Below are 107,678 nucleotides of genomic sequence, written 5' to 3'. Positions count from 1 at the left end.
TGCGTGTCGCTGAGGAGCAGCAGTCGGGTGGTCACGAGCGGCTCAGGCCAGCCACGGTGCGACGAGCGCCTCGCTGCGCTCCCACAGCAGGTCGACGAGCCCGTCGGCGTGCACGAGCGGATTCGTCTCCTCGGGCGTGGCGAGCGTCGTCTGCGAGTAGAAGGCGCCGGGCTGCCACGTCGTGCCCGGCGTGCCGTCGGCGAAGAAGGCGAGGTTCGCACCACCGCGCTCGGGGCTCATCAGCATGAGGCGCGCGAGCGGCGTGCGGTAGACGAGGCGCAGGACGCTCGTCGAGCGGGCGGCGAAGCCGGTGCGCACGTTGCCGGGATCGAAGGCCACGGGCCGGATGCCCGCGTCGCCGTGCCGGGCGAGGAGCCCGCGCGCGTGCCAGATGTTCGCGAGCTTCGCGGTGCCGTAGGCGCGAGCGGGCGTGTAGCCGCGCTCGGCGGTGAGGTCGTCGAGGTCGGGCCGAGCGAGCAGCCGTGCTGCGGAGCTCGCGGTGTTGACCACGATGCCGGCGCCGGCCTCGAGCGGCTCGAGCAGCAGCTGGGTGAGCAGGAAGGGCGCGAGGTGGTTGACCTGGAAGGTCAGCTCGTTGCCGTCGGGCGTGATGCGGCGCGGCCCGAAGACGCCGCCGGCGTTGTTCGCCAGCACGTCGATGCGATCGGCCGCGCCGCGCAGGGCGACCGCGAGCGCGGCCACCTCGTCGAGCCTCGCGAAGTCGGCGCTCCAGTGCTCCACGTCGAGTCGGCGCGCGACCGCGGCGGTCTTCTCCGGCGATCGCCCGACGAGCAGCACGCGATGCCCGCGCTCGACCAGCTGACGCGCTGCAGCGGCACCGATCCCGTCGGATCCGCCCGTGACGACGATCGTGCGGCCATCGCCGCGCTCCGCGCCGCCCGACGCGTCGGCCTCCGGATCGCGCCTCGGATCGTCCATGGCACCAGCATGGCAGGGGCGTCGCCCTCAGCCGGGCAGGATGGGTGCATGGCGGATCCGCAGCACGACGACCAGCACTGGAGCCACACCACGATGTGGTGGCACGTCTACCCCCTCGGGTTCACCGGCGCGCCCATCCGCGACCACGAGCCGCCGACCGCTGTCGCGCATCGCCTGCCGCACCTGGAGGCGTGGCTCGACCACGTCATCGAGCTCGGCCTGAACGGGATCGCGCTGGGCCCGGTCTTCGCCAGCAGCACGCACGGCTACGACACCGTCGACCACTTCCGCATCGATCCGAGGCTGGGCGACGATGCCGACTTCGACCGCCTGGTCGCGGCCGCCCACGACCGCGGCATCCGGGTGCTGCTCGACGGCGTCTTCAACCACGTGGGTCGCGAGCACCCGGCCTTCCGCGCGGCCCAGGCCGACCCGAGCGCGGCCGAGGCTGCGCTCTTCCGCCGCGATGCATCCGGCGAGGTGCAGGTGTTCGAGGGCCACGGTGCGCTCGTCGAGCTCGACCACGGCTCGCCGGCCGTCGAGCAGCTGGTGGTGGATGTCTGCGACCACTGGCTCGAGCGAGGAGCGGACGGCTGGCGCCTCGACGCCGCCTACGCCGTGCCCAGCGACTTCTGGGCGCGGGTGCTGCCGCGGGTGCGCGAGCGGCACCCCGACGCCTGGTTCCTCGGCGAGGTGATCCACGGCGACTACGTCGAGATCGCGCGCGAGTCGACCATCGACTCGCTCACGCAGTACGAGCTCTGGCAGGGCATCTGGCACGGCATCGCCGACCGCAACCTGTTCGAGCTCGAGCACGCCATCCAGCGCGGCAACGCGCTGCTCCAGGGGCTCGTGCCGCTGACCTTCGTCGGCAACCACGACGTCACGCGCATCGCGTCCGCCGTCGGCGCCGAGCTCGTGCCGCACGCGCTCGCGGTGCTGTGCACCGTCGCGGGCACGCCCGCCGTCTACGCCGGCGACGAGTACGGGTGGGAAGCGGTGAAGGAGCAGCGCGTGGGCGGCGACGACGCCGTCCGGCCCGAGTTCCCCGCCCAGCCCCCGCGCGCCGACGAGCTCGACGCGCCGGCGCGCCGCGCGCTCGACGTGCATCGCGAGCTGCTCGCGCTGCGCCGCCGCAACCCCTGGCTCACGACGGCGCAGACCGACGTCGTGCACGTGGCCAATCGCGCGCTGGTGCTGCGCACGGCCACTGGCGACGCAGGGTTGGTGACCGCGCTGAACCTCGACGACGCACCGGTCGCGGTACCGGCGGCGGATGCGTCGTCGGTCGTCGCAGGAGAGGGTCAGCTCGTCGACGGTCGCCTGACGCTGCCCGCACGGGGCTGGGCGGTGCTCGAGGTGCAGCTCAGCCGGTGACCTCGAGCTGGCCGGACATCGAGCCGGGGTGCGGGTCGCAGACGAAGGTGTACGTGCCGGGCACGAGCGTGATCTCGATGGTCGAGTCGTCGGTGCCGGCGACGTCGGTCGCGACATCCACCTCGCCCGGCCCGCTGAGGCGGAAGTTGTGCAGCTGCGAGCGGTCGTCGAAGGTCAGGGAGTAGGTGCCGGCGGGCAGCGAGGCGACGGGCTCGCCGTCGGCGCCGAGGAGCTCGATCTCGTAGGCCTCCGGGTCCTCGGCGGTGCCGACCATGCCGATCAGCGCCATCTCCCCGTCGGGCGCTGCGCCCTCCTCGGCGCTGCCGTCGCCCCCGGGTGCCGCTGACGAGTCATCGGTCGGCGCCGCGCCCGCGGGTTCGCTCGCGGCGGGTTCGGAGGCGGGCGGCGCGGCCTCCTCGTCGGGGCCGTCGCTCGCGGCGCAGCCCGTGAGGGTGAGCGCTGCTGCGACGAGGAGCGCGGCGATCGTGGTGCGAGTGCTGGGCATGGCTGCCTCCTGGGCTCGAGCGGGGCGGGCGGCGCATCGATCGCGCGGACCCGGCTCGGTCAGCGTAGTCGCGCCGCCCCGGGGGGAAGCCTGAGAGCGGGAAGCCTGAGAGCCTCGCGCCGGCGGATGCGCGACGATGGCGCGATGCGCGATCGTGATCTCGACCTCGTCCTGTTCGGTGCGACCGGCTTCGTCGGCAGGCTGGTCGCGGCCCACGTCGCGCAGGCCGCGCCGGACGGGCTGCGCGTCGGCCTCGCCGGGCGCTCGCTCGATCGCCTGGAGCGCGTGCGCGCGCAGCTGCCGCCGGCTGCGGCAGCGTGGCCGCTCGTCGTCGCGGACAGCGGCGACGAGGCGAGCCTGCGCGCGCTCGCGGAGCGCACTGGCGTGGTCGCGAGCACGGTCGGCCCCTACCTGCGCTACGGCGTCGGGCTGGTGGAGGCCTGCGCCGAGTCCGGCACGCACTACGCCGACCTGACCGGAGAGGTGCTGTTCGTGCGCGAGATCATCGAGCGCAGCCACGAGCGGGCGCGCGCGACCGGCGCGCGCATCGTCGTCTCCTGCGGCTTCGACTCGGTGCCCTCCGATCTGGCCGTGCACCTGCTGCACGGGCGCGCCGCCGCCGACGCCGCCGGTGCGCTGACCGACACGACGCTGCGCGTGCGACGACTCTCCGGCGGCATCAGCGGCGGCACGATCGACTCGCTGCGCGCGCAGCTCGAGCGTGTGCGGACGACGCCGGCGCTCGCCGCGGTGCTCGAGGATCCCGCGGCGCTCACCGTCGGCACCGGCCGTGGCGGCGGCGCCCGCCGAGCCCAGGGCGCGCCGACCAGGCTCGCCCCCGGCCAGGACGACCCCACGCGCCCCTTCCGGGATGCGGAGACCGGCGAGTGGGCCGCGCCCTTCGTGATGGCGGGGTACAACTCGCGGCTCGTGCACCGATCGAACGCGCTGCGCGCCGGGGCCTACGGCGATCGCTTCCGCTACCGAGAGGTCGTCGCGACCGGCCGAGGGCTGCGAGGGCGGCTCAGAGCCGCGGCCGTGGCGGCGGGCACGCGTGCGCTCACCGCGGCGATGGCGCTGCCGGGCATCCGGCACGGGCTCGACCTCGTGCTGCCGTCGCCGGGAGAGGGCCCCTCGCAGGAGCGTCGAGCAGCGGGCTCCTTCGAGGTGGAGACGAGCGCGCGCACCGAGCGCGGCGCCCGCTACGCAGCGATCGTGGCGGCGCAGGGAGACCCCGGCTACGCCGCGACCTCGGTGATGCTGGGGGAGGCGGCGCTCGCGCTGGCCGTCGACGACGCGCGGTGCAGCGCGGAGGGCGGGGTGCTCACCCCGGCGGTGGCGATGGGCGACGTGCTCGTGGAGCGGCTGCGCGCCGCGGGTCTGCGGCTCGAGGTGCGCGCGACCTGAGCGCGGGCGGTCAGGAGGGTCGCTCCGCCTCGAGGCGACGCAGTCGCAGGCGCGCCCAATCCTGCGCTCGGCGGCCCTCGCCGGAGGCCAGCGCTCGACCGGCGATCCAGAGCACCGCGCGGGTCGCGGTCACGACCGGCAGCGGCGAGCGCCGCACGCCGAGCAGGCGCCGGTACGGTGCGGGGATCGTCGCGACCGCCCCTTCGAAGAGCAGGCGATAGCCGAGCGCCGAAGCGCCCTCGACGCCCACCGGCGGTCGCCGCAGGAACGCGACGACGTCGTGCACGCGCGCGTCGCCGCGCAGCTCGCCGCGCTCGAGGTAGCCGGAGAGCCGCTGCCGGAGCGCTGCGGCGGTCGAGGGCGGATCCTCGACCCGCATCAGCCGTCCGGCGATCGCCCACTCGGCCACGTACGCATCCGCACCGCCGGGGATGCCGCCCCCGCGCATCCGCCCCGCTGCGCCCTGGCGCTCGGTGCGGCGCCGCTGCCTCCGCCCCCGAGCGCCCCAGGTCTGCTGACACGTGAGGAAGGCGTCGGTGAACGCGAGGTGCACCCATGCCGCGAGACCGCCGTCGTCGGCGCGGTAGGTGCGCTCGGCACCCGCGCCGTCTCGGTAGCTGCCGGCCACACGAGCGTGCAGGCGGCCCACCCGTGCGGTCTCTCGCGCTGCCTGCGCCGTCGAGCCGTAGGTCACGCACACGACCCAGCGCACCGTCCCGGCGAGGCGGCCGAGCGGATCCTCGCGGTAGGACGACCAGTCGTGGACGCCGGCCATCGCACCCGGGTGGAGCGCCTGCAGCAGCAGCGCCCGGATGCCGGCGACCAGCGTCGCCATGCTGCCGTGCACCGTCCACGCCGCGCCGTCCTCGGCGAAGTGCCCCGCGTCGTCGCCCTCAGCGAGCTCGCGGATCCAGCCCGGCGTCCCCTCCGGGTCGCCGGAGAGCGCCACCAGCAGGCGCGCGCGGAGGTCGGTGGCCATGGCCTCAGCCTGCCAGCCGAACCTGGGGCGGGAGCGCCGCGCCCGGCGACGCGGCTGGGAGGCATCGCGGCGATGTCGCGCGGATCACTCGACGAGCTTGCCGTCGACCGAGTCGTCGAGCTGCGCCTCGGCGAGCGCGCGGAAGCTCTCCGGTGCGGGAGCGAGCGGCTCGAACGCCACGCCGGTGCCCGGCGACCACACGAAGCTGCCGCGCAGCGCGGCATCCTGCTCCGGGAAGTCGGCGCGGTTGTGGCAGCCGCGGGTCTCGCGCCGCTCGAGCGCGCACTCGAGGGTGGCGCGAGCGGCGAGCAGCGAGCCGAGCAGGTCGTAGGCGTGCGCGAGGTCGTCGAACCCGGCGATGTCGGGGTGGGCGGTGACGTGCTGGGCGCGCTCCTCGATCGCGTCGAGCGCAGCGAGGCCGGCGAGCAGGCCCTCCTCGGTGCGCACGACACCGGCGTGCGCGCTCATGGTGTCGCGGATCTCGCGCTGCAGCCTCCGCGCCGACTCGGTCCCGCCCTCGCGGAGCAGTCCGCGCATCTCGCGTCGCGCCTCCTCGACCGCCTCGAGGTCGCGGCGCACCCGGGTGCGGGAGGTGACGTACTCGGCAGCGTGCTCGCCCGTGATGCGCCCGTAGACGAGCAGCTCGATCAGGGAGTTGCCGCCCAGGCGGTTCGCGCCGTGCAGGCCGGAGGAGGCCTCGCCGATCGCGTAGAGACCGTCGACACCGGTCCCGTGGTCGTCGGGCGCGACCCAGACGCCGCCCATCGAGTAGTGCGCGGTCGGTGCGATCTCCATCTTCGTGGTCGTGATGTCGAGCATCTGCAGGTCGATGAGCGTGCGGTAGACGCGCGGCAGCTGCTGCAGGATCCGCTCGCGCGGCAGGTGGGAGACGTCGAGGTAGACGCCGCCCTTCTCGGTGCCGCGGCCCTCGGCGATCTCGGTGTAGCCCGCGAGCGCCACGCGGTCGCGCGTCGAGAGCTCCATGCGCTCCGGGTCGTAGCGCTCCATGAAGCGCTCGCCGAGCGCGTTCGTCAGGATCCCGCCCTCGCCGCGGGCGGCCTCCGAGACCAGCGTGCCCGCGGCGTCGTCGGGCTCGAGCAGCCCGGAGGGGTGGAACTGCACGAGCTCGGCGTCGCGGATGCGCCCGCCGGCGAGCGCGGCGAGGCGGAAGGAGTCGCCGGTGTTCTCGTCGCGGCGCGAGGAGGTGTGGCGCCAGATGCGGGTGTGGCCGCCCGCCGCGAGGATCACGGCGTCGGCGTGGATCTGCACGGGGGTGCCGTCCACGATGTCGAAGCCGTAGGCGCCGAAGATCGTGCCGTCGGCGACGAGGAGCCGCGTGATGTAGATCGTGTCGACGATCTGCACCTGCAGCTCGGCTGCGCGGCGCATCAGCGTGCGCTGCAGCTCGAGGCCGGTGTAGTCGCCGGCGTAGGCGGTGCGGCGGTAGGTGTGGGCGCCGAAGAAGCGCTGCGAGATGCGGCCGTCGTCCTCGCGCGCGAACGGCATGCCCCACTGCTCGAGCTCCTCGATGCCCCGCGCCGCGCCCTGCGCGACGGTCTCGACGATCGCGGGGTCGGCGAGGAAGTACGACTCGCGCAGGGTGTCGGCCGCGTGCTGCTGCCAGGTGTCCTCCGGGTCCATGGTCGCGAGCGCGGCGTTGATGCCGCCGGCCGCGAGCGTCGTGTGCGCATCGTGCTTGCGGCGCTTGCCGACCGCCAGCACCTGGACACCGCGCTGGGCGAGCTCGATCGAGGCGCGGAGCCCGGCGCCGCCGGTGCCGATGACGAGGACGGAGGTGGAGAGGAGGCGCTCGGAGGCGTGCGGTGCGGTCATGCTTCCACGCTAGGAGCGCCCGGCACATGCGTCCAATGCATAGTTCGACTGCGGCTGATGCGGTTAGGGTATGAGGATGAAGCTGGAGCACCTCCGATCCTTCGAGGCCGTCGCGCGCGTCGGCAGCTTCACCCGTGCGGCGGCAGAACTCTTCATCGCCCAGCCCTCGCTGAGTCGGCAGATCGGTGCGCTCGAAGCCGATCTCGGCACCGAGCTGCTGCGCCGAGCACCATCGGGCGTGAGCCTCACCGCGGCGGGCGAGGTGCTGCTGCCGATCGCCCGGCGGATGCTGGGAGACGCGCAGAGCGCCCGCGCGCAGCTCGACGAGCTGGCGGGGCTGCGCCGCGGCAGCGTGCGCCTCGGTGCGCCCCCGACCCTGTGCGTCTCGCTCGTCGCCGACGTGCTCGCCGCCTACCGCGCCGCGCATCCGGGCGTCGAGCTGCACATCACCGAGGCCGGATCGCGCTCGCTCGTGGAGGCGCTCGACCACGGCGCCCTCGACCTCGCGCTCGTGGTGACGCGTGGCGCTCGGTCGCCGGCTCCCGCGACCGAGCTGATCCCGCTGCTGTCGGAAGAGCTGGTCGTGGTCTCGGCAGCTGCTGCGGCGCCGCTCGGGGAGGTCACGCTCGCGCAGCTCGCCGACCTGCCGCAGGTCGCGTTCGACCGCAGCTACGACCTGCGCATCGCCACCGACGCGGCGTTCGCCGCCGCAGGGCTCGCCCCATCGATCGCGGTCGAGGGGGCAGAGATGGACGCGGTGCTGCGGTTCGTCGAGCGCGGCATCGGCGTCGCCGTCGTGCCGGCGATGGTGGGCATCGATCGACCCGCGCTGCGGAGCGCGCGATTGGTGAGGCCGCAGCTCACGCGCACCGTGAACCTCGCCCGCCGCACCGACGTCGGAGCATCAGCGGCCGCCGCCGCCATGCAGCAGGTGATCTTCTCCACGGTCGACCGCCTCGCCGCACCCGGCAGCGAGCTCGCGCAGCGGGTGCGCCTCGTGCCGCGGTGACGGAGGCGATCCGCAGCGAGCTGCCGCGTCGACTACAGGCGCACGATGCCGCTGTCGCCCATGTCGGGCTCCGCGTCGGAGACCAGACCCTTCACGAACTGCACCGCGACCGCGACGGTGCCGGGGGAGTCCCAGTACTCCGCTGAGGTGGCGGTGACCTCGAGGAGGCCGTTCTCCGCGTCCTCGGGCCCGCCCGACATGTAGGCGCCGGCGGAGGCATCCCACAGCTCGCGCAGCTTCGCCTCGTCGTCGACGAAGCGCGCGGTGCCGGCGAGCGACACCCAGCCCTCCTTGCCGGCATAGTGCACGTTCACGCGAGGGTCAGCGGCGATGGCGTCGACCTTGTCGGTCGAGCGCTCGGTGATGAACCAGACGGTGCCGGGCTCCTCGAAGTCCTGCGTGCCCATCGGGGTCGACACGAGGTCGCCCGCCTTCGAGACGTAGGCGAGGGAGGCGATGCGCGTCGAGCGCATGATGTCGGTGACGGTCTGCAGCTGGGTGTCGGTGTCCATGGGGTCACGCTCGCACCGGGCGCTGTGCACAGGCTGAGTCCACGCGACTGGGCCAGGATGGGGCGGTCGCTGCGCCGTGCATCCGGCGCCGCACGAGAGACGACGGGGGAGCCGATGATCACCTTCGAGGAGCGCACGCCGACGGCCGCCGAGCAGCGAGCCGTCGCCGAATCGGTGGGATGGGACGACCACTTCGACTGGGCGAGCCTGCCGGCCTCGCTCGCCGGGTCGCTGCACGGCGTCGTCGCGCTCGACGGCGACCGCGTGGTCGGCGTCGGGCGGCTCGTCGGCGACGGGGTTCGGTACTGGTACGTGCAGGACGTGATGGTGCGGCCGGATGCGTCGGAGCAGGGCATCGCATCCACCATCGTCGAGCGGCTGATCGCGCAGGTGCGCGCGCACGCGCCCGCCGAGGCGATCGTCGGGCTGTTCGCGAGCCCCGAGGCGACGGGCGTGTACGAGGAGCTCGGCTTCGCCGCTGCCGACGGCGATCCGCTCGGCATGACGCTGACGCTGCGGGGCGAGGGCGGCGCGCTGCAGCCGACGCCTGTGCGTGCCGGCGACGCCGCGCCGCTCGGGTACGACTCCGGGTTCCTAGGGGAGGAGGTCGCTGCTCCGCGTGCCGCAGCGGGCGTGGATGCGCCGGTGCTCGACTACGTGCACTTCAGCGTCACGATGCACCCGGATCGCCGCCTGGCGCGCTCGGTCGCGTGGAACGTGGACGGGTTGCGGATGCTGCCGGGCATCCCGCGCGCTCGACGCTTCTTCCTCGACGATCGACTGCCCGCCGACCAGCAGACGGGTGAGGCGGTCTACGCGGACAACGACCTCGACCGCGGCCATCTGGCGCGCCGCGCCGACCTGCTGTGGGGCACGCTCGAGGAGGCGCGGCAGGCGAACACCGATTCGTTCTGCTTCACGAACATCACCCCGCAGCTGGCGGGCTTCAACCAGGCGAGCCGAGGCGGCGTCTGGGGCGAGCTCGAGCTGGGCGTGCTCAGTCTCGAGTCGCTCGTGGAGCGCCGCATCAGCGTGTTCGCCGGCCCCGTGCTCGCCGACGACGATCCGCACTACCGCGACCTCGTGCAGCTGCCGCGCGAGCACTGGAAGGTCGTCGTCTACCGCGTGGCGGATGCGCTGCGGGCGAAGGCGTTCCTGCTCGCGCAGGAGGTCGACGACCTGCGCTCGGCCTACCTGGAGGGCTTCGCGACCTTCGAGGTGAGCCTCGCCGACCTCGCCGCGCGCACGGGCCTCGACCTCAGCGGCATCCCCGGCTCCGGCGCGACGGGCGACGGCACCGTGCAGCCGCGCGAGCCGAGACCCATCAGGACGCTGGCCGACATCGCGTGGTGACCCGGGTCATCCGCCCGATCACCCGAGGAGCGCTCAGGCGCGCTCGACCGGCAGCCACAGCTCGCACGTGGCGGTGCTGAAGTCGGCCGCGCGCTCGAGCACCGCCACGATCGACGGTCCGGGCCGCAGCCGCCAGGGGTTCGAGGGGAACCACTCGGTCGCTGTCGCCGCCCATGCCCTCTGGAGCGCGGTCGGATGGGGGCCCTCGGTCCGGAAGACCGCCCACGTGCCGGCGGGCACCGCGATCGCGTCGAGTTCCTCGGGCACCGCGCGCTGCTCGGTGACGGCGACCCCGTGCAGGTAGGTCAGCTCGCTGCCCTCGGCGGAGTCCGGATCGACGTCGGCGCTGACCTGCAGCAGGCCCGCCGGCTCGGTGTCGCTGAGCGCGTTGAGGCGCTCGTGCTCGCTCGCGGGCAGCGCAGCGATGTGCGCTTGGATGTGCGGGTTGACGCCCTCGTGGATCAGCGGCACACGAGCGGCGTGGCCGACGAGTCGAAAGTCGGGCCGGTCGGTGATGCGGACGTGCATGGGGGTGCTCCCTTCGACGGTGAGGTGGAATCGCAGCTGCGGCTGCGTGCGGAGGGGGCCACCGTGCCTGCGGGCGTCGGCGGGCGACATGCCGTGCACCGCGCGGAACGCGCGCCCGAAGGCCTCGGTCGAGCCGTAGCCGAAGCGCACGGCGATGCCGAGCAGCTCGTCGCCCGCCAGCACCTCGGCCGCGGCCGTGGTCGTGCGGCGCCGACGGATGTACTCCGACAGCGGCATGCCGGCCAGCGCGGCGAACATGCGGCGCAGGTGGTGCTCGGTGGTGCCGAGCTCGTGTGCGAGCGCGGCGATCTCGAGCTCCTCGGCGAGGTGCTCGTCGATGTGGTCGACGAGTCGGTGCAGCATGGCGATCGCGGTGCCCTCCTTCCTCATCGAGTGTGGGCGATGCGCCCGGGGATCGCCCGATCATCGCGGGCCGGAACGATCGCTCGTCGCGGTTGTGCCGGCGTCGCCCGCCCTATGCTCGATCGGGGAGGGCACATGGATCGGATCGGCTTCGACGCGTTCTGGGCAGAGCGCCGGCTCTGCATGCTGGCGTCGCCGCGACCGGACGGCTCGATCCACCAGGTGCCGGTCGGCGCGACCTATGACGCGGAGCGCCAGCTCGTGCGGGTCATCACCTCGGGATCGAGCTACAAGGCGCGCAACCTGCGCAGGCACCCGGGTCGACGGGTCTCGATCTCGCAGGTCGAGGGCCGGTGGTGGAGCACGATCGAGGGGCCCGCGACCGTCTCGGACGATCCTGAGCGAGTGGCGGAGGCCGTGCGGCGCTACGCGGAGCGGTATCGGCAGCCACGCGCGAACCCCGAGCGCGTGGTGATCGAGGTCGCGGTGCAGCGGATCCTCGGCAACGTCGAGCGCGGCTGAGCGGCGGCGGCTGACCGGCAGGACGGGCGTCAGCGGCGCTCGAGCACGACCAGGAGGAACCCGATGAAGGCGGTCCGCTCACCGGTGCGGAGTCGCGGGGGCAGGAGCTCCGGCGGCGTGTCGGCGGCGGGTCGCGGCTCGCTGATGCGCAGCATCCGGAATCCGGCGGCCGCGAAGGCATCCGACATCGCGTGCAGCGGCCGGTGCCAGAACGTCAGGTCGGCGTCGGTGCCGGCGAAGTCGTACCTGTCGGTATAGGGCCTGGTGGCGAAGTAGTCCTCGCCTGGATCGCCGAGCGCAGCGCCGGTGGGGTGGTTCACGGAGAGCAGCAGGCGGCCGCCGGGCACGAGGATGCGGAAGCACTCGGCCAGCGGCGTCGTCCAGTCCTCGAGGTAGTGGAGGACGAGCGAGGCGATGACGTCGTCGAAAGCACCGTCGGGGTAGGGCAGCGGCGCCGCCAGGTCGAGCACCGCGAGCGGCGTCGACGCGCCGAGCCGCTGACGAGCCAGCTCGATCATCGCGGCGCTGCCGTCGAACCCGCTGACCGCTGCGCCGCGCTCCCGGAGCGCGAGCGCGAGCGGCCCGGAGCCGCAGCCGGCATCGAGCACCCGCCGCCCGCGCACGTCGCCCGCGAGCTCGAGCATGGCCGGCCGCTCGTAGTACGCGTTGAAGAGGCTGCTCGCGTTCGCCTGCTCGTACCCGTCGGCGAACTCGTCGTAGTGATCGGGGCGCATCTGCCCGAAGTGGGGCGCGGGCGATGGCTGCGGGGCAGTGGGCACGGGTGGCTCTCGTTCAGGGAGGCGGAGGTGCACCCAGACTACGCAGGCCGTGCCCCCTCAGAGCGCGCTGCTCGGCCCGAAGTCGGCGGGTCCGGCGGGGGACTCCGGGAGGGCAGCGGATGCCGGGGCGAGGCCGGCGCCGAGGAGTGCCGCGTAGCGACGTCTGAGCTGGCGAGCCCGGTCTGCGTGGGGCGCGCGGATCCCTCCGAGCGCTTCGAGCAGCTTGTTCAGGTCGAGCCAGTCGACCTCGGTGCGCAGGGCGCCCGCGTGCTGCAGGCGGGCGATGAGGCGGTCACCCGCCTCCCATCCTTCGGCAGAGCGCCGCCGATCACGGGGCGACGGGTCGAATCGCCCGGAGATCGCCTGCATCATCGTGTGGGTTCCGGTCGCCGCGGCATCGGCGAGGAACGCCTCCAGGACTGCTGGAGGGGCGACACCCTGGTCCAGATCGAGGTGGCTTCGCTCGATCAGTGAGACGAACTGCTCGGTGAGGTCCTCCGAGACTGCCTGCAGCAGCGCCTGCTTGCTCGAGTAGCGACGGTAGAGGGCCGACTTGCCGACGCCGGCTGCCGCCCCCACAGCAGAGATCGGCGCGCCCGGGTCGTGCGTGAACACCGCCTTCGCAGCCTCGAAGATGCGCACGTCGTTCTCGGCTGCCTCCCGATGGCGGCCACGCGGACCAGAGCTCGTCATCCGATCACTATAGACCGGACCAGTCTGGTCTGTTATCTTACGAGTGCGCGCCGGATCGGTGTGCATATCGAGGGAGAGCTCCATGAGCAGGATCGTCGTGAGCACCATGCTCAGCATCGACGGCTACGCAGACGGCCCGGGTGGCGACGTCTCGGCGATGCCGATGGACCAGGCGTTCAGCGCCCACAACGTCGAACGGGTGCGTGCGGCCGGCCATCTGCTGTTCGGCGGTAAGGGCTACCGCGAGATGCTGGAGTACTGGCCGGCTCGGGTGGGGGATCCCGACGCCTCGCCCGACGACGCGATCATCGCGGCACGATATGCCGCAGGCATCCCCATCACGGTGATCTCCGACAGCCTCACCCGCGCCGATGTCACAGCCTTCGAGGAGCAGACCACGATCGTGCGACGGGCCGATGCCCACGCCGCGATCGCCGCGCTCCGCGCCTCCGGCGACGAAGGGGACGTGCTGCTGTTCGGAGGACTGACGCTCTGGACGGACCTGCTGCACCACGGGCTGATCGACCAGCTGCACCTCATGATCGGCCCCCGCGTGGTCGCCGGCGACCACCGAGCCTTCCAAGGCCTCGGCGGTCTCGACCTCGAGCTGCTCGGCGTGCGCACCTGGGCGGATTCCCGCAACGTCGTCCTCACCTACGCACCCACGAACGGAGCACAGCATGGCTGACGAGCACCAGCGGTTGCAGGCGTTCGTCGGCGACTGGTCGGCCGATGGCACGGCGTACGGCGCGGACGCCGACGGCTCGCCGTGGCGCAGCATCCACAGCGCTCGGTGGAACACCGGCGGTCGGACGCAGACGCACCACTTCGAGTTCCGACCCGAGGGGGAGTGGATCACGCTCTGCGATCGCATCGCGCACCGTGTCGACTGACCCGGCGGGCACCGCTGCGTCCGCCAGGGGTGACCCGCCGCCTACAGGAGCAGCTCGGCCAGCGGATGCACGAGGTAGCGCAGCGAGTACGCCTCCCAGAGCGCGCCAGCGATCAGCAGCGCGAGCGCCGGCAGGGCCAGCAGCCCGAGCTGCCGCAGTCCTCTCAGGTACCCCTGCCGCCGGTTCGCGGCGCCCGATCGGTGAGGCGCGATCCACCCCTTCCCGAGCAGGAGCGCGCCGAGCAGGAGCAGCACGTAGGCCTGGATCTCGATCACGATCGTGAGCGAGTGCGGGATCAGGGCGACCGCGGCCCCTCCCGTCGTCGGCGCGAGCGTGATGCCGGTCTCGACCGCCCAGTAGGCGAACAGCGCGAGGCCCGCGAACGGCACGACCAGGGAGGGCAGCACGATCGTCAGGAGGCTGAGCCGCACCACGTTGACCGCGAGGATCGTGAGCGCGAACAGCGGCGGCGCGCTGACGAGGTCGCGGACGAGCGCGCCGGTGCCGTCGTCCTCCAAGGAGGCGGCTCGCGACGCGTTGAGCTCTGGGAAGACGAGCCCGATCACCAGTCCGATCACCACCAGGCCGTAGGCAGCGGCGTTGATGATCAGCCAGGCGCGCAGGTTCGAGCGGATGACGCGGGCTGGTCGTCGCCAGAGCGCGACCGGTGCGTCGACGCCGGATGCAGGAGCGGTCGATGGCATCTCCGTGCTACTCCCCGAGCGTGCAGGTCGCGCCTTCGGCGGGGGCCTCGAGGTCGACGAGGTAGCGGGCCGCGATCTCGTCGGCGCACGGGGTCGTGCCGCCCATGATCGTCGTGTGCCCGACCCCGTCGATCGTCAGCAGCGCGCTGCCGAGCGACTCCGCCATGACGATGGCCCCCGCGTGCGGTGTCGTCGGGTCACCCGTGATCGACACCACGAGCGTCGCGGGCAGCCCTTCGACGTCCTGGGCGTACGGGATGCCGAGCGTCGGCTCCGCCGGCCAGTGCTCGCACGCATCACGAGCGCCAGGCACCTCGATCCCCGGATCCATGAAGGGCGCGGCAGCGTGGATGGACTCGCGCAGCTGCTGCGCCTCGGCGGCGTCGTAGCGCTGCTCGTCCATGCAGTCGATCACGAGGTTCGACGATGTGAAGCTCGGCCACTCGCCGTCGGGCGCGCGGCCCGCGAAGTCGCGCGCCAGCTGCAGCAGCTCATCGCCGGAGCCCTGCTCGACCTGCGCGATCCCTTCGCTGACGCGCGGCCACGCGCTCTGGTCGTAGAGGCCCGAGACCACGCCGCCGATCGCCTCGTCGAAGGTGAGGTCGGTGCCGAGCGCAGGCACAGGGGACTCGAGCAGCGGCCGCACGATCTGGTGGTAGCGGTCGAGCGCGCCCGCGGGATCGGAGCCGAGCGGGCAGTGGGCCTGCTGCGTGCACCAGGCGGTGAACTCCTCGAACGCGGCCTGGAACCCGGTGTACGCCTGGATGCGCCGCTCGACCGTGCCCGCGGTCGGGTCACCGGCTCCATCGAGCACCATCGCTCGCACGCGCTCCGGGAACTGCTCGGCGTACACGGCGCCCAGTCGGCTGCCGTAGCTCTGGCCGAGGTAGGTCAGCTGCTCCTCGCCGAGCGCGGCGCGCAGCACGTCCATGTCGCGCGCAGCATCGCGCGTGCCCAGGTGCGGGAGCACGTGCGCCCCGCCGACACCCTCGGCGCAGCGCTCGAACAGCTCGCGCGTCGTCTCCTCGCTCCATGCCGCCGTGCCGTCGATCGACGACGTGCGCACGGATCCCTCATCCGCCTCAGCATCGGTCATGCACGAGGCGGCGGGTGACGAGGCGCCGACGCCGCGAGGGTCGAAGCCGACGATGTCGAAGCGCTCGGTGATCTCGCTCTCCGGCTGGCTCAGGCTCATGAGTGCCGCCGTCATGATGCCGGTTCCCCCGGGGCCACCGGGGTTCGTCACGAGCGGTGCGATCGCCTCGCCGCGCGCGGGGATGCGCACGACGGCGATCGACGCCTCGTCGCCGGTCGGGTCGTCGTAGTCGATCGGCACCGAGAGACGCGCGCACTCCGCCGTCGGCGCGAGGGCGAGGACCTCGCCCTCGACGCTCGTGGTCGCGAAGTCGTCGCACGCCTCCCACGCGAGCCGCTGCTCGTGGAAGGCCGCCAGCGGATCCTCCGATGGCGCAGGCTCGCCCGGCTCCGTCGTCGAGCACGCGGCGATCGGCACGAGCAGGGCAGCCGCTGCGAGCGCGGCGAGCGTCCTGCGGGGTGGGGTCGTCATGGCTCCTCCTTGGTCGACTGCCTCCATCCCAGACCGTGCCCTCAGGGCACGGTCAAGCGACGCGTGCGAACCTCGTCGTCATGGCATGGAGCACCAGGGAGCTGGCCGAGCTCGGCGGCACCACCGTCAAGACCGTGCGGCACTACCACGCCATCGGGCTGCTCCCGGAGCCCGAGCGGCGCATGAACGGCTACAAGCAGTACGGTGCGGCCCACCTCGTGCGCCTGCTGCGCATCCGCAGGCTGGTCGAGCTCGGCATCCCGCTCGCGAGCATCAGCGCCATGGTCGACGACCCCGCGAACGGGACGGAGGTCCTGCGCGCGCTCGGGGGCGAGCTCGACGCGCAGATCGCGCGACTGCAGCGCGTGCGGGACGAGGTGACGACGCTCGTCGACCAGGGTGGCGCGCTCGACGTGCCGGAGGGCTTCAGCGAGGTCGCGAGCCAGATGAGCGAGGCAGACCGGGCGCTCATGCTGGTCTACTCGCGCATCTACCACCAGCCGGGCGTCGATCGCATGCGGGAGATGATCAAGGAGCTCGGCCGCACGCCGCTCGACGAGGAGCTCGACGCGCTGGCCGCCGACGCCGATGACGCGACGCGCGAGGCGCTCGCGCGCCGCTACGCGCCCTACCTCGCCGACATCCGCCGGCGATGGGGATGGATCGACGACCCCATGCAGCACGCGAGGCACAGCGCCGCCCAGATGCGCTCGGCCGTGATCGGCACGCTCCTGGAGGTCTACTCCGCGGCGCAGCTCGACGTCATCGCGAGGGCGAACCGCATCATCGACGAGCGCACGGCTGACATGCCCGGAGCGCGCGGGCTGCCCGAGGGGCAGGGCGCCGACTCGGCGACGCCGTCCGACGTGGGACGCCCGGACGCCGCGATCAGCGCCGGCTGACGAGGAGGTAGCGCTCGTCATCGATGCGCCGGCCCCAGAGCGCCGGGTCCTGCAGCATCGTCAGCTCGTGCGTCTCGCGCACCTGGCCCAGGAGCTTCGAGGACTCCGCGGCGGAGAGCCCGACGTCGTTGCTCCAGCGGCCCTCGACCAGCACCAGCACACCGCCCGGCGCGAGCAGCTCGACCCACGTGCGCAGCGCCTCGAGCGGGTCGGGCATCGCCCAGAGCACGTGCCGGCACAGCACGGCGTCGAACGACCCCGCGGGCAGCGGCGGGTGCGCGGCGTCGGCGACGGTGAAGACCGGGCGAGGGAGCACGTCGGAAGCCTTGCGGCGCGCGCGTCGGATCATCTCGGGGGAGAGGTCGATGCCGTGCACCTGATGCCCGCCCTCGACGGCCAGGAGCGTCGACAGCGTGCCGGTGCCGCAGCCGAGGTCGGCGACGCGACGGGCAGCGGTGCCGAGCACCGGGAGCAGGAGCTCGGCCCAGGCGCGGCGGACGGCGGGGTCGCGCAGCCCGTGGTCGGCAGCCTCGTCGAAGGTCTCCGCCTCGCGATCCCAGGTCGCCCGCATGTCGTCGGCCATGCGTGCGATCCTCGCACGCCGTCGGGGCGCGTAGCCTCGGTGCGGTGGAACCGAGACGACGAGCGATCACTCGCGCCGACGTGGTGCTCTCGATGCTGGAGCTCCCCGGCGAGGAGCCGGCCGTCCTTCTCGTGCACGGGCTGGCAGGCAGCGCGAGCGAGCTGCTGCCGACTGCCCGCGCGCTTGCCGGGCGCGCGGTGATCCTCGTCGATCAGCGAGGGCACGGTCGAAGCACGCGGCGGCCGGAGGATCGCTCGCGCGAGGCCTTCGTCGCTGACATCGTCGACGTGATCGAGCGCGAGGCGAGCGGCCCCGTCGACCTCGTCGGTCAGTCGATGGGCGCGCACACGGCGATGCTCGTGGCGGCGGCGCGCCCCGATCTCGTGCGCAGGATGGTGCTGCTCGAAGGCGACCAGGGGAGTGGCGCACCGGCGGATCACGAAGCGCTCGGCGCGTTCTTCGCCGGTTGGGAGGCGCCGTTCGCCACCCGCGAGGAAGCCGCGGCGTCGCTCGGGGGCGGTGCGCTCGCCGAGGCGTGGGCAGCAGATCTGGAGGAGACGGCGGATGGCCTCCGCCCGCGATTCGATGCCGACGTCATGGTCGAGACGATCTCCCACGTCGCCGTGCCTCGGTGGGACGAGTGGCGGTCGGTCGTGGCGCCGACGCTGGTCGTCTACGGCGAGCGAGGCATGTTCAGCGAGTCGCAGCAGTCGGCCTTCGTCGCCGCCAACGCCAACGCCACGCGGGTCGTCCTCCGCGACGCATCGCACGACGCGCACCTCGACGCGCACGATGCGTGGGTCCGAGCAGTGGTCTCGTTCCTCGGCGCCGCCTGACGAGGCTCGACGACGACCACGAGGATTCGTCTGCTCGAGTCGAGCTGAGGACGTGTGCCGTGGGGCCGACGGCGCGCACGCGAGTCGGCGGCGTCACCGCACGCGTCGAACTTCGACGGTCGCGGAGCGCGCTTCGACGAAGCGTGCCGCGATCTCGAGCGCCCGGCCCTCGTCGGCGACGTCCACCAGGTAGTAGCCGCCCACCCATTCCGTGGCTGCCATGTGCGGCCCGTCGGTGACGGAGAGTCCGTCGCCCGTGCGCACGATCTTCGCTCCGTCGAGGGAGAGCTCATGCGTGTCGAGGAGCTCTTCGGACGCCGACAGCTCGTCGATGAGGTCGACGTGTGCCGCACGGAAGGCGTCGTGGGCATCGGCGTGGATGGCTGCTTCGCTGCTGGCGCTCGAGTAGATGAGGATCATGTGCCGCATCGTGGGGGTCCCTTCGTCGGTCGTCCTTGCAATGTCTCGACGCACGCGCCGACATCTGGAGGACAGGGCCATCGGTGTCGGGGTGTCCTCGAGCGCCGAGCGGCGACGTCATGGTCGTGGGGGCGGTGCGATGATGCCTGCCTCGAACCGATGATGGGGAGGACGCGATGGTGAGCCACGAGGCGCGGCGAGACCCGGTGACGGATGAGCTGCTCGGCTGGATCGAGGCCAGCCTGGGCCGGATCGCCGGCTCGGTCGCTGGTCTGAGCGAGGCGCAGGTGCGGGCGACGGCCGCGCCGTCGGGCTGGTCGATCGCGGGGTTGGTCGGTCACGTGCACGCCTCGACCCGCTTCTGGCTGCACAACGTGATCGGCGGCAACGCGGTCGAGCTCGACCAGCGCGGGGTGTGGGACAACGACCCGAGCCTGCCGTTCCCTGCGCTGCTCGAGCGTGTGACGCGGGAGACGAGCGACGCATGCGCCGCGGTCCGTGGCCGATCGAGTGAGGATGCGCCCGGGTGGTGGCCAGAGGGCGCGTGGGGCGGCTACCGGCAGCACACGGTCCGTGGCGTGCTCTTGCATGTGCTGCACGACAATGCAGCGCACGTCGGCCATCTCGACATCGTCAGAGAGCTGCTCGATGGGGGTGTCTGGGACGACGCCGAGAACCGGATCAGGATCGCGGCTGACCGGAACGAGTCGTAGATCGCGATGATGGCGATGTGTCCTCGATGGTCTGCGAGATCCGTCGTCCTGGTGTCAGGATCGAACGAACTCGAAGGAGAATCATGCGCTACGTGCTGTTCATCTGCAACGACCCGACCGGGGAGCCCTACGACGCGAAGCACGACAACGTGGGGGAGTGGGTCGAGGCGCTGCAGGCGTCCGACTCGTACGTGCTGGGCGATCGGTTGCGGCCGGTCGAGGATGCGACGACGGTGCGCGTTCGCGGCGGGGAGCGCATCGTGGCCGACGGGCCGTTCACCGAGAGCCGCGAGTGGATCGCCGGCTTCGACATCGTCGAGGCTGCAGACCTCGACGCGGCGATCGCGATCGCCGCTGGGCATCCCATGGCGCGCTTCGGGCTGGTGGAGGTGCGACCGGTGTGGCCGTTCTGATGCCGCACGGCACCGAGAGCCGGAGCGTCGGCGCCGCCGACGCTCCGGCGTCCGATGCCGTCCGTCGCGTCGCGTCGCTCGAGTACGGACGGGTGCTGGCCAGCGTGATCGGCACGGTGAACGATTGGACGATCGCCGAGGACGCGGTGCAGGACGCGCTGGCGCGCGCGCTCGATCGGTGGCCGCGCGATGGCGTCCCGCGCAGCCCGGCGGCATGGGTGACGACGGTCGCGCGTCGTCGTGCCATCGATCTCGTGCGCCACGAGAGCGCCGAGCGGCGAGCCCTGGCTCGTCTGGAGCACGAGCTGCCGGAGGTGTTCGATGAGGTCGCGTCGGGTGTCGCCTTCCCCCGCGGCGACGAGCGGCTGCAGCTGATCTTCACCGCATGCCATCCCGCTCTCACCCTGGAGGCGCGCGCGGCGCTGACGCTCCGAACGGTGCTGAACGTGCCGGTCGACGAGCTCGCGATCCTCTTCGCGGTCTCGCCGGAGACGATGCAGAAGCGGCTCGTTCGGGCTCGGGCCAAGATCAAGCATGCCGGCATCGCGTACCGGGTGCCCGGACCGGCAGAGATGTCCGCCAGGAGCGAGAGCGTCTGCGAGGTGCTGTCTGGCCTGTTCACGCTCGCCTATGCCGATCCGACGGCACGGTCCGAGGCTGCCGCGGAGGCCATCCGGCTCGCGCGGCTGTGCTGCGAGCTCTTCCCGTCCGACTCCGCTGCGTGGCTCGAGCTCAACGGAGTCCTCGCGCTGCTGCTGCTGCAGCACTCCCGCCGTGCCGCGCGGACGTCCGCCGAGGGGCTCACGGTGCCGTTCGAGCGTCAGGACCGCGAGCTCTGGGATCAGGAGGCGGCGGATGAGGGGCTGCGGATCCTCGATGCCGCGCTCGAGCGTGCCGCACAGGCGCGCGTGCCGGGGGGTCGGCACCTCGTGCGTGCCGCCATCGCTGCGGAGTACGTCCGCCCCTTCCGGGTCGGCGGTCCCGGTGAGATCGACCACGCACGGATCGCCGGCATGTACGAGCTCCTCGAGCGGCTCGATCCCTCACCGTTCGTCACCGTGAATCGCGTCATCGCTGTCGCGAACGCGGGCCATCCTGCCGCGGCGCTCGAGCTGCTCGAGACGGTCGCGCTCGCGCTCGCCGGGCACCACCTCCTCGCGGCGGTGCGCGGCGACATGCTGCGTCGGCTCGATCGCACCGGGGAGGCTGCCGCAGCGCTGCGCACCGCCGCCGCCGCTGCGCCATCGGATCGTGAGCGGCAGTCCTATCTCCACGAGGCCGCCCTGCTCGACTTGGATGCTGCACATGCGCATCCTTGAGCGAGCGCTGCCCGGCTCGGTCGTGCACGCGACCGCGGCGGCTGGCGCGCTGTCGCGCGTCGTGCTGTGGCTCGGCGGCACGCCGCACACCGGTGGGCTGCTGGAACCCGTCGTCGATGCGGCGACGGCCGCGGGCCGCGACGTGATCAGCGTCGCCAGGCCCGGGTACGGCGGCGCGCTTCGACGCCCGGGTCGGAGCGTCGCCGACGCGACGAGCGAGGTGGCCAGGCTGCTCGACGTGCTCGACCTCGACGACGTCGTCGTCGTCGGCTTCTCGGGAGGTGGCCCGCATGCGATCGCGACCGCAGCAGCCCGCCCCAGCCGTGTGAGCCACGTCCTCACGTTCGGCTGCATCGCGCCGTTCTCCGCGGACGACGAGTGGTTCGCCGGGATGGCAGACGCGTCAGCGCTGCGAGCAGCTGCCTCAGGGCTCGCCGCTCGCACCGCCCACCCTGACACCTTCGAGCCGTCGAGCTTCGTCGACGCCGACTACGACGCGCTCGAGGGTTCCTGGCACGCCCTGGTCACCGACACCGATGCGGCGCAACGACAGGGTCCAGGCGGTGCCATCGACGACGACATGGCGTTCGTGCAGCCGTGGGGGTTCTCGCTCGACGACTGCGCCGCCCCGGTCGTCGTGGTCCATGGGTCACGCGATCGGGTCATACCCGTGCAGCACGCGCACGCACTGTCTGCGGCTCTCCCGAATCCCCGGTCCGTGATCCAGCACGGCGACGGCCATGTCTCAGCCCTGCGGGCGCTCGACGTGCATCTGCGCGAGGTCGCCTGCTAATCGCGATCCGGCGAGTCCAGGGTCGACGTCGTTCGCGCGTAACTCATCGAGAGTAAGCACCATGCCCCAGCTCGCCGTCCTCATCTACGCGCAGGACTCCACCCATGCTGTTGACGCCTCAGACGCCGACCTCGCGGTCCCGGACGCCCACGGGCGAGCCCTCGCCGAGTCCGGTGCGCTGCGGGCTGCGTACGCCTTCTCTCCACGGAATCTCGCGTGTTCGATCCGTGCCGCCGCCGTGACCGAGGGCCCATTCCTCGACGATCGCTCCGTGGTGGCCGGCGTCTCTGTGATCGACGCTCCGACGTGGGACGACGCACTGATGATCGCCGGGACGAACCCACAGGTGGCGCTGGGCGGAGGCGTGAAGGTCCGCCTCATCCACAGCGGCGGGGTCGTCAAAAGCTGACGAGCTCGCCGCACAGTTGGGCCGTCAGGCCCGATCTGATCGCTGGCGTCGGCATGCCGCACTGCCCTGCCCAGTGGCCGAGCGCTGCAGCGGCGTTGCCGTAGATCTGTCGAAGCAGCCCTCGCCTTCAAGCGCTTGGGCGCCTGCTCAGTCCTCTCGAAGCCAGTCGGCGACCTCTGCTCTCGCCGAGAATCCAGCCGCCACGTACGTTGCGATCGCGCCGACGTTCGCGCTCTCGGCGCAGACGATCGCGCTCGACGCCCCAAGTTCGCGGAGGGCAGCTGCAGCTCCAAGGGTCACCGTTGTCCCATGTCCGTGGCCGCGGTGATCTTGATGGACCCCCATCGGCTCCAGAAGTCCCGGACGCCCTTCCCCGGCCGACCAGACGGCGGCGATGGCGACGACTTCGCCGTCTCCCTCCTCGACGTTGAGGATCCGCGCCGAGCCGAAGAGTGGACCCGCCGCCACGTTCTCCCAGCCACTGACGAAAGTGCGCATGTCTTCCTCCGACATCGGCGTGCCGCGGAAGGCCGACCTATGGACGCGGACCCATTCCTCGGTGTCACCAGGTGCGATGGTTCGGATTCGCAGACCGTCGACATCGATGTCGAGCGGCTGCGTGAGATCGAGGTGGAGGGGAGTCCACGGCTCGTCAGCGCGCCATCCACGCGCGTCGAGCTGAGCGCCGAGGGCATCTGCGCCGCGCGCTTCGACCACGGCTTCTCCCGGGTCAAGCACACCGGTGCCAGGAACGTCCACGTCCGCTGCGATGCGAGCGGCCAGCCGTTGATCGACGAGTCGTTCCGGGTCGATCGCGAGCCGCAGCAGCTGCGGGCCATCGATCAGTGCGATGGCAGCGACGGCATCATCGATCGACCACACCCGCATGCTGGCTGCGGTTGCCGATTCGCCGCGGAGTCCATACCAGCCGAGGTCACCAGGATGCAGCTGCAGCGGTCCTTCGTCGCGCTGCCATCCGCAGATCACCTCGTGCAGGTGGGCGAGATCCCGGACGTCCGGGGTGCCGAGGGTCACACTCATGGGGCTTCCTTGCCTCTGTGATCGCTCCGTCGGGGGAGCAGAGCCTTGCAACCTAGCAGACCGTCGCACCGCGGCTCGCCCCCTCGTGCTCAAGCGCGCGCAACACCTCTGGTCGCCTCAGGGAGGCTGGGTCCTGGAGAGGCTACGGCGCGCCACCGACCGGGTTGTCGGTCAGCTCGATCGCCGCGAGCGGAGCCGTGACCGGGCCGGACTCGCGCTCCGCTGCGGCGCAACGACAGGGTCCAGGCGGTGCCATCGACGACGACATGGCGTTCGTGCAGCCGTGGGGGTTCTCGCTCGACGACTGCGCCGCCCCGGTCGTCGTGGTCCATGGGTCACGCGATCGGGTCATACCCGTGCAGCACGCGCACGCACTGTCTGCGGCTCTCCCGAATCCCCGGTCCGTGATCCAGCACGGCGACGGCCATGTCTCAGCCCTGCGGGCGCTCGACGTGCATCTGCGCGCCGTCGACCGCTGATCGAGCAGTGGAGCCGACGCGTCGACGCTGCGCGTGGAGACCGAGCGCAGCTCGTCCTTCCGCATGGTGCGGCCGTCTTGTAGACAAGAGGCATGCAGATCGCGGAAGCTCTCGTCGAGCACATTCGGATGCCGGTCGTCGGACGTCGGTCGACGCGAGCCGAAGGAGCGAGGCCATGACCATCGGGACCCAGATCGATCGTGTGCTCCGGACCGTCGATCTCGACGCCGAGGGAGCGATCGTGGCTCTGCAGCAGACCTTCCCGACGGCAGTCGACGACCTGTGGCAGGCCTGCACCGATCCGGCTCGGCTCGTGCGCTGGTTCGAACCCATCGAGGGGTCGTTGCAGCAGTCCGGCCGATACCGGCTCACGGACAGCGGCACCGAGGGCACCATCGAGCGGTGCGAGCCGCCGACGACGTCGGTCCATGGCCGCATGGCGGCGTTGACGGTCACCTGGGAGTACTCCGGCGACATCTCGCGTGTCGTCGCGACGATCGCAGCGCATCCAGAGGGCGCATCGCTGACGATCCAGCACATCGGCGCACAGGATGCGCATTGGGAGGAGTTCGGGCCGGCATCCGGAGGGATGGGCTGGGACGAGAGCCTGCTCGCACTCGGCCTGCACCTCGAGGGCGACCCCCGTGGCGAACCCGAGGCATTGCGACGCGAGCTCGCGACGGACGCTGGCCGCGAGTTCTTCGCGCGATCGGCCCGCGCCTGGCGGGACGCGCACGTCGCCGCAGGAGCATCCAACGGGTCGGCCGACGCTGCCTCGCAGCGATCGTTGGACGCCTACCTCGCCATGGGCTGAGCCCTCCGAGCCATTGCGGGCCCTGCGCGCACTAGCGCGATCGCCACGACCACGCGGCTCATCACGTTCCGATCGCGTCCGCGAGCCGCCGCACCATGCGCGCCCACGTCTCTTGCGTGCGCTCGAGGTGCTCCTGCCACTCGGCCTCCATCTCGTGACGCAGCACCAAGGTGCACCCCGTCGCCGTCGGCTCGATGTCGATGGAGACGACCGAGTGCTCGCCATCCGCCGGCAACCAGGTGAAGACGAGGCGTCGTGGACGGTCGAGCTCGACAAAGGTGCCGGTGGGCGTCGTCTGCGCCGGGTCGCGACTGTCGACGAGCCAGAGCTCGCCACCTTCGCGGGCGTCGATGCGGACGTCCTGCAGCACGGTGCCCGGTGCCGACTCCGCGAGCGCCCGCCCCATCCATCGACGCACGAGCTCCGGGTCGAGCCATGCGTCGAAGACCTTCTCGGCGCTGACGGCGAAGTCGTGGCTCGCGGCGGCGACGATGCGGTCTCCGGCGTTGGTCATGATCGCTCCTTCGATACGTCGTGCTTCACAGCCAGGACGGCGTCCATGGCCATGAGGCCGGACGCACAGAATGCCGTCGTCGCCTGGACACACTCTGCGACGTCGCGCAGCGGCTCGGGCTGGAAGGTCAGCAGATGCTCGCGGCCGTTCGTTGGTCGAGTGACGAGGCCCGCGCCTCGCCAAGGTGAAGGCGGGCGATGATGGCCCGCCGCGTCTGATCCGCTATCGCAGGGAGCGCGTCATCCAGGCGTTCGATGGCATTCGTCATGTTCAACCTCAGGGGTGAACATGCGAGTCCGTGCCGAACGCTGCAAGGATCGGCGACAGCGTGCGGCGACCTCGGTCGACTCGGAGCGAACGGCCGGTCGCGGAGTTCACGAACCTGGGCGCGGCTGCGCGACTCACGCTCGCGGGGGAGCGTCGCCATCCTGCTGGCGCTCGTGCGCCCGCGCCATGATCGAGGCCACCGAACCGGTGGCGAGGATCACGGCGAGGATGCCGTCCCAGACGACGAGGTCGGCGGCACCGGGCACATCGCCGAGCACGAGTCCAGCGGCGGCGAGGGACAGCTTGCTGAGCGCTGCGATCATCCAGAGCGCGACGAGACCGGGGCGTGCGGTGAGGAGCGCGAACAGGGCGGTCCACGTGGCCAGCCCAACGACGCGCCAGAGCTCGGCGACGAGGGAAGCGCTGGGGGTCGCTCCGAGGAGTGGGATTGCGCTGACGGTGGCGACCAGCGCGAGGACGACAGCGGCGACCGCGGCGAGCCGTGCAAGGAGGTGAAGGTGTCGCACGTGGCCAGCATCGTCGACGCGCGTGAACGTCCGGTGTCGATCGACGGGGCTGTGAGGTCGCTCGCAGGGCCACCAAAGTGCGCGGCGGGCGGCACTGTCGATGCCGAACGAGCGAAAGAGGGCTACTGCTCGCTGCGATCCGACATAATGTGCATTATCGGCGCTGCAGCATCGCGACGCTGAGGCTGAGCCGGCGCGATCAAGCGGTGCGGATCGGCGCCTCCGTGGGCGGCTCGTGCACATCGACCTGCTCGACCGCCTCGACCATCCGCTCGAAGAAGCTCGCCACCGTGCGCCGCTCGTCGTCGTCCAGGCCGTCGACGACATCGATCATGCGCTGGTGCATCGCGCCGAGCGTCGCGCGCACCTCGTCGTCCGTGTCCGTCGTCGGCACGACGACGGTCGCTCGACGGTCGTCCGGGTGCGCATCGCGGCGCACGTGCCCGCTGCGCACGAGTCGGTCGACGAGCGCCGTCACGGACGGCGATGCGAGCCCGAGCGCGGTGCCGAGGTCGCGCTGGCGCATCAGCTCGCCCGTGCGGTGGGCCTGCAGCAGCAGCCGCAGCGCCAGCAGATCGGTCTCGCCCATGCCCATCGACGAGCGCGTGCGCGCCCGCATCGAGGATTCGGCGGTGCGGTAGCGGCGCAGCTGGTTGAGCACGTCGACGCTCGTGGGCACCTCGTGCTCGGGGTACCAGTAGCCGGAGGCCGTCGTGGGCCGCTGCTCGTCGTTCGTCGCGGGGCTCATCGCGCCCTCCTCCCGGTTCGATCGTGCTCGGCTGGTTCTCAGCCTCCGTGCAGATCATACCGTTCGATGATGATACGTTTCGTTCATCGAACTACATGCATCGAACCGAGGAGCTGGACATGACCGACACCCTGTCGCCGATCCGCACGCACGACGCCTTCGATGCACCCGCCGCGAGCACCACGCAGTCTGACGTCAGCACTGCACCGCGCGGCATGACGTGGGCATCGCCGGGCAACGGCCTCTGGGTCGCCAGCAGGCACGACGCGACCGGCACGACGTTCCTCGGATTCGTCGAGGAGAGCCTCGAGGAGTACCTCGCGGTCGACGGCGCAGGCCTCTCGCTGGGGCGCTTCCCCGACCTCCGCAGCGCTCAGGCGGCGTTCCCCGGCTGACCCCTCCCCCGGCGCTGCCTCGCGAGGCGCCGCGAGGTGGCAACGCCCGCAGCAGCGATCACCCGGCAGTGATCACCCCAGCGCGGCCAGCAGGTCCTCGGCGAGGTCGTCGATGTGCTCGATGCCGACCGAGAGCCTGATGAGCCCCTCGGGGATCGTCGGCGCCTCGGTCGCCCAGCGCCGACGGCGCTCGAGCAGCGACTCGACGCCGCCCAGGCTCGTCGCGGGGATCCAGACGCGCACGCGCTCGACCACGCGGTCAGCCGCGGCGGCATCGGCGAGCACGATCGCCAGCACGGTCCCGAAGCCGGGGTCGCGCACCTCGAGCACCCCCGGCGCATCCTCCAGTCGGCGCGCGAGCGCTCGCGCGTTCGCTGCCGCTCGCTCGAGCCGCACGGAGAGCGTGCGAAGGCCGCGCAGGGTGAGGAACGCCTCCATCGGCCCGGGGATCGCACCGTGGAGGCCGCGGTGGTGGCGGAGGCGCTCGGCGAGCGCTGTCTCACCGGTCACGACCGCGCCGAGCACGATGTCGCTGTGACCGGCGATGAGCTTCGTGGCGGAGTGGACGACCAGGTCTGCGCCGAGCGCGAGGGGCTGCTGCAGCAGCGGTGATGCGAAGGTGTTGTCGACGACGCTCGTGACCCCGGCAGCGCGCGCGGCGGCCGCGAGGCGGGCGATGTCGGCGACCTCGAGCGCCGGGTTGGTGGGCGACTCGAGCCAGAGCATGGCGGCGCCCGGGAGCGCCGCCTCCACCTCGTCGGCGTCCGCGACATCCACGCGCCGCACCTCGTAGCGGCCAGAGCGGGCACCGTCGTCGAGCAGCGCGAGCGTGTGCTGGTAGGAGTGGCGCGGCACCACGACCGCTCCCCCGCTCGGCACCAGGTGCATGACGGCGCTCACGGCGGCCATGCCGCTCGCGAAGGAGATGCACTCGCCGCCCTCCAGGCTGCCGAGCGCCTCCTCGAGCGCGGTCCACGTGGGGTTGCCGTACCGGGCGTACTCCAGCTCGCCGCCCGCGACGAACGCGCTGGCGAAGGTCACCGGCTCGTTCAGCGGCGCGCCCGGCAGGTGCGGCGGTCGGCCGGCCTTGACGAGCACGGTCTCGGGTCGCGGCAGCGAGGGGCTCGAGGTGTCAGACATGCTCATATCCTGGCACCGTCGCCATCACCGGTGCGGAGCACGCGGCGGCGCTTCGTCGGCTGCGCGACCTCCACCATCCCTGCCGCCGCGAAGGTCGGGACCGTGCCGACGTGCAGCTCCTCCTCGATCACCGCGGTCGTCGCGATCGGATAGGCCTCGACGGCCCGGGCGCCCCGCGACCGCGCGAAGTCGACGGCAGCGGATGCGAGCGCACGGCTGATCCCGCGCTTGCGGTGCCCGGCCCGCACGAACACGCAGGTGATCGCCCAGACGGAGGCGTCCTCGGGATCCTCATCGCGGCCCTTCCACGGCACGGCGTACGCGCGCACGAGGCCCTGGTGCTCGCTGCGGGGTGCGACCGCGACCCACCCGACAGGCGTCCGATCGAGGTACGCGATGAGGCCGGTCGTGCCGGATGCCTCGGGATCACCGGCTCGGGTCTGCTCGACGAGCCGCAGGGCGCGCTCCTCGATCGGCATGCCGGCGAAGCTCTCGCCGCGCGCGAGCCGATAGCGCTGGCAGCGGCAGCGATGCCCGCTGCCGCGGTTGCCGAACAGGGCATCGAGGTCGGCGGGGTCGGCCTGGTTCGCGGGAACGATGCGCAGTCGCTCCTGTGCGTGCTGCGGGTCCATGTCGAGATCCTGCCGCATGTCGCCGCCGGTCGCACGGCCCAGAGCCTCCTGCGTACCATCGGCGCATGCCGACCAGCGAGATCCGCACGCTCAGCGTCGAGGAGGCCAGGCGCATCGCCGTGCGCGCGCAGCTGCTCGACGCGCCCGGCTCGGCCCGTGAGCCGCACGAGCTGCCGGAGGTCGTGGAGCGGCTGACGCTGCTGCCGCTGAACCCCACCGACATCGTCGCGCCGTCGGCCGAGCACATCGCGCACACGCGCGTCCCGAGCCTCTCCTTCGGCGAGGTGCGCGCGGCGGCGGAGCTCGAGCACAGCCTGGTCGAGCACCTCGGGCCCCACCGCCACCCCATGGAGGCCTGGGCGATCGGGCTGCGCGCCACGAGCGACCTGCCGTGGCTCCGAGCGATCGGGCGCGACCCGAGCTCGATCCACGAGAGCGCGCACGCGTGGCTAGAGGCGAACGGCGGGTTCCGTCGACGGGTGCTCGAGCAGCTGCAGCAGGAGGGGCCGCTCCCCCAGGCCGAGATCGACGACGCAGCCGACGTGCCCTACCGCTCCAGCGGCTGGAACACCGACCGCAACGTGGCGATGATGCTCGAGCTGCTGCAGATCCGCGGCGAGGTGACGGTCGCCGAGCGGCGCGGCGCCGCGCGGCTCTGGGATCTCGCGGAGCGCGTGCTCCCGCCGAGCGACCCGGCCCGCGGCCAGCCCAGCCTCGACGAGGCGTGGGCGACCTGGCGCGCGCGTTGGCTGCGCTCCTGCGGGATCGCCCGCGCGACGCACCTGGGCACGCAGGGCGAGCCGGTGCGCATCGAGGGCGTGCGCGGCGAGTGGCGGCTCGACCCCGGCGCGAGCGCCGAGGGGTTCGCCGGTCGCGTCGCCCTGCTCTCGCCGCTCGACCGTCTGATCGCCGACCGCAAGCGGATGGTGCAGCTGTGGGGGTTCGAGTACGCGCTCGAGCAGTACACGCCGGCGGCCAAGCGCCGGTGGGGCGCGTTCGCGCTGCCGATCCTCGACGGCGACCGGCTCGTCGGGAAGGTCGACGCGAGGGCCGAGCGCGATGTCGGGGCGCTGCGGGTGCACCGCATCCACTGGGACGCACCGCCGCGCGCGTCGCTCGCGGACGCCGTGGGCGATGCCGTCGCGCGGCTCGCCGAGTTCCTCTCGTTGCGGCCCTCGATGCCCTGAGCCAGTCGGTCTGGGAGGCAGCGCCGCTCCAGTGCGAGGGCTGCGCGCAGCGCACCGCCCGTGCGGCGCTAGATTCGCCACGTGCCATCCCTCGTCATCATCGGCAACCCCACCGCGCGCGGCTTCGACCGCGCGGTGGACGCGGTGCTGCGCGAGGCCGCGATCGCGGGCGACGACGCGCGCGTCTGGCCGACCACTGCGGCCGCCCCTGGCGGGCCGCAGGCCGAGCGAGCCCTGGCGGGCGGGGCGGATGCGGTGATCGCGGTCGGGGGCGACGGCACGGTGCGCGAGGTCGCGAGCGCGCTCGCGCACACCGGCACGCCGCTCGGCGTCATGCCCGTCGGCACCGCCAACCTCTTCGCCCGCAACCTGGGCCTGCCGCTGCGCGACCCGGCGGAGGCCGCACGGATCGCGGTCGAGGGCGCGGACGCGGCGATCGACCTCGGCCGAGTGGCGCTGACGCGCGCCACGGAGCCGGACCCGGGATCGGAGCCCGAGCCCGAGCCCGAGCGCGCGTTCCTCGTCGTCACGGGGGTCGGCAACGACGCCCTCGCCGTCGAGGCGGCCTCCTTGCGCGACAAGCGCCGGCTCGGCTGGGCAGCCTACGTCGCGATCGGGGCGCGACGGCTCACGAGCGCGAGCTTCGCGGTGCGCGGCAGCTTCGACGACGGCGCGGGTGAGACGACGGACGCGTGGAGCGTGCTGGTGCACAACGCCGCGCGCATCCCCGCCGGCTTCGCGGTGCTGCCGCGGACGCGGCTCGACGACGGCCTGCTGCACATCGCCGCCGTGAGCCCGCGCCGCCTGGCGCACTGGGGCCGCATCGCTGCCGCCGGCGCCGGCATCGCCCGTGCGCAGGGGGTGCTGCAGCACCGCACAGCGCATCGGGTGACGCTCGCCGCCGTCGAGGGCCTGCTGCCCGTGCAGATCGACGGAGACGCCGCGGGCCGCGTGGCGCGCCTGGATGCCCGGATCGACCGGGGTGCGCTCAGGGTGCGAGTGCCAGGATCGTTCTCGTGAAGGCAGCAGAGGCGATGCACCGGCTGCGGTCGGCGCCGCACGGAGCGCTCGAGGACCTGCTCGAGCAGATCGACGTCGAGCAGGTGATCCGCGCGGTCTGCGGCAACGCCGTCACGGGCCTCTGGCGCGGCGACCAGCGGCGCGCGCTCGTGCAGCTGCTCTGCGTCGAGCGCGCCGCCGAGCTCAGCCCGGCCATGCGAGCCCGCATCGTGCACGCCCTGCGCCGGCTGCCGCAGAGCGCCGCGGTGTCGGCGGGCATCCGCGCGATGCTCCTGTCGCTCACCGGGGAGCCCTTCCGCGACATGAAGTACCTGCTGAACGCCACGGGCGACAGCCACGACCTCGAGCACGTGGTGTTCGAGCACCTGACCGGCGCCGACCGCGACGCGGTGCTCGCCCACATCGCGGACGAAGCCGCATCCGCTCCCTCGCACGACCTGCGCATCCTGTGCGACATCGACGACACCCTGCAGGCGATGCTGCACGAGCGCCGCTACCCGCGCGGCACCATCTACCCGGGCGTCGTGGAGCTGCTCACCGCCCTCGACGACGGTCACGCGGCAGAGCCTTCGCGCCCGGGCGACCTGACGTTCGTCACCGCCCGCCCGGAGGGCCCGCGCGGCCTCGTCGAGCAGTACACGCGCAACGCCCTCTCCGATCTCGGGCTGCCGCCGCACTCGGTGCTGGGCGGATCGATCTTCAACCTCTTCACGAAGGCCTCCATCAAGGAGCGCAAGCTGCAGAACTTCGAGCGCGAGCGCGCCCTGTTCCCCGAGTGCCGCTTCATGTTCCTCGGCGACAGCGGGCAGGCCGACGCGCAGGTCGGCGCCGAGATGCTGCGGCGCGGGCCCGAGTTCGTCGTCACGGTGCTGATCCACGAGGTCGTGCCGGTGGAGGGCGCAGCGCGCGCCGAGCTCGAGGCGGCGGGCATCCGCTTCCACTCCTCCTACGACGAGGCCGCGAGCATCGCGCACGAGCTCGGCCTGCTCGACCAGGCGGGGCGGGATGCCGTGGTGCGGGCCGTCGACGAGGCCAGCGGCCTGATGACCTGAGCACGGCTGATGACCTGAGCACGGCTGATGACCTGAGCACGGCTGATGACCTGAGCGCGCTCAGGCCCTGCGGTCGCTGCGGTCGGCGAGCGCCGCCAGCCACGCAGCCCGGGCTGCCTCGCCCGGCGCGCTGCCGCGCTGCGCTGCGCCAAGCAGCGCAGCTGCCGTCGTCTCGGCGCGCTCCCGCACCCACGCCGGGTAGCCCATCCGCTCGGCGTGGAGCGCCAGCTCGTCCTCATCCACGATGCGCGCCTCGCCGCCCGGATCGCGCACGACGTCGAGGTCGAGGTCGGTGTACTCCAGCACCCAGCCGTCGCGGCGGCCGATGAGCGTCGGGGGCGTCGCGACGTCGACGTACAGCTCCGCCGGGCTGCCGGGGAACCAGTGCACGAGCGCCCATGTGCCCTCGAGCATCGCGAGCGGCCGATGCGGCACGAGCGTCAGCATGGGCTCGACGCCCGAGAAGGGCTCGAGCCCGGGACGGCGGTAGACCGTCGATCCGCCCGGCGCGCCGAGCCAGACGCCCTCTGCATCACTGCCGAGGGCGATGGCGTCATGCTCCCAGTGCCGCGAGCCGTCCCACTTCGAGGCGCGGACCCGCACGCGCTCGCCGGGCTGCGGCGACGCTCCCGCGAGCAGCGCGAGCGTGCCCGCGACGTCCTCGCGATCGAACGCCTCGTCGCTCGCCGCGATCTCGTCGGCGCGCCACCAGCGCTCCTCGACGATCGACGCGCGCTCCCCCGGTTCGCGCCCGGAGGGATCCGCCTCGAACCGCGGGGTGCGCCACACGAAGGTCGTCATGTCGAGCGCGTCGTAGCGATGGCCGGGCGGAGTCGGCTGCCGCAGGCGGCGCACCGGGCCCACCAGCGCGCTCGCGGGTGCGGTGCGGCCGGTCTCCTCGAGCAGCTCGCGCAGGGCAGCTTCGCGCTCGGTCTCGCCGGGCTCGATGCCGCCCCCGATCGTGAGCCAGCGGGGCGGCACTCCCGGTGCGCTCCAGTGGTGCAGGAGCAGCAGCGCGGCACCCTCGTCGTCGACGCAGACGACGCGCGCCGAGCGGCGGATGCCGCCTGGTCGCGCGTCGTCGGTCACGGGCTCGTCGTGCGCTGCTCGAGGCTGCGGGGCCTCAGCCGTGGTTCTTCGGCGTCGGCAGGTGCTTCGCCCACCACGCGAGGATGTGCTCGAAGCGCTCCACGCGGTGCCGCGGCTGGCCGGCGCGCGTCAGCTCGTGATCCTCGCCCGGGAAGAGCAGCAGTGCCGTCTCCACGCCGTTGCGCTTCAGCGCCGCGAAGTAGCGCTGCCCCTGCTCGGGCGGGCACCGCCAGTCCTGCTCGGAGTGCACGACGAGGGTCGGCGTCCGCACCCGGTCGACGTGCGCCATCGGCGACTGCGCGCGCACCGCATCCGGGTCGTCGCCCGTGTACTCGCCCGAGAAGAACCAGCCGATGTCGCTGGTGCCCGCGAACGAGACAGGGTCGAGGAACCCGCGCTCCACGACCGCCGCCGCGAAGCGGTGGTCGTTGGCGATCGTCCACGCCGTCAGGTAGCCGCCGTAGGAGCCGCCCATGATGCCCAGCCGCTCGGCATCGAGCTGCGGGTGCGCGTCGAGGCTCGCGTCGAGGAAGTCGAGCACGTCGTGCAGGTCGACCGTGCCCATCTGCTGCTTGATCGCGAGACCGTGCTCGCGGCCGTAGCCGGCCGAGCCGCGCGGGTTGCACTGCACGACGGCGTAGCCCGCGTCGACCGCGACCTGCGCCTCGTCGAAGACGCCGACGCCGTACTGCGCGAAGGGGCCGCCGTGGATGTTCAGCAGCACCGGGTGGGGCCCCTCGCCCTCGGGCAGCCACACCCAGCCGTGCACGCTCGCGCCGTCGCGGGCGGTGAACTCGTGCTCGGTCGGCAGGGCGATGCCGGCCTCGGCCAGCGGCGCCCCGAAGTCGGTGAGCACGGTGAGCCCGCGGTCGTCGAGCACCGCCACCTCGCCCATGGAGGTCGGCGTGTGCACCGTGGCGACGGTGACGCCCTCGCCGACGCCGTGGCCGATGACCTCCAGGTCGCCGCCGATCAGCTCCTTCGTGCCGCCGCCCGTGACGTGCACGAGGCGGTTGCGACCGCGCCGGCGCTCTTGCACGAGCACGCCGTCGTCGACGACGGTCGCGTGGCTCGAGGGCTCGCCCAGGTCGACCGTCGACTCGTCGGTGACCTCCTCGGGGTGCGCACCCGCGTGCTCGAGCACGAAGAGCTGCGTGGAGCGGGCGACGAAGTCGCGGCCCGACTCCCCCACCGTGCTCGCCAGCAGCACGTAGCCGCCGTCGGGCGTGGCCAGCACCTGGCTGACGCTGAGCCCGGCGCGCGACGAGAGCACGGTGTGCGGCTCGCCCTGCTCGACGCTCGCGTCGAACTCGACGACCGCGTTCAGCAGGTCGTCGTCGCGCGTGTCGTGGCGGGCGGTGATGCAGAGCACCCGCTCGCCATCGCTGGAGAACACCGGGGCCGCGTGGTCGAACTCGCCGTGGCTGAGCCGGATGGCCACCGGGGTGGCAGCGACGTCGTCCTTCGTCGACTCGTCGTCGTGCGGGTGCGAGGCGCGGGGGTAGTGCGGCTCGGCGTCGAGGTCGGGCAGCGCGGTGGCGAACAGGTGCACGTGGCGGCCGACGAGGCTGCCGATGCCGTTCGCGAGGCTGCGGTTGCGCGTGATCAGGCGAGGCGACTCCTGCGTGGCGGAGACGCCCTCGACGGAGCCGTACCGCCCCGGCTCGACCACCATCGCCGTGAACGCGATGCGGTCGCCGGAGGGCGAGACGGCGAACTCCGTGACGCCGCCGCGCTCGGAGGTCACCTGCACGGGCTCGCCGCCCTCGACCCGCATCGCCCAGACCTGCGGCGTGTCCTCCGCGTCGCCGCGCAGGAAGAGCACGGTCTCGCCGCTCGGCGTCAGCTGCGGCGCGCGGTCGGCGATGCCGCCCGTGAGGCGACGGCGCGCGCCGTCGCGCAGGTCCACCCGCCAGAGCTGGCCGACGGCGCGGTTGGCGCGCAGGCTCGGCCGCGAGGTCGCGACGATCGCGAAGGCGCCGCTCGGGTGCACCGCGGGGCGCGAGAGCGAGACGAGCTGCTCGATGTCCTCAGCGCGCATCAGGCACCCGCTCCCGCGGTCCGCGCGCCGAAGCCCTGGGTGCCCTCGGCCTCGCCGAAGCCCGACACGTCGCCCACCAGGCGCGTGCGCTCCGCCGGCACCGGCTCGACGGCGGCGAGGGCGACCTCGCGCGCGAACTCCTCGACGTCGTACAGCTTGCCCGCATCCTCGCGGCGGCTCGCGATCGCTCCCGGGTTGGCCCGCTCGAGGAGCGTGGCGGTGATGGTGCCCTCGATCATGTCGCCAGAGACGACGACGAGCTCGATCCCGCGCTCCTGCAGCGCCGGGATCCGCTCGCGCAGCGCATCCTCGCCCGCGCGCTTCGACAGCGCGACCGCCTCGTACTCGGGCATCGTGGGCGTGGTGCGGATGAAGTGCGCCTGGTGGCTCGTGACGAAGACGACGCGCGCCCCGTCGTTGAGGACCTCGAGCGCTGCTTCCAGCAGCGCGACCTGCGCGTCGCGGTTCAGCCGCATCGCGTAGTCCTCGCCCATGCCGCTCTCCATGCCGCCGGAGGCGTTCATGACGAGGATGTCGAGCCCGCCGAAGCGCTCGCGCGCTGCCTCGAACATGGAGGCGAGGCTCGCGGCATCCGTCAGGTCCGCCTGCACGGCGAAGGCGTCGACGCCCTGCGCCTGGGCGGCGGCGACGACCTTCTCGGCGCGCGGGGCCTTCGCGCGGTAGTTGACGACGACGTCGGCGCCGGCGCGCGCGAGCAGGTCGACGGTCGCGGCGCCGATGCCGCGGCTCGAGCCGGTCACGAGCGCGGTGCGCCCGGTCAGCGATCCGGGTGCGAGGGCGGGCGGGGTGGTCTCCGTCACGGTAGCTCCTTACGTTCCCCACGACCCTACTGTGCGCGGCCCCTCGGCCACGGTGCCCGGCGACGCGGACGGGAGCATCCCGGGGGCGCACCCGACGCCGCGACCCATCCCCTGCGCGAGCCTCGACGCCGTCCAGCCTCCGCTCCATATGCTGGGGGCGTGGATCTCGCCCAGTACGCATGGATCGCGTGGCTCGTCGTAGCGCTCGTGTGCTTCATCATCGAGATGGTGACGCTCGAGTTCACGTTCCTGATGATCGGGCTCGCATCGGTCGTGGGGCTCACCGCGAGCATCACCGGCCTGCCGCCGTGGGCCCAGGTGCTGATCGCTGCCGCCGCGGCGCTGCTGCTGTTGCTGCTGGTGAGACCCAAGCTGCTCAACCGGCTGCACGAATCGGGCGAGGTCAACAAGCAGGGCATCGAAGCGCTGCTGGGCATGTCGGGCGAGGTCACTCGCTCGTTCGTGCGCGGCGCCGGCGAGGTGACGCTCTCCAACGGCGACATCTGGACCGCTCGCCTCTCCCCCGCGGTGCAGCCGCGAGACCCCGACGTCGGCGAGCGCATCGTCGTCACCGCCATCGAGGGGGCGACGGCCGTCGTCGTCCCCGCACAGCGATAAAGGAGCCATCACATGCCGTTCGACGGACAATTCATCCTCGGGGCGTTCCTGCTGGTCGTGGTGATCCTCGTCGTCCTGTTCGTGCTCGTCACGCTCTTCAGGTCGATCAGGATCATCAAGCAGGGCTTCACCGGCGTGGTCGAGCGGCTCGGTCGCTTCCACAAGGTGCTGCAGCCGGGCCTCAACTTCCTGGTGCCGTTCATCGACCGGGTCTCGTACCACGTCGACATGCGCGAGCAGGTGCGGTCCTTCCCGCCGCAGCCCGTGATCACGGAGGACAACCTGGTCGTGTCGATCGACACGGTCGTCTACTTCCAGGTCACCGACGCGCGTGCCGCGACCTACGAGATCGCCGACTACCTGTCGGCCGTCGAGCAGCTGACGACCACCACGCTCCGCAACGTGGTCGGTGGCATGAACCTCGAAGAGGCGCTCACGAGCCGCGACACCATCAACGGCCAGCTGCGCAACGTGCTCGACCAGGCGACCGGCAAGTGGGGTCTGCGCGTCGGCCGCGTCGAGCTGAAGGCGATCGACCCGCCCCACTCCATCCAGGACTCGATGGAGAAGCAGATGCGCGCCGAGCGCGACCGTCGCGCCGCGATCCTGACGGCCGAGGGCTCGAAGCAGTCGCAGATCCTCGAGGCAGAGGGTCTGCGGCAGTCCGAGATCCTGCGCGCCGAGGGTCAGGCCAAGGCGCAGGTGCTGCGCGCCAAGGGTGACGCCGAGGCCCAGGTGCTGCTCGCGAAGGGTGAGTCGGAGGCCATCGAGCGCGTGTTCGCCGCCATCCACGAGGGTGACGCCGACAACAAGCTGCTCGCCTACCAGTACCTGCAGACGCTCCCGAAGCTCGCCGAGGGCGACTCGAACAAGCTGTGGATCATCCCGTCGGAGCTCACGGACGCGCTGCAGCAGGTCGGCAAGGGCTTCTTCGAGGGCAAGGCGGAGGTCCCCTTCCAGAAGCCGGAGGGCAAGCGCACCTCCGAGCGCGCGGAGGCGTCGATCCTCGACGAGACCTTCCAGGCGGACTCGGTCTCCGACGTCGAGGTGCCCTCGATCGCCGAGACGCTGCAGGCGAGCGGCATCGACCCGAAGGACGCGGGCCGCATCGACAGCGTCTCGTCGTCGACGTCGCTGGCCGACGAGACGCCGAGCGCCGCGTACGACGAGGCCCTCGAGACGGTCCGCGAGGTGAAGGCCGACGCTCCGCAGGTCGACATCGACCCGAACCAGGTCGACGTGCCGCCGGTCGACCCGAACCGCCGCTCCGGCGAGTCCGACGAAGGCCGGCCCTCGCAGGCGTGACGACGTTCCTGACCCCGGCGCCGCCGAGGGTGCTGGCCCACCGCGGCCTCGCCCTCGGCGCGCCGGAGAACTCGATGCTGGCGTTCATCGCTGCGGTGGACGCCGGTGCCACGTTCCTCGAGACCGACGTGCACGCGACGGCCGACGGCGTCGCCGTGCTCGCCCACGACCCCGCCCTCGATCGGGTCGCCGGGCGCGACATCGTCATCGAGCGGACGCTGTGGAAGGATCTCGGCGCCGTCGACCTCGGTCAGGGCGAGACCGTGCCCGGTCTGCGCGAGGCGCTGCTGGCGCTGCCCGACGCGAAGTGGAACATCGACCTGAAGTCGGATGCCGCGGTGATCCCCGCGGTGCGCGCGGTCGTCGAGGCGCGGGCCGCAGATCGGGTGCTGCTGACCTCGTTCTCCGAGCGTCGCCGCGCGCAGGCCAAGGCGCTGCTGCCGGCCGTGGCCACCAGCGCCTCGCAGTCGATCGTCGTGCGGGCGCTCGCAGCGCAGCGCCTCGGGCTGCGCGGGCCCCTCCGACGCATCCTCGAGCCCGTGGTCGCGCTGCAGGTGCCGCGCCGGCACAAGGGCGTCGAGATCGTGACCGAGCGATCCGTCGCCGCGTTCCAGCGCGCGGGCGTCGAGGTGCACGTCTGGACCGTGAACGAGCCGGCGGAGATGCAGGAGCTGCTCGACCTCGGCGTCGACGGCCTCGTCACCGATCGCTGCGACCTCGCGCTGCCGCTGCTGCCCTCGGCTCGCTGAGCGCGGCGTCAGCGCGGCGGCTTGGGGAGCGCTCGCACGCCAGCGAGGCCCCACTTCGTGACCGCGCCGAGCGTGCCGAGCTCCTCGAGCACGCGCATCTTCGAGCTGCCGATCGCGCGCTCGATGAAGCCGATCGGGACCTCGGCGATGGTTCCGCCCGCCTGCGCGACCCGCACGGCCAGGGCGATCTGGAAGGCGTACGCGTCGACCTGGATCGCGTCGAGGTCGAGCTGCTCGAGGATGCGCGTGCGGTACACGCGCAGGCTGCTCGTGAGGTCCTTGACCCCGGTGGAGAGCATCGCGCGGGCGTAGGCGTTGCCGATCTGCGCCGCCCAGCGTCGTCTGACGCCCATGTTGCGCACGTCGCTGCCCTCGACGAAGCGCGAGCCGATCACCAGGTCGACGCCCGACTGCGACAGCGCCAGCAGCTCCGGCAGGCCGTCCGCGTCGTAGGAGCCGTCGGCGTCGGTGACGACGACCCTGGTCGCGCCCCGCGACATGGCGAAGCGCATCCCCTCGATGACCGCGGAGCGATAGCCGCGCGAGGTGCGGTGGACGACCAGCGTGCCGGCGTCGGCCTTCGCGAGCCTGTCGGCGAGCTCGCCGGTGCCGTCGGGGCTGCCGTCGTCGATGATCACGAGCTCGGCGTGCGGCACGGACTGCCGCAGCCTGCCCACCGTGCGCTCGAGCACCTCGACCTCGTTGTAGCTCGGCACGACGATCATCACGTCAGGCATCCGCTCTCCTTCGATCCAGTGCGCCCGCGACCCCGAGACCGGCGAGCGCGAGTGCGCCGCCGAGGCAGAGCGTCCAGTCGATCCATGCTCCCAGACGGATGCCGGGGGTCACGGTCGTCGACAGCGGGAGATCCTCGAGCATCGTCCCAGGAGCGTACTGCGGCAGCCGGTCGAGCATGGTGCCGTCGGGAGCGATCATCGCGCTCGTGCCGACGGTCGAGATGTTGACGAGCGAGCGACCGGCCTCGACAGCGCGCAGCTGCGCGATCGCGAGCTGCTGCACGTTCTCCGCGGAGCCCTCGCCGAAGTCGGCGTTGTTCGTCGGGGCAAGGATGATCTCGGCGCCGTGCTCGAGCACCATCTCCCGCGCCAGGTGGTCGTCGATGATGTCGAAGCAGATCGCGACGCCCGCGACGGTGCCCGCGACGTCGAAGGCGTTGGCGCTGGAGGGATCGACGGAGAAGTCGCGCGGGATGAGCTCGAGGAACCCGAGCGCGTCGAGGATGGGCCCGAAGACCTCGCGCTGCGGCAGGTACTCCGCGAAGGGCACGGGGTGGCGCTTGCGGTACTCCGCCACCGGCCCCCGGCCCGGCTCGACCTGCAGCAGCGCGTTGTAGGTGTCGTCGCCGTCGCGGGTGACGGTGCCGACGACGAGCGGGGCATCGAACCCGGTGGTGACCCGGTCGAGCGTCGCGATGATCGAGGGCGTCTCGTCGGCGTAGAACTCCGCCGCGTTCTCCGGCCACACCAGCAGGTCGAGCTCCTCGCCCGAGAGCTCGCGGGTGGCGTCGACGTGCTGCTGCAGGATCTCGCCGGGCACGCGCGGCGCGAGCAGGCCGGCCTCGCTGTCGCCCTGCACGGCACCGACGCGGAGGCTGCTGCTCTGCTGCACGGGGAACGCGGGGATGGCGACGAGGGCGATGAGGGCGAGCGCGCCGATGGTGAGCCTGCGTCGCAGCATCGTCCGGTGGTGCAGCACCAGCTGCACCACGAGCGCCGCGGTCGCGGCGAGCAGGAAGCTCAGGCCCGAGAACCCCACCCAGCTGGTGGTGTCGGCGAGCGGGCTCGACGCCTGCGAGTGCGCGAGGCGACCCCAGGCGAAGCCGCCCCAGGGCACCGTCGACGAGAGCGTCTCGCGCAGCGTCCAGATCGCGCCGAGCAGGAGCGGGAGCAGCAGGAACGCGCCGACAGGCCCTGCGGTGCGCGGCTCTCCCCAGCGCCAGCCGAGCGCGATCGCCATGCCGCCCACGCCCCACCAGGCCGACATCCAGACGCTGAGGGCGATGAGCGGCACCGGCCCGAGGTAGACGGTGATCCACTGGATGTGGATGAGGAAGAAGACGAGCCCCGTCGCGAAGCCGAGGCCGAAGGCCGCACCGAGCGAGCGCCCCCGCAGCGCCAGCATCGCCAGCGCGACCGCGGGCACGACGAGCGGCCACCCGTCGAACGGCTGAAAGGCGAAGGGCAGCAGCGCGCCGGCGAGGATGGCCGCGCCCCACGCGTGCAGTGCCGGCAGCGGCTGTCGCGCGCGCGTGCGGCGGGCGCGCGGCTGGATCCCGGCGCCGCTGATGGGGTTGCTGCGCAGAGTCACAGCGCCGATCCCGACGCCTCGACGACGCCGCGGCGGATCGCTGCGACGGCGTCTCGCGCCGTGCGCGACAGCCGCTTCGGCGCGACGTGCTCGATCTGCTCGAGCACGTCGATCGTCTGCTTCGTCCAGCGCACGAAGTCCCCGGCCGCGAGCTCGGTGTCGCGGAGCACGCCCTCGAGCGGGTAGCCGCGCGCCCAGCGGTGCATCGCGAGCGTGAGGCCGGTCTGCGGAGGCTCCGAGCCCGGCAGGCCGTGCGCCCGCTCGATGTCGTCGAGCTTCGCCCAGAGCGCGTGCGTGGCGTCGAGCGCGTCGATGAACGCGCCCTTCGGCAGCATCCGCTCCGGCAGCATGCCGTCGTCGCGGCGGCCCTCGAAGACGAGCGCGCATGCGAGCGCCGCCAGGCCGGCCGCATCGAGCCCGCTCCAGAGACCGTGACGGATGCTCTCGGCGACCAGCAGGTCGCGCTCGCCGTAGATGCGGCGCAGCACGTCGCCCGCGGCCGAGATCGTCGCGCCCGCTGCGCCGTCCTCGACGTAGCGCAGCTCGCGCAGGATCTCGGTGATGCGGTCGAAGCGCTCCGCGACGGCGCCGGTGCGCCTGGCGATCTGGCGCTCGAGCTTCTCGACATCGCGGTGCAGTCGCCAGTAGCGCTCGCCCCAGCGGGCATGCGACTCGCGGTCGGGGCACGCGTGGCACGGGTGCCGCCGCATGGCCGCGCGCAGCGATGTGAGCCGCTGCTGGATGCGGTCGTGCTCGCCGTGCCCGAGACCAGGCCGCTGCGCGTCGCGCTCCAGGTCGGCCAGCTCGCGGCGGAGGCGCGCGTACTCCGAGAAGTCGCCGAGGTGGCACGACATCGACTCGGCGTACCCGGCGAGGCTCGCTCGCTGGTCGACGACCTTCCGTGCCAGCTGCACGACCGAGCGATCGGCCTGGAACTGCGCGAACGAGGTCTCGAGCACCTCGCGGGTGCCGGGGACGCCGAGCCGGTCGATCAGGTTGACCGCCATGTTGTAGGTCGGCGAGAAGCTCGAGTGCAGCGGATAGGTGCGGCGCGAGGCGAGCGAGGCCACCTCCACGGGCTGCAGCTTGCCGCTCCAGACCACGACCGCGTGGCCCTCGGTGTCGATGCCGCGACGACCGGCACGACCCGTCAGCTGCGTGTACTCGCCCGGCGTGATGCGCACGCGCGCCTCGCCGTTGAACTTCTCCAGCTGCTCGAGCACGACCGTGCGGGCGGGCATGTTGATGCCCAGCGACAGGGTCTCGGTCGCGAAGACGACCTGCAGCAGCCGTGCGCGGAAGAGCTCCTCGACGACCTCCTTGAACACCGGCAGCATGCCGGCGTGGTGCGCGGCGACGCCGCGCTCCAGCCCGTCGATCCACTCGAAGTAGCCCAGCACCCCGAGGTCGGCGTCGTCGAGCAGGCGCGTGCGCTCGTCGACGATCGCGCGGATCTCGGCGCGATCCTCAGGGCTCGTCAGGCGCACGCCGCCGTCCACGACCTGCCTGACGGCCGCGTCGCATCCGGCCCTGGAGAAGATGAAGTCGATCGCCGGCAGCATCTCGCGCTCGTCGAGCTGCGCGATCAGCGCGACCCTGTCCACGCGCTGCGGCCCGCCGCCTCGCCACGGCTGCCCGTCGCGCTGCCTGCCGCGCCCGCCGCCCCGCGCACCGCCTCGCGAGCGGTGCCGGTTGTGCCCGCCGCGGTCTCGGTGGCCGTGGGAGGCGGATTCGGCGAGGTCGGTGCCGCGCGCGAGCTCCTGCAGCTCGCGGCTGGGCCGGTGGGTCGCCTCCCCCTGCTTGGAGTCGAAGAGGTCGACGAGGCGACCGCGGATGTGCACGTGCGCGTCGAGCGGCACGGGCCGGTGCTCCGACACGATGACGCGCGTGTCACCGCGCACGGCGTCGAGCCAGGCGCCGAACTCCTCGGCGTTCGAGACCGTGGCGGAGAGCGACACCATCCGCACGTGGCGAGGCAGGTGGATGATGACCTCCTCCCACACCGCCCCTCGGAAGCGGTCTGCCAGGTAGTGCACCTCATCCATCACCACGTACTCGAGCTGCGTCAGGTCGCGCCCCTCGTAGAGCATGTTGCGCAGCACCTCGGTCGTCATCACGACGATGCGGGCGTCGCCGTTGATGCTCGTGTCGCCGGTGAGCAGACCCACGGAGGCGCTGCCGTAGGCCTCGGCGAGCTCGCGGTGCTTCTGGTTCGAGAGCGCCTTCATGGGCGTGGTGTAGAAGACGCGCCCGGTGGGGGCGGCCATCGTCAGGTGGATGGCGAACTCGGCCACGACGGTCTTGCCGGCGCCGGTCGGCGCGGCCACGAGGACGCTCGAGCCCTCCTCGATCGCCTCGCACGCCTCGCGCTGGAACGGGTCGAGCCCGAACGGCATCGCCTTCGCGAACGCCTCGGTGGCGATGGTCATGACCGGGCCGCCCTCATGCAGCCATCCTCGCATCCGCCTTCGCCGCTCGCTTCGCCCTGCGGCGGTCGACGAGCAGCGCGACGCCTGCGGCGGCGAAGTAGAGCACCACCATCGGCACGGCGATGATGAACATGCTCAGCACCTCGCCGGCGGGCGTCACGAACGCGCCGAAGAGCGTGGCGGTGAGCACCGCCCAGCGCCATCCCTTGAGGATGGCCTTGCCGGAGATCACCCCCGCGAGGTTCAGGAAGACGACCACGACCGGCAGCACGTAGGCGACGCCGACGGCGAAGACGAGCTTCAGCGAGAAGTCCCAGTAGTCGGTCGCGCCGAGGAAGGCGGTGAAGCCCTCGGGCGCGAAGCCCACGAAGAGCCGGATGATGCGGGGCAGCACGAACCAGCCGGTGGCGCAGCCGATGACGAACAGCGGCACCGCGGCGCCGATGAACCCGAAGACGTAGCGGCGCTCGATGGTGCGCAGCGCCGGCACGATGAAGGCGAGCAGCTGCCAGATCCAGATCGGGCTGGCGATGATGAGGCCGAGCAGGAAGCCGATGCGCAGCTGCAGGTCGAACGACTGCGTGATGTTCGTGATGTTGAGCTCGACGTCGAGCCCGGCGGCCTGCAGCTCGAGCAGCGGAGCGCTCAGCAGCTGCAGGAGCGGCGCCGCCAGGAAGAAGCCGCCGATCGCGGCGACCAGGATGGCTGCGCCCGAGATGTAGAAGCGGCGCTTGAACTCGCGGAGGTGCTCCGTCAGCCGCATCCGGGCCTCGGGACTCCGCTTCCGGTCGGCCGTGCGCCCGTCTCGGGCCATCGGCTACTTCCGGTCGGTGCTGGTGGCCGCGTCGTCGGCCGTCGGGTCCTCCGAGCGACCGTCCTTGACTTCCCGCTTCAGGATGTTGACCGACTGGCCGAGGCTGCGCGCGAGCGCCGGCAGCTTCGCGGCGCCGAAGACCAAGACCACGATGATGAGGATGACCCACCAATGCGATGCCGCATTGCCAAAGAATCCAGTCATGTCCGCCCCTCGCCCCAGTCTCGGTCGTCACCCATCCTACCGTGCCGCGCGATCGGCGGGAGCGTCAGGCGTGCGGCGACCGGGCCTCGTCGCCCGCGGCCTGCGCGAGCGCTTCGACCGCGAAGCGGTGCATCGCGCTGCGCAGGCTGTCGGGCGCGACGATCTCGGCGTCGCCGCCGCAGCTCGCGACCGCGCGCAGCACGCTCGCCTCGCTCCACACCTCGATCTCCAGCCGCACGCGATCGCCGGAGACCGACACCGGGTCCGAGGTGGCGTAGTCGGCGAGCATCGCCGCCGCGGCGCGCGTCGCGATGACCTGCGCCGCGCCCGTGACCGATCGCTCGTGCGCCGGCAGCGCCTCCGGCCAGGCCTCCTGCGTCGCCTCGATCGCCTCGATGCGGTCGAGGCGGAAGGTGCGCATGCCCTGCCGCTCGAGGTCGGCGGCCTCGACGAAGACCTGCCCCTCGTGCAGGTCGAGCTTCACCGGCGCGATGCGCCGTCGCTGCGAGCCCTCGTCGGGCTTGCGGTAGTCCAGCGCCAGCACCGTGCGATCGCGGATGGCGTCGCGGATGCGCTGCGCGGCGAGCGGGACCGCGAGGGTCTCGACCGCGACGGTCTCGGCGCCCTGCGATGCTGCGCGGCGCAGCTTCTCGCGCAGCGCGGCGACGCGCTCGGGCGAGGCGTCGGTGTAGCCGGCGACGAGCGAGAGGCCGGCGATGAGCGCGCTCGCCTCCCGGGGCGAGAGCCGCACCGTCTCATCCTCGAAGGCGGGCCGCATCGTCACCGAGATGGTGTCGTGCTGCTCGAAGGCGTCGAAGTCGATGTCGAAGCGGATGAAGTCGCCGGCGCCGTCGGGGACCCCCGCCATGAACACGCGCGAGACGGCCTCGCGGATCCGCTGCTCCGGCACGCCGAAGTGCCGGGCGGCCTCCTGCACCGTGACGGTGCCCGAGGCGGTGACGTACTGGATGAGCGAGAGCAGCAGGCCGATGCCACGCTCTGCGCGACCGAGGCTCATGCGCCGCTCCCCCGCGCGGCGGCCCGCGCGTCGGCCGCATCGGCCGGTGCCCCCGCCTGCGCGTGCGCGTCGCGGATGCGCTCGAGCCGCTGGCGCACGAGGTCTCGCTGCTCGGCGGGCCAGACGACGGCGACGTCGCTGCCGAAGCCCGTGAGCTCGTCCGCGATCAGGTGCCGATCGGAGTGGTGGACGATGAGCAGGCCGTCCTCCTCCACCGTGTCGCGCCGATGGCGCAGCCGGATGTCGGCATCGCTGCCCGGCACCGCGTGCACGCCGACGCGCGCGCCCGCCCAGATCTCCTCCAGCTTGGCCAGCGCCGCCTCGGCAGCGTCGGCGGGCACGTCGAAGGGCTGCTTCGCCGCGCGGTCGCGCACGGGCGAGGTGATGCGCTGCATGAGGAAGGTGCGCGCGTCCTCCGCACCGAGGTCGAAGCCGACCAGCAGCCAGCGGCCGCGGAACAGCACCGTCGCCCACGGCTGCACCGTGCGCGTGCGAGGGGTGCGCTCGCCGGGCTTCAGGTAGTCGAAGACGACCTCGCGGCGACGGTCGGCGGCTCGCTTCAGCGCTTGGAAGGCGCCTTCTCGCGGGCGCTGCCTGGCTTGGATCACGGAGGCGGTGGTGACCGCGCCGGCGGTGGTCGCGCGCGGGCCCTCGCCGGCGTCGTCCATCGGGTGCGCGGCCGTCGCAGGCTCCGTCGTGCGACCGGGCGTGCGCTCGAGCGGCAGCCCGCCGCGGAACTCCGGGTCGGCGCGCAGCTTGAGCGCCGCGCGCTGCGACTCCTCGGTGAGCCCGCCCTCGTGCCACACGCGCAGCGCGAGGTCGAGGAGGTCGCGCTCCTCCGCGTCGAACTGCAGCTCGGCTGGATCCCCGAGCACGCCGTCGAGCACGCGGTAGCGGGCCTCCTGGTTGCTGTCGTCCCCCGGCGGCTGCACGACGTCGATGATGATGCCGTGCTCGCGCAGCGCATCCTTGTCGCGCTCGAACATGCGCTCGAGGGCGTCGCCGTGCGGCTGGCCCTGATAGCCGGCGACGCGCGCGAACAGCTCCTGCTTGGTGAAGCCGACGCCCGTGTCCACGAGCGCCAGGAGCAGCGAGAACTGCCGCTCCTCGGCTTCGATCCGGGTCATCAGCCGGCAGCGGGCTCGAGCGCGGCGAGGATGTCGATGACGAACAGCAGGTGCTGTCCCTCGCCGATCGACGCAGGCCGCGTCATCGGGTCGCTGTAGCCGAGCTCCTGCGGGATGGAGACGACGACCTGGCTGCCGATCGGCTGACCGACGACCGCGTCGACGAACCCGGGGATCAGGTTCGCGTCGTCGATGGTCATCGCCGACGGTGCGCCGCGCTCCCACGAGGAGTCGAAGACCTCCTCCGTCTCCCAGACGATGCCGGTGTAGTGCAGCAGCACGCTGTCGCCCTCGGCGACCTCCTCGCCGGTGCCCCGGATGCTCTGCATGACGGTGAGCTCCTCGGGAGCCGGACCGCCCGGGAACGTCACGCCGGGGGTGCCGTCGGTCGCGAGCGCGATGGCAGGCATCCCCTGCTGGCCCGGGCGCGCGCTGCCCTCCGCGCGGCCGGGGTGCACGGCCGTCACGTCGAGCACGACGACCGCGGTGTCGGCGGGCGCGATGTCGAGCTCGGCGGAGGTCGCACCGGCGCCGAAGAGCTCCTCGATGGTCGTCGTCAGCACGACGCTCGAGCCGGGCGCGGCGCACGAGACGGCCTGGCTGAGGGTGGACTCGCCGCCGGCGGCGAGCCGCAGCGGCTCAGCAGCAGGGGCGGTCGCGCCCGCGGACTCGAACGACGAGGCGATCTCTGCGCCGGTCTTGCCGGAGTAGACGACGTAGTCGGCGTCGACGACCTCGCTGCCCTCCACGCGCTCGCCCTCGCCGCCGGAGTGGGAGACCTGGTTCCCCTCCGTCACGAGCGGCCGGTCGAAGTCGACGGTCGGTGCGCCCTCCCCGCGCTCCACCTGCACCTGGCTGGAGGCGCTGCCCGGCTGCAGCGCGGGCTCGCAGCCGTCGAGGCTGCTCGCGGGCGCTCCGCAGGCGGTGAGGCCGGCGGCTGCGACGAGCAGCGCGGCGATCGAGAGGGGGCGTGTGCGCACAGCAGGGCCTTTCGAGGTCGGGGACCGGGTCAGTCTACCCGCGGCGCGTCGTCGCCCGGGCCCTCGTCGTCGCCGCCGCCAGCATCGGTCGACCCGCCGCCGGCCGCGATCGCATCCGCCTGCCGCACCGCGTCGCGCCGCGCGCGACGCGCGCGCTTCGCGCTCGGCACCCGATCGCCCAGCGCGCCGGGGGTCCAGGCCTCGATGTCGGCATCGGCGAACTCCGCCTTCGCCGCGCGACGCCGGAACGAGGGCAGCTCGACGCCGTCGGCGACCCGGCGCGCCGTCATCAGGAACCCGGTGTGCGCGACCATGCGGTGGTCGGGGCGCACGGCGAGCCCCTCGACGTGCCAGCCGCGCACGAGCGTCTCGGTCGACTTGGGCGCGGTGAAGCGGCCATCGGCGCGGATCGCCTCGACCACCCGGGAGAGCTGCGTCACGGTCGCGACGTAGCAGAGGATGAGCCCGCCGGGCCGCAGCGCGCGCGCGCTGGCGTCGACGCACTCCCAGGGCGCGAGCATGTCGAGCAGCACGCGGTCGGCCTCGCCGTCGGCGACGTGCGCATCGAGCTCCTCGGCGAGGTCGCCGAGGACCGTCTGCCAGTTCGCGGGTCGCTCGCCGAAGAAGCCGGCGACGTTCGCCTCGGCCACGTCGCGGAACTCCTCGCGGCGCTCGAACGAGACCAGCCGCCCGGTGCCGTGGAGCGCCCGCAGCAGCCACAGGGAGAGCGCGCCGGAGCCGACGCCCGCCTCCACGACGGTGAGGTCCGGGTGGATGTCCGCGAAGCCGACGATGTGCGCGGCGTCCTTCGGGTAGATGATGGCCGCGCCTCGCGGCATCGACATCACGTAGTCGTGCAGCAGCGGCCGGATCGCCAGGTGCTCGGCGCCCCCGACCGTGATGAGCGAGCCGTCGTCGAGGCCGACGAACTCCTCGTGCGGCATCGCCCCGCGCTGCGTGCCGAACTGCTTGCCCTGGGTGAGCACGATCGTGTGCATCTTCTGCTTCGGTCCAGTGATCTGGACGACGTCGCCCCACTGGAACGGGCCGGTCTTGCCCATCATGCCCGGGCCTCCTCGAGGGTCGCGGTGATGTCGCCGACGCCGCGGCCGGCGAGGGTCGGCCAGTGGACGACGCCGTCGAGCTGCGAGACGTCGACGGCGTGCGGCACGCCGATCGTGACGAGGCCGGCGGCGAGCGCGCTGCGGGCGCCGTTCAGGGAATCCTCGACCGCGACCGAGCGCGCGGCATCGGCACCGAGCAGCTCGAGCGCGCGCAGGTAGGGCTCAGGATGCGGCTTGCCCTGCTCGCACTCGTCTCCCGCGACGGTGGCGGCGAAGGGCGATCGGCCGAGCCGGTCGGCGAGGGCGGCCTCGACGCGGTCGACGATCTCTCGGGTCGACATCGTGACGAGCGCGACCGGGATCCCCGACTCCAGCAGCTCGCGGAGCAGCTCGATCGCCCCGGGCCGCGCGGGCAGGTCGTCGCCGAGGGCCTGCAGCACCTCGCCGACGAGGCGCGCGACGATCGCGTCGGCCTCGAGGGGGACGCCCTTCGCGATGAAGCTGCGCGCGCCGTCCCAGAGGTCGACGCCGACGAGCGCCTCCGCCTCCTCCCGGCCCCACGGGATGCCGTGCTCGGCGGCGAGCCGCGCCTCCGCGGCCATCCACTGGGGCTCGGTGTCGACGAGGGTGCCGTCCATGTCGAACAGCACGGCGTCGACGGCGGGAGCGGGCGCAGGCGAGGTCACCGAGCAAGCCTAGACCGCTCCGGGAGGCGTGCCGCTTCGGGGGACGTACCGCTCCGGGGGACGTAGAGTGGGCCTTCGACGTGAGGAGGTGCCGCGAGTGGCACGAGGACCGATCGAGGGCCGCACCATGGTCGTCGCGTTCGAGGGCTGGACCGATGCCGGGGATGCCTCCAGCAGTGCCGTGAAGCGGCTGATCGAGGCGTGCGGGCTCGAGGCCTTCGACGAGATCGAGCCCGATGAGTTCGTCGACTTCGGCGTGCACCGCCCGGTCGTGCGCACGCTCGACGACGGCACCCGCGCGCTGCAGTGGCCTGCCACCATCGCCTACGCACCCACGCGGCCCTCCGCGAAGACCTCGCTGGCGGAGGATGCCGGCTTCGACGTCTCGACCGGCAACGAGGGCGAGGTCTTCGCGCTCGTCGGCGCGGAGCCCAGCCGCAACTGGACGGCGTTCGCCGCCGAGTTCATGGAGATCGCCCGCGGGTGCGAGATCGAGGCGATCGTCTTCGTCGGCTCGATGCTCGCCGACGTGCCCCACACCCGGCCCATCGCCACGACCACCACGAGCGACAGCCCGCCGCTGCAGGCGAGGCTCGGGGTGCTCCAGAGCGAGTACGAGGGCCCCACGGGGATCATGAGCGTGCTCGCCCTGCTCGCGCAGGAGGCTGGCATCCACACCGCGTCGCTGTGGGCGTCGGTGCCGCACTACGTGCACAACGCGCCCGCCCCGAAAGCCGTCGTCGCGCTGCTCGACCGGCTCTCCGAGATGCTCGACGTCACCATCCCGCTCGGCGACCTCCCCGAGCAGGCCGGCGAGTGGGAGCGCGGGATCGACGAGATCACCGAGCGAGACGACGACATGCGCGCCTACATCGGCAAGCTCGAGGAGCAGCGCGACGCCGTCGAGAGCCCGGAGGCCTCCGGCGAGGCGATCGCCCACGAGTTCGAGCGCTTCCTGCGCGACCAGAACGGCAAGCCCCGCCAGGGCGGGCGAGCCGCTGCCGCTCCCCCGCTCTCGGCGCCTGACGCCGGCACCGAATCGCCCGTCGACGACGCGCCGGGCGCGGACGCGGGCGCGCCGGATGCCGGATCGCCCCACGACGCGCACCGGCACGACGAGCCCGACGGCGACGACGCGCCCGGAGACGACGACACGCCCCGGGACGACGCTCCGCCGGTCTAGGCCGAGCGGGGCTCGATCCCGCGCAGGTCGATGCCGAGCAGGGCGTCGATCGCCGCGAGGCTGCCCTCGTCGGCCGGCGCGCGCAGCGCGAAGGCGTCGACGGCCTGCAGCGCCGCAGGCGTGTTCAGGTCGTCCTGCAGCGTGACCCGCAGCCACGGCACGATCGACTCCGAGAGCGAGGGGTCGTCGTCCGGCACCCGCGACCACGCGATCCAGCGATCGAGCCGCGCCTCGGCGTCCTCCAGGTCGCGCGCGAACCACTCCCAGTCGTCGCGCCAGTGGTGCGCGAGCAGCGCCAGCCGGATGGCAGCAGGTCGGGCGCCCTCCTCGAGCAGTCGCGACACCAGCACGAGGTTGCCGAGCGACTTCGACATCTTCTCGCCCTGGAACGCCACGAGCCCCGCGTTCAGGCGGGCCTGGCTGAAGAGGCTCGCGCCGAGCGCCACGGCGTGGTGACCCTGCAGCTCCTGGTGCGGGAACCGCAGATCGCGCCCGCCCGCGGCCACCGTGAACGGCGCTCCGAGCTCCTCCATCGCGATCACCGTGCACTCGACGTGCCAGCCGGGCCGACCGCGACCCACCGGCGACTCCCAGGCCGGCTCCCCCGGCCGCGCCGCGCGCCACAGCAGCGGATCGAGCGGCGAGCGCTTCCCCGGCCGATCCGGGTCTCCCCCGAACTCGCGCGTCAGCTCGAGCATCTGCGCGGCATCCGTCCTGCTGCCCTCGCCGACGGCGAAGCGGCGCTGCCGCGTCGTGTCGAAGAGCACGTCGTCGCCCTCGGCTCCTGGCGTCTCGACCCGGTAGGCGTCGCCCGTCCGCAGCATCCGCTCGACCGCCTCCGCGATCGGCTCGATGCGCTCCGTCACGGCCACCCAGGAGTCCGGCGGCAGGATCCGCAGTGCCTCCATGTCGCCGCGGAACAGCTGCTGCTGGCGCTCGGCGAGCTCTCGCCAGTCGACGCCGTCGCGCGCAGCGCGCTCGAGCAGCGGATCGTCGACGTCGGTCGAGTTCATCGCCGTGCGCACGTCGATGCCGGCGTCGAGCCACACGCGCGTCAGCGTGTCGAAGGCGAGGTAGGTGAAGGCGTGGCCGATGTGCGTCGCGTCGTAGGGCGTGATGCCGCAGGTGTACATGGATGCGGCGGGTCCCTGCGGCAGCACCGCGCGCGCATCGGTGCGCACGTCGTGCACGCTCGGCGCCTCGCCCCGGCCGAGGCCGAGCTCGGCGAGCGAGGGCACGCTCGCGCGCTCCCAGCTGCGCATCAGAGGGCCTCGATCCAGCCGGCGCTCAGCGCGATGAGCAGGAGCGCGCCGAGCGCGATGCGGTAGACCACGAAGGGCAGGAAGCTGCGGCGCGAGATCCAATCCATCAGCCACTTGATGACCGCGAGCCCGACGGCGAAGGCCACGAGCGTGGCGAGGATCGTCGGGCCCCAGCCGAGCCCGATCGCGGAGGGCTCGCTGAGCGCCTGCGCGGTCTCGTAGATGCCGGCGCCGAAGACGGCGGGCACGGCGAGGAAGAAGGCGTACTTCGCCGCGGCGGGTCGCTCGTAGCCGAGCACCCGACCCATGGTCACGGTGGCGCCCGAGCGCGAGACGCCGGGGATCAAGGAGAGCACCTGGGCGAGGCCGATGAGCAGGCCGTGCCGGTAGGTGGTGGTCTCGAGGGTGTGCACGCGCCGGCCGAGCATGTCGGCGAGGCCGAGGATGATGCCGAAGACGATCAGCACGGTCGCCGTGATCCAGAGGCTGCGGAGCTGGTCGCGGATGAGGTCCTGGAACAGCACGCCCGCGATGACGATCGGGATGGTGCCGAGGATCACGAGCCAGCCCATCTTGACGTCGGGGTCGCGGCGATCGACCTTGCCGGAGAACTGCTGGAACCACTTCCCGATGATGCGGGTGATGTCCTTCCAGAAGAAGATCACGACCGCCAGCTCGGTGCCGATCTGCGTGATGGCGGTGAAGGTGGCACCCGGATCCTCGGCGCCCGGGAGGAACAGGCCCGCGATGCGCAGGTGCGCGCTCGAGGAGACGGGCAGGAACTCGGTGGCGCCCTGGAGCGCACCGAGGATGATCGCGATCAGCCAGTCCATGGTGGAAGAGATCCTCAGTAGGTCAGCAGCAGGTCTTCGAGCACGTCGGTGCCGAACTCGAGGGCGTCGAGCGGCACGCGCTCGTCGACACCGTGGAACATCGCCGCGAAGTCGAGATCGGGCGTGAGCCGCAGCGGCGCGAACCCGTAGCCCGCGATGCCCAGCGCGGCGAGCGACTTGTTGTCGGTGCCGCCGGAGAGCATGTAGGGCAGCACGGGAGCCCCGGGGTCGTGCCGGCCGATCGCGGCCGTCATCGCCTCCACCAGCTCGCCGCCGAAGGGATGCTCGAGACCGATGTCGCCGTGCACGAGCTCGACCTCGATGTCGTCGCCGACGAGCGCGCGGATCGCGTCGATCGCCTCCGCCTCGCGGCCCGGCAGCGGGCGCACGTCGATGCGCGCCTCCGCGACCGAGGGGATGACGTTGTGCTTGTAGCCGGCGTCGAGCATCGTCGGGTTGGCCGTGTGGCGCAGGCTCGAGCGCAGGAATCGCGAGACCGTGCCCGTCTGCTCCGCCACCGCATCGGGATCCTCGGCCTCGACGTCGAGCATCGCAGCGATGCCGTCGATGAGCCCCCGAGTGGTGTCGGTCAGCTCGACCGGGAACTCGTGCGCGCCGACAGCCGCGACCGCGCGCGCGAGCTTCGTCACGGCGTTGTCGCGCATGTGCTGCGAGCCGTGGGCCGCGGTGCCGCGAGCGCGCAGCAGGATCCACTGCAGCGCCTTCTCGGCCGTCTGCAGCAGGTACGCACGCTGCCCGGCGACGTCGATGGAGTAGCCGCCGACCTCGCTGATGGCCTCGGTGGCGCCGGCGAAGAGCTCGGGGTGGTGCTGGACGAGCCACTGGGCGCCGTAGGCCCCGCCCGCCTCCTCGTCGGCGAAGAACGCGAGCACGAGGCCCCGTCGCGGCTTGCGGCCGCTGGCCAGGATCCGCTCGAGCGCGACCAGGATCATCGCGTCCATCTGCTTCATGTCGACCGCGCCGCGACCCCACAGCAGGCCGTCGCGGATCTCCCCGGCGAAGGGGTCGACGCTCCACTCGGAGGCGTCCGCCGGCACGACGTCGAGGTGGCCGTGCACGACGAGCAGCGGCAGGCTCGCATCCTCGCCCTCCACGCGCGCAACGACGCTCGCGCGGCCGGGCGCCGACTCGAAGGTCTGGCTCTCGACGCCCATCGACGCCAGCACGTCGGCGACGTACGCCGCGGCATCGGCCTCGCCGCTCGAGCGACCGCCGCCCCAGTTCTGGGTGTCGAAGCGGATGAGGTCCCTGGCGATGCGCGCAGTGCGGGTGAGTCCATCGGTCACCTGCCAAGGCTAGTGGGCCGCTGGTGGTCGTCGCGGGCCTCGGGGTCGTGGTAACGTCTTCTCTTGGTCCACCAAGTGGTCCGACACCTTGCGCGGGTGGCGGAAATGGCAGACGCGCTAGCTTGAGGTGCTAGTGCCCGTATTAGGGCGTGGGGGTTCAAGTCCCCCCTCGCGCACAGTGAGAGGCCCGGAGCAGCAGCTCCGGGCCTCTGCTCGTCCTCGGCCTCGCGCGGCTCGGAGACTCCCGCTCCTGACCGGCGGAGCGCGGCCGATCCCCGGGTGAGTGCCCAGGTCTCGCGGCTAGCGTTGGCGCATGTCGATCTTCAACGCCATCCGCTCGAGCGGCTTCCGCCGCGGTCCCGCACGCCTGCTCGGCGGCATCTGCGGCGCCCTCGCACGGCACCTGAACCTCAACGTGTGGCTCGTGCGACTGCTGACGCTGCTGCTGTTCGCCCTCCCGGTGGTGGGGTGGGGCGCCTACGCCATCATCTGGATCCTCACGCCGAACCAGCAGGGCTCGATCCCCGTCGAGCGCTGGCTCGGGCGCCGCTGATCCTGCCTGCCTGATCCCTGTCCGCCGCCTCGCCGCGGTGGAGCGGCGGGGCGTCAGTCGCCGCCGGACGGCCCGGCGTCGTCGCGCTTGCGCTCGCGGCGGAGCATGCTCGCGGGCATGACGGTCGCCGCCCCGAAGCGGTCGTGCACCGCGTCCATCGCCCGCTCGGCGCTCCCCCACGTCTCGCTGTCGTCCCACAGGAGCCCGTGGTCGGCGGCATCCTGCACCGCGCTGGCCCGCACTCCCAGGAGTCGCACGGGCGGCATCTCCCCCAGCTGCTCGAGCAGCGACCAGGCCGTCTCGACGATCACGCGCGTGACGTCGGTGGCCTCTGCCAGCGTGCGCGAGCGCGTGATGGTCCTGAAGTCGTGGAAGCGCACCGTGAGGGTGATCGTGCGAGCCTGCACGCCCGCGTCGCGCAGGCGACGGCCGACGCCCGTCGCGAGCCGCAGGATCTCGCCCTGCTGCTCGGAGCGGTCGGTGATGTCGCGGGAGAACGTGTGGTTGTGCCCGAAGGACTTCTCGTGCTCGCGCTCCTCGACCGCGCGCGGGTCCCGCCCCCAGGCGAGCGCCGCGAGGTGCCTGCCGGTCGCCTCGCCGAACCACGCGCTCAGCCGCTCCTCGGAGGTGTGCGCGACATCGGCGATGGTGTGGAGGCCGTAGCGGGCGAGCCGCTCCTGCTGCTTCGGCCCCACCCCCCACAGCGCCGACACGGGCTGCGGGTGCAGGAAGCCGATCACGCCGTCGGCCGGCACCACGAGCAGGCCGTCGGGCTTCGCGCGCGAGGATGCCAGCTTCGCGACGTACTTCGTGCTCGCGGCGCCGACCGAGGCGACCAGCCCGGTCTCGCGGCGGATGCGCGCGCGGAGCGCCGCGCCGATGCGGTTCGCACCGCCCGAGATGCGGCGGAGCCCGCCGATGCCCACGAAGGCCTCGTCGATCCCGAGCCGCTCGACCTCCGGCGAGGTGTCGTCGAGGATCGCCATGACCTGCTTCGAGAGCCGCGAGTAGAGCGAGAAGTCGGGCTCGAGGATCACGGCGCTCGGGCAGAGCCGCAGCGCGCGCGCCATGGGCATGGCCGAGTGCACGCCGTACTTGCGGGCCTCGTAGGTCGCGGCGGTGACGACGGAACGGCTCGAGTCGTGCCCGATCACGACCGGCCGCCCGACGAGATCCGGCCGTGCGAGCAGCGATGCGGATGCGAAGAAGGCATCGAGGTCGACGTGCAGGATCGTCGCGGTCGAGTCGTCGACCTCCGGGCCGGAGACCAGCCGGTTCGACCCGTCCTGCTTGCTCACGGATCCATCGTCCCATGTGGCTCCCACACGCCACCGCAGGGCAGGATGGGGGCATGCAGGACCATCCCGACCCTCAGCACGCAGCAGCGCCCGCCGGCGCAGCGCCCGCCCCGGCAGAGCCCGCCCTCGGAGCGCCGATCGCGCAGGCCCACCCGGGCATGGAGCACCCGTTCACGCGCTACGTCGCGCTCGGCGACAGCTTCACGGAGGGCGTCGGCGACGAGGAGCCGGACCTGCCCAACGGCGTGCGCGGCTGGGCCGACCGGGTGGCGGAGGAGCTCGCCCGCACGCGCCCCGACTTCGAGTACGCCAACCTCGCGATCCGCGGGCGGCTGCTGGCGCAGATCGAGGCGGAGCAGCTCGACACCGCCATCGCGCTGGCTCCCGACCTCGTGACGATCTCGGCGGGCGGCAACGACCTGATCCGACCGGGCGGCGACCCCGATGCCCTCGCCGCCCGGCTCGACGCGATCGTCGGGAGGCTGCGCGCGAGCGGTGCGCAGGTCGTCCTGTTCAACGGCCCCGACATCGCGATGACGCCGGTGCTCCGCTCGATCCGAGGCAAGGTCGGCATCTACAACGCGAACCTGTTCGGCGTGGCGGCGAAGCACGGCGCGGTCATGGCCGACATGTGGTCGGCGAGGCACCTCCAGCAGCCGCAGATGTGGGCGCCCGATCGGCTGCACTTCTCGCCCTACGGGCACCACGCGATCGCGATCCTCGTGCTCGACGCGCTCGGGGTGCAGCACCAGCTGACCCCGATGGAGCCCGAACCGCTGCCGCCGCGCACCCGGCAGCAGGTGCGCATGGAGGATCTGCACTGGGCCCGCGAGCACCTCGCGCCGTGGGTGGTGCGTCGGCTCCGGCGGCAGTCCTCCGGCGACGCGATCTCTCCGAAGCGACCGGCGCCGGCCCCTGTGGCGCCGCCCTCGGCGCCCTAGTCCAGGTACCAGCCGAGCACGTCGGTCGGATGCGCGAAGCGCCATCCGAGGTCGGGCCCGGCGAGCATCCCCTCGGTGCGCACGGGGACCTGCGTCACGTCGCCGGCGGCGTCGGTGACGCGCACGGCCGCCACCTCGCCGCGCGCCCCGCCGACCTCGATCGTGCCGTCGCCCTGCAGCTCGAGCGAGGCGGCAGGCAGGTGCGGCCCGAACGCGTCGGTCGTCAGCGGCGCCTCGGTGGATGCGTGGGCGACCGCGCCCCAGGGAGCGCGGTACTCGATCGCGCGCGTGCCGGCCGGCAGCAGCTCCGTCGTGCCGAAGTCGTCCCACAGGCTGTCGACGAGCGCGAGCGTGGCGGCGCTCAGGTCGTCCTGCGCCTCCACGCCCAGCACGACCGCGACGATCCGTCGAGGCTCGCCCTCGATGGCGCGCTCGGCCGTGACGAGCAGGTTGCGGCCCGAGGCGAACAGCGTGCCGGTCTTGCCGCCGTCGATGAACCCCTGCCCGAGGATCGGGTTCGTGGTGGCAGCGCTGCCGCCGGGCACGTCGACGCGAGCCATGCCGATCGTCTCGAGCACGACGGGATGGGCGACGGCGAGGAGGCCCAGCTCGACCACATCGGCGGCGCTCGCGCGGCTCTCGCGCTCGAGCCCTGCGGGATCGGCCACGACCACGGTCTCCAGGCCGTTGCGCTGCGCCCAGTCGTCCGCCGCGGAGACGAAGCCCTCGATGGAGCCGAAGGCCCAGTGCGCGAGCGACCAGCTGGCGTTGCCGGCCGAGTCCACGAGCGACCACTCGAGCAGATCGCGCTGGGAGACCACCATGCCGTCGAAGACCGGCACCGTGGGCGCGGCCTCGGCGACCGCTGCGCCGAGCGCGTTGATGTCGGCGCGGCCCAGCGTGATCTCCGCACCGCGGTCGTCGCCGCTCAGCGGGTGCGCCTCGAGCACGACGAGCGCCGTGACGAGCTTCGTGAGGCTCGCCATCGGCACGGCCCCGGACTCCCCCCAGGCCTGCGCCGAGTCGTCGACGCCCACGGCCGCGAAGCCCGCTGCGCGCGCGGTCCCCTCCGGCCAGGTCGCCGAGACCGGCTCGCCAGAGGGCTCGGGCAGCGGCAGCGTCGTGGCCCCGACGCGCGGTGCGGGCGCGAAGGCGATGGCGGTCGCGGCCACGACGGCCACGACGAGCACCAGCACGACGAGCCATCGGATCAGGACGATGAGCGGGTGCGTGCGGCGACGGCGCTGCGAGGCGGCCGTGACGGCGGTCGTCATCCCTCGCCCCGCAGCGCCCACATCGCGACGGCGGCGGATGCCGCGACGTTGAGCGAGTCGACCCCGTGGTGCATCGGGATCCGCACCACCCGGTCGGCGGAGGCGAGCGCGCGGCGACCGAGGCCCGGACCCTCGGAGCCGAAGAGCAGGGCGACGCGCTCGGCGGGCGCCCTGGCGTAGTCGGCGAGGTCGACCGCGTCGTCGCGCAGCGCCATCGCGACCGTCTCGAAGCCCGCCTCGCGGAACACCGGTGCTGCGGCCTCGATCGAGTCGATGCGGGTCCACGGCACCTGCAGCACCGTGCCCATGGAGACCCGCACGCTGCGGCGGTAGAGCGGGTCGGCGCACGTGGTCGTCACGAGCACGGCATCGGCGCCGATGGCGGCGACGGAGCGGAACGCGGCGCCGACGTTCGTGTGGTCGACCAGTCCGTCGAGCACCACGACGCGACGCGCCTGCGCGAGCAGCGCCGATGCATCCGGCAGCACCGGCCGCTGCATCGCCGCCAGCGCGCCGCGATGGAGGTGGAAGCCGGTCAGCTGCTCGAGCACCGGCTCCTCCCCGACGAAGACCGGGAGCGCGTCGTCAGCGGGGAGCGTCTGGGAGAGGATCGCCTCCACCTGCGGCAGCCACCGCGGCGCGACGAGCACCGACCGCGGGCGGTGGCCGGCGCGCAGCGCGCGCTCGAGCACGGTCTGCGACTCGGCGATGTAGAGCCCGCGCTCGGGCTCGGTGCGGCGCCGCAGCGCGACGTCGGTGAGCCCCACGTAGTCCTCGAGCCGAGGGTCGTCGAGGGTGTCGATCCTGATGATCCGCATGCGCTGCTCCCCCGCCACCGGCCGCCCCGGCATCGGTGTCGAGGCTACCGGCGCACTAGGCTCGCACCTGTGCTCGACACAGCGATCGATCTGCTCAGGGGGCGCCGCATCGCGGTGCTGACGGGCGCCGGCATCTCGACCGACTCCGGCATCCCCGACTACCGCGGTGAGGGTGCGCCGCGACGCACCCCGATGGTGTTCGAGGCGTTCCGCACCAGTGAGGATGCTCGCCGGCGCTACTGGGCGGGGAGCCACCTCGGCTGGCGCCGCTTCACCTCGGTGCACCCCAACGACGGCCACCGAGCGCTCGCCCGGCTCGAGCAGGCGGGGCTCATCACCGGCATCGCGACGCAGAACGTCGACGACCTGCACGAGCGCTCCGGCTCGCGCGAGGTCGTGCACGTGCACGGGCGCATGCACACGGTCTCCTGCCTCGACTGCGGCCGCACCTACGACCGCGAGCGCATCGCCGAGGACATCGAGCGGCGGAACCCCTGGATCGTGGTGCCGGAGCAGGTGCGACTGCAGCCAGACGGCGACGTCGAGATCGACGCGGCGCAGCGCTTCGAGGTGCCGGCGTGCCCGGTGTGCGGGGGCATGCTGAAGCCCGATGTGGTCTTCTTCGGGGAGCTCGTGCCGCCGAAGGTGTTCGCCGCCGCGCGCGACGTGATCGCCGCCGGCGAGGTGGTGCTCGTCGCCGGGTCGTCGCTGGTGGTGAACTCCGGCACGCGGCTGCTCGAGGTGGCGCGCCGCGAGGGCGTGCCCATCGTGATCGTCAACCGCGGCGCGACGAAGTGGGACGCGCGATCGGCCGCGCGCGTCGAGGGCGGCACGAGCGAGACGCTGACGGCGATCGCCGACGCGCTGATCGCGCCCTTCTGAGCGGCGGGGCTCGACGGCCCCTCGACCTAGCGGCGCGGCGCTGCCGCCGCGACCTGCGCGAGGAACGCGCCGAGGCGCTCGGCGGAGTCGCGCCAGCTGAAGCGCGCGGCCTGCTGCCTCGAGGCGCGCGACCTGGCTGCCCACTCCCCCTCCAGGGTGCGCACGGCGCGCGCCAGCGCATCCGCATCGCCCGCCTCGAACAGCATCGCCGCAGCACCGCCCACCTCGCGGAAGATCGCGGTGTCGGCCACCACGACCGGCACGCCCAGCGCCATGGCCTCGAGCAGCGGGATGCCGAAGCCCTCCTCGCGGGAGGCGTGCACGAGCGCGGTCGCGCCGCGCAGGAGCGCTGCGTACTCCGCGTCGCTGACGCCGTCGTGGAAGACGACGGATGCGCCGCCCGCGAGCCGCGTCAGCCGGTCGCGGGTCGCTGCGTCGACGCGGCTGCACAGGTGCAGCTCGTGCTCGGGCAGCAGCGCGGCGGCGCGCACGAGGGTCTCGACATCCTTGTAGGGCATGAACGAGCCCATGTAGACGAGCCGCTTGGTCGGCGGGTGCTCGTGGTCGACCGGGGCGCCGAAGGCCTCGGCGGCGTTGGGCACGATCGCGACAGGGCGCCGGGTGAGGCGATGCTGCGCGATGAGCGCGCGGGTGGTCTCGCTGATGGTGACGACGCCGTCGACGGCGTTCAGCAGCAGCCGCTGGGGCCCGAACGATCGGTGGTAGAGCCGCCACAGCGCTCGTACCGGCGCCGGGAGGTCGCGCGGCGGTGTCGGGTGGCGGTAGTAGATGAGGTCGTGCACGGTGGTCACGAGCGGCCAGGCGCGGCCGGTGGAGCCGATGGTCTGCATCGGCGAGTAGGCGACGTCCGCGGGCACGTGCCGCAGGCGCCACGACGTCAGCGGCTCGAGCGGGCCGGTCGGCGAGGGGCCGAGCACGTGCGGCAGGGGCGGCAGCATCCCCAGCTGCCGCTCGTCGCTCACGAGCATCGTCACGTCGTGGTCGCGCGCGAGGCCGGCGACGAGCGCGGCCGAGAAGCGCGAGATGCCGTCGTGTCGCGGGAACCGCACGTAGCGGCAGTCGAAGAGGATGCGCACGGCTAGCGCTCGCCTGCGCGCGGCCCGGAGGGGCGGTCGGGCTCGGCGACGAAGCGACGGATGACGGCCGCCGCCTCCCGCGGCTGCTCGTAGTGCACGAGGTGGCCGACGCCCGTGAGCACCGACAGGCGCGCGTCGGGGAACAGCGAGCGCAGGCGGTGCTGGTGCGCGAGCGGGGTGATGTCGTCGCGGTCGGCGGCGATGAGCTGCACGGGCTGCGCGATGCGCGGGGCCACTTCGCCCACGGTGTGGCGGATGGAGGCCTCGAATGCCTCGAGCACCGCCCGGCGAGAGGCGTAGCGGGAGAAGTAGCGGTCGTGCTGGTCGTGGATCCAGCGCTGCAGCTCGGCGTCCCTCGTCTTCGCCATGAAGGCGCTCATGCCGCGCACGATCGGCGGGGCGCCGAGCACCGCGAGGCCGGCGGCCTCCGGCAGGGCGGCGGCAGCGCGGTAGTAGCCGAGCGCCAGGAGGGAGCCGAGGCGGTTGGCTCCGGCGAGGGCTGGCGTGGCGATCGGGTTGACGAGCACGATGCGCGCGCGGACGATCCCTGCTGCGTCGCCGGGGTTCGACGCGTCGTCGTCGCCCGCGGCTGCGTGGGCGACGACGATCGAGCCGAACGAGTGGCCGAGCACCGTCGGCTGCTGCGCGCCGTCCGCGGTCACCGAGCGCAGGAGCGCGCGCAGCCATGCCGCGTAGGCGCCGATGGTCGCGTGCGCCAGCGCGTCGGATGCTCCGAAGCCGGGGAGGTCGGGCACGACGACGCGGAAGCCGGGCAGGTGCGCCGCGATCGGTTCGAGGCCGTGGTGGTCGCCGCGGAACCCGTGCACGAGCACGATGGTCTGACCGTCCGCGGGACCGTACTCGAAGACGGCGGTGCGCACGCCGTCGACGTCGAGCTCGCGCTCCCGCTGCGGCAGCGCCTCGAGCAGCGCGCGGTAGGGCGACGCGATGGGCCCGCGTGCGCCCGCGCGCCGACGCCGGCGCGCTCCGCCCCCATGATCCTCAGCCACCCGCCGAGCCTACCCGCGGCCGTGGGCGGCCACGGCTAGCGTGGCGGCATGGCCGAGACGCAGACGCATCGCCCGCTCCACCGCCCCATCCTGGCGGTGAGCGCCGATGCCCCCGATCGCTGGATCGACCGGCTGGTGGTGTTCGACCTGGAGACGACCGGCGTCGACCCGAGCGAGGCCCGCATCGTCACCGCCTACGTGGGCGTGCTGGACGCCTCGGGCGCGGTCGTCGAGGAGCGCAGCTGGATCATCGACCCGGGCATCGAGATCCCCGAGGGCTCGATCGCGATCCACGGCATCACGAACGAGCGAGCCAGGGCAGAGGGCGCCGACGCCCGCGGCTCGGTCTGCGAGATCCGCGACGTGCTCGCCGGCTACCTCGCGCAGGGGCTGGCGGTCTGCGCCTTCAACGCCGCCTACGACATCTCGCTGCTCGACGCGGAGTGCCGACGCCACGGCCACGAGCCGCTGCATGCGCGGCCGGTCATCGACCCGATGGTGCTCGACCGTCGGCTCGACCGCTTCCGCAAGGGGAAGCGCACCCTGCAGGTCGCGACGGAGGTCTACGGCGTCGAGCTGCTCGACGCCCACGACGCGAGCGCCGACGCGATCGCCGCGGGCCGCGTCGCGCAGGCGATGGCGGCGAGGTTCCCCGAGCTGCGCATCGACCCGATCTCCCTCCACGACATGACCGCCGCCTGGGCAGACGAGCAGGCCGCCGACTTCGAGGCGTTCCGCCGCCGCACCGACCCCGACTTCAGCGCCGGTCGTGGCTGGCCGCTGCGCGCGGTGGAGCTCTGAGCAGAGACCCTTTCGGGTCTCTGCCGCGACCCCAGCGCCGTGGCCCGTCTCGGGACACGGGTGGAGCTCTGAGCAGAGACCCTTTCGGGTCTCTGCCGCGACCCCAGCGCCGTGGCCCGTCTCGGGACACGGGTGGAGCTCTGAGCAGAGACCCTTTCGGGTCTCTGCCGCGACCCCAGCGCCGTGGCCCGTCTCGGGCCACGGGTGGAGCTCTGAGCAGAGACCCTTTCGGGTCTCTGCCGCGACCCCAGCGCCGTGGCCCGTCTCGGGCCGCGGGTGGAGCTCTGGGCAGATCGCACGACGAAGGGCGCCCAGCCGAAGCCGGGCGCCCTTCGCGGAAGCAGCGGGATCAGCCGCCGAAGCCCTTGTAGCGGTTCTTGAACTTCTCGACGCGGCCGGCCGAGTCCATGATGCGCTGCTTGCCCGTGTAGAACGGGTGCGAGGCGCTCGAGATCTCGACGTCGAGCACCGGGTAGGTCTCACCGTCGAGCTCGATCGTCTTGTCGCTCTTCAGCGTCGAGCGCGTGAGGAAGGTCTCGCCCGAGGCGAGGTCACGGAACACGATCGTCTGGTAGTCGGGGTGGGTCTCGGTCTTCATCGTCATCCTTGGATTCGCTCGGGCGCGGAAGTCTTCGGCCAACGTGCGGGCCGACAGACGATTGTATCAGGTCAGCGCTTCGCGCGGGCGCTCCAGCGGCCCGCTTCGTGGCGCACCTGCAGCGGCAGGCCGAAGGTGTCGCTCAGGTGCTGGTCGGTGAGCACCTCGGCCAGCGGGCCGGCCGCGGTGATGCGCCCGTCGGCGAGCAGCATCGCGTGCGTGAAGCCCGGCGGGATCTCCTCGACGTGGTGCGTCACCATGACGATCGCGGGTGCCAGCTCGCTCGAGGCGTAGTCGGCGAGCGACTCGAGGAGCGACTCGCGCGCACCCAGGTCGAGGCTGCCCGCGGGCTCGTCGAGCAGCATCAGCTCGGGGTCGGTCATGACGGCGCGCGCGATCTGCACGCGCTTCCGCTCGCCGTCGGAGAGCGTGCCGAAGGTGCGGGTCGACAGGGCAGAGAGGTCCCAGGCGTCCATCACCTCTGCCGCCCGCTCGAGGTCGAACGACTCGTAGCGCTCGCGCCAGCGGCCCGTGACGGCGTAGGCGGCGGTCAGCACCACGTCCCCGACGCGCTCCTGGGCCGGGATGCGCCTCGCGAGGTTGGTCGCCGCGAGCCCGATCCGGGTGCGCAGCTCGAAGACGTCGACCGTGCCGACGCGCTCCCCCAGCACCTCGACCGTGCCGGAGCTCGGGTGCGTGCTCGCCGCGGCGAGCTGCAGGATCGTCGACTTGCCGGCGCCGTTCGGCCCCAGGATCACCCAGCGGTCAGCCTCGTCCACCGTCCAGGAGACCGAGTCGAGGATGCGGGTGCCGTTCCTGATGAAGGAGACGTCGGTGAGCTCGAGGACGCTGGCCATGGGTGCGAGCCTACCGAGCGCGCGGGGTCAGCGTGCCGCGCCGCGCTCGGCGATGACCGTGGCGTACAGCTCGTGCGTCTGCTCGGCGATCCGGCCCCAGTCGAAGTGTGTGCGCGCGCGCTCGCGGCCGGCCTCGCCCATCCGTCGCGCCGCCTCGGGGTCGGCGACCATGCGCGTGAGCGCGTCGGCGAGGTCGGCCTCGTAGCGCGCAGGATCGGTCGGGGCGCCCGTGCCGTCCTGCACCTGGTCGATCGGGACGACGAAGCCGGTGACCCCGTCGTCGATGACCTCGGGGATGCCGCCGGTGCCGCTGCCGACGACGGGGGCGCCGCACGCCATCGCCTCGAGGTTCACGATGCCGAGCGGCTCGTAGACGCTCGGGCAGACGAAGGCCGTCGCGTGGGTGAGCAGCGCGCAGAGGTCCTCGCGCGGCAGCACCTCGTCGATCCAGACCACGCCCTCGCGGGTCTCCTGCAGCTCGGCGACGAGCGCCTTGACCTCAGCCATGATCTCCGGCGTGTCCGGTGCGCCGGCGCACAGGATGAGCTGCACGTCCTCCGGCAGAGCGCGGGCGGCGCGCAGGAGGTGCGGCAGGCCCTTCTGGCGCGTGATGCGACCGACGAAGACCACCGACGGGTGCGCGGGATCCAGCCCCAGCTCGCGCGCGCGGTCGGCGTCGGGGTTCGGCGCCCAGGACTCCAGGTCGATGCCGTTGTAGATCGTGACGACCCGCTCGGGATCGAGGGAGGGGTAGGAGCGCAGGATGTCGGCGCGCATCCCGTTCGAGACGGCGATGACGCGATCGGCAGCCTCGTACGCCCGCCGCTCGATGTCGCTGGAGATGCGGTAGCCCCCCGCGAGCTGCTCGGCCTTCCAGGGCCGCAGCGGCTCCAGGGAGTGCGCGGTGACGACGTGGGGCACGCCGTGCAGCTCCTGCGCGAGCCTGCCGGCCTCGTTGGCGTACCAGGTGTGCGAGTGGACGACGTCGGTCCCGGCGACCGCGTCCGCGATCTGCAGGTCGACCGCGATCGTCTGCAGCGCGCCGTTCGCCGACCGCAGGGCATCCGGCACGTCGTACGCGGTCGTGTCCTCCGCGTCGCGCGGCTCCCCGAAGCACCGCACCTGCACCTCGATCGAGCGCCGCAGCGCCTTCACGAGCTCGGTGACGTGGACGCCAGCGCCTCCGTAGACGGCGGGCGGGTACTCCTTGGTGACCAGATCGACGCGCATGGCATCACAGTACGCGAGCCGCCCCGACACGGTCGCGGGATCTGCGGCGGACGATCAGCCCCGCCCCCTAGGGTGATGGCCATGGACAAGAAGGTCTTCGGCATCGTGCTCGCTGGCGGCGAGGGGAAGCGGCTGATGCCGCTCACCGCGGACCGCGCCAAGCCGGCGGTGCCCTTCGGCGGCTCGTACCGGCTGATCGACTTCGCGATCTCGAACCTCATCAACTCGGGGCTGCGGCAGATCGTGGTGCTGACGCAGTACAAGTCGCACTCGCTCGACCGTCACGTCTCGCAGGTGTGGCGCATGTCGAACATGCTGAACTCCTACGTCGCCTCGGTGCCGGCGCAGCAGCGCACCGGCAAGCGCTGGTTCCAGGGCTCGGCCGACGCCATCTTCCAGTCGCTCAACCTGCTCGTCGACGAGAAGCCCGACATCGTCGCCGTGGTCGGCGCCGACCACGTCTACCGGATGGACTTCCGCGACATGATCGAGGCGCACATCGCCTCCGGGGCGCGGGCGACCGTCGCGGGCATCCGACAGCCGCTCGAGCTCGCCAACCAGTTCGGCGTCATCGAGGAGGACGACGAGAAGCCGGGCTTCATCCGCGCCTTCCACGAGAAGCCGGCCGACGCATCCGACCTCGTCGTCGGGCCGGGCGAGGTGCTCGCCTCGATGGGCAACTACGTCTTCGACGCCGACGCGCTCGTCGAGGCGGTGACCGCCGACAACGAGCTCGAGGACTCGGGCAACGACATGGGCGGCGACATCATCCCGTGGTTCGTCGAGCGCGGCGAGGCCGCGATGTACGACCTGAAGAACAACACCGTGCCCGGTGCGACGGAGCGCGACAAGTACTACTGGCGCGACGTCGGCACGATCGAGTCGTTCTTCGACGCGCACATGGACCTCATCTCGGCACTGCCGATCTTCAACCTCTACAACCGCGAGTGGCCCATCTACACGCAGATCGTGAACGCGCCGCCGGCGAAGTTCACCCGGGATGCGTGGGGTCGTGCCGCCGACGTGAACGAGGCGATCGTCGGCTCCGGCTCGGTCGTGCAGGGCGCGTCGATCGTGCGCAGCGTCGTCGCGCCGTGGTGCGTCGTGGACGCCGGAGCGACCGTCTCCGACGCGATCCTGTTCGACCACGTGCACGTGGGCGCCGGCGCGGTCGTGCGCCGCGCCATCATCGACAAGGACGTCGAGCTCGGCCCCGGCGTGCACGTCGGCGTCGACCACGACCTCGATCGCGCCCGCGGCCTCTCGGTCTCCGCCTCCGGCATCGTCACGGTGCCGAAGGGCACGAAGATCACGCTGTGACGGCCGCATCGCTGCTGGTCGTCACCGACGTCGACTCGACGCTCATCCGCGACGAGGTCATCGAGGTGCTCGCGCGCGCGGTCGGGCCCGACGCTGAGCGGCACGTCGCCGAGGTCACCGAGCGCGCGATGCGCGGCGAGCTCGACTTCGCCGCGTCGCTCGCGGCGCGACTGCTGATCCTGGAGGGGCTCCCGGTCTCGGTCATCGACGAGGCCCGCGCGCAGATCACCGTCACCGATGGCGTGCCGGAGCTCATCAGCGAGGTCCACGAGCGCGGCGGGGTGATCGCCGCTGTCTCCGGCGGCTTCCACGAGGTGCTGGACCCGCTGGCGGCCTCACTCGGCATCGATCACGCGCGCGCCAACCGGCTGGAGGTGGCGGAGGGGCGCCTGACGGGCCGCTCGAGCGGGCCCGTCATCGATGGCGCGGCGAAGCGCGACACGCTCGAGGCCCTGCGGTTGAACCTCGGTGTGCCGCGCGAGCACGTGATGGCGATCGGCGATGGCGCGAACGACCTGCTGATGATGGGAGCAGCCGGCATCTCGGTGGCGTTCTGCGCGAAGCAGCTCGTGCGCGAGCGGGCGAGCCACGTCGTCGACGTGCCCGACTTCCGCGAGATCCTGCCGCTGCTGCCCGGCGCCGCGCTGCGCTGGTAGCCCCGCTAGTCCTCCAGCAGCGCCCTGAGCCGCTGGAGATCCGCGGCCACTGCCCGCGCATCCGCCTCGAAGTCCGCTTCGCTCACGCCCTCGAGGCGTCGCAGCGTGAAGACGACCTCGGAGCCCTGCGGGTGCGCGAGCACGCGCAGCGGGTTGTGCACGACCGCGCCTCCGGGCAGGGTCACGTCGTGGTCCAGCACGCCGAGGTCGTTGGGCGGCGCGAAGCGCACCCGCACCTCCCCCATCGGCGAGTCGACGACGAGCTCGTCGCCCTCGCGCCGCAGCCCGCCGACGGCGAGGCCCGCTGCCCACTCGGGCAGGTGCGCATCGCTGCCCGCGAACGCCCAGACGTCCGCGGCATCGCGTTGGATGACGACGCTGAGGTGGCGCGACTCCACGGTGGTCTCCGAGCGCTCCGGTGGAGCCGTCAGTGGCCCATGCCGAGGCCGCCGTCGACCGGGATGACGGCGCCGGAGATGTAGGCGGCCTCGTCGCTCGCGATCCAGCGCACGACGTCCGCGACCTCCGCGGGCGAGGCGTAGCGGCCGGCAGGGATCGCCTTCCGGTACTCGGCCTGCGTGGCCTCGTCGAGCTCGGCGGTCATGTCCGTCTCGATGAAGCCGGGCGCGACGACGTTCGCGGTGATGCCGCGCGCTCCCAGCTCGCGCGTGATGGAGCGGGCGATGCCGACGAGGCCGGCCTTCGACGCGGAGTAGTTCACCTGGCCGGGCCCGCCGTAGAGGCCGACGACGCTGGAGATGAGCACGACGCGACCCCACTTGGCGCGCAGCATGCCCTTGGACGCGCGCTGCGCGACGCGGAAGGCGCCGGTGAGGTTCGTGTCCACCACCTCCGAGAAGTCCTGCTCGCTCATGCGCATCAGCAGCGTGTCGCGCGTGATCCCGGCGTTGGCCACCACGACCTCGACCGGGCCGAGCTCCGCCTCGACTGCGGTGAACGCGGCGTCGATGGAGGCGCTGTCGGTCACATCGGCGGCGACCGCCAGCGCGCCCTCGGGGCCGGAACCGTCGCGGGAGGTGATCGCGACCCTGTGGCCGGCGTCGAGGAAGGACTGGGCGATCGCGCGGCCGATGCCGCGGTTGCCGCCGGTGACGAGCACGGTGCGAGAGGTCATGGCTGCAAGCCTACGGCGCGATCCATCGCTGGGGCACAGCGATGGCGTGGGCGCCCGGGCGTAGGATCGTGAGAGCCATGCGAGAGCACAGAACCCGGAACGACAGAGCTCGGAAGCGCGGCTCTCGAGAGAGTGCCGGTTCGCTCACCGACCTCCCCGAGTCGCCTGACGAGGAGCGTCAGCGGCGATTCCGCCTGTACTTCGTGCTGATGCTCGTGCGGATCGCCTGCCTCGGCATCTTCTTCATCGTGCCCGACTGGTGGAAGCTGATCCCCGCGTTCTTCGCGGTCTTCATCCCCTACTTCGCCGTCGTCATCGGCAGCGTGCCCGGCCAACAGCGGCCAGAGGGCATCGAGGCGCCCAACGCGCTGCCGCCGGGGTCCGCTCGATCGCCGGAAGCGCCGGGCGCGAGCGCGCCTGGGACGGCTGCGCCCGGACCCTCGGCCCCCACCCAGCCAGGGACCTGGCCGTGAGCCTGCTCTCGATGCTCGGCGGAGGCCAGGCGACGGCGCCGTGCTCGTCCGCGGGGTGCGCGGCCGATGCGGCGCACGCCATCCACTGGCGCAACCCGCGCATCCACGCGGTCGACAGGGTGAAGACGTGGGCAGCGTGCGATGCGCACCGCGAGTCGCTCGCCGCGTGGCTCGCGTCCCGCGGGTTCCCGACCACGGTCACCGCCTTCGGCGAGACGGTCGAGCGGGTCGGCTGATGCTGCGCCTGCTCCGCGAGCCTCGGTGGCTCGGCTCCATCGCCCTTGCCGTCGTGTTCGCCGTCGTCTGCTGCCTGCTCGGCATGTGGCAGTGGGATCGTCGCGAGACGGCGCTGACGGCGATCGATCGGCTCGAGGCGAACTACGACCGCGAGGCGGCGCCGCTCGAGCAGGTGCTGCCAGAGCCCGGCGCGTTCGACCCCGATCAGCAGTGGACGCCGGTCGAGCTCGAGGGCGAGTACCTCGTGGATGCGCAGCTGCTGCTGCGTGGCCGCTGGCGAGGCAGCGATGTGGGCTTCAACGTCGTCGTGCCCTTCCGCACCGCCGACGGCTCCGTCTTCGTCATCGACCGAGGCTGGATCCTCCAGGCCTCCGGGGCCGAGCGGCCGGTCACGGATCCCGACACGCCCGTCGGCCCCACCACCGTCGTCGCCCGACTGCGGCCCAATGAGGGCCAGATCGCCGGACGGGGCGCGCCCGAGGGCCAGATCGCGTCCGTCGACCTCCCGTCCATCGCCGACTCGCTCCGCGAGGCGGGCGTCGGCGGCGAGACCTACACCGGCGCCTACGGCCTGCTGGTGAGCGAGGGCGGTGGCGCACCCGCAGATGTCGCCGTCGCCGCGCGGCCGGTGCTCGACGAGGGCCCGCACCTGTCGTACACGCTGCAGTGGTTCGTGTTCGCGCTCGGAGGCTTCGCAGCGGTCGGCTGGGGCATGCGCGAGGAGCTGCGCTCGGCCTCCCCCGTCCAGCGCCCGCAGCGCGTGCGTCGCACCGACGCCGACGTGGAGGACGACATCCTCGACCTGCGCTGAGCCGCACCGGCTGCGCGGCCCGCCTCAGTCGCGGACGATCCTGATCGCCTCGGTCCTCACCGCAGGCACGCGCCAGCGCAGCAGCTCGCTCGCGATGCGCAGCGCGCACACGAGTGCCGCGATGCCGACCAGCACGAGCCAGTGCCCGACGCCGAGCGCGATCACGGCCGCGGTGGCGCTCGAGCCGACGAGCGCCGGCAGCAGGTAGAGCCGGGATTCTCGTCGGAAGACCGCGGGGATCTCGTTCGCGAGCACATCGCGCAGCACGCCGCCGCCGATGCCCGTGAGCATGCCGACGAAGGCAGCGCCGACGGGGCCGACATCGTGCTCCATCGCCTTGCTCGCGCCCTCGACGACGAAGACCCCGAGCCCGATGGCGTCGAAGACGAGCACGGGCTTGTCGAGCCGCTCCATCCAGCGATGCAGGAGGAAGACGAGCAGGGCACCGCCGAGCGCCGCGGCGAGCATCCACCAGTGCGTCAGCGCCGCGACGGGCGTGGCGCCGATCAGCAGGTCGCGCGTCATGCCGCCACCGGTCGCCGTCACCACCGCGAGCCCCGCCATGCCGACGATGTCCATGCGCTTCTGCGTCGCGAGCAGCGCGCCGGAGATCGCGAAGGCGACGATGCCGATGGCGGTGATGCCCTGCCACACGACCTGCACCCAGCCCGTCACCGCATCCATCGGCAGCCCCTCCCTCGACCGTGATCGTCGGCGCAGCGCGCCAGGGGCAGGCTAGGCCAGCCCGATGAGGTCGAGGTACTCCGGGCTCCAGAGATCCTCGGTGCCATCGGGCATGATCAGCACGCGCTCGGGGTCGAGCGCCTCGACGGCGCCCTCGTCGTGGCTGACGAGGATGACGGCGCCCTCGTAGGCGCCGAGCGCCCCGAGGATCTCCTCGCGGCTCGCGGGATCGAGGTTGTTCGTCGGCTCGTCGAGCAGCAGCAGGTTGGCGCTCGAGACGACCAGCATCGCGAGCGAGAGCCTCGTCTTCTCACCGCCGGAGAGCACGCGCGCGGGCTTGTCGGCGTCGTCCCCCGTGAACAGGAACGAGCCGAGCACCCGGCGGGCTTCGGTGGAGGTGATGTCCGGCGAGGCGGTCAGCATGTTCTGCAGCACGCTGCGCTCGACGTCGAGCGTCTCGTGCTCCTGCGCGTAGTAGCCGACGCGCAGCCCGTGGCCACGCTCGATCTCACCGGTGTCGCTCTCGGAGACCCCGGCGAGGATCCGCAGCAGCGTCGTCTTGCCGGCGCCGTTCAGCCCGAGGATCACGACGCGCGATCCGCGGTCGACCGCGAGGTCGACGGCCGTGAAGATCTCGAGCGATCCGTAGGACTTCGAGAGGTCGCGCGCCATGATCGGCGTCTTGCCGACCGGCGCGGGCTTCGGGAAGCGCAGCTTGGCCACGCGATCCACCGCGCGCTCGTCCTCGAGCCCCGCGCGCATCCGCTCCGCGCGCTTCGCCATCTGCTTCGAGGCGACGGCCTTCGTGGCCTTCGCCCCCATCTTCGCCGCCTGCATCTCGAGCTGGCTCGCCTGCTTCTCGACGTTGGCGCGCTCGCGCTTGCGGCGCTCGGCGTCGGCCTCTCGCTGACGCAGGTAGAGCTTCCACGACATGTTGTAGATGTCGATGACCTGGCGGTTCGCGTCGAGGTAGAACACGCGGTTCACGGTCTCCTCGACGAGCTGCACGTCGTGGCTGATGACCAGCAGCCCGCCCTGGTAGCCCTTCAGGAACTCGCGCAGCCACACGACCGAGTCGGCGTCGAGGTGGTTCGTCGGCTCGTCGAGCAGCATCGTGTCGGCGCCGGAGAACAGGATGCGGGCCAGCTCGATGCGACGGCGCTGGCCGCCGGAGAGGGTCTCGAGCGGCTGATCGAGGATGCGGTCGGGCAGCTGCAGGTTGGAGGCGATGGCAGCGCCCTCCGCCTCGGCGGCGTATCCGCCGAGCGCCAGGAAGCGATCCTCGAGGCGGCCGTAGCGACGCATGGCGTCGTCGGCGACGGAGCCGCCCTCGCCCATCTGCTCGCTCGCGATGCGCATGCCCTCGACGATCTCCCCGAGCCCGCGGGCGTCGAGGATCCGCCGACGGGCCGTCTGCTTCGGGTCGCCGGAGCGGGGATCCTGCGGCAGGTAGCCGATCTCGCCGCTCCGATCGATGGTGCCGGCGAAGGTGTGGCCGTCGCGGTCGTCGCTGATGCCGGCGAGGACCTTCGTCATGGTGGTCTTGCCTGCGCCGTTGCGCCCGACGAGTCCGATCTTGTCGCCCGCGGAGATGCGGAAGGAGACATCGCTCATCAGCGTGCGAGGACCGACGGAGAGGTCGAAGCCGGACACAGCGATCATGCGCGCGGGAGCCTCTCGTGACGGGGATGGGGGTGCGGCGCGCGTTGAGCGAGCCAGCCGTCCAGCCTATCAGCGGAGCGCGCCGAGGGTCACCGCCATCGTCGTACGAGCTCGCCGATGGTGTCCGTCAGTGCCGCCTGCAGCAGCGGGCCGAAGGTCACCCGGCGCGCCCCGCTCGCCCGGATGGCGGTGAGATCGCCCACGACAGAGCCCGTGATCGGATGCGCGGTGACGTTCACCGGCAGCGACACGCGCTCGAGGATCGCAGCGAGCGCAGCCGGGCTCGGGGGGACCACCGGGTAGAGCGCGCGCGCCCCGGCCTGCTCGCACAGCTCCATGCGGGTGATCGCCTGCTCGAGCGGATCGGCACCGCCCAGCAGCTGCGGGCGCGCGAACGCGTCGGTGCGCGCGTTGATGACCACGTCGATGCCGGCGGCGTCCGCCGCGGCACGCATGCCTGCGATGTAGTCGGCGTGCTCCTGCGGCTCACGCATGCGACCCTCGGCGTGCACGGTGTCCTCGATGTTCAGGCCGACGGCGCCGGTTGCCAGCAGCCGCTCGATGAGCTCGGCCGCGGGCGTGCCGTAGCCAGACTCGAGGTCTGCCGAGACAGGCACGTCGACGGCCGCAGTGATCCGCGCGATGCCCTCGAGCGCGTCCTCCAGCGTCATGCCCTCGTTGTCGTCCTGCCCGCGCGACTCCGCCAGGGGGTGGCTGCCGACGCTGATCGCGCCGAAGCCGGCATCGACCACGGCGCGCGCCGACCACGCATCCCACACCGTCGGGAGCACGGCGAGATCGTCGTGCATGCGCAGCAGCGCGGTTGCCTTCGTCGAGAGATCGCTCATGCCGCCAGGCTATGCGCGGCCGCGGATCCGGGCCAGATGCCGCTCGATTCCATCGCGCGGTCATAGGCTGTGGCCATGACTGCTGCTGCCGTGCCCCTCACCCGCCGCACTGTCCTCGCCGACGCCCTCGTCGGACAGCGGACCCTCGCGAAGGATCTCCTGCTCGTCGTCACGGGCATCACCGTCGTCGCGGCGCTCGCGCAGGTCGAGATCCCCATGTGGCCCGTGCCGATCACCGGCCAGACGCTCGGCGTCATGCTCGTCTCGGCGGCGCTCGGGTTCCGCCGCGGCGTCGCCGCGATGGTCAGCTACCTCGCGCTGGGCCTCGCCGGTGCCCCCGTGTTCGCGGGCCTGACGGGCTCGATCGCCGCCATCGGCAAGCCGAGCTTCGGCTTCATCATCGGCTTCATCGCCACCGCGGCGGTCGTCGGCTGGCTCGCGGAGCGCCGCTGGGATCGCCGTCCGGTGCTCGCGATCGCGCTCTTCGGGCTCGCGAGCCTCATCCCCTTCGCCTTCGGCGTGCCCTACATGGCCGCGGTGCTCGCGGCGCTCGGTACGCCCGTCGACCTCGCGGGCGCCCTGAGCCTCGGCTTCCTGCCGTTCATCGTCGGCGGGCTCGTGAAGTGGGCCATCGCGGCCGCCGCACTGCCCGCCGCGTGGGCGGGCGTCCGAGCGCTCGACCGCTCCGCAGGCTGAGCCGGGCGACACTCGCAGCCGCTCCCCCGTGCCGCCTGCCGACGCGTCCGTCGACGGACCGCGCTCGCACCGCGTAGCGTTGCGTGCATGACTGACGAGCAGCACACCGACGCCGCCCCCACCGAGGGCGAGCGCACCGCCTTCGCGAGCCTCGGGCTCCCCCCGGGCATCCTGAAGGCGCTCGACGACGTCGGCTACGAGACACCGTCGGCGATCCAGGCCGAGACCATCCCCGTGCTGCTCTCCGGTCGCGACCTCATCGGCCTCGCGCAGACCGGCACCGGCAAGACCGCGGCGTTCGCCCTGCCGGTGCTCGCGGCGGTCGACGTGCAGCAGCGCAGCCCGCAGGCGCTCGTGCTGACGCCCACCCGTGAGCTCGCGGTGCAGGTGTGCGAGGCGTTCGAGCGCTACGCCGCGCACCTCGGCGGCGTGCACGTGCTGCCGATCTACGGCGGCCAGGGCTACGGCGTGCAGCTGTCGGCCCTGCGCCGCGGCGTGCACGTCGTCGTCGGCACGCCGGGCCGCATCATGGACCACCTCGCCAAGGGCACGCTCGACCTCTCCGGGCTCACCCACGTCGTGCTCGACGAGGCCGACGAGATGCTGCGCATGGGCTTCGCCGAGGACGTCGACCAGATCCTCGAGGCGACGCCCGCCGAGAAGCAGGTCGCGCTCTTCTCGGCGACCATGCCGCGCCAGATCCGCGCCATCTCGCAGCGACACCTGCGCGAGCCCGTCGAGGTGACGGTGCGCGGCGGCGCCTCGACCTCCCCCAACATCACCCAGCGGGCGCTGATGGTCTCCTACCAGCAGAAGCTCGAGGCGCTCACGCGCGTGCTCGAGGTCGAGCCCTTCGAGGCGGCGATCGTCTTCACCCGCACGCGCAACGAGACCGACACCGTGGCCGAGCGCCTGCGCGCCCGCGGCTACTCCGCCGCCGCGATCTCCGGCGACGTCGCGCAGCCGCAGCGGGAGAAGACCATCGAGCAGCTGCGCTCCGGCGACCTCGACGTGCTGGTCGCGACCGATGTCGCGGCGCGCGGACTCGATGTCGAGCGCATCAGCCACGTCATCAACTACGACCTGCCGATCGACACCGAGTCGTACGTGCACCGCATCGGCCGCACCGGCCGGGCCGGCCGCTCGGGCGATGCCATCAGCTTCGTGACGGCGCGCGAGCGGCGCATGCTGAGCGCGATCGAGAAGGCCACCCGCGGGACGGTCGCGGTCATGCCGATGCCGAGCGCCGGCGAGGTCAACTCGACCCGGCTCACGCGGTTCGACGACGCGATCACCGCGGCGCTCGCGCAGACGGACCGGATCGAGCGCTTCCGCGAGATCGTCGCCCACTACGTCGACCACCACGACGCGCCGCAGGAGGATGTCGCGGCTGCCCTCGCCGTCGTCGCCCAGGGCGACACTCCCCTGCTGCTGGACGAGCAAGCGGATCGCGCGCTGCAGGCCTCTCGTGCTGCGCGGCCCGAGCGCGCCGAGCGCGGTGACCGGCCCGCTCGAGGCGATGACGAGCGCGGCGAGCGCCGGCCGCGTCGCGGGCCCTCGGACGCGACCACCTACCGCCTGGCGGTCGGCAGCCGCCGGGGCGTCGAGCCGCGCCAGATCGTCGGAGCCCTCGCGAACGAGGGCGGGCTCGGGCGCGACGACTTCGGCAGGATCCAGATCAACTTCGACTTCACGCTGGTCGAGCTCCCCCAGCTCGATCGCTCGCAGCTCGACAAGCTCTCGAAGACCCGGATCCTCGGGGTGCCGATCGACATCCGGCCCGACACGGGCAGGCGCGAAGGCGGCCGCGGGGGCCGCGACGAGCGCCCGCAGCGCAAGCCGCGTCACGACCGGGACCGCTAGCGAGGGCTGCGGTCGAGGCGATCAGTCGTCGTCGACCGCAGCCACTCGCGGATCCGGCAGCAGCGTCTCGACGGCGGGCTTGCTGCGCGCACGCGACCAGACGATGAACCCGACGAGCGTGAAGGCGCCGTAGAACGCGTACATCGTCGCCGTCGCCCAGTAGCCGGCGCTCAGCAGCAGCGGCACGCCCACGACGTCCACAGCGATCCAGATGAGCCAGAACTCCGTCCAGCCCCGCGCCATGCCGTAGGTCGCGAGCAGCGAGCCGACGAAGGTCCAGGCATCGGCCCAGACCGGCTCGTACGAGCCCAGGGCGCGGAACAGCGGCGTGATCGCCACGGTGCCGACCACGAGCACCACGACCAGCGCCGCGCGCTGGCGCCATGTCGCCCAGCGCGGCACGATCTGGCCGTCCGAGCTGCGTGCCTGTCGCCAGCGCACCCAGCCGTAGATGGCGACGGCGATGAACATCACCTGGCGACCGGCCTGGCCGAGCAGCGCGGGCATCTCGTGCTCCGGGTCGAGCAGCGTGCCCAGGAACACGGTCAGCAGCAGCAGGTTGCCGACGATGCCGACCGGCCACGCCCAGGCACGGCGCAGCATGCCGCCGAGCGCGCTCGCGAGGCCGAAGGCGTTGCCGACCACCTCGCGCAGCAGCAGCTCCTGGCCGCCGCCGACCGGGATGGTCGCGGTGTAGAGGGCGGTGAGCCAATCCAGTGAGTCCATGGCTCTTCCTCCTCGTGAAGCCGGCCTCGCTCGCTCTCGCTCGCGACGGCGCTCGGCCGGACGGTCCTCAGGACCGTCCGCACGATCTGACCGAGGTCAGATCGTGAAGCCGGCCTCGCTCGCTCTCGCTCGCGACGGCGCTCGGCCGGACGGTCCTCAGGACCGTCCGCACGATCTGACCGAGGTCAGATCGTGAAGCCGGCCTCGCTCGCTCTCGCTCGCGACGGCGCTCGGCCGGACGGTCCTCAGGACCGTCCGCACGATCTGACCGAGGTCAGATCGTGAAGCCGAGCGCCCTCATCATCTCGCGGCCGTCCTCGGTGATGCGCTCGGGGCCCCACGGCGGCATCCACACCCAGTTGATCCGGAACTGCTCGACGTGGCCGTCGAGCTTCTCGGCGATCTCGGTCTCGATCACGTCGGTGAGCGGGCAGCCTGCCGAGGTGAGCGTCATCGAGATGACGAGCGCATCCTGCTCGTCGTCCCACGCGAGGTCGTAGATCAGCCCGAGGTCGACGATGTTGACGTCGAGCTCAGGGTCGACGACGTCCTTCAACGCTTCGGTGAGCGTGTCGAACTTCGCTGCGTCGACCTCGATGAGAGCCATCAGACACCTGCCTTCAGGTACCGATCGTAGCCCTCCTCCTCGAGGCGGTGGGCGAGCTCGGGCCCGCCCTGCTCCGCGACGCGGCCGTCCACGAACACGTGCACGTGGTCGGGCTCGATGTAGCGCAGGATGCGCGTGTAGTGCGTGATGAGCAGCACGCCGAGGCCGGTCTCGCCCTTCACCCGGTTCACGCCCTCCGACACGATCCGCAGCGCGTCGACGTCGAGGCCGGAGTCGGTCTCGTCGAGCACGGCGAAGCGGGGGCGGAGCAGCTCGAGCTGCAGGATCTCGTGGCGCTTCTTCTCGCCACCGGAGAAGCCCTCGTTGACGTTCCGCTCGCCGAACGAGGAGTCCATCCGCAGCTTCTCCATCGCGCCGCGCACGTCGCCGATCCACTCGCGCACGCGCGGGGCCTCGCCGGCGACGGCGGTCTTCGCGGTGCGGAGGAAGTTCGACACGGTCACGCCGGGGATCTCCACCGGGTACTGCATGGCGAGGAAGAGGCCGGCGCGCGCGCGCTCGTCCACGCTCATCTCCAGCACGTCCTCGCCGTCGAGCGTGATCGATCCGCCCTCGACGGTGTAGCGCGGGTGCCCGGCGATCGTGTAGGCCAGCGTCGACTTGCCGGAGCCGTTCGGGCCCATGACCGCGTGGATCTCGTCGGAGTTGATGGTGAGGTCGACACCCTTCAGGATGTCCTTCTTGCCCTGCTCGGTCTCGATCGAGACCTGCAGGTCCTTGATGTCCAGGACGCTCATCGCGCTTCCTTCCTTCGCGGCGCAGCCGCGACGCAGACAGGGTCTGCTCTAGCTCAGGGTCAGTGGGTTCTTGACGTCGACGAGCACGTCGTCGCCGTCGATGGTGACGGGGAAGACCGGCACGGGCTCGTACGCCGGGAGGTTCTGCGGGACGCCGGTCCGCAGCGAGAACTGCGAGCCGTGCGCCCAGCACTCGATGGCGTCGCCCTCGACGAAGCCCTCGGAGAGGGAGATCTCGCCGTGCGTGCAGGTGTCGCCGAGCGCGTGGATCGCACCGGCGGAGTCCTTCACGATGGCGATCGCGACGCCGTCGAGCTCGACCTTCACGGCAGCGCTCACCGCGACGTCCTGCACCCCGCACGCGCGCTGTGCGCTCATGCGCCAGCCTTCGACGCGGGCGCGAGGCCAGCGCCGCGGCGCAGCTCCTCCTCGATCGCCTCGGCGAGGCGCTCCTCGATCTCCGGCACGCCGATCTTCTGGACGATCTCCATCAGGAAGCCGATCACCACGAGCCGACGCGCCTCCTCCTCCTCGATGCCCCGCGACTGCAGGTAGAAGAGCTGCTCGTCGTCGAAGCGGCCGGTGGCAGAGGCGTGACCGGCACCGGCGATGTCGCCCGTCTTGATCTCGAGGTTCGGGATGCTGTCGGCGCGCGCGCCGTCGGTGAGCACGAGGTTCTGGTTCTTCTCGTAGCTGTCGGTGCCCGTCGCGTCGCCGCCGATCAGGACGTCGCCGATCCACACCGAGCGAGCTCCGGTGCCCTGCAGCGCGCCCTTGTACAGCACGTCGCCGCGCGTCTCGACGCCCTCGTGGTACATGAAGACCTGGCTCTCGATGTGCTGGCCGGCATCCGAGAAGGACAAGCCGAACATCTCGCCCTCGGCGCGGTGGCCGGCGAGTCGCATCGAGGGGTTCACGCGCACCACGCCGCCGCCGAAGGAGACGACCATGTGCTTCAGGTAGGCCCCGTCGCTGACGACCGCCTGGTGCGCGGAGGCGTGGACGGTGTCGTCCTCCCAGTCCTGCACCGAGATGAGCGTCAGGCGAGCGCCCTCGCGCACGATGACCTCGACGTTCTGCGCGTACTGCGCGGAACCGGAGTGGTGGAGCACGATCGTGCTGACCGAGCCGGGCATCGCCTCCACGACGATGTGCGCGTTCGCGTGCCGGTCGGCACCCGTGCCCTGCAGCCGGGCGATGACGGGCTCGGCGATCTCCTGGCCCTCCGGCACGCGGATGTGCAGCGCGTTCGCGCAGCGCTTCCACGCGATCGCGCTGACGACATCCTCCGGGCGGAAGATCTCGCCGCGCACGGCGGCATCGTGACCGGTGGACTCCACCAGCAGGCCGCGCTCGGCGATCGCGTCGACGTCGTAGGCGATGCCGCTGTCGTCACCGGCCTCGGTCTCCTCGTCGACGAACAGCGGCGCGAGGCGCTTCGTGTCCGAGAGCTTCCAGTTCACCTCACGGCCCGTGGGGGTCCCGAAGTCGGCCGGATCGAAGGAGGTCGGGCGCTCGGAGCGCGTCTGGATCGGCACGAAGCGCTCCGCGGCCTCCGCGGTCACCAGGTGGGCGGGCACCAGGTCGGGGGTGGTGTCAGTCGCGGTCATCAGCCGACGGATCCTTCCATGCTCATCTCGATGAGCTTGTTCAGCTCGAGGGCGTACTCCATGGGCAGCTCGCGAGCGATCGGCTCGATGAAGCCGCGCACGATCATCGCCATCGCCTCGGTCTCCTCGAGCCCGCGGGACATCAGGTAGAACAGCTGCTCCTCGCTGACCTTCGACACGGTCGCCTCGTGGCCGAGCACGACGTCGTCGACGCGGATGTCGATCGCAGGGTAGGTGTCGGAGCGAGAGATCGTGTCCACCAGTAGGGCGTCGCAGACGACGCTGTTCGCCGAGTGGTGCGCGTTCGCATCGACGCGCACCTCGCCGCGATAGCCCGCGCGACCGCCGCCGCGCGCGATCGACTTGGAGACGATCGACGAGGTGGTGTACGGCGCCATGTGGATCATCTTCGCGCCGGCGTCCTGGTGCTGCCCGGGGCCCGCGAAGGCCACGGAGAGCGTCTCGCCCTTGGCGCGCTCGCCGACCAGGTAGATCGACGGGTACTTCATCGTCACCTTCGAGCCGATGTTGCCGTCGATCCACTCCATGGTGGCGCCCTCTTCGGCGATCGCGCGCTTCGTGACCAGGTTGTAGACGTTGTTCGACCAGTTCTGGATCGTCGTGTAGCGGACGCGGGCGTCCTTCTTCACGATGATCTCCACGACCGCCGAGTGCAGCGAGTCCGAGGAGTAGATCGGGGCGGTGCAGCCCTCGATGTAGTGCACGTACGAGCCCTCGTCGGCGATGATGAGCGTGCGCTCGAACTGGCCCATGTTCTCGGTGTTGATCCGGAAGTAGGCCTGCAGCGGGATCTCGACGTGCACGCCCTTCGGCACGTAGACGAACGAGCCGCCCGACCAGACCGCGGTGTTGAGCGCCGCGAACTTGTTGTCGCCGGCCGGGATGACGGTGCCGAAGTACTCCTCGAAGAACTCCGGGTGCTCCTTCAGCGCCGTGTCGGTGTCCATGAAGATGACGCCCTGGGCCTCGAGGTCGGCCTGGATCGAGTGGAACACGACCTCCGACTCGTACTGCGCCGCGACGCCCGAGACGAGGCGCTTCTTCTCGGCCTCCGGGATGCCGAGGCGGTCGTACGTGTTGCGGATGTCCTCGGGGAGGTCCTCCCACGTCTGGGCCTGGCGCTCCGTGGAGCGCACGAAGTACTTGATGTTGTCGAAGTCGATGCCGGAGATGTCGGCACCCCACGTCGGCATCGGCTTGCGCTCGAACAGCTGCAGGCCCTTGAGCCGGCGCTCGAGCATCCAGTCGGACTCGCTCTTGAGCGCAGAGATCTCGCGGACCACCTGCTCGCTCAGTCCTCGCTTGGCGATGGCTCCGGCTTCGTCGGAGTCGTGCCACCCGAACTCGTACTGCCCCAGGCTCTCGAGCTCGGGCCGGTCGATCAGGACATCGGACATCAGCTCCCCCTCTCTACGCTTCACATCTACAACCCGGCGGTGCTCCACGGCATTCCGCGCGGCCCTCGAACCCTCGCGAACAGGCCATAATGGAAGGGCCTTCGCACATGCCTCGCCGCTGCTCGCGGCACGGGGGTTCGGAGCCGATGGGCTCCCCGTGATCCTATCGCGAACGGCAGGAGAGGTGCACTGTGCTCACGCGCTCGCGAAGCCTGATGGTCGCAGCCTGGACGACGCTCGTCACGCAGATCGTCATCGTCGGCACGGGCGGCGCGGTCAGGCTCACCGGTTCGGGGCTCGGCTGCTCGGAGTGGCCCAACTGCGTCCCGGGCTCGTTCGTCCCCGTCCCCGAGCAGGGCATCCACGGGGTGATCGAGTTCGGCAACCGGGTCTGGGGCGGGATCGTCGTGCTCGTCGCGCTGGTCATGCTCGTGCTGGCCATCCGCCAGCACGCAAGGCGCGCCGTCATCGCGCTCGCCGCGGTCATCCTCGGCCTGACGGTCCTGCAGGCCCTCATCGGCGCCGTCGTGGTGTGGATGCAGCTGCGTCCCGACACCGTCGGCATCCACTTCTTCATCTCCGTCGTGCTCGTCGCGCTCGCCGCGGTGCTCACGTGGAAGGTCGTGGTCGGGGCGCGCGGGCCGAGGATCGCGCCGCGGTGGCAGACGATGCTCGTGCACGTGACGACGGCCGTGCTCGCGGTGGTGATCGTCGTGGGCGTGCTCACGACGGGCTCCGGTCCGCACGCCGGCGACGGCGGCGCCGCGCGCAACGGGCTCGACCCGGCGATCATGCAGCACGTGCACGCCTGGCCCGGGTACGCGCTGCTCGCGCTCGTGCTCGGCGTGGTCGTCGCGGCGGCCGCGCGGGGCCCGCGCGCGCACCTGCGCTGGTCGCTCGCGCTGCTGGGCGTGATCCTGCTGCAGATCGTCGTCGGCATCGTGCAGTCGCGCACCGGTCTGCCCATCCTGCTGGTCGGCATCCACATGGTGCTCTCGGTGGTCACGACGGCGCTGGGCGTGGCAACGGTGCTGTCGCTGCGACCCTCGAGCCGGGCAGGCGCAGCCGTCGACGGCGAGCGCGTGCTGGCACGATCGGGCGCATGAGCCACGCCGCCGGCACATCGAGGGCCGCCACGACGCGGCCGGAGGACGGCGCCATCGGGTCGGTGCAGCACGGCGCGCGCCTCGGCGTGCTCGACATCGGCTCGAACACCGTGCACCTGCTCATCGTCGACGTGCGCCTGGGCGGTCGGCCGGTGCCGCAGCGCTCGCACAAGCTGACGCTGCGGCTGATGCGGTACCTCGACGATCAGGGTGCGATCGACGACCAGGGCGTCGCCGCGCTGCTCGCGGCGATCGGCGAGTGCGCCGAGATCGCGCGGGGCGAGCGCCTGGACGACTTCGTCGTCATGGCGACGAGCGCGCTGCGGGAGGCTGCGAACGGCGAGGAGGTCATCGCCAGGATCGAGCGCGAGGCCGGGGTGGGCCTCGACATCCTCTCGGGCCCCGACGAGGCTCGTCTGACCTTCCTCGCCGTGCGCCGGTGGTTCGGCTGGTCCGCGGGCCGGATCCTGCTGCTCGACATCGGCGGCGGCTCGCTCGAGATCGCCATCGGGCAGGACGAGGAGCCGGATGCGGCGCTCTCGGTGCCGCTCGGCGCCGGCAGGTCGACGGTCGGCTTCTTCCACGCCGACCCCCCGTCGCTCACCGACCAGCGGGCGCTGCGGCTCTACGCCAAGGGCGTGCTCGACGACGCGGTCGCGCACATCAAGCCGTTCGGCAGACCAGACCACGTGGTCGGCTCGTCGAAGACCATCCGCTCGCTGGCGCGCCTCGCCGGCAACCTCATGCCCGGCGTGGGCGACGCCGATCGCGCCGTGCTGAGCCGCAAGCAGCTCGACGACTGGCTGCCGCGCCTGGCGAAGATGGATGCGAGCTCTCGCGCGGCGCTCCCCGGCATCACGCCGGATCGCACCTTCCAGGTGATCGCCGGCGGCATCGTGCTCTCCGAGGCCATGCGGGCCTTCGGCATCAAGTCGCTCGACGTCAGCCCCTGGGCGCTGCGCGAGGGCCGGCTGCTGCAGATGCTCGACCGGGTCTGAGCGTGCTCACCGCCCTGGACCTCCCCTGCGAGCTCGAGCTGCCGCGCGCTCCGAGCGCCGGCTACCGCCTCCGCCGCGCGACGCAGGAGGACCTGCCTGCGCTGGTGGCGCTGCTCGCGGACGACGCGCTCGCGGTCGCTCGCGGTGAGACCGCGGAGCCGTCCGCCAGCGCTGCGTACGCCGCTGCGCTCGCCGAGGTGCTCGCCGAGCCGTCGAACGAGCTGGTCGTCGCCGTGGATGCCGGCGGGCGGCTCGCGGCGACCATGCAGCTCACCCGCATCCCCGGTCTCGCGCGCCGGGGCGCGACGCGGCTGCAGATCGAGGCCGTGCGGGTCGACGCCGAGCACCGCTCCTCCGGGCTGGGCACCGCGATGCTGCGGTGGGCGATGGGGCCGGCAGCGGTGTCCACCGGCAGCGCGCTCGTGCAGCTGACCTCGGACGAGCGCCGGCCGGATGCGCACCGGTTCTACGAGCGCTTGGGGTTCGTGGGCTCGCACCGCGGCTTCAAGCGGCAGGTCGAGCAGGGGCGCTAGAACGGCAGCAGCGGGTCGACGCCGACCGCGAGGAAGATGAGCGTCAGGTAGGTGTTCGAGGCGTGGAAGACGCGCATCGCGCGCAGCTCGGAGGCGCGTGCGATCGCCCGCCCGTAGAGCGCGTGCGACTCGCCGATGAACCAGGCGCCCGCGATCACCGCGACCGCCGAGTACAGCAGCCCCATGCCCGCGACCGGGATGAGCAGCAGCGTGCACGCGAGCGAGGCCCATGCGTACAGGATCACCTGGATGCCGACCATCGGCGTGCCGCGCACGACGCCCAGCATCGGCACCGCCGCCGCCTCGTAGTCGTCGCGGTACTTCATCGACAGCGGCCAGTAGTGCGCCGGCGTCCAGAGGAAGACGAGCGTGAACAGGATCCAGGCGGGCCAGTCGAGCGTGCCCGTCACACCGGCCCACCCGATGACGACCGGGAAGCAGCCGGCGATGCCGCCCCAGACGATGTTCTGCTCGGTGCGACGCTTGAGCAGCATCGTGTAGATCAGCACGTAGAAGGCGATGGCCGCGACCGACAGGACCGCGGCGAGCGGCGTCGCGAACACCCACAGCACGACGGTCGAGACGACCGCGAGCGACCAGGCGAACACGCGCGCCTCGGTCACCGAGAGCGTGCCGGTCACCAGCGGGCGCTGCTGCGTGCGATGCATGACGCGATCGATGTCGCGGTCGAGGATCATGTTGAACGCGTTCGCGCTGCCGGCGCTGAGGAATCCGCCGATGAGCGTCGCGACCAGGGCGCCGATGGGCGGCACGCCACCGGCTGCGAGGAACATCGTCGGCAGCGCCGTGATGAGCAGCAGCTCGATCACTCGCGGCTTGGTCAGCGCGACGTACGCCTTCGCCTTGGTGGCGGATCGCGAGCCCCGGTGCCCTTCGTCCTCGGGCGCGGTGACGCCGGGCGAAGCCGTGTTCGACATATGCAGCGGGATCCGTTCAGACGAGGTCGGGGGCCGTGGGCCAGCCTCCATCCTATCTGACGCGCGGCGTCGCGCGGCGGGGTCCGACCCGCTCCGGGATGCGCCTGCTCACTATGCTGGAGGGGTCGCAACGTCTGTCCCGCAGCGGCCCGCCGATGGCGTGGGCTGCCCGATGAAGGAGCCTCCTTGGCATTCGAATGGACCACCAACGACCAGCAGGCTGTCGACACCGCGCGTGTCCTCGCCGCAGACGCCGTGGAGAAGGTCGGCAACGGCCACCCCGGCACCGCGATGAGCCTCGCGCCGGTCGCGCACCTGCTCTTCCAGAAGGTGATGGATCGCGACCCCGCGGATGACGCGTGGCTCGGCCGCGACCGCTTCATCCTCTCGGTCGGCCACTCGTCGTTGACCCAGTACGTGCAGCTCTACCTGACGGGATCGGGCCTCGAGAAGCACGACATCGAGTCGCTGCGCACGTGGGGCTCGCTCACGCCCGGGCACCCCGAGTACCGGCACACGAAGGGCGTCGAGATCACCACCGGCCCCCTCGGGCAGGGGCTGGCATCGGCCGTCGGCTTCGCCTACGCGCAGCGCTTCGAGCGCGAGCTGCTCGACCCGGGCACCCCCGAGGGCGAGAGCCCCTTCGACCACTACACGTACGTGATCGCCGGTGACGGCGACCTGCAGGAGGGCGTGACGAGCGAGGCGGGCTCGCTCGCCGGCCACCAGCAGCTCGGCCGCCTGATCGCGATCTACGACGCGAACGCGATCTCGATCGAGGACGACGTCGACATCGCCTTCACGGAGGACGTCAAGGGCCGCTACGAGGCCTACGGCTGGCAGGTGCTCGAGGTCTCGTGGCGCCAGGGCGACCACCCGACCGCCGACGACTACGTCGAGGACGTCGAGGCGCTGCACGCCGCGATCGAGCAGGCGAAGGCCGAGACCGGCAAGCCCTCCCTCATCATCCTGAAGACCATCATCGGCTGGCCCGCGCCGACGAAGCAGGGCACAGGCAAGATCCACGGCTCGAAGCTCGGGACCGACGAGGTCGCCGGGCTCAAGGAGCTCCTCGGCTTCGACCCCGAGCAGTCGTTCCAGGTCGACGACGCCGTCATCGAGTACACCCGCGGCAACGCGGCAGCGCGCGGCGAGGCGGCTCGCGGTGCGTGGCAGCAGCGCTTCGACGCGTGGGCCGAGGCGAACCCCGAGCGCAAGGCGCTGCTGGATCGCCTCCTCTCCGGTGCGCTGCCCGACGGCGTCGAGGCCGCGCTGCCGGTCTTCGAGGCCGGCACCGAGGTCTCGACCCGCGCCGCGTCCGGCAAGGTGCTGAACGCGCTCGCAGAGGTGCTGCCCGAGCTCTGGGGCGGCTCCGCCGACCTGGCGGAGTCCAACAACACCACGCTCGAGGGCAAGGGCTCCTTCGCGCCGGCCGAGCACGGCACGACCTCGTGGCCCGATGCGTCGGCCGGCGGCCGCACGCTCCACTTCGGCATCCGCGAGCACGCGATGGCGGCGATCCTCAACGGCATCGTGCTGCACGGCCCGACCCGACCCTACGGCGGCACGTTCCTGATCTTCAGCGACTACCAGCGCCCGGCGCTGCGCCTGGCCGCGCTCATGGCCGTCCACCCCATCCACGTCTGGACGCACGACTCGGTGGCGCTGGGCGAGGACGGCCCGACGCACCAGCCGATCGAGCAGCTCGCGACGCTGCGCGCGATCCCCGGCTTCGAGGTCGTGCGGCCCACGGACGCCAACGAGACCGCGTGGGCGTGGAAGACCATCCTCGAGCGGCGCGAGAAGCCGGTCGGCATCGCGCTCACCCGCCAGAACCTGCCGGTGCTCGACCGAGGCGACGGCGCGGCATCCGGCGACACCCTCGCCGCGGCGTCCAACGTCGCCAAGGGCGCCTACGTGCTCGCAGAGGCGCCGGGCGTCACGGCGCAGGAGGGCACGCCCGACGTGCTGCTGATCGCGACCGGCTCCGAGGTGCAGCTCGCCCTCGAGGCACGCCAGCAGCTCCACGCCGACGGGATCGCGGCGCGCGTGATCGCCGCGCCGTCGCTCGAGTGGTTCGCCGAGCAGCCGGACGAGTACCGCGAGTCGGTGCTGCCGGCATCGGTGCGGGCCCGCGTCTCGGTCGAGGCGGGCTCGGCGCTCAGCTGGCACCGGGTCGTCGGCGACGCCGGCCGCACGGTCGCGATCGACCACTTCGGTGCGAGCGCCGACTACAAGACCCTGTTCCGCGAGTTCGGCTTCACCACCGAGGCCGTGGTCGAGGCCGCTCGCGCATCCATCGAATCGGCTCGCTGAGCGAGCCAGGAGGCAAGGACATGAACGAGAACACCCAGGCGCTCAGCGACGCCGGCGTCAGCATCTGGCTCGACGACCTCTCGCGCCAGCGCATCACGAGCGGCAACCTCGCCGAGCTCATCGCCGAGCGCAACGTCGTCGGCGTGACCACGAACCCGACGATCTTCGCGAACGCGATCGCCGCGGGCGAGACCTACGAGGCATCCGTGCGGGAGCTCGCAGCGGGCGGCGCCGACGTCGACGAGGTCATCACCTCGCTCACGACGACCGACGTGGCGGATGCGTGCGACATCTTCGCGGACGTCTACCGGCAGTCGGGCGGGGTCGACGGCCGCGTCTCGATCGAGGTCGAGCCGGGTGCCGCGCGCGACACCGACCGCACCGTCGAGCTCGCGGCGATGCTGCACGAGCGCGTCGGCCGAGAGAACGTGCTGATCAAGATCCCCGCCACGAAGGAGGGGCTCGAGGCCATCGCGGCGACGATCGGCGCGGGCATCAGCGTCAACGTCACGCTGATCTTCTCGCTCGACCGCTACCGCGACGTCATCAACGCCTACCTCACCGGCCTCGAGCGCGCGCAGCAGGCCGGCCACGACCTCTCGAAGATCCACTCGGTCGCGTCGTTCTTCGTCTCGCGCGTCGACAGCGAGATCGACAAGCGGCTCGAGGCGATCGGCACCGACGAGGCCGCCGCGCTCAAGGGCAAGGCCGGCATCGCGAACGCGCACCTCGCCTACCGTGTCTGGCAGGAGGCGTTCGCCACCGAGCGCGCGCAGACGCTGCTGGCCGCCGGCGCCACCGCGCAGCGCCCGCTGTGGGCGTCGACGGGGGTCAAGGACCCGGCGCTGCCCGACACGCTCTACGTGACCGAGCTCGTCGCGCCGCAGACGGTGAACACGATGCCGGAGAAGACGCTCGAGGCGCTCGCCGACCACGGGCAGGTGCGCGGCGACGCGATCAGCGGCGGCTTCGAGGCCGCGGAGGACGTGCTCGACGCGCTCGACGCGCTCGGCATCTCCTACAGCGACGTGGTCGAGCAGCTCGAGACCGAGGGCCTCGAGAAGTTCGACGCCTCCTGGGCCGAGCTGGTGCAGACGGTGCAGGAGCACATGGAGCACGCGGAGGCGGGAGCATGACCTTCACGATCAACGCCTCGGGCGCAGCGGCGGAGGCGATCGAGCGGGTCGTGCCGCAGCTCGTCGCCGACGGCGTCGCGGGCCGGCTCGTCGCCGGCGACGCGACGCTCTGGGGCGAGGCTGCGGAGGCGGAGGCCTCGGTGCGGCTCGGCTGGGTCGAGGCGGCAGCAGGCACGCGCGGCATCGTCGACGACGTCGAGGCGCTGCGCAAGCAGCTGCGGGAGCGCGGCGTGGATCGCATCGCGCTCGCCGGCATGGGCGGCTCGTCGCTCGCGCCCGAGGTCATCACCCGCACGGCAGGCGTCGACCTGACGGTGCTCGACTCGACCGAGCCCGCGCAGGTGCGCCGGGCGCTGCGCGACGGCCTCGCCCGCACGGCGCTCGTCGTCTCCTCGAAGTCGGGCTCCACGCTCGAGACCGACAGCCAGCGTCGCGCCTTCGAGGCGGCGTACCGGGAGGCGGGCATCGACCCGACCGAGCGGATCGTCGTGGTGACCGACCCGGGGTCGCCGCTCGACGCCGACGCCCGGAGCGCCGGCTACCGCGTCTTCAACGCCGACCCGAACGTGGGCGGGCGCTACTCGGCCCTCACCGCGTTCGGCATCGTGCCCTGCGGCCTCGCCGGCGTCGACGTGCGCGAGCTCCTCGACGAGGCGATCGCCGCGCTGCCGGAGATCAGCGAGGACGCCGAGGACAACCCGGGCCTGCAGCTCGCGGCCGCCATCGCCGGCACCCGTCCGCTGCGCGACAAGACCGGCATCGTCACCGACGGCACGCACATCATCGGCCTCGGCGAGTGGGCCGAGCAGCTCATCGCCGAGTCCACCGGCAAGGAGGGCGTCGGCGTGCTGCCGATCGTCCTGGAGCGGGACGCGCCGGAGCTCGACGCCGGGCTGGAGGACCTCCAGGTGGTGCGACTGGTCGGCTCCGCCCGTGAGGCGCGCGAGGTGGCCGAGGGCGAGGTGGAGGTCGCCGGCACGCTCGGCGCGCAGCTGCTCGTGTGGGAGTTCGCGGTGGCCGTGGCCGGACGCATCCTCGGCATCAACCCCTTCGACCAGCCCGACGTGGAGTCGGCGAAGATCGCGGCCCGCGGTCTGCTCGACGACCTGCAGCCGCCCGCGGCACCGGTCGCCGTCGACGCCGGCATCGAGGTGCGCGGCACCGAGGCCGTCGCGCTCGACTCGGTCGACGCCTCCATCGACGCGCTGCTGGCGCAGCTCGCCGATGACGGCTACCTGGCGATCCACGCCTACCTCGACCGCATCGGCCAGCCCCGGTTCGAGCGCCTGCGCAAGGCCTTCGCCGCCCGCACGGGGCGCCCGGTGACCTTCGGCTGGGGCCCTCGGTTCCTGCACTCCACCGGGCAGTACCACAAGGGCGGCACGCCGAGCGGCGTGTTCCTGCAGCTGCTCGGGACGCCCCACGAGGATCTCGAGATCCCCGGGCGTCCGTTCACCTTCGGGCAGCTGATCCAGGCGCAGGCCGCGGGCGACGCGAGCGTGCTCGCCGAGCACGGGCGGCCCGTGCTGACGCTCACGCTCGACGACCTGGACGACGGTCTCGAGCGGCTGCTCGCCGCAGCCGCCCGATGACCGAGGCCACGGCCGGGGAGGCGGCGGTCGCGCACGACGCGCACGCCGCTTCCCCGGCGGTCGCCGTCGCGGCCGGGCACAACCCGCTCCGCGACCCCTCCGACCAGCGGCTCACGCGCATCCCGGGCCCGAACGCGCTGACGTTCTTCGGCGTCACGGGCGACCTCGCGCGCAAGAAGCTGCTGCCCGCCGTCTACGACCTCGCGAACCGCGGCCTGCTGCCCCCCGGCTTCGGCCTCGTCGGCTTCGGCCGCCGCGAGTGGAGCCACGAGGAGTTCGCCGACGTCGTGCGCGAGGCCGTGCAGCAGCATGCGCGCACCTCGTTCCGGGAGTCGGTGTGGCGCCAGCTCGCCGAGGGCATCCGCTTCGTGCAGGGCGACTTCGACGACGACGCGGCCTTCGACCGGCTCGCCGATGTGCTCGCAGAGCTCGACACCTCGCGCGGCACGATGGGCAACCACGCGTTCTACCTCTCGATCCCGCCGAACGCCTTCCCGCTCGTGACGCAGCAGCTGAAGCGCTCCGGCCTCGCCGAGGGCGACGGCGATCGCTGGCGGCGCGTGGTGATCGAGAAGCCGTTCGGCCACGACCTCGCCTCCGCGCGCGAGCTCAACGACGTGGTCGAGTCGGTGTTCCCGGCCGACAGCGTCTTCCGCATCGACCACTACCTCGGCAAGGAGACGGTGCAGAACATCCTCGCGCTGCGCTTCGCGAACGCACTGTGGGAGCCGATCTGGAACGCCAACCACATCGACCACGTGCAGATCACGATGGCCGAGGACATCGGCGTCGGGGGTCGTGCCGGCTACTACGACGGCATCGGCGCCGCGCGCGACGTGATCCAGAACCACCTGCTGCAGCTCTTCGCGCTCACGGCGATGGAGGAGCCCGTCTCCTTCGACGCCGCCGACCTGCGCGTCGAGAAGGAGAAGGTGCTGCGCGCCGCGCGCGTGCCGCTCCCCCTGGAGCGCTCCGCCGCCCGAGGGCAGTACGCCGGCGGCTGGCACGGCGGCGCCCAGGTGCGGGGCTTCCTGCAGGAGGAGGGCATGCGCCCCGACTCCGGCACCGAGACCTACGCCGCCATCAAGCTCGAGGTCGACACGCGGCGCTGGTCCGGCGTGCCCTTCTACCTCCGCGCAGGCAAGCGCCTCGGCCGCCGCGTCACCGAGATCGCGATCGTGTTCAAGCGCGCCTCGCAGTACCTCTTCGAGGACTCCGACCTGCGCACGATGGGCGAGAACGCCCTCGTGATCCGCGTGCAGCCCGACGAGGGCGTCTCGATGCGCTTCGGCTCGAAGGTGCCGGGCCCCGGGATGCACGTGCGCGACGTGACGATGGACTTCGGCTACGGGCACGCGTTCACCGAGGAGAGCCCCGAGGCGTACGAGCGGCTCATCCTCGACGTCCTGCTCGGGGATCCGCCGCTCTTCCCCCGGCACGAGGAGGTCGAGCTCTCCTGGAAGATCCTCGACCCGATCGAGGCGCACTGGGGGGCCGAGGGCGGGCCGGTGGAGCAGTACGAGCCGGGCTCGTGGGGACCGCGCAGCGCGCACGAGCTGCTGGCGCGCGACGGCAGGCACTGGAGGCGACCGTGATCATCCGACTCTCACGCACGAACACCGCAGAGGTGCAGCGGCGGATGCTCGAGATCCGCGAGGAGGGCGGCGTCGTCGCGCTCGGTCGAGTGCTCACCCTCGTCATCCACACGCAGATCGGCGGCGAGGAGGAGGCGATCCGCGCCGCCAACCAGGCCTCGCGAGAGCACCCGATGCGCGTCATCGTCGTCTCCCGCAACCCCGACCACGTGAACGCGGGCGAGGAGCCCCGGCTGGATGCCGAGATCCGCGTCGGCGCGGACGCGGGTGCGAGCGAGGTCGTGCTGCTGCAGTGCTACGGCGAGCTCGGCTCGCACCTGCTCGGCATCGTGCAGGGCCTGCTGCTGCCCGACGCGCCGGTCGTCGCGTGGTGGCCCAGCTTCATGCCCGACACCCCCTCGGCGTCGCAGCTGGGCCAGATCTCGCAGCGGCGCATCACGGACTCCGGCAAGCAGCGGGATCCGCGCGCCGCGATCGACGCGCTCGCCGGCTGCTACGCGCCCGGCGACACCGACCTGGCGTGGACGCGCCTGACCAACTGGCGCGCCCACATGGCTGCGCTGCTCGACCAGCCGCCGTTCGAGCCCGTGCACGCCGGCGTGGTCTCGGGGGATCTCGCGAACCCGAGCGTCCAGCTCATGGCCGCGTGGCTGCGGCTGCGGCTGGGGGTGCCGATCGAGACCACCGAGGCGGGCGACACGCCCACCGGCTCCAGCGGCCTGCACTCGGTCGAGCTGCAGCGCGACAGCGGCGCCTCGTCGCTGACGCGGCTGCGCGACTCGGTCGGGATGCTGCGGCAGCCCGGGCAGCCCGAGCACCACGTGGCGCTCTCGACCCGAGGGCTCGAGGATCAGCTGGCGGAGGAGCTGCGCAAGCTCGACGCCGACGACATGTACCGGCAGGTGCTGCAGGAGATCGTGAGGGAGCACCGATGAGCGTCATCGTCCACGCCGACCGCGCCGCGCTGGTCGCGCAGACGGCCGATCGCCTCACGGCCCTGCTCCAGGAGCTCGTCGAGGCCCAGGGGAAGGCCACGATCGCCGTCACCGGCGGCTCGGTGGGCACCGAGCTGCTCGCCGCGCTCGCCGAGCGCGCCATCGACTGGCAGCGCGTCGTCATCACCTGGAGCGACGAGCGCTTCGTCGCCGCCGACTCCCCCGACCGCAACGCGGTGCAGGCCAGGGAGGCGCTGCTCGAGCGCGTGCCGATCCCCGTGGAGCAGGTGCACGAGCTGGCGGCGGATGACGGCTCGGCCTCCGACGCGGCCGCGGCCCTGCAGGCTGCGGCCGCTGCGGGCACCGCGATGCTGCACGACCTCGGCCAGATCGACCTGACGATCCTCGGCATGGGGCCGGATGCGCACATCGCGTCGCTCTTCCCCGGGCTGCCCGGGATCCAGGAGTCGGGTGTCGCCGTCATCGGCGTCACCGACTCCCCCAAGCCGCCGCCGACGCGACTGAGCTTCACCGTCGGGGCGATCAACGCATCCGACCGCGTCTGGCTGGTGGTGGCTGGCGCCGACAAGGCGGAGGCCGTGGCGCTCGTGCGCGGCGGCGCGGCACCGAGCGAGGCGCCGGCCGGCGCTGCCGCGGGTCGCCGCGAGACGCTGATGCTGCTGGACGCCGAAGCGGCCGCCCTCCTGGAGGAGGACGGCCGCTGAAGCGGAGCCTGCGCGCCCCGGGGCCCGGGGCGTCGCTCGACGAGGGGCTGGCGTCAGCCGCGGCCCTCTGCGGAGCGCAGCTTCTGCAGCGCCTCATCGAGCAGCTGCACGGCCTCCTCCGGCGTGCGGCGCTCCTTCACGTACGCGAGGTGCGTCTTGTAGGGCTCGTTCTTCGCCACCTGCGGCGGGTTCTCCTTGTCGCGACCGGCGGGCAGGCCCGTCGACGGCGAGTCGATGACGTCGGGCACCTCGTCGTCGGGCAGATCGGCCGCGAAGTACCGCACCGTCTCGTTGCCCATCGCGTCCCAGTAGGAGATCGCCACGCGCTCGGCGTGGAACCCTCGATCCTGCTCGCCCATGGGGCCCGCGCCGACGCGGGAGCCGCGGATCGCGCTTCCTCCGGAGGCCATCAGATGCCCGCGAACTTCGTGATCAGGCCGAGCACGACGATCGAAGCGACCCACGCGAGGCTCACCACGACGGTGATCGTGTTCAGGTTGCGCTCGGCGACGCCCGACGAGCCGATCGACGAGCCCACGCCGCCGCCGAACATGTCGGACAGTCCGCCTCCGCGACCCTTGTGCAGCAGGATGAACAGCGTCAGCAGCACCGAAGTGACGCCGAGGATCACCTGCATGATGATCTGGAGAATCTCCACTAGCCCTCTTCTCGATTCCTCGGCCGAAGCCGGATCCGTGGGCTCGCTCTCGCCAGCCCGCGGCAAAGTCCAACGAGCATCCTATCGCAGGGATTCCCGCGCGGCTCGTCGGCGTCCCGCGGGTCGGACTGCCGACGGCGCACGCACCGAGCGGATGCTGCGTCGCGGATCAGGTCCCGACGTGCTGGCGGTACCGAGCGATCGCCGCGAACTCCGCCGCGTCGAGGCTCGCCCCGCCGACGAGCGCACCGTCGACGTCGGGCTCGCGCATGAAGCCAGCGATGTTGCCCGACTTCACGCTGCCGCCGTAGAGGATGCGCGTGGAGGCCGCAGCCTCGTCGCCGCGCACCTCGGCGATGGCCTGGCGCAGCGCCTGGCACACCTGCTGCGCCTGCTCGGCGGTCGCCGCCTTGCCCGAACCGATGGCCCAGACCGGCTCGTACGCCACGACGATGTCGCCCGCCTCCGGCAGCTCGGCCAGCACGTCGCGCAGCTGCTGCACCGGCACCGCCGAGGCGCCGTGCTGCTCGAGGTCCTCCGCCGTCTCGCCGATGCAGATCACCGGGGTGACGCCGTGGGCGAGCGCGGCCGCCGCCTTCTTGCCGACGATCGCATCCGTCTCGTGGTGGTCCTGACGGCGCTCCGAGTGGCCGACGATGACGTAGCTGCACTCGAGCTTCGCGAGCATCGCGGCCGACACCTCGCCCGTGTGGGCGCCAGACTCGTGCTGCGAGACGTCCTGGGCGCCGAAGCGCAGCTCGAACTTCTCCGCCGAGATGAGCGTCTGCACGCTGCGCAGATCGGTGAACGGCGGGAAGACCGCGACCTCGACGGCCGCGTGGTCGTGCTTGCCGTCCTGCAGCGCCCACGCGGTCTTCTGCACGAGGGCGATCGCCTGCAGGTGATCCTGGTTGAGCTTCCAGTTGCCCGCGATCAGCGGGGTGCGGTCGGTGTTCGGTGCGGTCACCATCCGAGTGCCTCCAGTCCTGGGAGGCGGGCGCCCTCGAGGAACTCGAGGCTCGCACCGCCACCGGTCGAGATGTGGCCGAACGCGTCGTCGGCGAACCCCAGCTGCCGCACGGCGGCTGCCGAGTCACCACCGCCGACGACCGCCAGGCCGTCGGTCTCGGTGAGGGCCTGCGCGATGGCCTTGGTGCCCGCAGCGAACGCCTCCATCTCGAACACGCCCATCGGGCCGTTCCAGAAGACGGTCGTGGCGCTGCGGATGGCGTCGGCGAACGCCGCGGCGGAGTCGGGGCCGATGTCGAGGCCGATGCCCTGCGCGCCGAAGCGCGAGTCCTCGATCGCGTCGGCCGCGACCGTCTCGTGCTCCGCGTCCGCGGCGAAGGCTGCGGCGACGACCACGTCGGTCGGCAGCAGCAGCTCGACGCCCAGCTCCTCTGCGCGCTGCAGGTAGCCGCGCACGCGATCGAGCTGGTCCTCCTCGAGCAGGCTCGAGGCCACTCCGTGGCCCTGCGCCTTCAAGAAGGTGAAGAGCATCCCGCCGCCGATCAGCAGGCGGTCGACACGCGGCAGCAGGTGCTCGATGACACCCAGCTTGTCGCTGACCTTCGAGCCGCCCAGCACGACGGCATAGGGGCGCTCCGGGGCGTCGGTCAGCCGCGAGAGCACCTCGAGCTCGCGCTCGACGAGCAGTCCCGCGGCGCTCGGCAGCGCCGCAGCGATCTCGAACACGCTCGCCTGCGCGCGGTGGACGACGCCGAAGCCGTCGGAGACGAAGGCATCGGCGCCGGCAGCGAGCTGCGCGGCGAAGGCGGCGCGCTCCTCGGGATCCTTGCTGGTCTCGCCCGGGTTGAAGCGAAGGTTCTCGAGCAGCGCGAGCTGCCCGTCCTGCAGGCCGCTGCGCACCCGCTCGGCGTCCTCCCCCACGGTGTCGGACGCGAAGGCGACCTCGGCCTCCAGCAGCTCGCCCAGCCGCGCGGCGACCGGTGCGAGCGAGTACTGCGCCTCGGGCTCGCCCTTGGGTCGGCCGAGGTGGGCGATCGCGACCACCTTCGCGCCCTGCTCGAGCAGGGCGCGAAGGGTGGGCAGCGATGCGACGATCCGGCCCTCGTCGGTGATGCGGCCGTCCTGCAGCGGCACGTTGAAGTCGCACCGGATCAGGACGGTCCTCCCGGCGAGGTCGCCGAGCGAGTCGAGCGTGCGGATCGCCACGGGCGTCAGAGCTTCGAGCCGACGTGCAGCGCGAGGTCGACGAGGCGGCAGGAGTAGCCCCACTCGTTGTCGTACCACGACGACACCTTGACCTGGTCGCCGAGCACCCGGGTCAGGCCCGCGTCGAAGATCGACGAGTGCGGGTTGCCGACGATGTCGGCCGAGACGATCTCGTCCTCCGTGTACTGCAGGAAGCCCTGGAGCGGGCCCGACTCGGCAGCCGCCTTGTAGGCCGCGTTGATCTCGTCGACGGTGAGGCCGTCGCGGGTCGAGATCGTGAGGTCGGTGATCGAGCCGGTCGGCGTCGGCACGCGCAGCGCGAAGCCGTCGAGCTTGCCGTTCAGCTCCGGGATCACGAGGCCGATCGCCTTCGCAGCGCCCGTCGAGGTCGGGATGACCGAGAGCGCTGCGGCGCGCGAGCGGCGCAGGTCGCTGTGCGGGCCGTCCTGCAGGTTCTGGTCGGCGGTGTAGGCGTGCACCGTCGTCATCAGACCGCTCTCGATGCCGAAGTGCTCGTGGAACACCTGCGCGAGCGGTGCCAGGCAGTTCGTCGTGCAGGAGGCGTTGGAGATGACGTGGTCGTTCTCCGGGTCGTAGGACTCGTGGTTCACGCCCATCACGAACGTGGGTGCCGGGCCCTTCGCCGGTGCCGAGAGGATGACCTTCTTGGCGCCCGCGGTGAGGTGCGCGGAGGCGTCCTCCACCTTGGTGAAGCGGCCGGTCGACTCGATCACGACGTCGACGTCGAGGTCGGCCCACGGCAGGTTCGCCGGATCCTTCTCCTCGAGCGCGCGGAACGTGTGGTCGCCGACCGAGATGGTGCCCTGGTCGAAGCTCACCGGCGCGTCGAGCGGGCCGGAGACGGAGTCGTACTTCAGCAGGTGGGCGAGGGTCTTGTTGTCGGTGAGGTCGTTGACCGCGACGACGTCGATGTCAGCGCCCTGGGCAAGCGCTGCGCGGACGAAGTTGCGGCCGATCCGGCCGAAGCCGTTGACGGCTACCTTCAGGGTCATGGGGAGTTTCCTGACTGTCGGGGTGGGATGGGGCCCCGGGCGCAGTGCCCGGAGCCCCGGTCACAGGGTGACGAGGGGGTGGATCAGCGGACGATGAGGCCGGCGGTCTGCGACTTGGCCGCGTCGAAGCGGGCCTGCGCATCCTGCCAGTTCACGATGTTCCAGAACGCCTTGACGTAGTCGGCCTTGACGTTGAGGTAGTCCAGGTAGAACGCGTGCTCCCACATGTCGAGCATGAGGATCGGCTGCGTGCCGACGGGCACGTTGCCCTGCTGGTCGAACAGCTGCAGCACGTTGAGGCGCGAGGCGATCGAGTCCCACGCGAGCACCGACCAGCCGGAGCCCTGGATGCCCGTGGCGTTCGCCGTGAAGTGGGCCTTGAACTTGGCGAAGTCGCCGAAGAACTCGGCGATCGCGGCCTGCAGCTCGCCCTCGGGCTCGCCCCCGCCGTCGCCGGAGAGGTTGTTCCAGAAGATGGTGTGGTTGGTGTGCCCGCCGAGGTTGAACGCGAGGTCCTTCTCCAGCTTGTTCACGGGGCCGAAGTCGTCGGCGTCGCGCGCCGCCTCGAGCTTCTCGAGGGCGGTGTTCGCGCCGTCGACGTAGGCCTTGTGGTGCTTGTCGTGGTGGAGCTCCATGATCTTCGCAGAGATGTGGGGCTCGAGCGCCGCGTAGTCGTACGGCAGGTCAGGAAGGGTGTAGACGGCCATAGGAGGCTCTCCTCTCTCGTGCGCGCCGGGCGCGCCGATTCGTCGGTCTCGATCCTAGCGAGGGCACCTTGCCGTGGGCAGGGCGAAGGATCCTGCTGCGGCAGTGCTCACGCGTCGATGTCCTCGGGCACGGCGGCCTCGGTGCCCGGGATCCCCTGATCCTGCGCCGACCGATCCGCCATCGCGAGCAGCCGGCGGATGCGGCCGGCCACGGCGTCCTTCGTCATCGTGGGCGAGGCGAGGTGCCCCAGCTCGTCGAGGCTCGCATCGCGATGCTCGAGCCGCAGCCGGCCGGCGTACGCCAGGTGCTCCGGCACCTCCGGACCGAGGATCTCGAGCGCGCGCTCGATGCGCGCGCACGCGGCGACCGCCGCCTGGGCGCTGCGGCGCAGGTTGGCGTCGTCGAAGTTGACCAGTCGGTTCGCCGTAGCGCGCACCTCGCGGCGCTGGCGGAGCTCAGCCCACGCCTGCACGGTCTCGAGCGCTCCCATGGTCGTGAGCATGCGGGAGATCGGCTCGCCCTCGCGGATGACCACGCGGTGGGCGCCGCGCACCTCGCGCGACTTCGCCGGGATGCCGAGCCGCCCTGCTGCGCCGACGAGCGCCATGGCCGCCTCGTTCCCGGGGGCGGCGACCTCGAGCGCGGCGGAGCGGCCGGGATCCGAGAGCGAGCCCTGGGCGAGGAACGCGCCGCGCCAGATGCCGGCGAGGTCCTCGAGCGAACCGGTGGTGACCTTGTTGGGCAGGCCGCGGACGGGCCGGCGCCGCGCATCCATGAGCCCGGTCTGCCGGGCGAGGGTCTCGCCCTCGGCGATGACGCGCACCAGGTAGGCCCCGCTCGTGCGGTTCGAGGAGGAGGAGATCTTCGCGATCTCGGCGCGCACGCCGTAGAGCTCGAGGATGCTCTTCGCGAGCCGCCGCGCCGCCGCGGCGGAGTCGAGCTCGCTCTCGACCGCGACGCGGTTCGAGATCACGTGCAGACCACCCGCGAAGCGCAGCAGCGTCGCGACTTCGGCCGCCTTCGTCTGGGGCCGCGTCACGCGGACCCGCGCGAGCTCCTCCTTGACGTCGTCGGTCAATGCCACTCCTGCTCCCTTCGTCATTCGCGCCCCAGGTCTCGGTGCTTCACCGCGACGCGCAATCCTTGTGTGCCCGACAGCCGCTTCGCCAGGTGCTCTGCCATCGCGACCGAGCGATGCTTTCCGCCCGTGCACCCGACGCCCAGCACCGCGTGCAGCTTGTTCTCGCGCGCGAAGCCGGCGAGCACGGGCCGGAGCGCCTCGACGTAGCGCTCGGCGAACTCCTCGGCCCCCTCCTGCTGCAGCACGTAGTCGGAGACCAGGGCCTCCGTGCCGTTGTGCCCGCGCAGCTCGGGGTTCCAGTAGGGGTTGGGCAGGAACCGCATGTCGGCGACCAGGTCCGCGTCGACCGGCAGCCCGTACTTGAAGCCGAAGCTCATCACGGTCAGCGTCACCTCGAGCTCGCCGCCGGGGGCGAACCGCTCCCCCACGCGCGTCGTGAGCTGGTGGGGGTTGAGGCCGGTCGTGTCGAGGAGGTCGTCGGCCATGCCGCGCAGCGGTTCGAGGCGCGAGCGCTCCATGCGGATGCCGTCGAGGATCGTGCCGTCGCCCTGCAGCGGATGCGGCCTGCGCACCTGCTCGTAGCGCCGCACGAGCTCGGCGTCGCTGGCCTCGAGGAAGAGCACGCGCACGCTGTGCTCGGCGCGCAGCATGTCGACGAACCGCTTGGCGTCGTCGAAGAGCACGCCGCCGCGCACGTCCACGACGATGGCGAGCCGCGCCTCCGTCGACGCGCTCGTCGCCGCGGTGCGCACGAGCGCCCGCAGCATCGTCGGCGGCAGGTTGTCGACCACGAACCAGCCGAGATCCTCCAGCGCGTTCGCGACGGTCGTGCGACCAGCACCGGACATCCCGGTGATGATGACGATCTCTCTGGCGTTCACTCTGGTCCCTGTCGCTCGGCTGGAGCACCCATCGTATCCGCGCCGAGGGAGCGCGCGATGGCCACGGCGAGCGCGGCCCCGACGCCCGGCACCTCCTGCAGCTGCTCGGGGCTCGCGGCGCGCACGCGCTTGGCGGAGCCGAAGTGCTTCAGCAGCGCGCGCACGCGTCCGGGGCCGAGCCCGGGGATGCCGCTCAGCTCGGTCTCGATCGCGCTGGAGCGCTTCTGGCGCTGGTAGCTGATCGCGACGCGGTGCGCCTCGTCGCGCAGCCGCTGCACGAGGTAGAGCGCCTCGCTCGTGCGCGGCAGGATGACGGGATACTCGTCGTCCGGCAGCCAGAGCTCCTCGAGGCGCTTGGCGATGCCGGCCAGGGCGACGCCGCGCACCCCCGCCTCGTCCAGCGCGCGCTTCGCTGCCTGCACCTGCGGCCGCCCGCCGTCGACGAGCAGCAGCTGCGGCGTGTAGGCGAAGCGGGTCCCGGTGTCCTCCGGATCCCCCTCCACGATGTAGCGGGCGCGCCGGGTGATGACCTGGTGGATCGAATCGGTGTCGTCGGTCGTCTGCGCGATCGCGAACTTGCGGTACTGATCCTTGCGCGGCAGCCCGTCCTCGAAGACGACCATCGAGGCGACGACGCCGGTGCCGCCCAGGTGCGACACGTCGAAGCACTCGATCCGCAGCGGGGCATCGGCCATGCCGAGCGCCTCCTGCAGGTCGGCGAGCGCCTGCGTGCGCGTGACGTAGTCGCTCGTGCGCTTCGTGCGGGCGACCTGCAGCGCGTGCGCGGCGTTCACCGCGGCGGAGTCCGCGAGCTTGCGCTTCTCGCCCCGCTGCGGCACGCGCACGGCGACGCGACCGCTGAGGCCGTGGTCGGTGCGCCGATCCGTCAGCCAGGCCTCCACGACCTCGGGGGCGTCGGGCTGCTTGGGCAGCAGCACCTCGCGCGCCGGCGGGTCGCCGCCGTCGTACGCGATGCGCAGGATCTGGGTGGCCAGCTCGCTCTCCGTCAGGTCGATCTCGGTGTCCACCACCCACGACTTCGTGCCCCGGATGCGACCTCCGCGGACGGCGAAGAGGTGCACGGCCGCGCTCAGCTCGTCGTGCACGAGCCCGAAGACATCGGCGTCGACGTGGTCGGAGAGCACGACGCTCGTGCGCTCCAGCACCATCTCCAGCGCCGCGAGCTGATCGCGCAGCCGTGCCGCGCGCTCGAACTCCAGCCGTGCGCTCGCCCGCTGCATCTCCTCCCGCACGCGGTCGACGAAGTCCTGGTCGCCGCCGTTCATGAACGCCACGAGGTCGCGCGCCGTCGCCCGGTGCTCGGCGTGCGTGACGCGCCCGACGCAGGGAGCGGAGCACTTGCCGATGTCCCCGAGCAGGCAGGGCCGGCCGGAGCGCTCTGCGCGATCGTAGATCGACTGGCTGCACGAGCGCATCGGGAACGCCTTCAGCAGCAGGTCGAGCGTCTCCCTGATCGCCCAGACCTTCGTGTACGGGCCGAAGTAGCGCGCGCCGCGCATCGTGCGGTTGCGGGTGATGAGCGCGCGCGGCACGTCCTCCCCCATCGTCACCGCGAGGTAGGGGTACGACTTGTCGTCCCGGAACTGCACGTTGAAGGGCGGCTCGTACTCCTTGATCCAGGTGAACTCCAGCTGCAGCGCCTCGAACTCGCTCGCCACGATCGTCCACTCCACGCGCACAGCGGTGAGCACCATCCGGCGCGTGCGCTCGTGCAGCGTGCCGAGCGGCTGGAAGTAGTTCGCCAGGCGCTGCCGCAGGTTCTTGGCCTTCCCGACGTAGAGCACGCGCTCGTGCTCGTCGCGGAACCGGTAGACGCCGGGCGTCGTCGGGATCGTGCCCGCAGCGGGCTTGTACGGCACGGTGCGGGACTCGGACGCGCGACGCGCGCCCGGATCGTGCGGCGCTGCGCCGTCCGTCATCGCACTCCCGCGCCCAGGATCTCCTTCAGGAAGCCGCCCGTGTAGCTCTCGGGCACCTCCGCGACCTCCTCGGGGGTGCCGGTGGCGACGATCGTGCCGCCGCCGGAGCCGCCCTCGGGGCCGAGGTCGATGATCCAGTCCGCGCTCTTGATGACGTCCAGCGCGTGCTCGATCGTCAGCACGGTGTTGCCCTTCTTGACCAGACCGTCGAGCACCTCGAGCAGCTTGCGCACGTCGTCGAAGTGCAGACCGGTGGTCGGCTCGTCGAGCACGTAGATGGCGCGGCCGGAGGTGCGGCGCTGCAGCTCGGTGGCGAGCTTCACGCGCTGCGCCTCGCCGCCCGAGAGCGTCGTCGCCGACTGCCCCAGGCGCACGTACCCGAGCCCCACGTCGACCAGCGTCTGCAGGTAGCGGTGGATCGAGGAGATCGGTGCGAAGAACTCCGCGGCCTCCTCGATCGGCATCTCGAGCACGTCCGCGATCGACTTGCCCTTGTAGTGCACCGAGAGGGTGTCGCGGTTGTAGCGCTTGCCGTGGCAGACCTCGCACTCGACGTAGACGTCGGGCAGGAAGTTCATCTCGATCTTGAGCGTGCCGTCGCCCTGGCACGCCTCGCAGCGGCCGCCCTTGACGTTGAAGGAGAAGCGGCCGGCGAGGTAGCCGCGCGCCTTCGCCTCCGCCGTCTCGGCGAACAGGTTGCGGATCTTGTCGAACACGCCGGTGTAGGTCGCCGGGTTCGAGCGCGGCGTGCGCCCGATCGGTCCCTGGTCGACGTGCACGACCTTGTCAAGGTGGTCGAGCCCCGTGACGCGGGTGTGCCGCGCCGGCACCTGCCGAGCGCCGTTGAGGGCGTTCGCGAGCACCTTGTGCAGGATGTCGTTCACGAGCGTCGACTTGCCGGAGCCGGACACGCCCGTGACCGCGACGAGCACGCCGAGCGGGATGTCCACATCCACGTTCTGCAGGTTGTTCGCGCGGGCGCCGACGACGCGCAGCATGCGCTCCGGGTCGATCGGTCGCCGCGTGGCGGGCACCGGGATCGACTCGCGCCCCGAGAGGTAGGCGCCCGTGAGCGAGCGCTCGTTCTCGAGCAGCGCCTCGTAGCTGCCCGAGTGCACCACCTCACCGCCGCGCTCGCCGGCGCCTGGGCCGATGTCGACGATCCAGTCGGCGGTGCGGATCGTGTCCTCGTCGTGCTCCACGACGATGAGGGTGTTGCCGAGGTCGCGCAGCGCCTCGAGCGTCGAGATCAGTCGCCGGTTGTCGCGCTGGTGCAGGCCGATCGACGGCTCGTCGAGCACGTAGAGCACGCCCGTCAGGCCGGCGCCGATCTGGGTGGCGAGGCGGATGCGCTGCGCCTCGCCTCCCGAGAGGGTCGCGGCCGCGCGGGCGAGCGACAGGTAGCCGAGGCCGACGCGGATCAGGAAGTCGAGGCGCGCGCGGATCTCGCGCAGCACCGCGGCCGCGATGGTCGCCTCGCGCTCGTCGAGGTCGAGCTCGTGCATGTACCGGTGCGCGTCGGTGAGGCTCATGTCGGCCACCGTCGCGATGGAGCTGCCGTGCACCGTGACGGCCAGCACCTCCGGCTTGAGCCGCGCGCCGCCGCACTCGGGGCACGGCACCTCGCGCAGGAACTCGCCGTGCTTGGCGCGCACCCAGTCGCTGTCGGCCTCGGCGTGCTTGCGCTGGATGTAGGGCATCACGCCCTCGTAGCCGGATGCGTACTTCAGCTGCCGCCCGAAGCGGTTGCGCCACTGCACCATCACGTTGCCCTCGGTGCCGTGCAGCACGACGTTGCGCACGTCGTCGTCGAGCTGGCCCCACGGGGTGTCGAGGGAGAAGCCCATCTCGGTCGCGAGGCCCTTGAGCAGCCGCTCGAAGTAGGTGTACAGGCCCTTGCCCGACTGCGTCCACGGCAGGATCGCGCCCTCGCGGATGGAGAGCGCCTCGTCGGCGATGACGAGGTCGGCGTCGGCGGCCATGCGCGTGCCGATGCCGGTGCACTCCGGGCACGCCCCGAACGGGGCGTTGAAGGAAAACGTGCGCGGCTCGATCTCTGTCAGGGTGACCGGGTGGCGGTTGGGGCAGGAGAGCTTCTCGCTGAACGTGCGGCGTCGCTCGGGATCCTGCTCGTCGAGGTCGACGTAGTCGATCGTGACGAGGCCGTCGGCCAGCCGCAGCGCCGTCTCGAGCGAGTCGGTCAGCCGCGAGAGCCCCTCCGGGTCGGCGACCAGCCGGTCGACGACGACCGAGATGTCGTGCTTGTTCTGCTTCTTCAGCGCCGGGGCCTCGGCGAGCTGCACCAGCTCGCCGTCGATCACCGCGCGCGAGTAGCCGGTGGCGATGAGGTTGCGGATCAGGTCGGCGAACTCGCCCTTCTTCTGCTGCACGACCGGCGCGAGGATCTGGAACCGGGTGCGCTCCGGCAGCTCCATGAGCTCGTCGGCGATCTGCTGCACGGTCTGGCGCTGGATGCGCTCGCCGCAGACGGCGCAGTGCGGCACCCCGATGCGCGCCCAGAGCAGGCGCATGTAGTCGAACACCTCGGTGATGGTGCCGACGGTGGAGCGCGGGTTGCGGTTCGTCGACTTCTGGTCGATCGACACGGCGGGGCTCAGACCCTCGATGAAGTCGACGTCGGGCCGATCGACCTGGCCCAGGAACTGCCGCGCGTAGGCCGAGAGCGACTCGACGTAGCGGCGCTGCCCCTCGGCGAAGATGGTGTCGAAGGCGAGCGACGACTTGCCGGATCCTGACAGGCCGGTGAACACCACGAGGGCGTCGCGCGGGATGCGCAGGTCGACGTCCTTGAGGTTGTGCTCGCGCGCGCCGCGGACATGCAGCTGTGGGGTGGACGTGGTCGTGGATGTCACCTCACGAGTCTACGTTCGACCACCCACACGCGAGCCGGTGTTCGCGATCGGCTCACCCCGCGACCCGGGCGATCGGCTCGTCGACGAGCAGGCTCGCGCCCTCGGCGACGAGCTGCTCGAGCGTGCCGGCTCGGTGCGCGAGCACGCGCGTCTCCAGCTTCATCGCGTCGAGCACCGCGACCTCCTGCCCCTCCGCGACGACCGCGTCCGGCGCCACCAGCCAGCGGACGAGCGTGCCGGGCACGGGAGCGACGAGCAGCTCCTCGTCGGCGGCGGTGGCATCCACGCCGCCCTGTGGCGGTGCTGCGCCGGCGGAGGGCGCGAGCAGCCACTCCGGCAGCCCCAGCACGACGCGTCTCCCGTCGACCTCGATCGGCACGCGCCGCAGCGCCGTCGCCGCATGGGCGGCCGGCCGCGCCTGCAGCTGGAGCCCCGGCATGAGCGTCGACTCGATCCACTGCGTCGACACGGCGAAGCCCGCCGTCGAGAAGTCGGGCTCCGCGAGCAGCGCCTCGGCGAACGGCGCGACGGTCGCGATGCCCGTGACCTCGAGCTCGCGCAGCGCCCTGCGCATGCGCACCAGCGCCGCGTCGCGATCGGCCGCGTGCACGATGAGCTTCGCGGCGAGCGAGTCGAACGCCGCCTCCACCCTGTCGCTGGCCTCCACGCCTGCATCCCAGCGGATGCCGGGGCCCGCGGGCACGCGCAGCGACTCGACGCGCCCCGGGCTCGGCAGGAACCCCCTGCCGGGATCCTCGGCGTTCAGCCGCAGCTCGATCGCGTGCCCGACGGGGGTGGGCGTCGCGTCGATGGAGGGCCCGAGGCCCTCGGCGATGCGCAGCTGCTCGCGCACGAGGTCGATCCCCGTGACGGCCTCGGTGACCGGATGCTCGACCTGCAGCCGCGCGTTCACCTCGAGGAAGCAGAGGCTGCCGTCGGCACCGAGCAGGAACTCGACCGTGCCGGCGCCGCGGTAGTCCACCGCGGCGCAGATGTCGCGGGCGGCGGCATGGATGCGCGAGCGCTGCTCGTCGGTGAGCCTCGGCGCCGGCGCCTCCTCGACGAGCTTCTGGCTGCGGCGCTGGAGGGTGCAGTCTCGGTCGCCGACCACGACCACGCGGCCTCGACCGTCGCCGAGCACCTGCGCCTCGACGTGCCGCGGGTGCTCGAGGTAGCGCTCGATGAAGCACTCCCCGCGCCCGAACGCGGCGATGCCCTCGCGCGTGGCCGAGTCGAGCGCATCCGCGACCTCGTCGATCGTGCGCGCCACCTTCAACCCCCGCCCGCCACCGCCGAAGGCCGCCTTGATGACCACCGGCAGGCCGTGCTCGCGGGCGAAGGCGACCGCCTCGCGGGCGTCGGCGAGCGGTCGCTCGGTGCCGGGCACCAGCGGTGCACCTGCCTCGCGGGCGATCGCGCGCGCCGTCACCTTGTCGCCCAGGGCCTCGATGGTCTCGGGGCTCGGGCCGATCCACGTGAGCCCCGCCTGCTCCACCGCGCGCGCGAAGGCCGCGCTCTCGGAGAGGAACCCGTAGCCCGGGTGCACGGCGTCGGCACCGGCGGTGCGGGCAGCGTCGAGCAGCGCGTCGATGCTGAGGTAGGTCTCCGCCGCCGTGCGGCCCCCGAGCGCGACGGCCTCGTCGGCATGGCGCACGTGCATGGCGTCGACATCCTGGTCGGCGTAGACCGCGACCGAGCCGTAGCCGGCCTCGGCGCATGCTCGCGCGACGCGCACGGCGATCTCGCCGCGGTTGGCGATGAGGATCTTCTGCATGGCGTCTCCGGTCCGTCGGTGTCGTCGGTGGGTGTCGTCGGTGGGTGTCGTGCGGGCGGCCGTCAGCGCCCGGTCGTCAGCGGGCGGATGCGCCGCCGGAGCGCTCGGCGACGCGGAACCGGATGCGCGCACCGGGCGGGAGCTGCCCGGCGCGGTCGAGATCGCGGTCGACGACCGCGCCGATGACGGGATAGCCGCCCGTGAGCGGGTGATCCGGGAGGAGGAGCACGGGCTGTCCATCCGGCGGCACCTGGATCGCTCCCGTCACGGCGCCCTCGCTCTCCAGCTCGTCCTGCCTGGAGCGCTCGAGCGGTACCGCGCCTCGCAGTCGCACGCCGACGCGGTCGGAGCGCGCCGTCACCTCCCACTCCTGCTCGAGGAGGGTGCAGAGCCCCGCGCGCGTGAACCAGTCGTCCCTGGGCCCGAGCACGATCGACAGCTCGACGAGCTCGCCGGCGGCGGGCAGTGACGTGCGCGGTGCGCGGATCCGCTCGACGGCCCAGCGCCCGCACGAGGGACCGCGCAGCGGCAGCACATCGCCCGCGGTGAGCGCTGCGGGCCCGAGCTGCGCGAGCGTGTCGCTCGCGAGGCTGCCGAGGACGGCGTCGAGCGCGATCCCGCCGCGGATGCCCAGCAGCACCCTGCGCCCCTCACGGACCGCGCCGATGCGCAGCTCGTCGCCATCCTCGATCGCGATCGCGCGGCCAGGCTCGACGGCGAGTGGCCCTGCGCCCTGCGATGCGGGATGCACCCAGGCGTCCGCCAGCCCGCCGGCGAGCGCGACGACGGTCGCTCCGCGGAACCGCAGCACGGCTCCCCCGCCGGCGAGCTCGAGCGCAGCCTCGCCGGGAGCGTTGCCGACCGCTCGGTCGACCTCCCTGAGCGCGCCTCGGTCGGCGGTCCCCGACGCGGCGACGCCCTGCGCAGCCATGCCGGGCCTGCCGAGATCCTGCACCAGCAGCTGCAGGCCGGGTCGCAGCACCTCGACGGCGTGCGCTGCATCGCTGCGGGCGCGGCGAGGGGCGAGGGGTTCCCGCAGCTCGCGCTCGACGCGCTCGAAGCGGACGCTGGTGCCGGGCCGCAGCAGTGCCGCCGGCTGCCGGTCGAGATCCCACATGGCGAGGTCGGTGCGCCCGATCAGCTGCCAGCCGCCGGGGCTCTCCCGCGGGTACACGCCCGAGAAGCGCCCGGCGAGGGCGACGGCGCCGGCGGGGATGCGCGTGCGCGGGGATGCGCGACGGGGCACGTCGAAGAGCGGATCATCGCCGATGAGGTAGCCGAATCCCGGCGCGAAGCCGGTGAACGCGACCGTCCAGCGCGCTGCCTGGTGCCGAGCCACGAGCGCATCGACGTCGAGGCCGAGCAGCGCGGCGACCTCGGCGAGGTCCTCGCCGTCGTAGCGGACCGGGATCGTGACCGCGTCGCCGTGCTGGGCTGGCGTGGCCGCGGGCTCGATGCGCAGCATCTGCGCCGCGAGCGCAGCTGCCGAGACCGCCGTCGGATCGAAGCGCACGAGGACGGTGCGGGCCGCGGGTACGAGCTCGGTGACGCCGGGCAGCGCCGCACGGGCCAGCGCCGTCAGCAGGCGCATCGACTGGTCGAGGTCGGTCGCCTCCAGGAGCAGCGCGGTGTCGGCTGCGGTGCGCACCCTGGTGGTGCCGGGGACCCGCGGTGGGCGGGGGCCGGCCGCGCCGGGCGTCACGGTCTCGCCCTCGCGAACGGCGCGACGCGCACCCCGGCGGCCTCGAGGGCCCGGCGGGTCGCGCCCGCCATCGCGATCGCACCGGCGCTGTCGCCGTGCACGCAGATCGAT

112 protein-coding genes and 1 tRNA gene (2 of these 113 running past the window's edge) are annotated in these 107,678 nt (G+C 72.3%); 45 read left to right on the top strand and 68 right to left on the bottom strand.

Annotated elements, in window-relative coordinates; genetic code table 11:
* Positions 1–35: the 5' end (the start) of a metallophosphoesterase family protein gene (locus AA0Z99_RS05410; protein WP_413320187.1), read on the bottom strand. Its footprint begins 484 nt before the window's first position; the window shows 35 of its 519 coding nt (coding positions 1–35); the start codon lies at positions 33–35; its stop codon lies beyond the left edge, outside the window.
* 7 nt (positions 36–42) lie between these two features.
* On the bottom strand, positions 43–939 hold the full coding sequence (locus AA0Z99_RS05405) for an SDR family NAD(P)-dependent oxidoreductase (protein WP_413320185.1): 897 nt from the start codon (positions 937–939) through the stop codon (positions 43–45).
* A gap of 48 nt (positions 940–987) precedes the next feature.
* Here AA0Z99_RS05405 and AA0Z99_RS05400 point away from each other — a divergent pair, with 48 nt between their 5' ends.
* Positions 988–2,316 (top strand): alpha-amylase family protein, encoded by a 1,329-nt coding sequence (locus AA0Z99_RS05400; protein ID WP_413320183.1) that lies wholly within the window; start codon positions 988–990, stop codon positions 2,314–2,316.
* Here the strand turns inward: AA0Z99_RS05400 and AA0Z99_RS05395 are convergent.
* Entirely contained in the window at positions 2,306–2,821 is a 516-nt protein-coding gene (locus AA0Z99_RS05395) for a hypothetical protein (protein ID WP_413320181.1), read from the bottom strand. The two genes, AA0Z99_RS05400 and AA0Z99_RS05395, sit on opposite strands and share 11 nt — an antisense overlap.
* A gap of 144 nt (positions 2,822–2,965) precedes the next feature.
* Between AA0Z99_RS05395 and AA0Z99_RS05390 the strand changes: the two genes are divergently transcribed.
* Positions 2,966–4,228, top strand: a complete 1,263-nt coding sequence (locus AA0Z99_RS05390; protein WP_413320179.1) for a saccharopine dehydrogenase family protein — start codon at positions 2,966–2,968, stop codon at positions 4,226–4,228.
* Between the two features lie 10 nt (positions 4,229–4,238).
* Here AA0Z99_RS05390 and AA0Z99_RS05385 read toward each other — a convergent pair whose 3' ends face one another.
* Positions 4,239–5,207: an oxygenase MpaB family protein gene (locus AA0Z99_RS05385; RefSeq protein WP_413320177.1), complete on the bottom strand. Its 969-nt coding sequence runs from the start codon at positions 5,205–5,207 to the stop codon at positions 4,239–4,241.
* A gap of 84 nt (positions 5,208–5,291) precedes the next feature.
* Entirely contained in the window at positions 5,292–7,040 is a 1,749-nt protein-coding gene (locus tag AA0Z99_RS05380; protein ID WP_413320175.1) for an L-aspartate oxidase, read from the bottom strand.
* A 70-nt stretch (positions 7,041–7,110) separates the two neighbouring features.
* Here AA0Z99_RS05380 and AA0Z99_RS05375 point away from each other — a divergent pair, with 70 nt between their 5' ends.
* Entirely contained in the window at positions 7,111–8,049 is a 939-nt protein-coding gene (locus tag AA0Z99_RS05375) for a LysR family transcriptional regulator (RefSeq protein ID WP_413320173.1), read from the top strand.
* A gap of 32 nt (positions 8,050–8,081) precedes the next feature.
* Here the strand turns inward: AA0Z99_RS05375 and AA0Z99_RS05370 are convergent, their stop codons facing one another.
* A complete protein-coding gene (locus tag AA0Z99_RS05370; protein ID WP_413320171.1) occupies positions 8,082–8,561 on the bottom strand; it encodes a pyridoxamine 5'-phosphate oxidase family protein in 480 nt (159 codons plus the stop codon).
* Positions 8,562–8,675: 114 nt separating this feature from the next.
* Between AA0Z99_RS05370 and AA0Z99_RS05365 the strand changes: the two genes are divergently transcribed.
* On the top strand, positions 8,676–9,914 hold the full coding sequence (locus AA0Z99_RS05365; protein WP_413320169.1) for a GNAT family N-acetyltransferase: 1,239 nt from the start codon (positions 8,676–8,678) through the stop codon (positions 9,912–9,914).
* 33 nt (positions 9,915–9,947) lie between these two features.
* Here AA0Z99_RS05365 and AA0Z99_RS05360 read toward each other — a convergent pair whose 3' ends face one another.
* On the bottom strand, positions 9,948–10,832 hold the full coding sequence (locus tag AA0Z99_RS05360) for a GyrI-like domain-containing protein (RefSeq protein WP_413320167.1): 885 nt from the start codon (positions 10,830–10,832) through the stop codon (positions 9,948–9,950).
* Between the two features lie 108 nt (positions 10,833–10,940).
* Between AA0Z99_RS05360 and AA0Z99_RS05355 the strand changes: the two genes are divergently transcribed.
* Positions 10,941–11,327: a pyridoxamine 5'-phosphate oxidase family protein gene (locus AA0Z99_RS05355; protein ID WP_413320165.1), complete on the top strand. Its 387-nt coding sequence runs from the start codon at positions 10,941–10,943 to the stop codon at positions 11,325–11,327.
* A 29-nt stretch (positions 11,328–11,356) separates the two neighbouring features.
* On the opposite strand, the gene AA0Z99_RS05350 is transcribed toward AA0Z99_RS05355, so the two are convergent.
* Positions 11,357–12,106 carry a class I SAM-dependent methyltransferase gene (locus AA0Z99_RS05350; protein WP_413320163.1) on the bottom strand — a complete coding sequence of 250 codons (750 nt, stop codon included), beginning with the start codon at positions 12,104–12,106 and terminating at the stop codon, positions 11,357–11,359.
* Between the two features lie 57 nt (positions 12,107–12,163).
* Positions 12,164–12,799 carry a TetR/AcrR family transcriptional regulator gene (locus AA0Z99_RS05345; protein ID WP_413320161.1) on the bottom strand — a complete coding sequence of 212 codons (636 nt, stop codon included), beginning with the start codon at positions 12,797–12,799 and terminating at the stop codon, positions 12,164–12,166.
* Positions 12,800–12,881: 82 nt separating this feature from the next.
* Here AA0Z99_RS05345 and AA0Z99_RS05340 point away from each other — a divergent pair, with 82 nt between their 5' ends.
* Positions 12,882–13,487 carry a dihydrofolate reductase family protein gene (locus tag AA0Z99_RS05340; RefSeq protein WP_413320159.1) on the top strand — a complete coding sequence of 202 codons (606 nt, stop codon included), beginning with the start codon at positions 12,882–12,884 and terminating at the stop codon, positions 13,485–13,487.
* Positions 13,480–13,692, top strand: a complete 213-nt coding sequence (locus tag AA0Z99_RS05335) for a hypothetical protein (protein WP_413320157.1) — start codon at positions 13,480–13,482, stop codon at positions 13,690–13,692. Before AA0Z99_RS05340 ends, AA0Z99_RS05335 begins: the two co-directional genes overlap by 8 nt.
* 41 nt (positions 13,693–13,733) lie before the next feature.
* On the opposite strand, the gene AA0Z99_RS05330 is transcribed toward AA0Z99_RS05335, so the two are convergent.
* Together AA0Z99_RS05330 and AA0Z99_RS05325 are read right to left on the bottom strand one after the other, a co-directional pair.
* Positions 13,734–14,396: a hypothetical protein gene (locus AA0Z99_RS05330; protein WP_413320155.1), complete on the bottom strand. Its 663-nt coding sequence runs from the start codon at positions 14,394–14,396 to the stop codon at positions 13,734–13,736.
* A gap of 7 nt (positions 14,397–14,403) precedes the next feature.
* A complete protein-coding gene (locus tag AA0Z99_RS05325) occupies positions 14,404–15,963 on the bottom strand; it encodes an alpha/beta fold hydrolase (protein WP_413320153.1) in 1,560 nt (519 codons plus the stop codon).
* A gap of 80 nt (positions 15,964–16,043) precedes the next feature.
* On the opposite strand from AA0Z99_RS05325, the gene AA0Z99_RS05320 reads away from it, so the two are divergent.
* Positions 16,044–16,865: a MerR family transcriptional regulator gene (locus AA0Z99_RS05320; protein ID WP_413320151.1), complete on the top strand. Its 822-nt coding sequence runs from the start codon at positions 16,044–16,046 to the stop codon at positions 16,863–16,865.
* On the opposite strand, the gene AA0Z99_RS05315 is transcribed toward AA0Z99_RS05320, so the two are convergent.
* Positions 16,852–17,448: a class I SAM-dependent methyltransferase gene (locus tag AA0Z99_RS05315; RefSeq protein ID WP_413320149.1), complete on the bottom strand. Its 597-nt coding sequence runs from the start codon at positions 17,446–17,448 to the stop codon at positions 16,852–16,854. The genes AA0Z99_RS05320 and AA0Z99_RS05315 overlap by 14 nt on opposite strands.
* Before the next feature lie 44 nt (positions 17,449–17,492).
* Here AA0Z99_RS05315 and AA0Z99_RS05310 point away from each other — a divergent pair, with 44 nt between their 5' ends.
* Positions 17,493–18,284, top strand: coding sequence for an alpha/beta fold hydrolase (locus AA0Z99_RS05310; RefSeq protein WP_413320147.1), 792 nt, complete (start codon positions 17,493–17,495; stop codon positions 18,282–18,284).
* Between the two features lie 93 nt (positions 18,285–18,377).
* Here AA0Z99_RS05310 and AA0Z99_RS05305 read toward each other — a convergent pair whose 3' ends face one another.
* Positions 18,378–18,704, bottom strand: a complete 327-nt coding sequence (locus AA0Z99_RS05305; protein ID WP_413320145.1) for a YciI family protein — start codon at positions 18,702–18,704, stop codon at positions 18,378–18,380.
* Between the two features lie 176 nt (positions 18,705–18,880).
* On the opposite strand from AA0Z99_RS05305, the gene AA0Z99_RS05300 reads away from it, so the two are divergent.
* The 5 genes from AA0Z99_RS05300 to AA0Z99_RS05280 all read left to right on the top strand — a co-directional run bounded on the left by AA0Z99_RS05300 (position 18,881) and on the right by AA0Z99_RS05280 (position 22,351).
* Positions 18,881–19,417 carry a DinB family protein gene (locus AA0Z99_RS05300; protein ID WP_413320143.1) on the top strand — a complete coding sequence of 179 codons (537 nt, stop codon included), beginning with the start codon at positions 18,881–18,883 and terminating at the stop codon, positions 19,415–19,417.
* Between the two features lie 83 nt (positions 19,418–19,500).
* Positions 19,501–19,830 (top strand): YciI family protein, encoded by a 330-nt coding sequence (locus tag AA0Z99_RS05295; protein WP_413320141.1) that lies wholly within the window; start codon positions 19,501–19,503, stop codon positions 19,828–19,830.
* Positions 19,830–21,149, top strand: a complete 1,320-nt coding sequence (locus AA0Z99_RS05290; protein WP_413320139.1) for an RNA polymerase sigma factor — start codon at positions 19,830–19,832, stop codon at positions 21,147–21,149. The genes AA0Z99_RS05295 and AA0Z99_RS05290 overlap by 1 nt, the downstream gene beginning before the upstream one ends.
* Complete coding sequence (locus tag AA0Z99_RS05285) at positions 21,136–21,942, top strand: alpha/beta fold hydrolase (RefSeq protein ID WP_413320137.1); 807 nt, start codon at positions 21,136–21,138, stop codon at positions 21,940–21,942. Before AA0Z99_RS05290 ends, AA0Z99_RS05285 begins: the two co-directional genes overlap by 14 nt.
* Positions 21,943–22,003: 61 nt before the next feature.
* A complete protein-coding gene (locus AA0Z99_RS05280; RefSeq protein ID WP_413320136.1) occupies positions 22,004–22,351 on the top strand; it encodes a YciI family protein in 348 nt (115 codons plus the stop codon).
* Positions 22,352–22,498: 147 nt separating this feature from the next.
* On the opposite strand, the gene AA0Z99_RS05275 is transcribed toward AA0Z99_RS05280, so the two are convergent.
* Positions 22,499–23,392, bottom strand: a complete 894-nt coding sequence (locus AA0Z99_RS05275; RefSeq protein WP_413320134.1) for a GNAT family N-acetyltransferase — start codon at positions 23,390–23,392, stop codon at positions 22,499–22,501.
* A 266-nt stretch (positions 23,393–23,658) separates the two neighbouring features.
* Between AA0Z99_RS05275 and AA0Z99_RS05270 the strand changes: the two genes are divergently transcribed.
* On the top strand, positions 23,659–23,871 hold the full coding sequence (locus AA0Z99_RS05270) for an alpha/beta fold hydrolase (RefSeq protein WP_413320132.1): 213 nt from the start codon (positions 23,659–23,661) through the stop codon (positions 23,869–23,871).
* Between the two features lie 175 nt (positions 23,872–24,046).
* Positions 24,047–24,685, top strand: a complete 639-nt coding sequence (locus tag AA0Z99_RS05265; protein ID WP_413320130.1) for an SRPBCC domain-containing protein — start codon at positions 24,047–24,049, stop codon at positions 24,683–24,685.
* 61 nt (positions 24,686–24,746) lie between these two features.
* Here AA0Z99_RS05265 and AA0Z99_RS05260 read toward each other — a convergent pair whose 3' ends face one another.
* From AA0Z99_RS05260 to AA0Z99_RS05250, 3 genes are all read right to left on the bottom strand, one after another.
* Positions 24,747–25,199: an SRPBCC family protein gene (locus AA0Z99_RS05260; RefSeq protein WP_413320128.1), complete on the bottom strand. Its 453-nt coding sequence runs from the start codon at positions 25,197–25,199 to the stop codon at positions 24,747–24,749.
* Positions 25,200–25,600: 401 nt separating this feature from the next.
* On the bottom strand, positions 25,601–25,993 hold the full coding sequence (locus AA0Z99_RS05255; protein WP_413320126.1) for a hypothetical protein: 393 nt from the start codon (positions 25,991–25,993) through the stop codon (positions 25,601–25,603).
* A 199-nt stretch (positions 25,994–26,192) separates the two neighbouring features.
* Positions 26,193–26,741 carry a MarR family winged helix-turn-helix transcriptional regulator gene (locus tag AA0Z99_RS05250; RefSeq protein ID WP_413320125.1) on the bottom strand — a complete coding sequence of 183 codons (549 nt, stop codon included), beginning with the start codon at positions 26,739–26,741 and terminating at the stop codon, positions 26,193–26,195.
* 119 nt (positions 26,742–26,860) lie between these two features.
* On the opposite strand from AA0Z99_RS05250, the gene AA0Z99_RS05245 reads away from it, so the two are divergent.
* Complete coding sequence (locus tag AA0Z99_RS05245; protein ID WP_413320123.1) at positions 26,861–27,136, top strand: hypothetical protein; 276 nt, start codon at positions 26,861–26,863, stop codon at positions 27,134–27,136.
* Between the two features lie 72 nt (positions 27,137–27,208).
* Here AA0Z99_RS05245 and AA0Z99_RS05240 read toward each other — a convergent pair whose 3' ends face one another.
* Together AA0Z99_RS05240 and AA0Z99_RS05235 are read right to left on the bottom strand one after the other, a co-directional pair.
* On the bottom strand, positions 27,209–28,276 hold the full coding sequence (locus tag AA0Z99_RS05240) for a trans-sulfuration enzyme family protein (RefSeq protein ID WP_413320121.1): 1,068 nt from the start codon (positions 28,274–28,276) through the stop codon (positions 27,209–27,211).
* Positions 28,277–28,278: 2 nt separating this feature from the next.
* Positions 28,279–28,908: a GNAT family N-acetyltransferase gene (locus tag AA0Z99_RS05235; protein WP_413320119.1), complete on the bottom strand. Its 630-nt coding sequence runs from the start codon at positions 28,906–28,908 to the stop codon at positions 28,279–28,281.
* Between the two features lie 65 nt (positions 28,909–28,973).
* Between AA0Z99_RS05235 and AA0Z99_RS05230 the strand changes: the two genes are divergently transcribed.
* The 3 genes from AA0Z99_RS05230 (at position 28,974) to AA0Z99_RS05220 (ending at position 32,167) form a co-directional block, all read left to right on the top strand.
* Positions 28,974–30,095 (top strand): DNA glycosylase AlkZ-like family protein, encoded by a 1,122-nt coding sequence (locus AA0Z99_RS05230; protein WP_413320117.1) that lies wholly within the window; start codon positions 28,974–28,976, stop codon positions 30,093–30,095.
* 81 nt (positions 30,096–30,176) lie between these two features.
* Positions 30,177–31,115: a diacylglycerol/lipid kinase family protein gene (locus tag AA0Z99_RS05225; protein ID WP_413320115.1), complete on the top strand. Its 939-nt coding sequence runs from the start codon at positions 30,177–30,179 to the stop codon at positions 31,113–31,115.
* Complete coding sequence (locus AA0Z99_RS05220; RefSeq protein ID WP_413320113.1) at positions 31,112–32,167, top strand: phosphatase domain-containing protein; 1,056 nt, start codon at positions 31,112–31,114, stop codon at positions 32,165–32,167. The genes AA0Z99_RS05225 and AA0Z99_RS05220 overlap by 4 nt, the downstream gene beginning before the upstream one ends.
* Before the next feature lie 60 nt (positions 32,168–32,227).
* Here AA0Z99_RS05220 and AA0Z99_RS05215 read toward each other — a convergent pair whose 3' ends face one another.
* Genes AA0Z99_RS05215 through AA0Z99_RS05205 form a run of 3 tightly spaced genes read right to left on the bottom strand, consistent with a single transcriptional unit; the run spans position 32,228 to position 36,118 of the window.
* Positions 32,228–33,256 (bottom strand): NUDIX domain-containing protein, encoded by a 1,029-nt coding sequence (locus tag AA0Z99_RS05215; protein WP_413320111.1) that lies wholly within the window; start codon positions 33,254–33,256, stop codon positions 32,228–32,230.
* Positions 33,257–33,290: 34 nt separating this feature from the next.
* Positions 33,291–35,297, bottom strand: coding sequence for a S9 family peptidase (locus AA0Z99_RS05210; protein ID WP_413320109.1), 2,007 nt, complete (start codon positions 35,295–35,297; stop codon positions 33,291–33,293).
* Positions 35,297–36,118: an SDR family oxidoreductase gene (locus AA0Z99_RS05205; protein ID WP_413320107.1), complete on the bottom strand. Its 822-nt coding sequence runs from the start codon at positions 36,116–36,118 to the stop codon at positions 35,297–35,299. Before AA0Z99_RS05205 ends, AA0Z99_RS05210 begins: the two co-directional genes overlap by 1 nt.
* 159 nt (positions 36,119–36,277) lie before the next feature.
* Here AA0Z99_RS05205 and AA0Z99_RS05200 point away from each other — a divergent pair, with 159 nt between their 5' ends.
* The 3 genes from AA0Z99_RS05200 to AA0Z99_RS05190 are packed head-to-tail and all read left to right on the top strand — an operon-like array spanning position 36,278 to position 38,790.
* Positions 36,278–36,736: an NfeD family protein gene (locus AA0Z99_RS05200; RefSeq protein WP_413320105.1), complete on the top strand. Its 459-nt coding sequence runs from the start codon at positions 36,278–36,280 to the stop codon at positions 36,734–36,736.
* Positions 36,737–36,748: 12 nt separating this feature from the next.
* Positions 36,749–38,041: an SPFH domain-containing protein gene (locus AA0Z99_RS05195; protein ID WP_413320103.1), complete on the top strand. Its 1,293-nt coding sequence runs from the start codon at positions 36,749–36,751 to the stop codon at positions 38,039–38,041.
* Positions 38,038–38,790, top strand: coding sequence for a glycerophosphodiester phosphodiesterase family protein (locus AA0Z99_RS05190; RefSeq protein ID WP_413320101.1), 753 nt, complete (start codon positions 38,038–38,040; stop codon positions 38,788–38,790). Before AA0Z99_RS05195 ends, AA0Z99_RS05190 begins: the two co-directional genes overlap by 4 nt.
* Positions 38,791–38,798: 8 nt before the next feature.
* On the opposite strand, the gene AA0Z99_RS05185 is transcribed toward AA0Z99_RS05190, so the two are convergent.
* From AA0Z99_RS05185 to AA0Z99_RS05140, 10 genes are all read right to left on the bottom strand, one after another.
* Positions 38,799–39,527, bottom strand: coding sequence for a glycosyltransferase (locus AA0Z99_RS05185; RefSeq protein WP_413320099.1), 729 nt, complete (start codon positions 39,525–39,527; stop codon positions 38,799–38,801).
* Positions 39,520–41,118, bottom strand: coding sequence for an apolipoprotein N-acyltransferase (lnt, locus tag AA0Z99_RS05180; protein ID WP_413320097.1), 1,599 nt, complete (start codon positions 41,116–41,118; stop codon positions 39,520–39,522). Before lnt ends, AA0Z99_RS05185 begins: the two co-directional genes overlap by 8 nt.
* The gene (locus AA0Z99_RS05175) at positions 41,115–43,547 is read right to left on the bottom strand and encodes a DEAD/DEAH box helicase (RefSeq protein ID WP_413320095.1); all 2,433 of its coding nucleotides are present in this window, start codon (positions 43,545–43,547) and stop codon (positions 41,115–41,117) included. The genes lnt and AA0Z99_RS05175 overlap by 4 nt, the downstream gene beginning before the upstream one ends.
* A 13-nt stretch (positions 43,548–43,560) precedes the next feature.
* Positions 43,561–44,310, bottom strand: coding sequence for a twin-arginine translocase subunit TatC (gene tatC, locus AA0Z99_RS05170; RefSeq protein WP_413320094.1), 750 nt, complete (start codon positions 44,308–44,310; stop codon positions 43,561–43,563).
* 54 nt (positions 44,311–44,364) lie between these two features.
* Positions 44,365–44,565 (bottom strand): twin-arginine translocase TatA/TatE family subunit, encoded by a 201-nt coding sequence (tatA, locus tag AA0Z99_RS05165; protein WP_413320092.1) that lies wholly within the window; start codon positions 44,563–44,565, stop codon positions 44,365–44,367.
* A 64-nt stretch (positions 44,566–44,629) separates the two neighbouring features.
* Complete coding sequence (locus AA0Z99_RS05160; RefSeq protein ID WP_413320090.1) at positions 44,630–45,583, bottom strand: helix-turn-helix transcriptional regulator; 954 nt, start codon at positions 45,581–45,583, stop codon at positions 44,630–44,632.
* A complete protein-coding gene (locus tag AA0Z99_RS05155) occupies positions 45,580–46,710 on the bottom strand; it encodes a helix-turn-helix transcriptional regulator (RefSeq protein ID WP_413320088.1) in 1,131 nt (376 codons plus the stop codon). The genes AA0Z99_RS05160 and AA0Z99_RS05155 overlap by 4 nt, the downstream gene beginning before the upstream one ends.
* Positions 46,710–47,690: an FKBP-type peptidyl-prolyl cis-trans isomerase gene (locus tag AA0Z99_RS05150; RefSeq protein ID WP_413320086.1), complete on the bottom strand. Its 981-nt coding sequence runs from the start codon at positions 47,688–47,690 to the stop codon at positions 46,710–46,712. Before AA0Z99_RS05150 ends, AA0Z99_RS05155 begins: the two co-directional genes overlap by 1 nt.
* Positions 47,691–47,719: 29 nt before the next feature.
* Positions 47,720–48,754 (bottom strand): tRNA (adenine-N1)-methyltransferase, encoded by a 1,035-nt coding sequence (locus tag AA0Z99_RS05145; RefSeq protein ID WP_413320084.1) that lies wholly within the window; start codon positions 48,752–48,754, stop codon positions 47,720–47,722.
* The gene (locus AA0Z99_RS05140; RefSeq protein WP_413320082.1) at positions 48,751–49,440 is read right to left on the bottom strand and encodes an HAD family hydrolase; all 690 of its coding nucleotides are present in this window, start codon (positions 49,438–49,440) and stop codon (positions 48,751–48,753) included. The genes AA0Z99_RS05145 and AA0Z99_RS05140 overlap by 4 nt, the downstream gene beginning before the upstream one ends.
* Positions 49,441–49,537: 97 nt before the next feature.
* Between AA0Z99_RS05140 and AA0Z99_RS05135 the strand changes: the two genes are divergently transcribed.
* On the top strand, positions 49,538–50,623 hold the full coding sequence (locus AA0Z99_RS05135; RefSeq protein ID WP_413320080.1) for a PAC2 family protein: 1,086 nt from the start codon (positions 49,538–49,540) through the stop codon (positions 50,621–50,623).
* On the opposite strand, the gene AA0Z99_RS05130 is transcribed toward AA0Z99_RS05135, so the two are convergent.
* The 3 genes from AA0Z99_RS05130 to AA0Z99_RS05120 are packed head-to-tail and all read right to left on the bottom strand — an operon-like array spanning position 50,620 to position 54,025.
* Entirely contained in the window at positions 50,620–51,885 is a 1,266-nt protein-coding gene (locus AA0Z99_RS05130) for a cysteine--1-D-myo-inosityl 2-amino-2-deoxy-alpha-D-glucopyranoside ligase (protein ID WP_413320078.1), read from the bottom strand. The genes AA0Z99_RS05135 and AA0Z99_RS05130 overlap by 4 nt on opposite strands.
* On the bottom strand, positions 51,885–52,718 hold the full coding sequence (locus tag AA0Z99_RS05125) for an undecaprenyl-diphosphate phosphatase (protein WP_413320076.1): 834 nt from the start codon (positions 52,716–52,718) through the stop codon (positions 51,885–51,887). Before AA0Z99_RS05125 ends, AA0Z99_RS05130 begins: the two co-directional genes overlap by 1 nt.
* 14 nt (positions 52,719–52,732) lie before the next feature.
* A complete protein-coding gene (locus AA0Z99_RS05120) occupies positions 52,733–54,025 on the bottom strand; it encodes a M20/M25/M40 family metallo-hydrolase (RefSeq protein WP_413320074.1) in 1,293 nt (430 codons plus the stop codon).
* 90 nt (positions 54,026–54,115) lie between these two features.
* On the opposite strand from AA0Z99_RS05120, the gene AA0Z99_RS05115 reads away from it, so the two are divergent.
* Both AA0Z99_RS05115 and AA0Z99_RS05110 read left to right on the top strand, forming a co-directional pair.
* Positions 54,116–54,201: transfer RNA gene (locus AA0Z99_RS05115), tRNA-Leu, on the top strand.
* 137 nt (positions 54,202–54,338) lie between these two features.
* Positions 54,339–54,578, top strand: a complete 240-nt coding sequence (locus AA0Z99_RS05110) for a PspC domain-containing protein (protein WP_413320072.1) — start codon at positions 54,339–54,341, stop codon at positions 54,576–54,578.
* A gap of 53 nt (positions 54,579–54,631) precedes the next feature.
* Here AA0Z99_RS05110 and dinB read toward each other — a convergent pair whose 3' ends face one another.
* Positions 54,632–55,876, bottom strand: a complete 1,245-nt coding sequence (gene dinB / locus AA0Z99_RS05105; RefSeq protein ID WP_413320070.1) for a DNA polymerase IV — start codon at positions 55,874–55,876, stop codon at positions 54,632–54,634.
* Positions 55,877–56,034: 158 nt separating this feature from the next.
* On the opposite strand from dinB, the gene AA0Z99_RS05100 reads away from it, so the two are divergent.
* Entirely contained in the window at positions 56,035–56,817 is a 783-nt protein-coding gene (locus tag AA0Z99_RS05100; RefSeq protein WP_413320778.1) for an SGNH/GDSL hydrolase family protein, read from the top strand.
* Here AA0Z99_RS05100 and AA0Z99_RS05095 read toward each other — a convergent pair.
* On the bottom strand, positions 56,814–58,091 hold the full coding sequence (locus AA0Z99_RS05095) for a D-alanyl-D-alanine carboxypeptidase family protein (protein WP_413320068.1): 1,278 nt from the start codon (positions 58,089–58,091) through the stop codon (positions 56,814–56,816). The two genes, AA0Z99_RS05100 and AA0Z99_RS05095, sit on opposite strands and share 4 nt — an antisense overlap.
* Positions 58,088–58,909 carry a TrmH family RNA methyltransferase gene (locus AA0Z99_RS05090; RefSeq protein WP_413320066.1) on the bottom strand — a complete coding sequence of 274 codons (822 nt, stop codon included), beginning with the start codon at positions 58,907–58,909 and terminating at the stop codon, positions 58,088–58,090. Before AA0Z99_RS05090 ends, AA0Z99_RS05095 begins: the two co-directional genes overlap by 4 nt.
* A 69-nt stretch (positions 58,910–58,978) precedes the next feature.
* Here AA0Z99_RS05090 and AA0Z99_RS05085 point away from each other — a divergent pair, with 69 nt between their 5' ends.
* The gene (locus AA0Z99_RS05085) at positions 58,979–59,791 is read left to right on the top strand and encodes a Sir2 family NAD-dependent protein deacetylase (RefSeq protein ID WP_413320064.1); all 813 of its coding nucleotides are present in this window, start codon (positions 58,979–58,981) and stop codon (positions 59,789–59,791) included.
* Between the two features lie 26 nt (positions 59,792–59,817).
* On the opposite strand, the gene AA0Z99_RS05080 is transcribed toward AA0Z99_RS05085, so the two are convergent.
* A complete protein-coding gene (locus AA0Z99_RS05080; RefSeq protein ID WP_413320063.1) occupies positions 59,818–60,888 on the bottom strand; it encodes a glycosyltransferase family 4 protein in 1,071 nt (356 codons plus the stop codon).
* A gap of 2 nt (positions 60,889–60,890) precedes the next feature.
* Complete coding sequence (locus tag AA0Z99_RS05075; protein ID WP_413320060.1) at positions 60,891–61,898, bottom strand: alpha/beta fold hydrolase; 1,008 nt, start codon at positions 61,896–61,898, stop codon at positions 60,891–60,893.
* 48 nt (positions 61,899–61,946) lie between these two features.
* Between AA0Z99_RS05075 and AA0Z99_RS05070 the strand changes: the two genes are divergently transcribed.
* On the top strand, positions 61,947–62,699 hold the full coding sequence (locus tag AA0Z99_RS05070; protein WP_413320058.1) for an exonuclease domain-containing protein: 753 nt from the start codon (positions 61,947–61,949) through the stop codon (positions 62,697–62,699).
* Between the two features lie 349 nt (positions 62,700–63,048).
* Here the strand turns inward: AA0Z99_RS05070 and AA0Z99_RS05065 are convergent, their stop codons facing one another.
* The 3 genes from AA0Z99_RS05065 to glgA all read right to left on the bottom strand — a co-directional run bounded on the left by AA0Z99_RS05065 (position 63,049) and on the right by glgA (position 65,384).
* Entirely contained in the window at positions 63,049–63,297 is a 249-nt protein-coding gene (locus AA0Z99_RS05065) for a type B 50S ribosomal protein L31 (RefSeq protein WP_072313512.1), read from the bottom strand.
* A 71-nt stretch (positions 63,298–63,368) separates the two neighbouring features.
* The gene (locus AA0Z99_RS05060; protein ID WP_413320056.1) at positions 63,369–64,154 is read right to left on the bottom strand and encodes an ABC transporter ATP-binding protein; all 786 of its coding nucleotides are present in this window, start codon (positions 64,152–64,154) and stop codon (positions 63,369–63,371) included.
* A 27-nt stretch (positions 64,155–64,181) separates the two neighbouring features.
* Entirely contained in the window at positions 64,182–65,384 is a 1,203-nt protein-coding gene (gene glgA / locus AA0Z99_RS05055; protein ID WP_413320054.1) for a glycogen synthase, read from the bottom strand.
* 75 nt (positions 65,385–65,459) lie between these two features.
* Here glgA and glgC point away from each other — a divergent pair, with 75 nt between their 5' ends.
* Entirely contained in the window at positions 65,460–66,704 is a 1,245-nt protein-coding gene (glgC, locus tag AA0Z99_RS05050) for a glucose-1-phosphate adenylyltransferase (protein WP_413320052.1), read from the top strand.
* Positions 66,701–67,360 carry a phosphoserine phosphatase SerB gene (gene serB / locus AA0Z99_RS05045; RefSeq protein WP_413320050.1) on the top strand — a complete coding sequence of 220 codons (660 nt, stop codon included), beginning with the start codon at positions 66,701–66,703 and terminating at the stop codon, positions 67,358–67,360. Before glgC ends, serB begins: the two co-directional genes overlap by 4 nt.
* A 5-nt stretch (positions 67,361–67,365) precedes the next feature.
* Here the strand turns inward: serB and AA0Z99_RS05040 are convergent, their stop codons facing one another.
* Positions 67,366–67,758, bottom strand: a complete 393-nt coding sequence (locus AA0Z99_RS05040) for an SRPBCC family protein (RefSeq protein ID WP_413320048.1) — start codon at positions 67,756–67,758, stop codon at positions 67,366–67,368.
* Between the two features lie 29 nt (positions 67,759–67,787).
* Positions 67,788–68,495 (bottom strand): 3-oxoacyl-ACP reductase FabG, encoded by a 708-nt coding sequence (fabG, locus tag AA0Z99_RS05035; RefSeq protein ID WP_413320046.1) that lies wholly within the window; start codon positions 68,493–68,495, stop codon positions 67,788–67,790.
* A gap of 41 nt (positions 68,496–68,536) precedes the next feature.
* Between fabG and AA0Z99_RS05030 the strand changes: the two genes are divergently transcribed.
* Genes AA0Z99_RS05030 through AA0Z99_RS05020 form a run of 3 tightly spaced genes read left to right on the top strand, consistent with a single transcriptional unit; the run spans position 68,537 to position 70,016 of the window.
* Entirely contained in the window at positions 68,537–68,968 is a 432-nt protein-coding gene (locus tag AA0Z99_RS05030; protein ID WP_413320044.1) for a DUF3099 domain-containing protein, read from the top strand.
* The gene (locus AA0Z99_RS05025; protein ID WP_413320042.1) at positions 68,965–69,204 is read left to right on the top strand and encodes a hypothetical protein; all 240 of its coding nucleotides are present in this window, start codon (positions 68,965–68,967) and stop codon (positions 69,202–69,204) included. The genes AA0Z99_RS05030 and AA0Z99_RS05025 overlap by 4 nt, the downstream gene beginning before the upstream one ends.
* Entirely contained in the window at positions 69,204–70,016 is an 813-nt protein-coding gene (locus AA0Z99_RS05020; RefSeq protein WP_413320040.1) for an SURF1 family protein, read from the top strand. The genes AA0Z99_RS05025 and AA0Z99_RS05020 overlap by 1 nt, the downstream gene beginning before the upstream one ends.
* A 24-nt stretch (positions 70,017–70,040) precedes the next feature.
* Here AA0Z99_RS05020 and AA0Z99_RS05015 read toward each other — a convergent pair whose 3' ends face one another.
* The 3 genes from AA0Z99_RS05015 to AA0Z99_RS05005 form a co-directional block, all read right to left on the bottom strand.
* Entirely contained in the window at positions 70,041–70,700 is a 660-nt protein-coding gene (locus tag AA0Z99_RS05015; protein WP_413320038.1) for a trimeric intracellular cation channel family protein, read from the bottom strand.
* 51 nt (positions 70,701–70,751) lie between these two features.
* Positions 70,752–72,362 carry an ABC-F family ATP-binding cassette domain-containing protein gene (locus AA0Z99_RS05010; RefSeq protein WP_413320036.1) on the bottom strand — a complete coding sequence of 537 codons (1,611 nt, stop codon included), beginning with the start codon at positions 72,360–72,362 and terminating at the stop codon, positions 70,752–70,754.
* Between the two features lie 89 nt (positions 72,363–72,451).
* Entirely contained in the window at positions 72,452–73,210 is a 759-nt protein-coding gene (locus AA0Z99_RS05005) for an isocitrate lyase/PEP mutase family protein (protein WP_413320034.1), read from the bottom strand.
* Between the two features lie 75 nt (positions 73,211–73,285).
* On the opposite strand from AA0Z99_RS05005, the gene AA0Z99_RS05000 reads away from it, so the two are divergent.
* Positions 73,286–73,906, top strand: a complete 621-nt coding sequence (locus AA0Z99_RS05000; RefSeq protein ID WP_413320032.1) for a biotin transporter BioY — start codon at positions 73,286–73,288, stop codon at positions 73,904–73,906.
* Between the two features lie 87 nt (positions 73,907–73,993).
* Positions 73,994–75,769, top strand: coding sequence for a DEAD/DEAH box helicase (locus AA0Z99_RS04995; RefSeq protein WP_413320030.1), 1,776 nt, complete (start codon positions 73,994–73,996; stop codon positions 75,767–75,769).
* A 21-nt stretch (positions 75,770–75,790) separates the two neighbouring features.
* Here the strand turns inward: AA0Z99_RS04995 and pnuC are convergent, their stop codons facing one another.
* The 6 genes from pnuC to sufB all read right to left on the bottom strand — a co-directional run bounded on the left by pnuC (position 75,791) and on the right by sufB (position 80,888).
* Positions 75,791–76,495 (bottom strand): nicotinamide riboside transporter PnuC, encoded by a 705-nt coding sequence (gene pnuC / locus AA0Z99_RS04990; RefSeq protein ID WP_413320028.1) that lies wholly within the window; start codon positions 76,493–76,495, stop codon positions 75,791–75,793.
* 274 nt (positions 76,496–76,769) lie between these two features.
* Entirely contained in the window at positions 76,770–77,102 is a 333-nt protein-coding gene (locus AA0Z99_RS04985) for a metal-sulfur cluster assembly factor (protein ID WP_413320026.1), read from the bottom strand.
* Positions 77,102–77,860: a Fe-S cluster assembly ATPase SufC gene (gene sufC / locus AA0Z99_RS04980; RefSeq protein ID WP_413320024.1), complete on the bottom strand. Its 759-nt coding sequence runs from the start codon at positions 77,858–77,860 to the stop codon at positions 77,102–77,104. The genes AA0Z99_RS04985 and sufC overlap by 1 nt, the downstream gene beginning before the upstream one ends.
* Positions 77,861–77,908: 48 nt before the next feature.
* Positions 77,909–78,238 (bottom strand): non-heme iron oxygenase ferredoxin subunit, encoded by a 330-nt coding sequence (locus AA0Z99_RS04975; RefSeq protein WP_413320022.1) that lies wholly within the window; start codon positions 78,236–78,238, stop codon positions 77,909–77,911.
* Positions 78,235–79,470: a Fe-S cluster assembly protein SufD gene (gene sufD / locus AA0Z99_RS04970; RefSeq protein WP_413320020.1), complete on the bottom strand. Its 1,236-nt coding sequence runs from the start codon at positions 79,468–79,470 to the stop codon at positions 78,235–78,237. Before sufD ends, AA0Z99_RS04975 begins: the two co-directional genes overlap by 4 nt.
* Positions 79,470–80,888, bottom strand: a complete 1,419-nt coding sequence (gene sufB, locus AA0Z99_RS04965; RefSeq protein WP_413320018.1) for a Fe-S cluster assembly protein SufB — start codon at positions 80,886–80,888, stop codon at positions 79,470–79,472. Before sufB ends, sufD begins: the two co-directional genes overlap by 1 nt.
* A 215-nt stretch (positions 80,889–81,103) precedes the next feature.
* On the opposite strand from sufB, the gene AA0Z99_RS04960 reads away from it, so the two are divergent.
* Genes AA0Z99_RS04960 through AA0Z99_RS04950 form a run of 3 tightly spaced genes read left to right on the top strand, consistent with a single transcriptional unit; the run spans position 81,104 to position 83,525 of the window.
* On the top strand, positions 81,104–81,994 hold the full coding sequence (locus AA0Z99_RS04960; RefSeq protein ID WP_413320016.1) for a COX15/CtaA family protein: 891 nt from the start codon (positions 81,104–81,106) through the stop codon (positions 81,992–81,994).
* The gene (locus AA0Z99_RS04955; RefSeq protein ID WP_413320014.1) at positions 81,991–82,992 is read left to right on the top strand and encodes a Ppx/GppA phosphatase family protein; all 1,002 of its coding nucleotides are present in this window, start codon (positions 81,991–81,993) and stop codon (positions 82,990–82,992) included. Before AA0Z99_RS04960 ends, AA0Z99_RS04955 begins: the two co-directional genes overlap by 4 nt.
* Before the next feature lie 2 nt (positions 82,993–82,994).
* Complete coding sequence (locus AA0Z99_RS04950) at positions 82,995–83,525, top strand: GNAT family N-acetyltransferase (protein WP_413320012.1); 531 nt, start codon at positions 82,995–82,997, stop codon at positions 83,523–83,525.
* Here the strand turns inward: AA0Z99_RS04950 and AA0Z99_RS04945 are convergent.
* Entirely contained in the window at positions 83,522–84,463 is a 942-nt protein-coding gene (locus tag AA0Z99_RS04945; protein WP_413320010.1) for a heme o synthase, read from the bottom strand. The two genes, AA0Z99_RS04950 and AA0Z99_RS04945, sit on opposite strands and share 4 nt — an antisense overlap.
* Before the next feature lie 186 nt (positions 84,464–84,649).
* Between AA0Z99_RS04945 and tkt the strand changes: the two genes are divergently transcribed.
* Genes tkt through pgl form a run of 6 tightly spaced genes read left to right on the top strand, consistent with a single transcriptional unit; the run spans position 84,650 to position 92,762 of the window.
* Positions 84,650–86,779: a transketolase gene (tkt, locus tag AA0Z99_RS04940; RefSeq protein WP_413320008.1), complete on the top strand. Its 2,130-nt coding sequence runs from the start codon at positions 84,650–84,652 to the stop codon at positions 86,777–86,779.
* A gap of 20 nt (positions 86,780–86,799) precedes the next feature.
* Positions 86,800–87,915 (top strand): transaldolase, encoded by a 1,116-nt coding sequence (tal, locus tag AA0Z99_RS04935; RefSeq protein ID WP_413320007.1) that lies wholly within the window; start codon positions 86,800–86,802, stop codon positions 87,913–87,915.
* On the top strand, positions 87,912–89,507 hold the full coding sequence (locus AA0Z99_RS04930) for a glucose-6-phosphate isomerase (RefSeq protein WP_413320005.1): 1,596 nt from the start codon (positions 87,912–87,914) through the stop codon (positions 89,505–89,507). Before tal ends, AA0Z99_RS04930 begins: the two co-directional genes overlap by 4 nt.
* Positions 89,504–91,102 carry a glucose-6-phosphate dehydrogenase gene (gene zwf / locus AA0Z99_RS04925; protein ID WP_413320003.1) on the top strand — a complete coding sequence of 533 codons (1,599 nt, stop codon included), beginning with the start codon at positions 89,504–89,506 and terminating at the stop codon, positions 91,100–91,102. The genes AA0Z99_RS04930 and zwf overlap by 4 nt, the downstream gene beginning before the upstream one ends.
* Positions 91,099–92,037: a glucose-6-phosphate dehydrogenase assembly protein OpcA gene (locus AA0Z99_RS04920; RefSeq protein ID WP_413320001.1), complete on the top strand. Its 939-nt coding sequence runs from the start codon at positions 91,099–91,101 to the stop codon at positions 92,035–92,037. The genes zwf and AA0Z99_RS04920 overlap by 4 nt, the downstream gene beginning before the upstream one ends.
* On the top strand, positions 92,034–92,762 hold the full coding sequence (gene pgl, locus AA0Z99_RS04915; protein ID WP_413319999.1) for a 6-phosphogluconolactonase: 729 nt from the start codon (positions 92,034–92,036) through the stop codon (positions 92,760–92,762). The genes AA0Z99_RS04920 and pgl overlap by 4 nt, the downstream gene beginning before the upstream one ends.
* Positions 92,763–92,815: 53 nt before the next feature.
* Here pgl and AA0Z99_RS04910 read toward each other — a convergent pair whose 3' ends face one another.
* The 13 genes from AA0Z99_RS04910 to AA0Z99_RS04850 all read right to left on the bottom strand — a co-directional run.
* The gene (locus AA0Z99_RS04910) at positions 92,816–93,172 is read right to left on the bottom strand and encodes an RNA polymerase-binding protein RbpA (protein ID WP_072313537.1); all 357 of its coding nucleotides are present in this window, start codon (positions 93,170–93,172) and stop codon (positions 92,816–92,818) included.
* Positions 93,172–93,420 (bottom strand): preprotein translocase subunit SecG, encoded by a 249-nt coding sequence (gene secG / locus AA0Z99_RS04905; protein WP_413319997.1) that lies wholly within the window; start codon positions 93,418–93,420, stop codon positions 93,172–93,174. The genes AA0Z99_RS04910 and secG overlap by 1 nt, the downstream gene beginning before the upstream one ends.
* A gap of 169 nt (positions 93,421–93,589) precedes the next feature.
* Positions 93,590–94,390, bottom strand: a complete 801-nt coding sequence (tpiA, locus tag AA0Z99_RS04900; protein WP_413319995.1) for a triose-phosphate isomerase — start codon at positions 94,388–94,390, stop codon at positions 93,590–93,592.
* Complete coding sequence (locus AA0Z99_RS04895) at positions 94,384–95,595, bottom strand: phosphoglycerate kinase (RefSeq protein WP_413319993.1); 1,212 nt, start codon at positions 95,593–95,595, stop codon at positions 94,384–94,386. Before AA0Z99_RS04895 ends, tpiA begins: the two co-directional genes overlap by 7 nt.
* A gap of 5 nt (positions 95,596–95,600) precedes the next feature.
* On the bottom strand, positions 95,601–96,608 hold the full coding sequence (gene gap, locus AA0Z99_RS04890) for a type I glyceraldehyde-3-phosphate dehydrogenase (protein ID WP_413319991.1): 1,008 nt from the start codon (positions 96,606–96,608) through the stop codon (positions 95,601–95,603).
* A gap of 83 nt (positions 96,609–96,691) precedes the next feature.
* Positions 96,692–97,315 (bottom strand): superoxide dismutase, encoded by a 624-nt coding sequence (locus AA0Z99_RS04885; protein ID WP_413319989.1) that lies wholly within the window; start codon positions 97,313–97,315, stop codon positions 96,692–96,694.
* A 107-nt stretch (positions 97,316–97,422) separates the two neighbouring features.
* Positions 97,423–98,400 carry a DNA-binding protein WhiA gene (whiA, locus tag AA0Z99_RS04880; RefSeq protein WP_413319988.1) on the bottom strand — a complete coding sequence of 326 codons (978 nt, stop codon included), beginning with the start codon at positions 98,398–98,400 and terminating at the stop codon, positions 97,423–97,425.
* 14 nt (positions 98,401–98,414) lie between these two features.
* Positions 98,415–99,278, bottom strand: a complete 864-nt coding sequence (rapZ, locus tag AA0Z99_RS04875; protein ID WP_413319986.1) for an RNase adapter RapZ — start codon at positions 99,276–99,278, stop codon at positions 98,415–98,417.
* The gene (gene uvrC / locus AA0Z99_RS04870; RefSeq protein ID WP_413319984.1) at positions 99,275–101,218 is read right to left on the bottom strand and encodes an excinuclease ABC subunit UvrC; all 1,944 of its coding nucleotides are present in this window, start codon (positions 101,216–101,218) and stop codon (positions 99,275–99,277) included. Before uvrC ends, rapZ begins: the two co-directional genes overlap by 4 nt.
* The gene (gene uvrA, locus AA0Z99_RS04865) at positions 101,215–104,091 is read right to left on the bottom strand and encodes an excinuclease ABC subunit UvrA (RefSeq protein ID WP_413319982.1); all 2,877 of its coding nucleotides are present in this window, start codon (positions 104,089–104,091) and stop codon (positions 101,215–101,217) included. The genes uvrC and uvrA overlap by 4 nt, the downstream gene beginning before the upstream one ends.
* Positions 104,092–104,143: 52 nt before the next feature.
* Complete coding sequence (locus AA0Z99_RS04860; RefSeq protein WP_413319980.1) at positions 104,144–105,865, bottom strand: acetyl/propionyl/methylcrotonyl-CoA carboxylase subunit alpha; 1,722 nt, start codon at positions 105,863–105,865, stop codon at positions 104,144–104,146.
* A 76-nt stretch (positions 105,866–105,941) separates the two neighbouring features.
* On the bottom strand, positions 105,942–107,567 hold the full coding sequence (locus AA0Z99_RS04855) for a carboxyltransferase domain-containing protein (protein WP_413319978.1): 1,626 nt from the start codon (positions 107,565–107,567) through the stop codon (positions 105,942–105,944).
* A protein-coding gene (locus AA0Z99_RS04850; RefSeq protein WP_413319976.1) for a LamB/YcsF family protein crosses the window boundary here: on the bottom strand, positions 107,564–107,678 show its 3' end. The gene runs 656 nt beyond the window's last position; 115 of the gene's 771 nt are visible here — the last part of the coding sequence; its start codon lies off the right edge, out of view; it ends in the stop codon at positions 107,564–107,566. Before AA0Z99_RS04850 ends, AA0Z99_RS04855 begins: the two co-directional genes overlap by 4 nt.

This window comes from Agrococcus phoenicis (assembly GCF_047302415.1).
Taxonomy (GTDB): Bacteria; Actinomycetota; Actinomycetes; order Actinomycetales; family Microbacteriaceae; genus Agrococcus.
The sequence above is the reverse complement of the archived record's forward strand: the minus strand, read 5'-3'. Positions and strand labels throughout refer to the sequence as shown.

Excerpts from the sequence above, each read along its gene's own strand:
- AA0Z99_RS05405 (WP_413320185.1), bottom strand. The coding sequence starts at position 939 with ATGGACGATCCGAGGCGCGATCCGGAGGCCGACGCGTCGGGCGGCGCG.
- AA0Z99_RS05400 (WP_413320183.1), top strand. The coding sequence starts at position 988 with ATGGCGGATCCGCAGCACGACGACCAGCACTGGAGCCACACCACGATG.
- AA0Z99_RS05395 (WP_413320181.1), bottom strand. The coding sequence starts at position 2,821 with ATGCCCAGCACTCGCACCACGATCGCCGCGCTCCTCGTCGCAGCAGCG.
- AA0Z99_RS05390 (WP_413320179.1), top strand. The coding sequence starts at position 2,966 with ATGCGCGATCGTGATCTCGACCTCGTCCTGTTCGGTGCGACCGGCTTC.
- AA0Z99_RS05385 (WP_413320177.1), bottom strand. The coding sequence starts at position 5,207 with ATGGCCACCGACCTCCGCGCGCGCCTGCTGGTGGCGCTCTCCGGCGAC.
- AA0Z99_RS05380 (WP_413320175.1), bottom strand. The coding sequence starts at position 7,040 with ATGACCGCACCGCACGCCTCCGAGCGCCTCCTCTCCACCTCCGTCCTC.
- AA0Z99_RS05375 (WP_413320173.1), top strand. The coding sequence starts at position 7,111 with ATGAGGATGAAGCTGGAGCACCTCCGATCCTTCGAGGCCGTCGCGCGC.
- AA0Z99_RS05370 (WP_413320171.1), bottom strand. The coding sequence starts at position 8,561 with ATGGACACCGACACCCAGCTGCAGACCGTCACCGACATCATGCGCTCG.
- AA0Z99_RS05365 (WP_413320169.1), top strand. The coding sequence starts at position 8,676 with ATGATCACCTTCGAGGAGCGCACGCCGACGGCCGCCGAGCAGCGAGCC.
- AA0Z99_RS05360 (WP_413320167.1), bottom strand. The coding sequence starts at position 10,832 with ATGAGGAAGGAGGGCACCGCGATCGCCATGCTGCACCGACTCGTCGAC.
- AA0Z99_RS05355 (WP_413320165.1), top strand. The coding sequence starts at position 10,941 with ATGGATCGGATCGGCTTCGACGCGTTCTGGGCAGAGCGCCGGCTCTGC.
- AA0Z99_RS05345 (WP_413320161.1), bottom strand. The coding sequence starts at position 12,799 with ATGACGAGCTCTGGTCCGCGTGGCCGCCATCGGGAGGCAGCCGAGAAC.
- AA0Z99_RS05340 (WP_413320159.1), top strand. The coding sequence starts at position 12,882 with ATGAGCAGGATCGTCGTGAGCACCATGCTCAGCATCGACGGCTACGCA.
- AA0Z99_RS05335 (WP_413320157.1), top strand. The coding sequence starts at position 13,480 with ATGGCTGACGAGCACCAGCGGTTGCAGGCGTTCGTCGGCGACTGGTCG.
- AA0Z99_RS05330 (WP_413320155.1), bottom strand. The coding sequence starts at position 14,396 with ATGCCATCGACCGCTCCTGCATCCGGCGTCGACGCACCGGTCGCGCTC.
- AA0Z99_RS05325 (WP_413320153.1), bottom strand. The coding sequence starts at position 15,963 with ATGACGACCCCACCCCGCAGGACGCTCGCCGCGCTCGCAGCGGCTGCC.
- AA0Z99_RS05320 (WP_413320151.1), top strand. The coding sequence starts at position 16,044 with ATGGCATGGAGCACCAGGGAGCTGGCCGAGCTCGGCGGCACCACCGTC.
- AA0Z99_RS05315 (WP_413320149.1), bottom strand. The coding sequence starts at position 17,448 with ATGGCCGACGACATGCGGGCGACCTGGGATCGCGAGGCGGAGACCTTC.
- AA0Z99_RS05305 (WP_413320145.1), bottom strand. The coding sequence starts at position 18,704 with ATGATCCTCATCTACTCGAGCGCCAGCAGCGAAGCAGCCATCCACGCC.
- AA0Z99_RS05300 (WP_413320143.1), top strand. The coding sequence starts at position 18,881 with ATGGTGAGCCACGAGGCGCGGCGAGACCCGGTGACGGATGAGCTGCTC.
- AA0Z99_RS05295 (WP_413320141.1), top strand. The coding sequence starts at position 19,501 with ATGCGCTACGTGCTGTTCATCTGCAACGACCCGACCGGGGAGCCCTAC.
- AA0Z99_RS05290 (WP_413320139.1), top strand. The coding sequence starts at position 19,830 with ATGCCGCACGGCACCGAGAGCCGGAGCGTCGGCGCCGCCGACGCTCCG.
- AA0Z99_RS05285 (WP_413320137.1), top strand. The coding sequence starts at position 21,136 with ATGCGCATCCTTGAGCGAGCGCTGCCCGGCTCGGTCGTGCACGCGACC.
- AA0Z99_RS05280 (WP_413320136.1), top strand. The coding sequence starts at position 22,004 with ATGCCCCAGCTCGCCGTCCTCATCTACGCGCAGGACTCCACCCATGCT.
- AA0Z99_RS05275 (WP_413320134.1), bottom strand. The coding sequence starts at position 23,392 with ATGAGTGTGACCCTCGGCACCCCGGACGTCCGGGATCTCGCCCACCTG.
- AA0Z99_RS05270 (WP_413320132.1), top strand. The coding sequence starts at position 23,659 with ATGGCGTTCGTGCAGCCGTGGGGGTTCTCGCTCGACGACTGCGCCGCC.
- AA0Z99_RS05265 (WP_413320130.1), top strand. The coding sequence starts at position 24,047 with ATGACCATCGGGACCCAGATCGATCGTGTGCTCCGGACCGTCGATCTC.
- AA0Z99_RS05260 (WP_413320128.1), bottom strand. The coding sequence starts at position 25,199 with ATGACCAACGCCGGAGACCGCATCGTCGCCGCCGCGAGCCACGACTTC.
- AA0Z99_RS05250 (WP_413320125.1), bottom strand. The coding sequence starts at position 26,741 with ATGAGCCCCGCGACGAACGACGAGCAGCGGCCCACGACGGCCTCCGGC.
- AA0Z99_RS05245 (WP_413320123.1), top strand. The coding sequence starts at position 26,861 with ATGACCGACACCCTGTCGCCGATCCGCACGCACGACGCCTTCGATGCA.
- AA0Z99_RS05240 (WP_413320121.1), bottom strand. The coding sequence starts at position 28,276 with ATGTCTGACACCTCGAGCCCCTCGCTGCCGCGACCCGAGACCGTGCTC.
- AA0Z99_RS05235 (WP_413320119.1), bottom strand. The coding sequence starts at position 28,908 with ATGGACCCGCAGCACGCACAGGAGCGACTGCGCATCGTTCCCGCGAAC.
- AA0Z99_RS05230 (WP_413320117.1), top strand. The coding sequence starts at position 28,974 with ATGCCGACCAGCGAGATCCGCACGCTCAGCGTCGAGGAGGCCAGGCGC.
- AA0Z99_RS05210 (WP_413320109.1), bottom strand. The coding sequence starts at position 35,297 with ATGCGCGCTGAGGACATCGAGCAGCTCGTCTCGCTCTCGCGCCCCGCG.
- AA0Z99_RS05195 (WP_413320103.1), top strand. The coding sequence starts at position 36,749 with ATGCCGTTCGACGGACAATTCATCCTCGGGGCGTTCCTGCTGGTCGTG.
- AA0Z99_RS05185 (WP_413320099.1), bottom strand. The coding sequence starts at position 39,527 with ATGCCTGACGTGATGATCGTCGTGCCGAGCTACAACGAGGTCGAGGTG.
- AA0Z99_RS05175 (WP_413320095.1), bottom strand. The coding sequence starts at position 43,547 with ATGACCATCGCCACCGAGGCGTTCGCGAAGGCGATGCCGTTCGGGCTC.
- tatC (WP_413320094.1), bottom strand. The coding sequence starts at position 44,310 with ATGCGGCTGACGGAGCACCTCCGCGAGTTCAAGCGCCGCTTCTACATC.
- tatA (WP_413320092.1), bottom strand. The coding sequence starts at position 44,565 with ATGACTGGATTCTTTGGCAATGCGGCATCGCATTGGTGGGTCATCCTC.
- AA0Z99_RS05160 (WP_413320090.1), bottom strand. The coding sequence starts at position 45,583 with ATGAGCCTCGGTCGCGCAGAGCGTGGCATCGGCCTGCTGCTCTCGCTC.
- AA0Z99_RS05155 (WP_413320088.1), bottom strand. The coding sequence starts at position 46,710 with ATGACCCGGATCGAAGCCGAGGAGCGGCAGTTCTCGCTGCTCCTGGCG.
- AA0Z99_RS05145 (WP_413320084.1), bottom strand. The coding sequence starts at position 48,754 with ATGATGGGCAAGACCGGCCCGTTCCAGTGGGGCGACGTCGTCCAGATC.
- AA0Z99_RS05130 (WP_413320078.1), bottom strand. The coding sequence starts at position 51,885 with ATGCGCAGCTGGGAGCGCGCGAGCGTGCCCTCGCTCGCCGAGCTCGGC.
- AA0Z99_RS05125 (WP_413320076.1), bottom strand. The coding sequence starts at position 52,718 with ATGGACTGGCTGATCGCGATCATCCTCGGTGCGCTCCAGGGCGCCACC.
- AA0Z99_RS05110 (WP_413320072.1), top strand. The coding sequence starts at position 54,339 with ATGTCGATCTTCAACGCCATCCGCTCGAGCGGCTTCCGCCGCGGTCCC.
- AA0Z99_RS05100 (WP_413320778.1), top strand. The coding sequence starts at position 56,035 with ATGGAGCACCCGTTCACGCGCTACGTCGCGCTCGGCGACAGCTTCACG.
- AA0Z99_RS05095 (WP_413320068.1), bottom strand. The coding sequence starts at position 58,091 with ATGACGACCGCCGTCACGGCCGCCTCGCAGCGCCGTCGCCGCACGCAC.
- AA0Z99_RS05090 (WP_413320066.1), bottom strand. The coding sequence starts at position 58,909 with ATGCGGATCATCAGGATCGACACCCTCGACGACCCTCGGCTCGAGGAC.
- AA0Z99_RS05070 (WP_413320058.1), top strand. The coding sequence starts at position 61,947 with ATGGCCGAGACGCAGACGCATCGCCCGCTCCACCGCCCCATCCTGGCG.
- AA0Z99_RS05065 (WP_072313512.1), bottom strand. The coding sequence starts at position 63,297 with ATGAAGACCGAGACCCACCCCGACTACCAGACGATCGTGTTCCGTGAC.
- AA0Z99_RS05060 (WP_413320056.1), bottom strand. The coding sequence starts at position 64,154 with ATGGCCAGCGTCCTCGAGCTCACCGACGTCTCCTTCATCAGGAACGGC.
- glgA (WP_413320054.1), bottom strand. The coding sequence starts at position 65,384 with ATGCGCGTCGATCTGGTCACCAAGGAGTACCCGCCCGCCGTCTACGGA.
- glgC (WP_413320052.1), top strand. The coding sequence starts at position 65,460 with ATGGCCATGGACAAGAAGGTCTTCGGCATCGTGCTCGCTGGCGGCGAG.
- fabG (WP_413320046.1), bottom strand. The coding sequence starts at position 68,495 with ATGACCTCTCGCACCGTGCTCGTCACCGGCGGCAACCGCGGCATCGGC.
- AA0Z99_RS05030 (WP_413320044.1), top strand. The coding sequence starts at position 68,537 with ATGGCGTGGGCGCCCGGGCGTAGGATCGTGAGAGCCATGCGAGAGCAC.
- AA0Z99_RS05020 (WP_413320040.1), top strand. The coding sequence starts at position 69,204 with ATGCTGCGCCTGCTCCGCGAGCCTCGGTGGCTCGGCTCCATCGCCCTT.
- AA0Z99_RS05015 (WP_413320038.1), bottom strand. The coding sequence starts at position 70,700 with ATGGATGCGGTGACGGGCTGGGTGCAGGTCGTGTGGCAGGGCATCACC.
- AA0Z99_RS05010 (WP_413320036.1), bottom strand. The coding sequence starts at position 72,362 with ATGATCGCTGTGTCCGGCTTCGACCTCTCCGTCGGTCCTCGCACGCTG.
- AA0Z99_RS05005 (WP_413320034.1), bottom strand. The coding sequence starts at position 73,210 with ATGAGCGATCTCTCGACGAAGGCAACCGCGCTGCTGCGCATGCACGAC.
- AA0Z99_RS05000 (WP_413320032.1), top strand. The coding sequence starts at position 73,286 with ATGACTGCTGCTGCCGTGCCCCTCACCCGCCGCACTGTCCTCGCCGAC.
- AA0Z99_RS04995 (WP_413320030.1), top strand. The coding sequence starts at position 73,994 with ATGACTGACGAGCAGCACACCGACGCCGCCCCCACCGAGGGCGAGCGC.
- pnuC (WP_413320028.1), bottom strand. The coding sequence starts at position 76,495 with ATGGACTCACTGGATTGGCTCACCGCCCTCTACACCGCGACCATCCCG.
- AA0Z99_RS04985 (WP_413320026.1), bottom strand. The coding sequence starts at position 77,102 with ATGGCTCTCATCGAGGTCGACGCAGCGAAGTTCGACACGCTCACCGAA.
- sufC (WP_413320024.1), bottom strand. The coding sequence starts at position 77,860 with ATGAGCGTCCTGGACATCAAGGACCTGCAGGTCTCGATCGAGACCGAG.
- AA0Z99_RS04975 (WP_413320022.1), bottom strand. The coding sequence starts at position 78,238 with ATGAGCGCACAGCGCGCGTGCGGGGTGCAGGACGTCGCGGTGAGCGCT.
- sufD (WP_413320020.1), bottom strand. The coding sequence starts at position 79,470 with ATGACCGCGACTGACACCACCCCCGACCTGGTGCCCGCCCACCTGGTG.
- sufB (WP_413320018.1), bottom strand. The coding sequence starts at position 80,888 with ATGTCCGATGTCCTGATCGACCGGCCCGAGCTCGAGAGCCTGGGGCAG.
- AA0Z99_RS04960 (WP_413320016.1), top strand. The coding sequence starts at position 81,104 with ATGGTCGCAGCCTGGACGACGCTCGTCACGCAGATCGTCATCGTCGGC.
- AA0Z99_RS04955 (WP_413320014.1), top strand. The coding sequence starts at position 81,991 with ATGAGCCACGCCGCCGGCACATCGAGGGCCGCCACGACGCGGCCGGAG.
- AA0Z99_RS04945 (WP_413320010.1), bottom strand. The coding sequence starts at position 84,463 with ATGTCGAACACGGCTTCGCCCGGCGTCACCGCGCCCGAGGACGAAGGG.
- tal (WP_413320007.1), top strand. The coding sequence starts at position 86,800 with ATGAACGAGAACACCCAGGCGCTCAGCGACGCCGGCGTCAGCATCTGG.
- AA0Z99_RS04930 (WP_413320005.1), top strand. The coding sequence starts at position 87,912 with ATGACCTTCACGATCAACGCCTCGGGCGCAGCGGCGGAGGCGATCGAG.
- zwf (WP_413320003.1), top strand. The coding sequence starts at position 89,504 with ATGACCGAGGCCACGGCCGGGGAGGCGGCGGTCGCGCACGACGCGCAC.
- pgl (WP_413319999.1), top strand. The coding sequence starts at position 92,034 with ATGAGCGTCATCGTCCACGCCGACCGCGCCGCGCTGGTCGCGCAGACG.
- AA0Z99_RS04910 (WP_072313537.1), bottom strand. The coding sequence starts at position 93,172 with ATGGCCTCCGGAGGAAGCGCGATCCGCGGCTCCCGCGTCGGCGCGGGC.
- tpiA (WP_413319995.1), bottom strand. The coding sequence starts at position 94,390 with ATGGTGACCGCACCGAACACCGACCGCACCCCGCTGATCGCGGGCAAC.
- gap (WP_413319991.1), bottom strand. The coding sequence starts at position 96,608 with ATGACCCTGAAGGTAGCCGTCAACGGCTTCGGCCGGATCGGCCGCAAC.
- AA0Z99_RS04885 (WP_413319989.1), bottom strand. The coding sequence starts at position 97,315 with ATGGCCGTCTACACCCTTCCTGACCTGCCGTACGACTACGCGGCGCTC.
- uvrC (WP_413319984.1), bottom strand. The coding sequence starts at position 101,218 with ATGACGGACGGCGCAGCGCCGCACGATCCGGGCGCGCGTCGCGCGTCC.
- AA0Z99_RS04860 (WP_413319980.1), bottom strand. The coding sequence starts at position 105,865 with ATGCAGAAGATCCTCATCGCCAACCGCGGCGAGATCGCCGTGCGCGTC.